The following is a 115,343-nucleotide window of genomic DNA, read 5'->3' as shown; positions in this document are numbered from 1 at the left end:
AATGTAATCATCAAAATTATTGACTACTTCCCTACGCTGGTATTAACCAGATCAGGTCCATAAGAGTCGGAAAGTAGGTGCTTTCCTCTCAGCCCACACATCTTATTGGGCACCCCTAGTAGTTGCTTTTCGTATTTATTTACTTCATATTAACTGTAACAAAATAAATAAATTCTGTCATCTAGTGTAGATAAAATTAGTATTCAAAGGGGATTAGATAGATGCTTCAATTGAAAGAAATAGAATATCGACATGGAGACCACATATTGTTTTCGACGTTTAATCTAACGATTCAAAAAGGAGAAGTTGTTGCTATTCACTCCTCTTTAAATGTTAGACAGATGTTAATCAAAATGATCGTTGGAGATAAAAAAATCAATAACGGTAGTATCGAATTAAATGGAATTTCATTAAAAGATAAAGTGGAGTATTTTCAAGCGTTAGGACTTCAATTATTGAATAACGGCCTTTACGAACGGATGAATATAAAAGAATATTTTCGATTTATGGAAAAATTATATCAAACGAATGTCAATCATCAAGATTTGATTGAAAAATTACAGTTGTATGAGGTGAAGGATAAACGCATAAATAAATTAACAGAGTCTGAACAAAGACGAGTTCAGTATGGGAAAATAATTATACAAGATGCAAGTGCTATTCTATTTGAAGAGCCAGATTTAAATGTTGACCTTGAGACCAAACGAGTATTGGTTCATGTTTTAAAATACCTGCAAAAGAATAATAAAGGTGTATTAATATTGACTTCTAATATGGAAAGCGCAATTACATTAGCAGAGAGTGTATATCGACTTAATGAAGAGGGGTTACAAACGGTTGAAATAAAAACGGCAGAAAATGAAGAGAAACAAGAAATAGACGATGTTTCTGATGAAGGATTAGATAAACAAGATTTTTCTTTCCAGCTAAATAAAATACCATCTAAAGTAAATGACAAAATAGTACTTCTTGATCCTCCAGAGATTGACTACATTGAAAGCGAAGAAGGTCAAGCTGTAGTACATATGAAGGGGTCATCGTTCCGAACAGCATTTACACTTCGTCAATTAGAAGAGAAATTAGAACATCAGGGTTTCTTTCGATGTCATCGATCTTATATTGTAAATTTGCAAAAAGTACGAGAAGTGATCACGTGGACAAGAAATAGTTACAGTCTTGTGTTACAGGATAAAGAAAAAACACAAGTACCTTTATCAAAAACAAAAATGGTTGAATTAAAGCAAATTTTAGGAGTCGATTAAACTCCATTTAACCGATTATTTACTCCATTCATCGGAAATCTAGTGCGAATACCTTGATATAACAGTATTCTGAAGATGCAAATGAAAATTGGATTTTCAGGAGGGAATAATATGACTTCAGTCATTGAAGTAAGTCATTTAGAAAAAATTTATCAAAATAAGCAAGCACTTAACGATGTAAATTTTCAAGTCGAAAAAGGGGAAACATTTGGTTTTTTAGGTCCAAGTGGTTCAGGAAAAACAACAACAATAAAAATATTAACTGGACAATTAACTCATACTTCTGGAATAGCAAAAGTATTTGGAGTACCAGTTCAACAATTAAAATCACCAGCTCAACGTAAACGATTTGGAGTTGTTACAGATAATAGCGGTCTATATAACCGTCTCACTATCTATGATAATTTAAAAACATATGCTCAGTTATATGATGTAAAAGAGAACCGCATTCATGAAGTATTAGAAATGGTGCGTTTAGAAAAAGAAACAAAGCAACAAGTAGCGAAATTATCAAAAGGTATGACACAACGCGTACTTTTAGCAAGAGCATTACTCCATAAACCTGAAATATTATTCTTGGATGAGCCAACCTCAGCATTAGATCCAGTGAACTCTAAGCATATTCATGAAGGATTAAAGGAATTGAATAAACAAGGTACGACGGTATTTTTAACAACACATGATATGGAAGAAGCGGATCATTTATGTCATCGTGTAGCGTTTTTGAATAAAGGATCTGTACAGTTATTAGATAGTCCCAAAAATTTAAAGAAGCAATATCGTGAAGAGAAGGTGTTACTAGAGTTAAGGGATGGTAGAGAATTGGAATTACCATTAGAACCTTCTATCGCCTCTGACATTCAACGATATATATCAGAAGATCGTGTGGAAACTATTCGTACAAAAGAGCCGACATTAGGAGATATTTTTGTAGAAGTAACCGGGAGGGAACTAGTATGACTTTTTCTGTAAAACGTTTTATGGCAATTTTTCAAAAGGATTTAAAGGACTTATATCGTAATATGTATGTCTCTTCAACGATTATCTTACCACTTGTATTTGCGCTTATATACGGAAGGATGGATGTTGTTCCATTAGAGATTCATATATTTATCATTAGCATTTCTTTATCTATGGTAGGTGCCTTTCTTCAATGTGCGATCATAGCAGAAGAAAAGGAAAAGAATACACTTCGTGGATTGATGCTTTCGCCAGCTACAATCACTGAGATATTAGCAGGAAAGAGTACAGTAACATTAGTTATCACATTGGTAATTACGTATATTTCTATGTTAATCTCGGGATTTTCACCTTCTAATCTTATTCCGGTTGCATTAGGAGTTGTGTTAGCGCTCGTTTTCTTTATCACGCTAGGGACGTGGTTAGGATTAATTACTCGTTCTGTTTTAGAAGCTTCCATCTATATTTTGCCGGTGATGTTTATATTTGGAATGGCTAATATGTTTATTGGATTTGCTGAAGAATATCCTTTTCTAAAAGTTTTAGAGTATACTCCTGCTATTCAGTTATTCGAAATAGCAAATATAACCGATGGTACTTTTGCTGATTACTTGTTACCATTTGCAATCATTGGAGCATGGGTAGTTGTTGGTGCTGTTTTAACAGTCTTATCCTTTAAGAAACGAATGATGGATTAGTATCCAAACGCAAAAGAATAGTTTTATAAATGTCTAGAGTCCTTCGTTTGCTTAAGTATCGGAGGACTCTTCATGCTGCTGTCTTGTGAAATTAAGTCCATCTATCAAAAAACTTTAAAAAATTTTTATAGATTCTTTACGGGTTTTCGTTTAATCTATAAGAAGTGTTTTAATTTTTGTGTTTTTTAAAAGGGGGAAATAATAGTGAATCATATACATCGGCCGACAGTGGTAGCATTATTACTTGCAGGATCTTTTATTGCGATTTTAAATCAAACGTTAATGATAACAGCCATCCCCCCTATAATTATAGAAATGGGAATTACAGCAAATAGTGCACAATGGCTAACGACGGTATTTATGCTTGTGAACGGAATTATGATACCAGTAAGTGCATTTTTAATTGAGAGGTTTACAACGAGACAATTATTTATGTCAGCAATGGGGATCTTTGCTATCGGTACATTAGTGGCAGGTGTAGCCCCCGTTTTTGAAATGTTATTGGTTGGAAGAGTCATTCAATCTATTGGCGCAGGAGTAATGCTACCACTAATGACAACTGTATTCTTGCTTATTTTTCCAATTAATCGCCGAGGCTCTGTAATGGGGTTAATTGGTTTAGTTATTTCTTTTGCACCAGCTATCGGTCCAGCTTTATCTGGGTGGGTAACAGGACACTTCTCTTGGAGATACTTGTTCTTTATTATCTTCCCAATCGCAGTCATCGATATGATTATAGCGTATTTCGCTTTGAAAAATGTAACGGAGGTAAAAAAGACAAAGCTCGATGTCTTGTCTATTATTCTATCTTCGTTTGGATTCGGGGGAATTCTTTATGGTGTGACTAATGCAGGGAATTATGGTTGGGGAGCACCGATCACACTGATAACGTTAGCTGTTGGAGTTATTTCTTTAACGTTATTTATTTTGAGGCAGTTAAAACTAACTCATCCAATGCTAGAGTTCCGTGTGTTCAAATACGCGATCTTTCCGTTTAGCATATTTATAGGTTCGATAACATTTATGGGACTCATTGGTACAGAGACATTAATTCCTTTATTTATGCAGAATATGCGTGAATTCAGTGCATTTCAAGCAGGGATGGCAATGTTGCCAGGAGCGTTAGTTACGGGGCTTCTTGCACCAATAATTGGTAGAATGTTTGATCGATACGGTGGAAAATGGATTGTACTTCCAGGTGTCATCATTATTACATTAGCCACCGTTCCATTTATATTTATAGATACTGAAACTACGTTTGCATTTATAACCACTTTATATGCAATTCGAATGTTAGGATTAGCATTAATTATGATGCCGATTCAGACTGCTGCACTTAATCAGTTACCAAATGATTTAATACCCCATGGTGCAGCAATGGATGGAACGATGCGTATGACAGCAGCTTCTGTGGGTACTGCGGTCTTAGTTACAGTAATGACCTCTGTAGAGTCAATGGCAGCAAATCAGGTAGCTCGTCCAGATATCTTAGGTGTGAATGTATCGTTTGCTGTGATCGCAGTATTAGCCCTGTGTACAATTATTGCCTATTTCTTTATTAAGTTTGATTCATCACCAGCTAAAGAAGTAATAACCGAAGCTACCAAGGAAGAACAATCGCTATAATATTGTCCTATATACAATCTATTGATCAATAGAGATAAAGCAATTGAAATAGGTGAGACTTTCAGCGTGAGCATCACGTTCCAAAAATCCTTCGAATCACCGGGGATCCAGGTATTTAAGGTCTGAGTTGGCTGAAAGTGAGCCTATTTCAATCTGCAATAAAGTGCTTTAATAAGTCGATTAAAGTCTATGTTTTTGTCTCGGGTATAAAGGATTATGCACTTCTGTTAACTTCTTTTTTCATATATTCATCTGCATTTTTCTTTCCGTATTTTTTCATGGAATAATTGTAAAGTACGATACCTAGAACAGTCCAGATCGCGATGATTATCCACTCATATGGCCATATGAGTGCAGATGGCATTCCAGGTAGATAAAGAATTGTAACTCCTGTAGACATCATTGTTGCTAACCAGCCTATGGTAGTTCCTCCGGGAAGACGGAAAGGTCTCTCCATATCTGGAGCTTTCTTTCTTAAAATAATAAATGAAATAGCAACCATTAACCAAGCAACAACAAGCCCAAGTCCCCCAGCATCTACTAACCAAACTAAAGCTGGTCTACCTAAAAGAGGTGCAGCAGTAGAAAGTACTGCGATTAATAAAATCGCTTTATGAGGAGTATTATACTTTGGATGTAATTGTCCAAGAGATTTTGGAAGCATTCCTGCTTTTGCCAAGGCATAAATTGCCCTACTTCCACCAACATAAAATCCGATCCAACTCGTTAGTATCCCACCGATACCACCTAAAACAAGAAAATTTCCCATCAGCTCACTATTACCAAATGCTTTTGCCATTGCATCCGCTGTTACAAGATTCGATCCATTAATCTCGTTGGGAGTTAGCATTCTAGATACGCCGAAAATAATAGCAATGTACCAAATCACAGCTACGACAACAGAAATAATAAGTAACTGTCCAATCTTCCTTTTCGGTAAATTAATTTCTTCGGCAGCCTGTGGTATGACATCGAATCCAACAAACATAAATGGTGTCATCATAAGTACGGTTATGATTCCTACCATACCAGTCTGAAAAAGAGGTTCCATATTATTCATGTTGCCACTAAAGGTACTACCCGTAATCAGCATTAACCCTGCGATGAGGATTAGAATAGTGAGAATAAAATTGATAACGGAGGATAGTTTAATTCCTCGATAATTAATCCATGCAACTAATACCGATCCAATAATCCCCACCCCAGCCCATGTCAATGTGACATCCCAGCCTGCAATTGTATAAAGATATCCTTGACTGTAATTGGGGACAAGGTATTCAAATACCGTTGGTAAAGCCACTGCCTCAAAAGCAATGACGGAAACATAACCAAGAATAATTGCCCACGTAGCAATAAATGAAACTACTCTCCCCATTGCTTTGTATGTGTATACATGTTCTCCTCCGACAAATGGCAGGGCGGAAGATAATTCTGCGTAGGTCAATCCAACAAAAACAACGAGTAGGCCACCGAGTAAAAATGCAATTATTGCACCGAGTGAACCTGCTTCTGTTATCCATAAACCAGAAGTAACCACCCATCCCCAGCCAATCATTGCGCCAAATGCAAGGGCAAAGACATCTTTCTTATCCAACGATTTTAATAGTTTATCTGATTCGTTCATCAAATTCCTCCTATAATGGTTGATTTAAAAGATCATCTATTGTGTGGATTATATTGTTGTTTAATCTTTTGATATTCCTATTTGTTGTTCAACAAAGGAAATTGCATCACTTATTCGAGAAATAAGTTCTTTTGTTTCTTGTTTAGTAATAATCAATGGTGGTGCAAAGCATAGAATATTAGTGTCATCATAAGTAACCCCTCTTGAGATAACACCTCGTTCATGAAGTGCATTAATAGTAGAAGCGGTTATACCTAACTGTGGTGAGAAAGCTTGATTTGTAGAAGGGTCCTGAACAAGTTCAATCGCCCCTATTAATCCGATAGCTCTAACTTCTCCAACGATAGATGAGTCTTTCTTGATTTTCTGGAAGCCTTTGAGTAATTCTTTGCCCATTTCTTTTGCATTGGTTACGAGTGATTCTTGTTCGATAATTTCTATATTTTTTAGTGCAACGGCAGCTGCAGTAGGATGACCACTATAGGTAAAACCATGGAAGAGCGTTCCAGTTGATTTTTCTTTTAATACATTGTGAATGTGGTCGGATATGACGACACCACCCATTGGAATATACCCACTGGTCACGCCTTTAGCAAAAGTCATCGCATCAGGTATGACCTGCCAATTTTCCATCCCAAACATAGTTCCTGTTCTACCGAAACCTGTAATAACTTCATCAGCGATAAACAGGATATTATAAAACTCACATATGTCTTTAACTGCTTGAAGATACTCTGAAGGTGGAATCAGTACCCCTCCAGCACCCTGAACTGGTTCAATAATAAGTGCGGCAATGGAATCTGCACCTTCTTGTTCGATCATGGATTGCAGGGATGTAATTGCTTTTTCTGTAGTGGAACGATATGGTGTCTCTACATGTAAAAAATCGTTCATTAAATGTCCAGCCATATCCCAAAATTCAGGTATACCAGTAATACTAGTAGAAGCAGCAGCTACCCCGTGATAGCCTCTTCTTAACGAAATAATTTTCCTTTTGTTAGGTTTACTTTGGATTTTCCAATAATGACGTGAAAGTTTAACAGCAGAATCATTTGACTCTGAACCACCTGAAGTGAAGAATACAGCGTTTAAGCCTTGTGGGGATAAGTCTGCAATTTTCTTTGCTAATTGAATAGCGGGTTCATGACTGAATGTAGAAAAAGCAGAGCTAAAAGCTAGTTTTTGCATTTGTTTGAATGCTGCTTGAGCTAATTCTGTTCTTCCGTGTCCAATATTTACATTCCATAGTGAAGAAACAGCATCGATATATACATTATTATTTGTATCGGTAACATAGATGCCATCACCTTTTGTAATAATAGCTTTTGCTCCATCCTGTTGTTGTTGTGTAATAGACGAAGTAGGGTGAATAAAGTGCTTCTTATCCAATTCAAATAAATCTTCCATATGTAAAACCTCCTTATTAAAATAAAAACCAGTCATAAAGACAGAAAGCTCCCGTCATTATAACTGGTTCTTGATCTAATTTTAGCTCTTTACGGGTGAAGTAAAGTCAATTAGAAGTAAATTATTGTTATTTATTTTACAGAAAATTTAAATATCTATCAATAGTTAAATATAATCATTTTATGTAATACAGCTTCTTACTTTATAAAATAAATTAACCTCCAATATTCATAATCTATTTTTATTAAATAATATCTTCAATTCAGTTATATTCTCCGGCATAATAATATAATAGTAGAACTTTAATGAGGTGAACAAATGAATGGTTTAATGAATAATGTAAAAGATTGGATTCTGCAATTTTTTCCTCAAAACGCTCGTATTGTTTCCATTTATCCCTTAAAGGGGAGTACAACAGCATCTTTATTTGAAATAACTATAGAAATCTCAGATAAACAAAAGGAACATGTAGTGCTAAGACAATATGATAAACCTGATGCAGTGGAGAAAAGCAAAGCGATTTCGTGGGTAGAAAATGAAGCGAATAGTCTGATCGTAGCTTATTCGTTGAGGTGCAGTAGTCCAAAATTTATTGGAAAAGATAAGTATGGTGAAGTGAGTGGATATCCATTGCTATTAATGAGTAAGTTACCAGGTAAAGTGGATTTGCACCCGATTACTATTACTGCATGGCTTGAAAACCTTGCTATTACATTAAAGGATATACACCAAAATAGGCTGAAAGATTTTTCAAGCAAGCATTTTCGCTATCATCATCCAGATAATCTAAATATACCGGTTTGGTCTAGTCATCCAGAAGTTTGGGGAGTGTTATTTCAATTAGCTAAGCAACAAGAACCAATGTACGATCCAATATTTATTCATCGTGATTTCCATCCTGTTAATGTGTTGTGGCAAGGTGAGGAAGTAACTGGTGTAGTCGATTGGGCAAACGGATGTCTTGGCCATGCGGGAATTGATGTAGGACATTGTCGATGGAATCTAGCAATGATTTATGGTGTGGACGAAGCAGACCTTTTCTTAGAGTATTATATAAAACATGCCGAAAATAGATTCAGCTATGATGTGTATTGGGATAATGTTTCTCTGATGGATGTTTTAATGGATCAACCGTCTGTTTATCCTGGATGGACAGAGTTTGGACGTAAGGAAATAACAAAAGAAATTTTGATTGATAGAATTGATCAATATGCTATATCTTTATATAACAGAATAAAACAGTAGAATATGGCGCTATGATTATAAAAATTGTTCGTAGGAAGATTTGCAATTTTTATGATCTAGCGCCTTTATTTAAATTAGATTATTTAACTCATTTATATTGAATATAGACAACATGTGTTTGTAGGAATTCTTCTAGACCATGTTTACCGTCTGCTCCGCCAATTCCTGATTTTTTCCAACCAGCGTGGAATCCTTGAATTGCTTCGAAACTCTCTCTATTAACATAGGTTTCTCCGAATTCTAGTTCATTACTGGCACGCATCATGTAATTCACGTTATTTGTAAAAATAGCGGAAGTAAGTCCATATTGACAGTCATTTGCTAATTCGATCGCTTCATCTAAGTTGGAGAAAGTAGCAATAGGTAATACAGGTCCAAACACTTCTTCTTTCATTATTTCAAAACTATTATCGACATTTGTTAGTACAGTAGGTTCATAGTAATATCCGGTCTTTGTTTTTACTCGATTACCTCCTGTTAATACTGTTGCGCCGTTTTCTACTGCGCGATTAACCATATCTTCTACATTTTTAAGGCCGGCTTCATTTGAAAGTGGTCCTATATCGACTTGTTCTTCTCCAAGCGGATTACCATAACTAACATCAGACATCGCTTTTGTAATCTTTGCAATAAATTCATCAGCGACATCTTCATGTACATAGACTCTTTCTGTACAGTTACAAACTTGACCTGTATTGATGATCCGAGAATCAAGAACAGATTTTACTGCTAAGTCAATATCAGCGTCTTCCATAACAATTGAAGGTGCTTTACCACCTAATTCAAGAGACACTTTTGTGATATTTTTCGATGCCTTCTCCATTACTCGTGATCCAGCTTCTGTACTTCCTGTTAAGCTTATCATTCCAATTTTTTCGTTTTTAGACAATTCTTCACCAACAACGCTTCCTGCGCCAGTAACTATATTAATAACACCTTTTGGTAAACCGACTTTATCTAAAATCTTGGCAAAAGCTAAAGCATTATTAGGAGAAACACTACTTGGTTTAATAACAATAGTATTTCCGGTTAAAATTGCAGGTGCAGCCTTTCGTGCAATTAAGAAGAATGGGAAATTCCAAGGTAATATACCAGCTACCACACCAATTGGTTGTTTGAATACAAGGATGTTCTCTTTCTCTCTGTCACTTGGTACGATTTCACCTTCATATTTTCTCGCCCAACCAGCAATATATTCAAAGTATTCAGCAGTAACATTGACTTCTACAACAGCTTGATCAAGGGGTTTTCCCATTTCCTCAGAAATAATTTTTGCATATTCATCAACGTTTGATTTGATTTCCTTACTAATTGCGAATAGATAAGTTGCTCGTTCGCTTGAAGGAAGCTTTGCCCAGTCTTTTTGTGCTTGTAGAGAACCATCGATTGCTCTTCTAGTATCTTCTAAGCTGGCTTTTGGAACGGTAGAAATTACCTCTTCCGTAGCAGGATTTGTAACGTCAAGTGTTTCATTACTACTAGCATTAACAAATTCTCCATTAATGTACATTTGATATGTTGTTATCGCTTTCAATTCTGACATGTTTTCTCATCCTTTCTATTATTCAGAAGTTACTATTATATTAAGCGTAGAAATGGAGACTGTCAACAAAAACAAACATAAACAGAAATAATTTGGTTTGTTTATTTGTAAATTAAATTTGTGAATTATAGAATATGGTAGAAAACAGATAATAATGGAAAAAAAACAATTAAACTAGATTCAATAAAAGATTAAAGTAGATAAACAAAACATAACAAAAATAAAATTGTTTATTTGTGTTGACTTTGAAATGAAAGAATATTACTATAAAAACATCAAGTTAATGTAATCGTTATCATTTTTACTGTTCAGAAAGAAGGGGATTTAATGAAGCGAAAAGGATTCATTATGACGGTATATCCGGATAAACATGATGAATACGAAAAACGACATAATGAAATCTGGCCAGAAATGGTCGAGGAATTAAAGCGACATGGAGCGCACAATTATTCCATTTTTTTAGATAAACAATCGAGTCAATTATTTGGTTATATCGAAATAGAAGATGAAGAAACATGGCGCAAAATGGCGGCAACACCAATTAATCAAAAGTGGTGGGAGTTTATGAAGCCAGTTATGAAAACGAATTCAGATAATAGCCCTGTATCAATAGATTTAACAGAAGTTTTCCATATGGACTAAGAGGAGGAAATAAAGAATGGGGAAGCAAAGATTTGCGGCTAAAAACGTGACTGGCTGGAAAGCGACGATTGCAATTGCGATGGCGAATTATATTGAAGCTGGATCGATTATTGCTGCGGCTAGTAGTCTTACGTTATGGCAAGCCTATCTTGGATTTGATAGTTTAGGAGTTGGGTTGCTTAGTGCGCTTAGTGCGAATGCTTTAGGTGCAGCAATTGGAGCACTTATTGGAGGGCCGTTAACAGATAAATATGGTAGAAAGATAATTTTTAGTTATGATTTATTAGTTTATATGATTGGTGTTGCCTTGATTGCGGCATCTGTAAACTTCCCGATGTTGTTAATTGGTACGATCATTACTGGTATTGCGGTAGGAGCTGGAGTGCCGGTTTCTTGGACTTATATTGCTGAAGAGTCACCAAAGAAAAAAAGAGCCGCGCATGTTGGAGCCGCTCAGTTAGCTTGGTCGATCGGCCCAATGATTACATTTGCTTTAGCAGTACTCGTAGCACCGTTAGAATTGTTGGGGTCTAGATTAATCTTTATTCACTTATTTATCGTTGCTGGTGTAGCTTTATATATTCGTAGAGGACTTCCAGAATCTAAGATTTGGGAAGAGCAAAAAGCAAAAGACGATGCGGATAAAGCAAAAGGTATTGTTAAAAAAGGTACATTAAGAGAATTATTCACACTGAAACCGAATAGAGAAGCTTTATTCTTATTACTTGGGATATATTTATTCTGGAACTTAACAGCGGGAGCGATGGGATACTTTATGCCATACATTTATGAAAATGTAGGTGGTTTAAGTAATATGCAAGCAAACTTATTACAATCGTTCCTATGGATGTTCACTGTGTTAACTACCTTCTTTATCTTCATGAAATTAGGGGATAAAATGAGTCGTAAAACATTATTTACGATAGGTGCACTTATGGGTGTAGTTGCTTGGATAATCTTAACATTTATGCCAATGACTTGGCCGACGCTGATTGCCTTTGTTATTTTGTGGGGATCTGCAGCTGGTATTGGCGCTCAAGCGTTTTACGCGCTATGGACGAGTGAATTATTCCCAACAAGATATCGTGCTACCGCGCAAGGATTTATGTACTTTATTGTACGAACAGGAATTGCACTTTGGTCAGTAGCATTACCAGTAATTATGGACACGCTAGGTTTTGTGGTTGCGGGCATTGTGATGATTATATTCCTTGTTATTCATTTAGTTATTGGCGTTGTTTTAGCCCCTGATACTAGAGGTAAAACATTAACAGAAATTGAAGAAGAGCGTTATGGTAAAGAACGAATAGCGAATTAATAAAATAAAACAAAAAAGTAACGGAACGTCGTTGCTTTTTTGTTTTTATTTGGTAAAAAGGATGTGAAAACAAAAATAATCTTTGTTTATTTTTGTTTTTGTTGACTAATCAAAAAGATAACGTTATCATAAACATACAGAAGGCAAATAATGATTACTTAACTTGACGATTTTATCAATAGAATGATAGTAGCGTTCTATTGATTCAAGGATGGTGAATTAGATGCAACAACAATGCAACTTAGCGGTAGATATAGGAGCTTCCAGTGGCAGAGTTATCGCTGGATACTTACAAAATGGAAAATTACTATTAGATGAAGTTCATCGTTTTGATAATACTTTAATTGAAGTGAATAACTATTTTTGTTGGGATATCGATCGAATTTATCAGGAAATATTAACAGGGATTAAATCGGCGGCTGATAAAGGGTACCAGCCTATAAGTCTAGGAATTGATACGTGGGCTGTTGATTTTGTTTTGTTAGATGAAAATGACGATCGATTAACGGATGCAGTTTCTTATCGAGACCCACGAACAGATGGAATGATGGAGGAAGTCTTCGCTCAAATAAGTAAAGAACGTCTCTATTTAGAAACAGGTATTCAGTTCCAAAAATTTAATACGATTTATCAATTACAAGCTTTAAAAAATAGCAACCCTGAGTTGATGGAGAAAGCAACAAGTTTTCTAATGATACCAGATTATTTGAACTTCCTCCTTACAGGGAAAAAAGTTAATGAATATACCAATGCAACCACGACTCAATTAGTTAATGCATTCACGAAAAAATGGGATATCGATTTAATTAAACAGTTAGGGTTTAATTCGAACATGTTTATGGATATCCAACCTCCAGAGTCAGTAATAGGTAATCTTCGCCCAGAACTTCAAGAAGAATTAGGTGTTGATTTTAATATTATCTTACCTGCAACACATGATACTGGTTCAGCAGTTGTAGCTGTCCCTGAACAAAAAAATACGCTATATATTAGCTCAGGAACCTGGTCTTTGATTGGGGTGGAAAATCATTTTCCAATCTGTATAACCAAGGCACTAGATTATAATTTTACGAATGAAGGCGGAGCGAATTATCGCTTTCGTTTTTTGAAAAACATCATGGGGTTATGGATGATTCAAGAAGTGAAGAGAAACTTTAATGAAGAATATGACTTTGCCGATTTTGCAGCAATGGCAAAAGAAGAGTCTTTTGGTTCTATTGTCGATGTGGATGATAATCGCTTCTTAAAACCAGAAAATATGATTGAGGAAATAAAAGCATATTGTAAGGAAACCAACCAAGCTATACCACAATCGCCAAGTGAAGTGGCTAAATGTGTATTTAATAGTTTAGCAGTTAGCTATCAACAGGCAATCTCTCAAATTGAAGAAATTTATGAAATCGAATTTCCGACCATTCATGTTATTGGTGGAGGATCCCAAAATCAAATGTTAAATCAATTAATTGCAGATACAACAAGAAAAACAGTGATTGCTGGTTTATCTGAGGCTACAGCTATTGGAAACTTAATTGTGCAAATGATGGCAATCAATCAAATAGATGATATTCAACAAGCTAGACAAATAATTAAAGCATCATTTGATTTAAATACCTATACGAAAGTAACCATGGAGGGGTAAATATGGACGTAAAACAAAATTATGAACAAGCGAAAAAACAATATGAAAAATGGGGAGTTAATGTTGAAGATGCTTTAGAAAAGCTAAAACAAATTCCTATCTCTATTCATTGTTGGCAAGGTGATGATGTTACAGGATTTGAAGTCAATCAACAGGAATTATCAGGTGGTATTGATGTAACTGGAAATTACCCTGGTAAAGCAACTACACCAGAAGAATTACGAAATGACCTTGATAAAGCTTTATCACTTATTCCTGGTAAGCACCGAATTAATCTACATGCGATCTATGCAGAAACAAATTGTGAAGTTGTGGAACGAGATGAAATTGAGCCTAAGCATTTTGAGAACTGGGTACAATGGGCAAAAGAAAATGGATTGGGTCTCGACTTCAATCCAACATTATTTTCTCATCCGAAAGCAGATGATGGGTTAACGTTAGCCCATCCAAATAAAGAAATTCGAGATTTTTGGATTCGTCATACGATTGCCAGCCGGAAAATCGCAGCGTACATGGGGAAAGAGTTAGGGACTTCTGCATTAACAAACATCTGGATTCCAGATGGATATAAAGATATACCTAGTGATCGTCTGACACCGAGAAAACGTCTGGAAGATTCACTAAACCAGATCTTTGAAGAGGAAATAGATAAGAAATTTAACGTGGATGCAGTAGAGAGCAAACTATTTGGAATAGGATCTGAAGCATATGTAGTAGGTTCACATGAGTTTTATATGGGCTATGCATTGAAAAACGATAAATTATGTCTATTAGATACAGGACATTATCATCCTACAGAAATGGTATCTAATAAAATTTCATCGATGCTATTATATAGTGATGAATTAGCTTTACATGTATCTAGGCCAGTTCGTTGGGATAGTGATCATGTTGTTATATTAGATGATGAATTGCGTGAAATTGGCTTGGAAATTGTCCGAAATGATGCTTTAGATAAAGTAAGAATCGGACTCGATTTCTTTGATGCAAGTATTAACCGAATCGCGGCTTGGACAATCGGCACTCGTAATATGATTAAGTCATTATTATATGCGTTATTAACACCGAACGAGCACTTAAAACAGTTACAAGAAGAAGGTAATTTCACAGAGCGTTTAGCGATTATGGAAGAATTAAAAACATACCCATTTGGAGCTATATGGGATTACTATTGTGAATCCATGAATGTACCAGTTGGAGAGACATGGTTAAAATATGTAAAAGAATATGAAAAAGAAGTGTTATCTAAGCGATAAGTTTAGGTGGATATAATGTGGAAAGGAAGAGAATGATGACACAAGAAATTACACAACAAGATGTGTTAGAAGCACCTTTTATGAAAGAAATGATGAATACAACATATGATATGTGGAAACTTGGATGGGATGAGCTTAATGGAGGTAACATCAGCTATCTTTTAAAGGAAGATGAAGTAAAAAGTTACCTTGATTTGAACCAAATAAAACGAACTATCTCGTTAGATTTTCCGGTAAACGAGTTAGCGAATCAATATTTTCTTGTGACTGGGTCGGGTAAATTCTTCCGAAAGATCATAGAGAATCCAGAAGAATGTTTAGCTATATTACGCGTAACTAGTGACGGAGAATCTGTTGAACTTTTATGGGGATTAAGTGATGGCGGAAGACCGACAAGTGAATTAGCATCTCACTTTATGAGTCACATCATTCGGTTGAAACATGATCCGAGTCATCGAGTTATTATGCACACACATGCGACAAACTTAATTGCAATGACGTTTACACATGAATTAGATGAGGTTCCATTTACTCGTACATTATGGCAGATGTGTACGGAATGCTTAGTAGTATTCCCTGAAGGAGTAGGAATACTTCCTTGGATGGTTCCTGGAACTTCGGAAATTGGGAAGGCTACTGCGGAAAAAATGAATGAATTTCGTTTAGCAATTTGGCCACATCATGGAATATTTGGTGCGGGAGAGTCTATTGACCAAGTGTTTGGATTAATCGAAACGGTGGAGAAGGCTGCAAAAGTCTATAATCTTGTAAACGCACATCCAGACGGTGTAAAACAAGTAATTACTGATCAGCAGCTGAAAGATTTAGCAGAAGCTTTCCAGGTGAATCCACCTAAAAAATATTTTTCTTAAAAAGCTGATGCAATTATGAAAGAACGAAGCAGTAGAAATACATGTGCTTGTTCTTTCCATGCTAGTTGAACTTAATAGAAAATGGGTAAAATATATTAAAAATATGATATGCTAGTCAGAGAATATGTTAAAGGTAAGAAGAAGGAAGTGGTTAGATGCTTGTAGCAGAAAGACATCACAAAATAGTTGAATTAGTGAATGAAAAGAAGAGTGTTCGAGTTTCTGATATGAGTAAATTATTTGCTGTTACAGAAGAGACGATTCGAAGAGATTTAGAAAAACTAGAAAAAGAGAATAAGTTAGCGCGTAGCCATGGGGGAGCAGTTAGCTTACATCCAAATGATTCTTTAGAAATTCCTTATTCACAACGAGAAATTATGAATGTACGTGAAAAACAAAAAATAGCGATAGAAGCCATTAAACATGTTTATGAAGGGGATAAAATCATTTTAGATGCTAGTACAACTGCTTGGTATATGGCAAAAGCATTACCTGACTTACCTTTAACCGTGATGACTAACTCCATAAAAGTTGCAATGGAACTAAGTAACAAACACCAAATTAACGTCATTTCAACCGGTGGAACGCTTCTGTCCAAATCACTCTCTTACGCTGGACCTTTAGCTGAGGCCTCATTTGATAGTTATCATCTTGATAAGGCATTTATTTCTTGTAAAGGTCTGCATTTAGAGAGAGGAATTAGTGAATCAGACGAACAACAGGCTAGAATTAAGAAGAAAATGATTGATAGTGCTGATTCAATTTATTTAATGATAGATTATAGTAAATTTGGTAAGACTGCTTTTTCAAAAATAGATCAAATTGAAGTTGCACATCATTTGGTTACCGACAGCAAGGCAGACCAAACAATGATACAACTGTTAAAAGAAAAAGGAATCCGTGTAACGGAAGTACAGAATGATGAATAATTAACAAATTATAAAAACAGCCGTCACTAAAGAAGTGCGGCTGTTTTTTTGTGGTCTAGGAAATTATAAAATTTTGGAGCTGTGGATAAACAACTAAGTAAATAGCCACGTCCAGCTTCAGCGCCCATCACCTATTTTCCTTCCGGAGACCTCCTTACGATAAGTCAACATCGATTCGCATACGCTTATCGTGTTTCCTTTATCTCAAAGAAATAAAGAAGTTCGACCAGTCGAACCACCCCTTGAAAAACAGGGGCGCAGGACATACGGTGATAAACGGGCGCTTGCGCTTTTGTTCGATGGAGCATAGCGGGCTCGAACCGCTGACCTCTTCACTGCCAGTGAAGCGCTCTCCCAGCTGAGCTAATGCCCCGTTAAGGAAAGTATATCTACTCTATAAATCTATTGCAATATAACTATATTTCATATAGGAAAACAAGTCTATACTACTGTTTTCCTCTTTTTATAGGATAATAGTTCTGAATTTACACTCTTTTTACAAAAAAGCAATGGAATAGGGAGAATTTTTGTGCAATATTTAAAGAGAAACGATTGTTTATGTCGAAATAAATACAATCGTATTAAAAAATGGTAACGGAGGGAAAATATGAGACGGGTAAAGAGATCGTTTAGTATGTTGATGATCTTTGCACTAATTATGATGAATGTTACACCAGCATTATCAGTATCTGCTGAAAGTGCTACAACTGTAGATACGGTCGCAGAAGATTTAATTCTTTCAGAATATGTGGAAGGATCTTCGTTCAATAAAGCGATTGAAATCTTTAATGGTACAGGAGAAGCTGTGGATTTATCGAATTATTCCTTAGAATTATATAGTAATGGAGCTTCTTCTGCTAGTCAGTCTTTATCACTATCAGGTACTTTGGCTAATGGTGATGTTCTTGTTCTAGCACATCCGAGTGCAGATCAGGCAATCTTAGATCAAGCTGATGTAACAAATGGTTCTGTGATTAATTTTAACGGTGATGATGCAATAGCTCTATTAAATAATGGAGAGAAACTAGATGTTATCGGTGAAATTGGGGAAAGAACCAATTTTGGTCAAGATGTTACTTTAGTAAGAAATGCGTCAATTATTGCTCCAAATACAACATTTAATGTAGAAGATTGGACAGAATACGGTCAAAATACATTTGCATATATAGGTTCTCATACTATAGATGGAGTACCAGAGGAGCCAGGTGAACCAGAGAAACCCGGAGAACCAGACCCGGAGCAATTACCTATTTCCGATGTTCGTGATCTTCCAGATGGAGAAGTGGTTACCGTAGAGGGGATTGTTACAGCTGATAACCAAGCAATTAGTAATGGCAGCCAATTTACTACATATATCCAAGACGAGACGGCTGGTATTAATCTATTTGCTTTTGAACAAGGTGAAATCACTGATGTTACAAAGGGTGACAAAGTTGTCGTTACAGGAGAACTTGCTACCTATAATGGATTAAAAGAAATTATACCGAATTCATTAGAAGTTATAGATTCTGGTTTGGACTTACCAGAAGCACAAACGATAACTTTAGAGGAATTACAAGATGGAGAATTGGCCGAATCACTAGAAGGGCAGCGAGTTCAAGTCAATGGTTATATTCGATCCATTCCAGATAGTCCTGCAGGTGGCGGATATAATATTACAGTTACCGATGCAGATTTTAATGGAACGACGCTTCGTGTCATGGAAAATGCACTTGATATTTCTGAAGTAGAACCGAATACTTGGTATGATATTACCGCTATCGTAAGCCAATATAATACGTATCAATTAATTCCTACGGAGCAAGCAGATATTCAAGTAGCGGATGAACAGCCAGAACCGCCTTCTTCTGAAGGGTATTATGAGACTACAGTGGAAAGTGTGACAGATGGTGATACCATCCGTGTAGCGGAACCTGTTTTTGGTGAAAAGCGTGTGCGATTTGTAAATATGGATACGGCAGAAACCTATGCTGCTCATAATGATGATCCTGCACGTGAAGAAATTAATAATAACCAGAAGTATTATGGAGATTTAGCAACGGATTATATAGGGGAACTGATTCAACCAGGTGATGAGATTTATCTAAAAGTCGGAGATGAACCTACAGATGACTATGGAAGAATTCTAGCAGAAGTTATCCGTAAAGATGATGGTTTAAATGTAAATTTAGAAATGGTAGAAGCGGGATACGCATCTACGTATTTCATTGCACCAATTGATGAAGAAGCTTATCCGGAGTATCAACAAGCAGTTAAAGAAGCAAAGGATGCTGAGCTAGGAATTTGGAATCCGGAAGATCCACTTTTAGAATTGCCATTTGTTTTTCGTGCAAATGACGATCAAAAAGGATTCCAACGATATGTTGGAAACTCCGATACGATGCAATATGTAGTACCAGATAATTGGGCAGATGTCCCAGTAGAGCATCGTATTTTCTTCTCAAGTCCAGAAGAGGCTGAATCATATGGATATACACCGGTTAGTGGTGGTGGAGAAGAGCCTTCTGAGGACACGATAGATTTGCAGCTTATTAGTATGAATGATTTACATGGGAAGATAGACCAGGAATATATGCTAGATTTAGAGGGAACTGGTGAATCTGAATTATATGGAAGAATGGATTATACCGCTGCTGCAATAAAAGAGCGTCAAGAAGGAAATGAACATTCGATGCTTGTTCATGCAGGAGATATGATAGGGGGAAGTTCTCCAGTTTCAGGTTTATTACAGGATGAACCAACGGTAGAAATTATGAATGCTATGGGTTTTGATGTTGGTACTGTCGGAAATCATGAATTTGATGAAGGTTTACCAGAGCTACTAAGAATGATTGAAGGTGGCGATCACCCAGAAGGAAAAGGAACGGAAGGCTATGAAGGTATGGATTTTCCATCTCTTTGTGCGAATTGTGTTTATGAAGATACTGGTGAAACTTTCTTACCACCGTATACTATTGAAGAAATAGATGGTGAACAAATTGGATTTATTGGAGTAAATACCCAAGAAACGGTCAATATGGTTATGCCTTCTTCATTGGAAAATGTGGAGTTTACCGATGAAACAGAAGCTGTAAATAATGCAGCGGAAGAATTAACGAGTCAAGGCGTAGAAGCAATTATCGTGTTAGCGCATATGCCGGCATACCAAAATGGCGATGATGCAACAGGTGCTGCTGCTGATTTAGCACGAAATGTAAATGACGCTGTTGATGTGATCTTTGCTGGTCATAATCACGTGGAAAATAATGTATTAGTGGATGATAAATTAATTATCCAAGCAAATGAATATGGAAAAGCATTTGCGGATGTGCAATTAGTTTTAGATCGTGAATCCGGTGATATTATAGAAAAAGAAGCTGAAATTGTTTATGTAAAACAAAGTGATTATACACCAGATGCAGAAATCACTGCAATTTTAGATAAATATGCAGAAGAAATTGCCCCGATTATAAACGAAGTGGTTGGTTATAATGCGCAAGACTTAACTGGCGATTATACAAATGATGGCGATCATGGATTAGGAAATCTAATAGCTGATGGTATGAACGAAGCAATGGATAGTGATTTTGCCTTTATGAACGGTGGAGGGATACGAGATGATCTCCTAGCAGGTGATGTCACTTGGGGAGATTTATACAATATACAACCATTCGGTAATACATTAATGACGGTGGAAGTTACAGGTAGTGATATTTATGAGATATTAAATGAACAAATTCATCCTGAATATGGTCCCGATTATAGTGTAAGTGGATTGCATTATACGTGGAATCCAGAATTAGGAGAAGTAATTAATGTTACTTTCCCTGACGGTACACCAATTGATCTAGAAGAAACGTATATATTAACAGTTAATAACTATATGGGAACTTCGGAAGGGCCGATTAAAGACCTGGGAGAAAATCCGACTATGGGTCCTGAAGATATTGATGCTACAGTCGAATTTATCCAAGCGATGAATAGCTCAGAAGAAAATCCAATTGTATATGAAGCAGAAGGAAGAATTACACAAACAGATGAAGAACCAGGTGAACCAGAAGAGCCGGGCGAACCCGAAGAACCAGGTGAACCAGATCATATTATTGAAGCTATACCAGATAGAGGATTATTAGCAGTTGTTCGAACTAGAGATCTTTTGTTTGTAGAAGATGGATCAGATGTATTAATCGATATTTCAAATGAAAGTAGATTACGTATGCTGATATTGACACTTCCTCAAGTATATATATTAAAAAATAAGGAAGTTACACTTCATATTAAGAATGGGGAAGAAACAAAGACATTTAATATGGCAGAAGAGAAACTAAGAACACTGTTAGTCTTATTAATGAAATAACTAAAAATCAAATAGACCTGTAGAGAATGGTTTATTTCTCTACAGGTTTTTCATGTTTACAAGTCGATATTAGTTACCTTATAGTTATTATAGTAGTTTTCTATTTTAAGGTAGGAGATTGAAAAATGATAAAGCAAAAACAGACAATAGATGCAAGGTTTAACGTAGCAAATAGAGAAGCTTTAATTGGAGTCGGTTTAGTTATATTTAATTTTATTTGGTGGTTCGGTTTTGCTTATGGATTGGGCAGTGGAGACCCAGAGGATTATTCGTATATATTTGGATTTCCAGCTTGGTTTTTTTATAGCTGTATTCTTGGATTTATTATAATGGTCGTATTGACCGTAATAGCAGTTAAATTCTTTTTTAAAGATATACCACTTGATGATGAAGAGGAAAATCAACCTTAATATCGAATACCGGATCAATGGGTTTAAAGCGAGGAGAAAAATGTAATGAATTGGGAAGCAGTTATACCATTATTCTTATTAATTTTTATCATATTTTTAGTTGGAATGTGGTCAAGTAAATTTGTACGGAATACAGATTCTTTCGTTCAAGAATATTTCCTTGGTGGTAGGAGTTTAGGTGGCTTTATATTAGCAATGACACTTGTAACTACTTATGGTAGTGCGAGTAGTTTTCTTAGCGGGCCTGGAACTGCTTATAATGAAGGTCTAGGTTGGGTTCTTTTATCTATGACTCAATTAGCTACAGGTTATTTTGTATTAATGGTATTGGGGAAACGTTTTGCAATTGTTACACGCAAATATAAAGCAGTAACTATTGTAGATTTTTTAAAAGAAAGATATCAATCCAAATGGGTTGTTTTATTATCTTCATTCAGTATACTGATATTCTTATTTTCTGCAATGTCAGCTCAATGGATAGGCGGGGGGAGGTTAATTCAATCGCTCACTGGTATGTCTTATCTTTCTGCATTATTTATCTTTTCTGCCGCAGTACTTATCTATGTCATTATCGGCGGGTTTCGAGCAGTGGCAATTACCGATGGAATTCAAGGAATTATTATGTTTGTAGGTACATTAATATTGTTAATTGCTGTAATTGTTGCAGGTGGAGGAGTTCCACAAATTATGGATGATCTACGTGCGGAGAATGTGAATCTTATAACACCTTATGGTGCAGATGGTGGATTAACACCTGCGTTTGTTTCTTCCTTTTGGATATTAGTTGGTGTTGGTGTCGTCGCACTCCCCCAAATTGCAGTACGAGCAATGTCATATAAAAACTCACGCTCCCTTCATCGAGGCATTATTATTAGTACGATTGTCGTCGGATTTATTATGTTAAATATGCACTTAATCGGTGTGCTTGGTAGACCAGTTATACCTGGAATTGAAGTAGGGGATACCGTAATGCCTATACTCGCCCAAGAAGTTCTTCCTGGATGGCTAGCTGGGATTGTACTGGCAGCACCAATGGCAGCGATCATGACAACAGTTAATTCATTGTTGTTAATGGTTAGTTCCACAATTATCAAGGATGTGTATTTAAATTATATTGAAAAAGATGCTACAGATAAAAAAGTGCGTGGTTTGAGTATGGGAGTGACTGCTCTTATTGGAATTATCGTATTAGTTATGTCACTCCAACCACCTGATTTGATTATTTGGTTAAATCTTTTCTCGATGGGTGGCTTGGAAGCAGCATTTATTTGGCCAATTGTCCTGGGATTATATTGGAGGAGAGGTAATAAATATGGTGCAATAGCTTCGATGGTAACAGGTGTGTCAAGTTACATTATTTTTGAGACTTTCTTTCCACAACCATTCGGAATGCATTCGGTTGTAACGTCGATCGCTATAGCGTTAGTAGCTTATATTATGGGTAGTTTATCCAAACAACACCCAATATCACAAATGAGTTAAATGGATCCAATCTCCCTTTAATATTTGCTACACTAACTTCTAAGTATCGCTCAAAATGAGCGATACTTTTTATTAGGTAAATCAAATTTATAATAAGATATTTTGTGTGAAATTGGTCTCTATTTAAATTTTCATTGCAGACGGACGCTTTCCGCAGGCACGGCTTCAGCTAACTTGAAAAGAAGAACACTTTTCAAGTGGATTCTTTATAAGGCATAGTCGCATTCATACTCTTACGGTCAAAGTTATCATCGCTTCGTCACCTCACTGTGATACCTTTATCTAATTAAAAAAGGATGATCTACCTTAGTCGATCCCTTTAAAAAACAGTGGACGCACTCACTACGTTTCTAAACGACGCTTGTGTTTTTGTTCTGGTTAAGAGAAAAGTCGGAGTGCGTGAAAAAGCATTACCGGATGACAAATTTTATCAGACTTAAGTCGTAGGATAAATCCATCTTTAGAGGTTCGTTATTTTTAAAATATTCGTTATAATCCTTATTAAGGAGGTATCATAATGTTATTTTATAAATCACCAAAGCAAGTAAATGAACAAAGAAAGATTACAAATAATCATATAAAATCAATTATTATTCAATCTGGATGGGCAAACGTGAATGTATATACACATAAGGAAAATCATATCTCTTTATTTTTAACCTCCATTGAAGATGGACCATATTGGATTGTAGAAGAAAACCAAGATCAACTACGCCTTACTATAAAACCAGGAATAAGAAGACTACATTTTCGATTCACTCAAACGATTAAAATAGATTTATATGTTCCAGAACAAAATATCATAGACTGGAATGTTGAAGCAGATTCGGGAAGTGTTAATTTTAACGAACAGATCGTTGGAAATATTACGACGAAAGTGGGGTCTGGAAACTTTACAGCCAAAGGTCTTAAAGCACAAAATGCCTTAATAGAAGTTGGATCAGGTGATGTAAATATCAATCACTTTAATGGGAAAAATCTTCAACTAATAGGAGGATCTGGAGATATTGAATTAGTAGGTCTGATATGTAATACAATCATTACCAACATAGGGTCCGGGTGTGTAACATATAATCATGTTCGATATAAAGAAATGATCTCAGATGGAGGATCAGGAGATCTGTTTTTGGAAAATTTCGAAGGGAATACAAAGATGAAAGTTGGAAGCGGAAAAATAGAAGTAGTATTAGATAAACAACCAAATATAAGATGTGAATTACAAACTGGTAGTGGAACTATTACAACCGATTCGGAACATGTATCCGGCAAAAAAATTCAAAAAGATTTTGGTAAAGCAGAGTACCTATTAGCTTTAACCAGTGGATCAGGTGAAGTGGTGTTGAAGCAGATCTTACGATAGTAACAAAATTACAAAAGGAGCGATTGATATGAAAGGAAGAAAGGGAGAAATGGAGCTAATTACAAAATTAATAAAGCGTAATGAAGTAGAAGAGATACAGATAAATATTTCGGTATCAAATATAACAGTAGAGCCATATGAAGGAAACGATATTGAACTTACTTATACACAAAAGATCAATAAACCATTGTGGGATATTCATGTTCAAGAAGGGGTATTATCTATTCATTTAGAACATAAAACCAAAATTATAAGAAGAACCGAAGACTATAAATTAAAGATTAAATTACCTCATGAATTTATTTTAGCTGGGTCCATAAACAATGGTGTTGGTCATATAAGATTCAATGAACTTATAATCGGCGAATTTAGTATACATTTAGGTTCAGGTGGAGTCCATTGTGAAAAGGTTGAGGCAAATGATCTGGACATTCATGTTGGTGCGGGCAATATACAACTTCAACATATACATGCAATAAATCTTGATGCTCAAACAGGGACTGGATCTATTTCTACGAAAGATCTAAAAGGAAATACAAATTTAAATAGTGGGGTAGGTAATATAAATATAGCCTTAGAAAAAGATTCTAAAGTTAAATTAGATTTATCGACAGGTATTGGAAAAGTAATAAAAAATGGATGGTCGGATCCTGGTTCTGCAATTGGAAATACGAGTATAATACAAGGGGAAGAAGAGTATGGTATAACTGCTGAGACCGGTGTTGGAAACATTAAGGTGCATAAAGAGTCAGAAACAGTTGGTAATTCGTAATCGAGTTAGGGAGGATGTTATGATTATTCGTAAGTATAGAGCGAGTGATACAGTTGAGTTAATCGATTTGTTTTATGAAACCGTTCATGCTGTTAATAAACAAGATTATACAAAAGAACAATTGCATGCATGGGCAAAGAGCTCAAACAAGCAGCAAAAGCAAGACAGTTGGTATCACTCCCTGAATCAAAATATTACTTATGTAGCCTTGATGGATAATGTCATTGTTGGATTTATTGATTTGGAAAAGGACGGCTATCTTAATCGTTTATTTGTGCATAAAGACTATCAGCGACAAGGAATAGCAAAGCGATTATATAATAGTATCGAAGATGATGCGAGACATTATAATATAGAAAACCTTTATACGAATGCTAGTATCACTGCTAAACCATTCTTCAAACAATGTGGATTCTCTATCATACAAAAACAAGAAGTATATATAGATAACGTGATGCTGATAAATTATCAGATGAGTAAGATATTAAAGAATCTACAAGAATGAAAATAGACGCTGGAATAAAAATTGTTCGTCTTTTAAGCTAAATCTACTCATTGTCCCAGCGTCGTATACCTTATTTATTCCACTCTTTGGCTAAGTTAATAAAATATTCGATAGCATTTTCGTTGATAAGTGATCCTTTATTCATAACTTGCTCGATACTTGCGCCCATTAATATTTTTTTAATAGGAACTTCAATTTTTTTACCATTTAGTGTTTTAGGCAATTCTTCGACTTCAAACATATGAGTGGGCACATGTCTTGGTGAACAGTGAGTTCGCAAGTTATTTTTAATAGATTGCTTTACTTCTTCTGTAAAAGGCTTACTATCTTTCATCACTACAAACAAAGGAGTTATTGAATCTCCATTTGATTGAGGCAAATCTATCATTAAACTATCTTCTACTTCTTCAATTTGATCAATAGCTCGATAGATTTCACTTGTACCAATACGAATTCCTCCACGATTTATTGTTGCATCCGAACGTCCATAGATAATAGAAGTACCTTTTTCCGTGATTTTTATATAATCACCATGACACCAAACTCCACGATAAGTATCAAAATAACTATGATACATTCGCATACCATCATCGTCATTCCAGAAGAAGATTGGCATACATGGAAATGGTTTTGTTAGTACTAACTCGCCAATTTCATTAACTAAAGAATTTCTATCTCGATCAAAACTCTCTACTTTAGCTCCTAGTCCGCTACACTGCAATTCTCCTGCATAAACTGGTAAAGTTGGAGAGCCAAGTAAGAAGGCCGTGCAAACATCGGTTCCGCCACTCACAGAAGATACCCAAATATCTTTCTTCACATGAGAATAACACCATTGAAACCCTTCAGGAGGTAACGGGGATCCTGTCGAACTTATATTTTTCAAAGCAGAAAGATCGAATTCTTCTCCTGGATGAATATCCTTCTTCATCGATGAGGTTAAGAAACTGGCACTTGTTCCAAATACAGTCATCTTTGTATCCTCAGCAAACTTCCATAAGAAACGTTCATCTGGATAGGTTGGACTTCCATCATATAAAATAATACAACTACCAGTTAGGAGCCCGCCAACAAGAAAATTCCACATCATCCATCCTGTCGTAGTAAACCAGAAAAACCGAGAATCTTGGTCTAAATCGACATGTAAGTGAGTGGCTTTTAGATGCTCGAGTAACATCCCACCTTGGCTATGTACGATTGCTTTCGGTTTTCCTGTTGTACCAGATGAATAAAGTACCCATAACGGATCGTTGAAGCCGACTGGTGTAAAAGTTAGTTCTAAAGGTTTATTAGAGTGAACCGCATCACTCCATGTTATTGGTTGTTTTAAATTAGAAAAATCTGTATCGGAATGCAAATAAGGAATCGCAATTGTTGCTTTTAAAGAAGGTAATGTTGCTTGAATTTCTTCGATAATAGCCATTCTATTATAAGATTTACCGCCATACTGATAGCCATCTACGGTAATCATAACTTTAGGTTCAATTTGCTGAAAACGTTCAATAACACTTTGTTTTCCAAAGTCAGGAGAAGCACTGGACCAGATTGCTCCGAGACTAGAAGTTGCCAAAAACGCGACAACAGTTTCATAAATATTAGGTGCATAGCTAACTACTCGGTCTCCTTTTGTTACTCCAAAATTTACAAGTGTTCGTTGAAGAGCAGCCGTATCTTGATAAAGCTGTTTCCAAGATATTTCTTGCATTTCTCGTGTCTCTGAAGCATGTATGATGGCAGGATTAGAATTATCTTTATGCTTAAAAACATGTTCTGCATAGTTGACTTTTGCTTCTTTAAACCACCTGGTTCCAGGCATCGTTGTACTCGATAATACATGTTGATAGGGGCGGTGAGAAATTACATTAAAGTATTCCCATATCGTTTCCCAGAATGATGTAATATCATCTACTGACCATTTCCATAGAGAAGCATAATCCTCGAAATGAAGCTGTTTTTTTTCTGCTAACCATTGCTGATATGCATACATATTTGATTGTTTAATTTGTTGCTCGCTCGGTTCCCATAATAAAGTACCTTCTTCTACTTTCATAATCTCTTCCCCCTTTAACTCTATTCTCTTTATATCCTATTATATGAAAACGTTTTCTTTACGTAAAGAGTACTTTTATCCCGCATGTAACAGGCAGTAATACATGGACTTCGAAGACAATGAGGCTAAGCTTGGAGGATAAGTAGGATAAACTGCCCGTAAATCTCCGATTCTGTTCAATGGCCTTTAGGTCATGTTCTTGAGGTACTTGCATTCTGAGGAGGTAGTATGAAAACCTCCACTCAATGAGATTCCGCTTTATCACGATTCACGATGAAAAAGGCTGATTCGATAATCAGCCTTTTTTTGTAGCTTGTGTCATTTGATGCCATACCGACCCTTGGGCTTCCTTGCCACCTTGAATACGTTCGAGCGCCATATTTACTTGCATTCTCACCTCAAATTCAGGGTCATCGATAGCATCTTGAAGCGGAGCAATAGCTGATTCATCTCCAACTTCATATAAGAACATGGCCGCACGCCAACGAACTATTCGGCTTCTGTCTTTTAATGTCGTAATCATCTTTGGTGTGGCTTCTACAAATCCAAGGTCAGAAATACAATCACCAGCAGTTCGTCTTACATTAACAGCTTTATCTTCTAAAGCTAAATAGAGCAATGGCAACACTTTTTTATCTTCAATCATCCCAAGATATGCGGTTGCTAGACGTCGAATAGATGATTTTTCATCGTGAAGTGCTTTTTCTAACAGATCTAAATCGTCAATAGTTGGATCAAGTCGGTCTAAAGCAGCATAGCGATTTTTCCAATTAGGATCATCTAACTTTTCAATAGGTACGGATTGATAATAGCCAGAATTCTGTTCTGTTTTATCCGTTTGGAATGCCAAGTTTACAAGCATTTGAAGTCTTTCTTCGTCATAGCTTGCTTTTAGTTCTTCAACAACTTCTTCGCCAATTTCGTTCATATCACCATATCTCGGGTGTTGTTCCACCCATTTACGATCCATAATTACATTTGTAGACGCTGGGGAAGCATCCATGACAGCATTTGTGAAAATCTCAGGTAGTCCAAAACGTTTCTCTTCATCATCTTCTTCAAGCTTTACTTGCATTGGAATACCGAGAAACATCTGTATAAAGACGTGGACTTCCCCAAAACCATCTTGCTCAATGGATGGGTTAACATTTGGAATTGATATCTCTTCCGTTGTACCCAGAACTTCACGTACTTGTGGCAATAATTCTTCCCACGGTGTCTTTGGATGTCTTGCTAATGCAATAAAATCTACCACTCGATAAATATTCTTAACACCTGTAAGTGAAAATAAATCCTGTATATAGTTAGGTGCATTACTCAAATCATCATTTTCATTGTAATTATACGTTTCTTCTGGAGGTAGTGATTCATTCAAATTAATTTTCATTGAATGTGGGCTAGGCGTTGGTTCAATAGAAACAATCTTCATAACCAATGTCCCCCCTATTTATTTGCTAATACGTTAATAAATTCTCGTAAATAATCTGGTAAATCTGGCGGGCGACGACTTGATACTAAGTGCTCATCTACAACCACAGGTTCATCAACCCAAGTTGCTCCAGCATTTGTCATATCATCTTTAATCCCAGGAGTACTTGTTACTGTTTTACCATTAAGGATATTTGCAGATATAAGCACCCATCCAGCATGACATATTTGACCGATCGGTTTTTTCGCCTGGTTCATATTACGAACCATATCAAGAACTTCTGGAAATCTACGTAATTTGTCTGGTGCCCAACCACCAGGTACTAGAATCGCATCGTAGTCAGCATCATTTACATCGGTAAATGCAAAGTCTGATACTACAGGCACTCCATACTTACCAATATATTGATGATTGGCTTCTTTTCCAATAAGGTCAACCTGAGCTCCTTCTTCGCGTAACCGGAGGACAGGGTACCATAATTCTAGATCTTCAAAATCATGATCAACAAGTGCTAACACTTTTTTATTTTGTAATTGCATCGTTTATTCCTCCATTCTATGTATAAGTTTAACAGACGTAGTGCCAGATGACGATTAGAATGATTATGGAATAATAAGTAATCGCTAAACAAAAAAACGGTTGGAATAAATCAACCGTTATAATCCGCATATTTGATAAAACTTTGTTCTTCTTCAATAAGTCCGCATGCAGCACATTGTACTTTTAATTTTGGACCTTTATATAGCTGATGAAAAACTTCAACATTTTGATCGGTGTACGCATTAATTGTTTCACCAGTTTGCGGATCCATCTTTACAGGAGTTGCATGCTGTTCAATTAAGTTAAATCTAGAGCGGTTTGTTTTACAATTGGGACATCGATATGCATGTGTCATTACGTCACCTCCATCAATAGTATTCCTTTGATGGAGAATTTTATCAGTAATTAGCGATTAAATTATTTAAACCAAGATTTTATCCTTTTGACAATTCCTCGATTCTTCTGGTTATCCTCTACCTTGTCTGTTTCTTCAGGATCTTTGTCATTAGAAAGATAAATATCTTCTTTATCGATTGCGTGATTATAGGTTAACACGGCTCCAATTTCTGTTTGGTGTTCTTGATTACTAATTGTTGTATGCGAAATCTTATACTTATCGGCTAGATCTCTTTCTTGCTTTAAGAATTTATAAGCTACGCTACCATTCATTAATAATGTGGAATTAGGATGTTGCTTCATTTCTTGCTCTAATTTTTCTAATCCACGATCGGACATCACTTCACCAATGGTTAAAGCAAGGATTATGCGTTCTCGTAATGTGCCTAAAAAGTGTTTTCGTTCAGCATCTTTCGGTAAACGTGTACCATACATACCTTCTTGTAAAAAGTCATCTACATTTTTCTTCGTCATATGCTTTCATCCTTTATATATAATTACTGTTAATGTACACCATTAGTGTATGTAAAAACAAAGAAAATCTATCAAAGAATTTTATAATGGAAAAAGCATATATGATACTATAATAGTAACCGAATACAAACTGATAGGAGGTCTAAGAGAAATGAAACGAAGTAATAAAAGACCACTTTTTTTAGGTAATGGCATCTCACTTATAGACGGTTATGATCTAGATGTAGAGAGTAGAACAGGTATTTATGTGTTGGAAGCAGAAGAACTAACGATTGTTGAAACAGGCCCAAGTCCATCAGTTCCTTATATCAAAGAAGGACTAGAAGCGTTAGGACATGATTTAACAGAAGTGAAATATATAATTCTTACACATATTCATTTAGATCATGGTGGTGGTACGGGTCGGCTATTACAGCTTTGTCCATATGCAACAGTAATTGTGCATCCTAACGGGAAGCGGCATTTAGTTGATCCTAAAAAATTAGCTGCAGGAGCAAGAGCTATTTATGGTGAAAGTTTTTCTGATTTGTTCGATCCAATTATACCAGTTCCTGAAAATCGTATAATCGTAAAAACAGAAGGAGACAACCTGACTATTGGTCCAGATCGTAAACTTGAATTTTGGGATACTCCAGGACATTCTCGACATCATATAGGAATTTATGATCCAGTGAGTAATGGAATGTTTACAGGGGATACTGCAGGAATACGTTATGAACAGTTAATGCCACATGGTATTGATTATTTCCTGCCAACTACATCACCTAATCATTTTGATCCTGTTGCAATGAGAGCCTCTATTGAACGAATGCGTAAGAAAAACTTGGATTACATATATTTTGGTCATTATGGTGCGACAGATTTAGTTAATCAAACGTTTAATCAAGTTGAATCTTGGCTAGATGTTTTTGTAGAGGAAGGCAAAAGAGCTATTGCCGAGGATAAAGGGTATGACGCAATAGCTAAGGCTTTATTAAGTAAAGTACAAGCAGACTTACAGGACAAAGGTATACCTGATGACCATAAAGTATATACAATTATAAACTTGGATTTACAAGTTAGTGCGTTAGGAATTATTGATTATTTACAAAAACAAACTTCCAAATAAAGTATTCCTATAAAATAAAGATAAAAACCCAACTTCTATCAAACTCGAAAGTAAGGTTAATGTTGGGTTTTTTTTATGGAACTTGGCAATTATGAAATTGACTACTCAGTTATTGGCTTTGAAGGAGCGACAACTTCTACTTTAATACGGTCAGGATCTTCAAAATAAACAGCGTAGTGATTCGGTCCGCCTGCAAAAGGATGGTGATCTTTATATAGAATAGGGATTTGTTTTTCATGCAATTTTTCTGTAAGTGCATCCACATGTTCTTTTGATGACGCGTGGAAAGCTAAGTGATTTAAACCGACCCTGCACCGATGATACGCAATATCTAAAAATTTATCTTCAGCTTGGACAAATACAAAGTATGATTGATCTAGCTTCCAACTTTGGCCTTTATCCCATTCTTGGTAAGGCGCATATCCAAGATCTACTAATAACCATCCCCAGAATTCTTGTGATCGTTTTAGATTGGAAACATAAATTTCAATATGATGTATAAGTCCTCTCATCTTCTCCAACTCCTGTTTGCATTAATTGTTTCTCATCTATTACAAGTCCGATAGGGCAGTGATCGCTCCCTAATACAGAAGAATGAACTTCCGATTTTTTGAGAGCTGGAATAAGTTGTTTTGATACGATGAAATAATCAATTCTCCATCCAATATTTCGTTCACGAATAGTTTTCATATAAGACCACCATGTAAAGATGTCGTCCTGTTCAGGATGAAAATGACGAAGTGTATCGACAAATTCTGCCTCTAGTAATCGTGTCATTTTACTTCTTTCTTCTTTTGTAAACCCTGAATTCCCATGGTTTGTCTTGTCGTTTCGTAGATCGATTTCATGATGTGCGACATTCAAATCTCCGCAGTAAATAAGAGGTTTTTTCTTATTTAATTCCTTTAAATAGTCAAATAATCGATCTTCCCATTCAAGGCGATCTTCTAATCGGGTTAAATCACGCTTGGAGTTAGGCGTGTACACATTGACCAAATAGAAAGACTCATATTCTAAAGTAATAATTCTTCCTTCTGGTTCGAAGTTATTGGAATCTAAACCATAGAAAACATGAAGTGGTTCCCATTTGGTGAAGATGGCTGTACCTGAATAACCTTTTCGCTCCGCATAATTCCAATATTGGTAATATCCATCTAAATCTAATTGAATCTGACCTTCTTGTAATTTTGATTCTTGTATACAAAAGAAATCTGCGTCCATTTCATGAAAAAATTCTAAAAATCCTTTTCTAACACAAGCTCGTATCCCATTCACGTTCCATGATACAAAATGCATATCAGTACTTCCTTCCTCGTTAATCTGATAGTCATTTTAACATAATTCGTTTCTAACCTGTAGAAAACACGACTTTTTTGTAAAATAACATTTCCCGGGAAATATGTTGTCGAAAGGCTTTAGACAAAAATTGGGAAAAACGGATTATTTGCTATATCTATGTATTAATATTTTATGGATCTTGTTAAGGGCTAATAGAATATGTAAATAAATGTTAGCTGCGATAACTCCAAGTAGAAGATATATCATGAATGCCAGCATATCAAAAGGTCCATCATCCAATACAAATAATACACCAATGATTAAGCAAGCTGCTAATGAATATAAAATTAGTTGTAACAAATAGTGTGCAATATTCGATGAAATACTCATTCTCTTAACCAGCAGATCAATTACTATAGATATAACAGCACCTGCAATAAACGGTGGAATGCTAAATATAAATACAAAAACAAATGTCTCCCAAAAATCGAAGTAATATGTATTAGGTGCACGTTGGGAAACATGTATATAAGAAGCCCCTGAATAAAGTGTACTGAAGAATATTATTGAGAGTATCGTCGTATGTAATCTCTTCAAAATATGTATCCCCCTCTCCTGTGAATTTCATTACCAATTTTATCTTATTTAGATTTTGAATCAATGAAAATAATGGAAATGCCGATTTCTGCACATTAATTTTTATAAAATTTAAAATTTCGCTTGTATCTAAAGTGTATTAAGCATATAATACAGTGTGAGTGTATTATACGCTTAATACACTAAATAAGTCCAATTGCTGGTTTCAAAGATGAAGGAGAGAAAGCAATGAAATTGCAATTCAATAAGCGAGAACCTGTTTATATTCAGGTGAAGAGACATCTAAAAGAACAAATTGCAACCGGAAAACTAAGACCAGGAGTAGAAATTCCTTCACGGAGAGAGTTAGCTAGTCAGTTAGATATCAACCCGAATACTGCTCAACGAGCGTACAAAGAAATGGAGGAAGAAGGATTGATATATACAGAAAAGAACCTTCCTAGTTGTGTTACTTCTGATACAAATAAGATAGAAGGTATTAGAGAAGAACTTATCAATAATGCGATTATTCAATTTTTAAAGGCAGTTGAACCTATTCATTTGTCTAAAGAAGAAATTATAGAACGCATTAAGAACCAATATGATGTCATGAGTAGGAGGATTTGAATGATTGAACTAAATGATGTTTATAAACGATTTGGAAGAAAGTCTGTGTTAAACGGAATAACATTTCAAGCAGAAAAGAGTGCGATTACTTGTTTAATCGGTATTAACGGATCTGGAAAAACAACTATACTTCAATCAATCATGAATCTTACTCCAATTAGTAAAGGGAAGATTACCATCGATGGAAATCTTCTAAATAAGAAAACGTATGAAAAGCTTACGTATATTCCTGATACCATTACGCTGTTGCCAAGAATGAAAATTAAAGATGCATTTATATTTATGGATGATTTTTATTCTAACTGGAATCAAAAGCGTGCGGATGAGATGTTAAACTTCTTTAAACTTAATCGTGAAGAAAGAATTATGAACCTTTCTAAAGGTAATAAGGCAAAGGTAAATATGCTATTGGGACTTGCAATGGACGTGGATTATATTCTCATGGATGAACCTTTTTCCGGGATCGATATCTTTAGCAGAGAACAAATTGCAGAGGTATTTACTAGTCATCTCGTGGAAGACAGGGGAGTTATCATTACAACGCATGAAATTAGTGATATTGAACATTTAATCGATAAGGCCATTTTAATAGATAATGGAGTAGTTGTTAAAGAATTTAATACGGAGCAAATGCGAGAAGATGAAGGGAAATCTGTAGTTGACGTAATGAGAGAGGTGTATCGCTCTTGAGGAATTTTGGGAAATTAGTGAACTTTGAATTTAGACGATTTTTGCCGATATTTTTAGCTTTATCCGGAGTCTTGATAGCCGTTCAAATAATCGGGACTTTTATTGTTTCAAAGTCTTTTAGAAATAATCTAGAGGATAATTATTTTTCAGGTCTAATGAACAAATCAGATTATATTAACCAAAATGGGTTAATTTCCATGCACGAAATTACTAATAATATATTCTTTTTAGGTGCGATTGCTTTAGTTGTTGTGTCTTTACTAATCTATTTGCTTTTCATCTGGTATAGAGATTGGTTTGGAAAGAATACCTTTGTGTATCGGTTACTTATGTTGCCTACGAATAGAATGAATATTTTCTTTTCTAAAGCTTGTTCTATATTGATATTTATATTTGGTTTTGTGGTGCTTCAAATCTTAATGATACCGACGCTCCATTTTATATTAAAGTTATTGGTTCCGATAGACTTTCGTCTGGATTTGACTTTAACTGATATTATTTTAGGAAATCAGGCACTGTCCTTGTTTATACCAACCTATTATGTTGATTTTATTATTTATTATGTTATAGGAATTATATTAATGTTCGTTATTTTTTCAATGATTCTCATGGAAAGAAGCTTTCGGTTATTAGGTTTTGGTATGGTTATTGTATATGGTGGGGCGATTATTCTATTACTCATTTCTCCAGACATAATCCAAGCCATAACGAATTATTATTTTTATTGGTCAGAAGTTCAATTTATTCGAGGTGTATTACTCATACTGATTGGTGGATTATCGCTTTGGTTAAGTAACTACTTATTGAATAAGAAAATAAGGGTGTGATCTAAATGAATAATTTAAAAAGGTATTGGGGTATTTGGAGTATATTATTAGCAATTGCAGTCATTATCACAACTTTTTACGCTCAAATAGATCATACTCCAATTGGTTTAGATTGGAAAAAAACTTCAGGTAACTATTCTGAATTAGACAATATGGACATTGTAGGTTCTACCTCAACAGTTAATCAATCAGTAATGTATAGGCTATCAACAAATAAATCAAATGATAATCTAAAGCAAGAAATTGTAGGAGCTAATTTTATTGATTCGAATTTAACTATTTTTAATCACCAGCAATTAAATGATTATATAAATGAATACAAATCATTTATGCGAGGGAAACCATTATTTATTGAATTGTTTGAAGAAACAAATGAGTATGTAATCTTTGCAGACATCAAGGAAAATAACTTGGTGGTAGAAGTATTATACAAAGAAAATAATGAAACTGAAAAGATGGAATTTCCGTTGGAACATTTAGAAAGTAGTTATATGGGAGTTTATTCTATTGAGTACAATAATGATCAATTGTATATCAATCTAGGTTATGAAAAGGAAATAAGTATAAATGGATTTCATTTTATGAATCATATATCGATTCGAATTGACCTTGAACAAGAAAAAATAATAGAAGAAAAACAAATAGTTGAACATAACAATAACAACAAGCAAAAGGATATTGAACTAGAATTCTTAGATAGTTTTATACAAGAAAACAAAGAATATTATCTAATTGTGGAACGTACTTATAATCTAATTGAAGAAAGTTCTGAATCACAAAACTTCCAAAATACAAATCCTACTCACAAAATATTATTATATGACACAGAAGCAGGAGAGCAGATAGAATTACCGGAAATGATTACAGAGAATTCTAGTCCAGTATTATATAAAGGTAATGTTTTATTTGTAAAAAATGAAGAAGGTAAATTAAGTATTGAATTGTTTAATATTGATACAGAAGAGTTGGAGACAGTAAGCGACGTGGAAGTAGAAAATCAGTATACTATTCCAATCTTAGAAGTGAGAGATGAAAATGCGTATCTATTATACTCTCCAAATGAAGGAAGAAACAAAATTACGTTAAACGTTACTGATATTGATACCGGTCATAATATATTTACTGGAGAATTAACAGTAAATGATCCAACAGAAGAAAACTTAGAGGTATATGTAGATTTGATGGAATTTTATTAATTATTACTGAGGGCTTCTAAAAAAATGTATGTTTGCATTGATACAGGTGACGATGCGGGTTTGCAATCATTCACATATATTATATTGAATCTAGACAATATTTGTCATAGATCAACTTCCAACAACCCATGAATAGGAGAAACCGAAATAGACGGTTTCTCCATTTTTTTATGTATATATAAAATCTGCTATATAATAAGGAAGTTTTCAACTGGAATTTTTTAGGTGATCCAAAATTTAAACTATATGGCATGATTTGGGACTAATTAAAAAGCGATGGCATCTAAACAGAGCTCATTCCAATGAATGGGCATTAATCGCTATTAATCACGTTTAATCCGTTTTGACGAATTGGCAAATTATTTATATTCTAAAAGACGTGATTGTTCAAATAATTTGGAGGTGAAAGCATCACTACGATTTTAGATGTTGCTGAAAAGTTAAAGGTAGATACGGATGAGTATTACTTTAGAAGACCAACAAAAGAAGACGGGGGTCCCGTTTGGGAACTAGTCAGAGAGATAGGAAATTTAGATTTAAATTCATCATACAGTTATGTACTATGGTGTGAAGTTTTTGCAGAATCTTCCATCGTGGTAGAACACAAAGAGACACAACAAATTGTCGGATTTATTTCGGGATTCATGCATCCTGAAAAGGAAGATACCCTCTTTATATGGCAGGTTGCCGTTTCTTCAACGCAAAGAGGAAAAGGATTAGCCACCAAGATGCTACTTCAATTACTTGAGTGGAACGAGTCGGTTAATTTTATTGAGGCGACAGTTGCCCCTTCAAATAAACCATCAAATTACTTGTTCCTAGGATTAGCGAGAAAGATTCATACAAACTGGAAAATTAGCGATTATTTTAAAACAGACCATTTTCCAGCTAAAGATGAAGAACATGAAGAGGAACTACTTTTTAGAATAGGGCCAATGAGAAAAAATAAAAATAAAAGGATGATATAATGACAACGATTGTTGATAAAGCCCGAAATGATATGACTGCATTTGAAGAAATGGAATCAGCAGTAAGAAGCTATAGCCGTGGCTGGCCTGTAGTATTTGAAAAAGCAAAAGGCTATAAGCTTTGGGATAAAGATGGAAATGAATATATTGATTTCTTTGCTGGGGCAGGTGCATTAAATTATGGCCATAACCCAAGTGAAATGCAAAAAGTCATGATTGATTATATACAAAATGATGGTGTCATTCATAGCCTTGATATGGCTACCACACCGCGTAAAAAATTCTTAGAATCATTTAATGAGATTATTTTAAAGCCACGTAACATGGATTATAGAGTTATGTTCCCTGGTCCTACAGGTACGAATACGGTTGAAAGTGCTTTAAAAATTGCTCGTAAGGTAACTGGACGAGATACGGTAATTGGCTTTACGAATGCATTTCATGGAATGACAATAGGTTCATTATCTGTTACAGGTAATTCCTTTAAACGTAGTGGAGCTGGAATACCATTAAATCACGCAATTTCTATGCCGTTTGATCAATATGTAGATGAGCAAGATTCAATTGCATATATTGAACGTTTCCTAGAAGACTCTGGAAGTGGTGTAGCACTACCAGCAGCATTTATTTTAGAGACAGTTCAAGGAGAAGGCGGAATTAATGCTGCTCGCCTTGAATGGGTGAAGAAAATAGAAGAGATTTGCAGAAAATGGGATATTCTATTAATTATTGATGATGTGCAAGCAGGATGTGGAAGAACTGGTACTTTCTTTAGCTTTGAAGAGGCGGGAATTAATCCAGATGTTATTTGCTTGTCAAAATCAATTGGCGGCGTTGGTTTACCTATGGCGATTACATTGATTAAGCCTGAATTTGATCAATGGGGACCTGGTGAACATAACGGTACATTTCGTGGAAATAACCTTGCATTTTTAGCAGCTACAGAAGCGTTAAATAATTGGAAAACGGATGTATTCTCTCAAAATATTAAGAAGATGAGTTCACTTTTCCAAAAAAGAATGCAAACTATTGTAGAGAAGTTTCCGCAACTCAATGCGGATTCAAGAGGTAGAGGATTAATGCTAGGGATTGGGGTTCATGTCGATGGACTTGCAAGTGAAATTTGTGCGGAAGCATTTTCTCGAGGATTAATTGTAGAGACATCAGGAGCAAAGGATGAAGTTGTTAAATTCCTTCCGCCATTAATTATTGATGAAGATGGTATTGAAAAAGGAATGGACATCTTAGAAGAAAGTATTCAAGCAGCACTAGAGAAATAAGGAGGAGTTTTAATCATGATCGTAAAATCATTAGAGGATATTCAAGGTACAGAAGATCATCAAAAAGGCGAAACTTGGGAAAGTAGACGTTTTGTTTTAAATAAAGATAATGTTGGATTTAGTCTTAACGATACAATTATTAAAGCAGGAACTGAAAGCTATTTCTGGTACAAGAACCATATTGAAGCAGTTTACTGCATTGAAGGTGAAGGGGAAGTAGAGAAAAAGGATACTGGTGAGGTATGGCAGTTGAAGCCAGGAACGATGTATCTATTAAATGATAATGATAAGCATTATTTACGTGCAAAAACTCAAATGCGTATGGTATGTGTGTTCAACCCTGCGTTAGTAGGAACGGAAACACATGATGAGGACGGCGTTTATCCTTTATTAACTGAATAATTTAAGATTTTAAGAACCTGACTTCTAATAGGGAGGAGGGTTCTTTTTTGTTGAAATAAAAGAATAAAAGATAATCAAAAGGGTTGTAAATTGTGTGAAAAAGGACTACAATTTATATAAACTATCCAGTCAGTTTTGTAAAGAGGTGTAATCATGGCTCCGCGAATTTCTGATGAAGAAAAAGAAGCACGTAGAGAACATTTATTAGAAGCAGCTTTAGAATGTTTCTCTTCCAAGGGATATTATGCATCAACAGTTGACGATATTGTTAGATATTCTAATTTAAGTAAGGGTTCAGTCTACAACTACTTCAAAAGCAAGGAAGAGATATTTATTCATTTGCTTCAGAAAAAACGGCAGGAAATGGTAGAAGAGCTTACTATTAAATTAGCAAAAATCGATAGTCCACTAGAAAAACTGAAATATTGGATTCGAGAAGATATTCCATATAGCCTTGAAAAGAAAAAATTTATGCGTGTACATGTTGAGTTTTGGTTATACTCCACAGACTCACCAGAAGTTCAACATATTTTAGTTGAACGTTTTGACGATATGTTTGGATTGACAAAAGAGATTATTGAGCAAGGACAAAACATAGGAGAGATTAAGCAAGAAATTGATGCTGAAGCAGCTGCGTCTATGTTTTGGTCCTTGCATGATGGAATTTGGTTACACGCTGTCATTGGTTATGATGAAACAAAATTAGAGGCACGTATTAAAGAAATGGAAGCAGTGCTTATCACATATTTAATAGCAAATGCCTAAATTTGGAATCTTTTTAGATGATTCCTCATATATTAAGAAACTGACCGGTCATTTTAGTAAAGGAAGGTGATAGTAATGTTGAAGAAATTATTTAGATATCGAAATAACAAACAAGATATTTATATGAAAAACGAAGAGCATTTATTACGCGAGAAATTATCCGTACAATATGACTATATTCGTTCAATGACAAGATAAAAAACAGGAGTCCACGTAGTTACGGTGGGCTCTTTTTAATAAAAGGTTATCTTCCCTAAAAGAGGATATGTGGCAAAAATAGGTAAGATAAAAGTGCTTTATCTTACGAGAAAGTGGCACTCATGCTAGAAATGGTAAAATAAAATGTGCTTATCATCCCATAATTGGAAATGTTCTTCAAAACTGGTAAGATAAATTCTATTTATCTTACCAGAATCAAAGGCTATACAAAAATATGGACACATAATCAAGATACATTGAAGTAATTAAACTACTTGATCACTTCAAATCCAATACTCTCTTTAATAAGTGACATAATGCCTTCTTCATCACCTTGCTCAAATAACTGAACGATTTTACTTCCCACAACAACCCCATCGCAAGCGACAGATAGCTCTCTTGCACGTTCAGGAGTGGATATGCCAAATCCAGCTAATACCGGTACATGGCTCATTTGCTTCAGCTTTTCTAAAAAGTGGAACGCATTTTCTTCGTGTTTAGCACGTTCTCCAGTTGTACCAGTTACAGATACTGCATATAGAAATCCTTCTGAACGTTTCGCTATCTTTTCGAGGCGGTCTTCTGTGCTCGTCATTGCAGCTAAGCGAATAAATGCGATGTCGTTATTATTTAAGGAGGAAGCAACATCTTCTTCTTCCTCCATCGGAATGTCAGGGATGATTACTCCATCGACACCTGCCTGTGAGCAATCTCTAGCAAATTCTTCAAAGCCATATTTCCATACTGGGTTAATGTAGGTCATAAGAACAATCGGGATGTTACGATGCGATTTATCTTTTTCCAATGCTTCTAATACAGAACTTATCGTAGTTTTATTTGCTAGCGCCCGTTGTCCAGCATCTTGAATTACAGGTCCATCTGCTACCGGATCAGAAAAAGGAATACCTAATTCAATTGCAGATGCTCCTGCCTCCTCAAGAAGGTCAATTCTGCTAGATAGGTTATCAATTCCACCATCTCCAGCCATCATATAAGGTACAAATATTGGTCTATTAGCTTCCATTTCAACTTTTAATCGTTCATTTAATTTCTCTTGTCCCATTATTTATCCCCCTTTAGTCGTTCTTTTACTTGTTCTACGTCTTTATCACCTCTACCTGATAAACAGATAACAATAGATTCATCATGTTTCATCTCTTTGGCTAATCGTGTAGCATAACTAACAGCATGTGCACTTTCTAGGGCAGGAATGATACCTTCCTTTCTAGAAAGGAGTTGGAAGGCTTCTAATGCTTCATCATCGGTAACGGAAGAATAAGTTACTCGACCTGATTGGTGAAGATGGCTGTGTTCAGGTCCTACACCAGGATAATCAAGGCCAGCAGATATAGAAAATGCTTCTTCGATTTGCCCTTCATCATCTTGAAGCAGATACGTAAATGTCCCGTGTAGCATTCCTGGTGACCCACCAGTAAGTGTTGCTGCATGTTGCTTTGTGTTTAAACCTGCACCAGCAGCTTCAACACCGTGTAAGGTAACTTCTGCATCGCCGATAAATGGATAAAACATTCCCATAGCATTACTTCCGCCACCTACACATGCGACAACTGCGTTAGGTAGAGTTCCTATTTTCTTCATACTTTGCTTTTTGGTTTCTTTTCCAATTACAGATTGAAAGTCTCGGACAATCTTTGGAAAAGGATGCGGACCGACTACGGATCCAATGATATAATGGGTGTCATTGACATTATTTACCCAGTAGCGAAGAGCTTCGTTAACAGCATCTTTTAAGGTACCACTGCCTTGAGAGACACTGACTACTTCTGCCCCTAGTAATTCCATGCGAAAGACATTTAGCTTTTGACGTTGAATATCTTCTTCACCCATAAAAACAATACATTCTAATCCTAATAAAGAACATACAGTCGCGGTAGCAACACCGTGTTGACCTGCGCCAGTTTCTGCTACAACTTTTTTCTTACCCATGCGTAATGTTAGTAATGCTTGCCCAATCGTGTTATTGATTTTATGAGCACCAGTATGATTTAAATCTTCTCGTTTTAAATAAATTTGTGCGCCGCCGACATGTTCGGTTAATTTTTTTGCATGATATAAAGGAGTTTCACGTCCGATATATTCACTTAAATAAGATTGAAGTTCTTCTATAAATGATTCATCTTTCAACGCATCTTCATAAGCTTTTTCTAATTCAAGTACTGCAGGCATTAATAATTCTGGTACAAATCTCCCGCCAAAATCTCCGTATTTTCCTTTTGTATCTGGAAAAGAATAAGTAGTCATTGAAAAACATCCTTTCTTTGTACTTTAGTAATAAATTGATTGACTTTCTGGACATCTTTTTTTTCGTTTGTTTCTACTCCACTTGAAACATCAACTCCTGCTGGACTTACAGTTTGGATGGCTTCAAGTACATTTTCTGAGTTAAGACCACCAGCTAATATTAATCTGTCAGTAAAAGCTTGGTCTTTAAGCATATCCCAATTGAATGTTACTCCGTTTCCTCCTCGTGATGATTGAACAGGGGGGCTGTCTATTAAAATATATTTTGCAGATGACTGGTTTGCTTGTTGTAAGCCCTTTGTAGTAGCTGGAAATGCTTTAATAATGGGAATTGGAATCTTCTTCTGGTAGTCAATAGACTCATCTCCATGTAACTGAACAATATCAAGATTTACCGTCTCGATTATTGATAGGATATTATCTAAAGGTTCATCTACAAATACCCCAACTTTTTGAATGGTGTGAGGAAGATTTTTAGCTATTTCCTCAGCTTGAGAGATGGATACTTGTCGTTTGCTTGGTGCAAATACAAATCCAATCATATCAGCGTTTGCATCGACAACTGCTTGAGCAGTGTCAATGGAAGAAATGCCACATATTTTTACAAACATCTATAAACTCCTTTCAACAAGAGGCACGCGTAAATTATTAAAATCAGTTTCTAATTGAGTTGACTTCATAAATGTTTCTCCGACTAAAATAGCTTTTGCTCCAGCTTCGGCAGCTAGTGTTGCATCACTAGCTGTTCTCATACCACTTTCGCTAATGACAATAGTTTTATTGGTATCAACTAGTTGAGCCAGTTGTGTTGTAGTTTGTAAATCAACTTCAAAGGATTTCAAGTTGCGATTATTTATTCCAACGATTGCTGGGGATATCGTTAATGCATTCTTTAATTCTTCTGCAGTATGCACTTCACAAATAACCTCAAGTCCTTGATTTGTAGCATAATTATATAATTCTTGGAATCTTTCTAATGGTAAAGCTGCTAGAATTAAGAGAATAATAGAAGCCCCTGCATCTTTTGCATCATCGATTTGAATTTCATCAATGATAAAATCTTTACAAAGAACTGGAATAGATACGGCTACACTTACTTCTTGTAGGTCCTTTAGTGAACCTTGGAAAAAACTTTGGTCTGTTAATACGGATATAGCAGATGCTCCTGCTTGCTCGTACTTTTTTGCTTGCTCGACTGGATCAATGTCCATCTGAATTTCTCCTTTAGAAGGAGAGGCACGTTTAATTTCAGCAATAATGGATATTGTGTTCGTTTGATTAATGTGACTAATAAATGAATAAACGGGTATTTGTCGATCTTTTAATTCAATTTTCTCTTGTTTTCTAATACCAACTTCTGTTTGTTTCTTATCTAAAATCTTTGATAGAAAAGTCATTTTAAACCACCTCGCTAATTTTCTTGCTGAATGTGATAAGGTTATTCAATCTATTTAGTGCTGATCCAGAATGAATACTCTGCTTGGCAAGTTTAACGCCATCATGTATGGATTCAGATTGCTTTGCAGCAAACAACGCAATGCCTGCATTGAGTAATACTGTATCCAGATAGGCGCTCTCTTCACCTTTTAATACAGAAAGTAAGATATTTGCGTTATCTGTAGCATTTCCTCCTTGAATTTCATCATTTGGATAAACGGATAATCCAACTTCTTCTGGATGAATGGTTTTTTCCTCTAATCGGTCATTTTCAACGAGTATATATTGATTTTCTCCTTGTAAAGAAGCCTCATCTAAACCACCTGCTCCATGAATTACAATTGCTCGTTCTCTACCAAGTAACTGTGCAGCTTTTGCAACCATATGAAGAGCTGCTGGATCATAGACTCCTATATATTGAGAATCTAAGTGAACAGGGTTTGTTAATGGTCCGATGAAATTAAAAATAGTAGGTATTCGTAAATCTTTTCTTACTTTTCCCACTTGTTTTAGTGTCGGATGTACATGTTGAGCGAACAAGAAAGCAATTTGATTTTCTTCTAACATTTCATTCACTTGTTCTTTGGTAAAAGCTAGAGATACTCCTAATTTCTCTAAGACATCCGCACTTCCCGTTTGACTTGATACACTTCTATTTCCATGCTTTGCTACAGTTACACCAGCTCCAGCTAATACAAAAGCGGAACATGTACTGATGTTAAAACTATTTGAACGATCTCCTCCAGTTCCGCAATTGTCCATTACGGGTTGATGAAAGTTTAGTAGGAAAGGAGAATGTTCTTGAATAACTTGAGATAATCCAGCCACTTCTTCAGCGGTTTCTCCTTTCATTTTTAGTGAGATAAGAAGAGCTGCTAGTTCCGAATCAGATACTGTTTCTGAAAAACAATGTGTAAATACTTCTTTTATTTCTTCTGTTGATAAATCATGTCGATCAATAATTTTATGAAGTGATTGCTTCATTATTTTCATCCTCCTGTAATGCGTTGATTTGTATTAAAAAATTTCGAATGATTTGCTTTCCATCTTTTGTACCAATGGATTCTGGATGAAATTGCATTCCAAAAAGTGGTAGTTGTTTATGTTCTATTGCCATAATCTCGTTATCATCTAAGGATCGTGCAGTAACTTGGTAATCGGCAGATAAAGTGGTCGAGTCAACAATTAGTGAATGATACCGCATGACCTGTATTGGATTTCCTAGTGAGTGTAATAACTGTGATTCTTCTATTGCGATGGAAGAAGTCTTTCCATGCTTTATCAGCTTGGCTTGCTTTATGTCTCCTCCTAAAGCTTCTGCTAGTACCTGATGGCCTAAACAAATACCGAGTATTGGGAATTCTCGATGTAATTCCTTAACTATCTTCAAGCAATTTCCTGCTTTTGCAGGAGAACCTGGTCCAGGAGATATAATAATTGCCTCTGGATGAAGGGATCGAATTTCATCAGGGGTAATGGCGTCGTTACGGATAACATGGACTTCCTTATCAAATTCAGAAATATATTGGTAGAGATTATACGTAAAAGAGTCATAGTTATCGATTAATAAAATCATAATCATTCACCTCCATAAATGATCTCGCTTTATTTAACGTTTCAATATACTCATTTGTAGGTATGGAATCATATACGACTCCTGCTCCAGCTTGTAAATATGCTTTATCATCCTTGACAATCACTGTTCGTATGGCTAAAGCCATGTGTACATCTTGTTGGAAATTGATAAAACCAATACCTCCGCCATAAGGACCCCGTTGGTGTAGCTCCAACTCGTTGATTATCTGCATTGCACGAATTTTAGGTGCTCCAGATACCGTTCCTGCTGGTAAACAAGAAATTAATGCATCAATACTAGAGTAGTTTGGTTTTAGAATGCCGGTGACTTCAGAAACCATATGCATGACATGTTGATATTTTTCTATCTTCATATACACTGGGATATCAATACTTCCAATTTCACATACTCTTCCAAGATCATTTCTGCTTAAATCGACAAGCATCTGATGTTCTGCTCTTTCTTTTTCATCAGTGAGCAATTCTTCTGTTAGTATTTGGTCAATCTCTTCAGTACTACCTCGTTTTCTTGTACCTGCTATTGGATTCGTAATGATTTTCTTGCCCGTTGTTTCAATTAGACTTTCTGGTGAAGCTCCAAGAATGAGATAATCATTAAAATCCATATAAAACATATAGGGTGAGGGGTTTGATTGTCTCAATTGCTCATAAAATGAGATAGAAAATGTTTCTGGATTCTCGACTTTTGCTTGCATTCGTTGAGACAATACAACTTGAAAAATATCTCCTTCTTCAATATATTTTTTTGCGGTAGTGACATTTTTTTCGAATGTCTGTTGGCCCATCTCTGGAGTAAATGAATATCTCGCTGGGACGGGGACCTGCGTTTTTCTTGCTTTCGTCATAATTTCTTTGAGTTGTTTTAGACGTTGCTGTAAACCTTGTTCAGAAGCGGATGAATCCGTGTCAATTACAAGTAGGTAGCAAGTATTTTGTTCATGATCGAATATGATCGTATCTTCAAACAACATCAGGTGTATGTCAGGCATGTTCCGTTCATCGGGTAATCTATCCCCGATGTGTTCAAAGGAACGTATCGTATCGTAACCGATATAACCAATTGCCCCACCATAAAATGGAACAGAAATATCTATCTCGATTTTGGGTAAATGCTGTTGTATATAGTGCAAGGCGTGTTGTTCTACCCATTTATCTTCATTATTTTTATAGTTGCAAACCTTAGTACGGTTATCGAAACCGAGTATTTCTTCGTATGGATTCATTCCAAGAAATGAAAAGCGTCCTTTTTCTTCATGTGGAAAGCTGCTTTCCAACAAATATTTTTTTGGGCTATTTAGTTGGGTTAGAACTTGAATAGGTAATAATTGTTCGATTGGTTGCTGTTCAATTACATAACGGATACTCATGTCTTCGACTCCTCATTTAAAATTGGTTGAATAAAAAAAGTCCCCTATAAACACAGTACTGTGCTTATAGAGGACGATAGGAACCGCGGTGCCACCTCATTTGGGAATTGTTTTCCCAACTCATTTTCAGATACGGGAGAATCTTTTTCTCCTTATATCCTATCCGTATAACGGCGGAAACCCGTTTTTCCCTACTTCACTATGTTTCAAGAAAACTCTCGTAAGTCCATTCAATACCCTTCCACGTGCTAGAATTTCACCAATCTCTAGCTCTCTGTAACGATTCCTGAATATCTACTTCTCTTACTCAATGATTTTGCAATTATTTAGTTGTCTGAATACAAAAAAGCCCCTAATCCTAAAAAGGACGAGGGACCGTGGTACCACCTTTATTAGCTGAAGTTCAGCTCACTTTGAAAGTAAGATAATAAATTATCTACTTAGTCTCGATAACGAGAGACGAATTCGCCAAGGCCTACTTCAGTTAACGGTTCGGTTTGGAGCTCAGAAGTCCATTCCTTAACAAAAATATCCCGCTGATTCCCACCAACCATCAGCTCTCTTAAGGGTTTTTATTAAGTACTCTTCTTCGTCAGTGCCGATTCATTAATTTGTTGAATTCATCTTACCGGAAAGGACAAGCAATTGTCAATAACCTTTTTAAATTTTTTTCTAAAGTACAATTAATGATTTAAATCTATTAATTAAGTCTGCTTTAACCTAGAAAAGTTTCAAATTTGTCATCGACGGAGATTCGTTCTTTCTGTGGCGGAATTTCTTCAAAGTAACCTAAATGAAGGAAACCAACTATTTTTTCATTTTGGTTAATATTTAATTTACCTTTAACGTTATCATCATAAATATGCGGGTTTGTTTTCCAGACTACGCCAAGTTTCTCTTGCCATGCAAGTAACCAGAAATTCTGAATCATGGAAGCAACAGCCCCGTAGTTTTCGTCCCATTGCTTAGGAATCTCAGGCTCTTCCATAATAACAACGAGTATTGCATTAGGTTCATTTAAATAATTTTCTCTGTTCTCTTGTCTTTCTACAGGGTAAGTAGATGCAACTTTTTTTGCGAAAGAAGGTAAGTGTTCTTGACCGACAAACAAAAAGCGCCAAGGCTGTCGCATTCCATGTGTAGGTGCCCATATTGCATCTTCTAATAATTCTTTTATTTTATCTTCAGTAACTTCTTTATTTGTGTACCCTTTTTTTATGGCGCGTCGTTCTCTAATAAGTTTCGCTAATGTTGTTCTTTCCATACCTATACCCCTATACATTTAATTGATAATTATTATCAATTAAATTGTAACGGAATCGCACATTGTTTGCAAATTTTGAATAATTTACTTTACAACTGACTTGTAAAAAGTTACAATGAATTAATATCTTTTTTTGGAAGATATTTGCGAAAACTAACTGAATAAAAGACATTATTGCGCAGTAGCTACTTAAAGTCTGTGCTTTTTTCATACATGTTTATATTCGGTGAAATTCGGTAATTTAACTAATATACACGAAAGAAAGGAGAATAGGGATGGAAAGAGTTACTTTAGAACAGATATTTGTTCACCCAATCACAAAGAAGTATTTACAACGGTCTGGGGTTGCCCATGCAGTGGCAGTGGCGGAATATGCATATATTTTTTCCAAGCGATTTGCAGTGAATCCAGATCTTGCCACAAAAGCAGCGCTATTACACGATATTGGTCACTATACATGGTATCGTAATGGTGAATGGGATTATGATCTCTATAAAGAAAATGATATTCATGCAATAAAAGGTGCAAGTCGTGCGCATAAACTATTAATTCGAAATGGTGAGGAGCGACAAGCAGCAAAAGAAATTGCCGTTGCTATTTTACTTCATACCGATTCTTATTTGCCAGAAGGGGAATTACAATTAAATCCACTTCAAAAAGTTGTAGCAATGGCAGATGAAGCAGATGAAGAATATGGTGGCAATCATCATTATAAAGAAGTCGATCCAGAATTAGCGTTAACAAGAATTCGAGCATTAGATAAACAAATTGATAATGCTTTAAATAAAGCAGATACCACTTCTAAGCATGCATAATAAAGAATGCATGGATTTAGAAGGTTACATATTTTTCTTTTCTCCTCATTTTACTATTATCTACAATAAAAAACGCCCCCTAAATAAGAGGACGTTTACCGGCTATTTCTCCAAATATTCTTCTAAAGTTATGTCCTCATTCATGATTTCTTCTGCTGCTTTATGCCCTACATAGCGTAAATGCCATGGTTCAAATTGATATTTAGTAATATCTTCTTTTCCTTCTGGGAATCGAATAATAAAACCATATTTTGCAGCATTTTCTTTTACCCATTTTCCTTCGTTTGTTTCACCAAATTCCGTTTCAAGATTAAAGTTAACTTCTGGACTTGTTACATCCATAGCTAGTCCGGTTTGATGTTCACTTTCTCCAGGGCGGGCACTAAATGTGTTTGCATGCTTTTCACCATTTTCTGCTGCATTTGCTGCGAAGATAGTATCCTGACGGTCGTATGATCGGTACCCAGATTGTGCATATAGATCTAAGCCTTCCTTTTGAGCATCTGCAAACAATTCTTCTAATGCATCAGCGGCAGCTTGGCGCATATATTTTTTCGGAATATCCTCAGTGAAAGGGAACGGAACATTTGGTATAACTAAATCATCGGGAATATAGTCCGCAGGTAATGAAAAATCTTTATTAACAAGAACTAATTGGTCATACGGGTTTGAAATAACTTCCGTACCCGCATCTGAAAACGCAGGTTCTGTTGGTGCTAGTAGACCCTCACCTGGTTTATATGCACTCTCGGATTGAAGAACTTCCTCAAATTTTTGTTTTGTATTTCCATCATAGATTCCAGAAACCAATAGATTTTCTTGTTGAATTTGAAAATCAGTTATGGCCCAAGTCACCTGTTCGTTATAATTACCTTGATCAGAAAAGCTGTACCCTAACTGTTCGAGAAAATGCTGAAGAGCCACTACCTGTTCTCCTTGATCTAGCTTTTGTAAAGGGGGTTCTGGTAACTGTTCATAACCTTGGTTACCTGTTACATCTTCTTCCTCTTTCGGCTTCTCTGAATTATCTTGAGAAGATGAATTGTTATCATCATTAGATTGGCATGCGCTCATGAAAAGCAGTACACCAATCAATAGCAACCAAAGCAAACGTTGCATATTAAACTCTCCTAACTCTTACAATGTCATTTTCTGTATCATGGTGAGAATCGTCGGTAAACTTTATTTATTCAATAATCCTAAAATAGGATAAGGACGTAAACACCTTGATAAGTTTTGCTTACCATAATTGGGGATTTTACCTCCAATGTGGATAGAATGTATCGCTCTTATAAATATATTTTGCTAATTTGTAAATAGAAATAATTTTGCAGATTATATCTTCTCATATTTTTATAAGGTTGAGTAGTTAAAACGATAAGTTAGTAATTTCTGAATTTATAGTTAAATTTTGAGGAGGTGAGTTGGGTTATATGAAGATTTTGTTTTGAACCAATGGCAAGATAATTACTAACTTACCACTGATTCAAAACGAGAGGTAGTTTGATTAGTCCATGGATTTCTCAGCAAATAGTTTAGCGATACCAATAATTGTTTTCGTTGATTTTTCCATATTTTGAACAGAGATATATTCATATTTTCCATGGAAATTCTCTCCACCGGTAAAGATATTTGGAGTCGGTAACCCCATATAAGAGAGTTGAGATCCATCCGTTCCCCCGCGTACTGGTTGAATAATAGGATTGATATCTAATTGTTTCATAGCTTCACTAGCGATATCGACAATTTCTTTTACTGGCTCAATTTTCTCGCGCATATTGTAATACTGATCTTCCATCTCCACGTGAACAGCATTCTCTCCATATTTATGTTGCAAATCAGTAGCGAATTTTTGTAACGTAGCTTTTCGGGATTCAAACTTATCACGGTCATGATCGCGAATAATGTAATAAACTTTGGTTGTTTCTACATCACCTTCGATAGATATTAAATGATAAAATCCTTCGTATCCTTCTGTATGCTCAGGAGAATCCTGTTCTGGAAATTTCGAGATAAATTCGGCAGCAATCTTCCCTGAATTAACCATTTTATTTTTTGCAGTTCCTGGATGAACGCTGTTTCCTGTAAAAGTGATTCTTGCTGCAGCCGCGTTAAAACTTTCGTATTGAAGCTCTCCTAAAGGTCCACCATCGATGGTATATGCGTACTTAGCGTTAAAACGACTTACATCAAATTTGTGCGGACCACGTCCAATTTCTTCATCCGGTGTAAATGCAACACGAATGTTACCATGTTTTATTTCTGGATGTTGAATGAGATACTGCATTGCTGTCATAATTTCAGCAATCCCGGCTTTATTGTCAGCTCCTAAAAGCGTTGTACCATCGGTAGTAATTAATGTATGTCCTTTATAGGAAGGAAGCTCTGGAAATTCCTTAGTAGAAAGTACAACTTGAAGCGTTTCATTTAATACAATATCCCCGCCATTATAATCAACGATTTGTGGATTAACATTTTTACCTGTAAAATCCGTGGCAGTATCTACATGCGCAAGAAAACCTATCGTCGGGATCTCTTTATTCGTATTTGCTGGTAATGTAGCCATGAGATATCCATATTCATCTACTTCGACTTCTTGCATGCCAATTTCTTTTAATTCATTTTGAAGATAGTGAATTAAATCCCATTGACCAGGAGTTGATGGAGTAATATTAGATTCATTGTCAGATTGGGTGTCGATTTTTGCGTAAGTAATTAACCGATTGATAAGTTGTTTTTGCATATTGAATCTCCTCTTCGTTTTTTAATTAGTTTACCATATATTGATTATTTAGATATCTGAGTAATTTTATCATAAGATATTTTATGATAAATCCGAATGTTACATTGTTTGATTTCCATTGCAGACGGTGCTTTTTAACAGGCAGGGCCTCAGCTAACTTGAAAAGAAGAACACTTCTTCAGGCTCCCTGTTCTGAGCAGGAGTCGCCGTCTTTCAATACAATCAAAGCCAAGTTATAACATAATCCGAATGTTAATATAACTATAATTAATATGTTCTTTTTTAGATTAAACATAGCACTTTATGAAGTTGATTAATCTGTATATTATTCTATAAAATGATATGATAGAAAATAAATAGATGCGGGAGGGATAGTATGAAAAATTTAATTAGTGTACAACGTTTGAAGCGTAGATTTTCGCAAAATCAAATTGTAATTGTGGATGTACGATTTAATTTACAAGATCCCGATGCTGGACGTAAAGCGTATTTGGAAGAGCATATACCTGGTGCAATTTACATGGATTTAAATAAAGATTTATCTGGGAAGGCTGGCAAACATGGAGGTAACCATCCTCTACCAGATTGGGGTTTATTTATAAATAAACTAGGACAAATAGGGATAACGAGTGAAACAACGGTAATAGTTTATGACCAAGGGAATGACATGTTTGCACCTCGATTGTGGTGGTTATTGGATTATGTAGGCCATGAAAAAGTTTATATTCTAGAAGGTGGATTAGATCAATGGAAAAAAGAAGGGGGAGAGGTAACAACAGAAGTTCCTTCTTTAGTTCCAGTTACTTATCAGCCTCAAATGAAACAAAATCGTACAGCGGATATGAAGGAAGTACGCGATAAAATTTCTAACGGGAGCGCAGTATTAATCGACTCACGTTCTTATCAAAGATATTTAGGAGATGAGGAACCTTTATATCGAAGAGCAGGACATATACCGGGAGCAGTCAATTATTTTTGGGAAGATGTTCTTACGAAAGATGGTACAAGTTGGAAAGATAAAGAGCAGTTAGAATCCTTATTTGCTAACCTATCAAAAGACGATGAGATTATTGTCTCTTGTGGCTCTGGAGTTTCTGCTTGTCCAAATATACTTGCCCTAGAGGCAGCAGGATTTCATAATGTAAAGTTGTATCCTGGTAGTTTTAGCGATTGGATATCTTATGAAGAAAATGATGTGAAAGTTGGAGAGGAGACCACGTAATGTTAAGACGTTGTGGGTGGGTAACCGATGACCCTATCTATATTTCTTACCATGATGAAGAATGGGGGGTTCCTGTTTATGAGGATGACCGATATTTGTTTGAAATGTTGTCTTTAGAAGGAGCTCAAGCAGGGTTGAGTTGGATTACGATACTTAAAAGACGAGAAAATTATAGAGAAGCTTTTGACCATTTTTATCCGGAAATAGTGGCTACTTATTCCGACGGAAAAGTAGAATCATTATTATTAAATGAAGGTATTATTCGAAATAAATTGAAGATAAACTCGGTGATTAATAATGCGCATAGGTGTATCGAAGTCGCCAAGGAATTTGGATCTTTTCATAATTATATTTGGAGTTTTGTAGATGGACAACCAATCATACATTCATGGGAAGATGATAAAGAAATTCCTGCTTATAATGATCTTTCTGAAAAGATGAGTAAAGATATGAAAAAGAGAGGGTTTCGCTTTGTGGGTCCAACCATCTGTTATTCATTTATGCAAGCAATTGGAATGATTAATGATCATACACAACAATGTTTTTTATACCATGGCAATCAACAAAATAGTGAAGGTAACCTGTAAAGATTAATTCATCGATTAATTACAATATAAAACCGAACTACAATCCAAGCATGATATACTTCTTCTCGAATTTTTACTTCGATGGAGTAGATTAGAAACTTGGACATAGTTCGGTTATTTAATTTATTGAAGTTTAAATACTTTTAATTGATTGTTTAAATCAATTGCAAGTTCTGCAAGTGTGTTAGCACTGTCCGCAACCTCTTCCATAGAGCTAGAAGTTTGTTGAGCAGCAGCAGATGCTTGTTCTACACCAGCAGCTGATTCTTCTGAAGTTGAGGCGATTTCTTCGATAAGTTGATTCATATTGGTACTATTCTCAACGATATTTAATAAGTCTGTTGTAATATATTCAATTTTATTTACCATATCATTAACGCCAAGTTGAATTGTTTTAAAGTTGTTACCTGTTGATTCGATTTGACTTGTGCCTTCTTGAACTTCTTTGTATCCATTATTAAGGGAACTAACAACTTCCTTCGTTCCATCTTGGATATTGGAAACAATAGTGGTTATTTCGCCAACAGAATTAGATACTTGTTCAGAAAGTTTTCGAACTTCATCGGCTACAACTGCAAATCCTCGACCATGTTCACCAGCTCTTGCAGCTTCTATGGCAGCATTTAATGCTAATAAATTCGTTTGTTCAGAAATGTCTTTAATAACGGATATCAGATTCGATATTTCTCTTGATTGTTTGTCTAGACCTTTTACTTTATCTACAGAAACTTTCACAATTTCATCGATTCGATGCATCTGCTCCATTGAGTTTCGCATTAAAGCAGTTCCTTGGTTCGTTTGTTCTAACATCTTTTCCGTTGTATTTGTAATTTTATCTCCATTTTCACGAGATTTGTTTACTACCTCTACAAAGTCTGACATTTTTTCAGATAAGTCTGAAGCACCATTTGCTTGCGTTTCTGCTCCAGCTGATAATTCTTCCATTGTAGCAGCTACTTGTGAATTACCTTCCTTTACCTCGGTTGCAGCTTGGGTAAGGTGATCGCTTCGTTCTAGAACAGAAGTACTTGCTGAAGATACCTTTGTTAGAATAGCTTTCATATTGTCTTTCATTTGATTAACCGAGGAGCTTAATTGTCCAATCTCATCTTTACCGTTATATTCCATACGGTTTGCAGTTAAATCCCCATCTGCAACCTTCGATGTAATTTGTAAAACTTGTTTCAGATTTCTGGAAATTTGGACACTAACTATACTAAAGATAATTACTCCTATAACAATGGTGAATAAGTTTGCCATCGTAAGTGTTGATGAAATTCGATTCATACTATTTTCCGCAGCATCAGAAGCCTCTGTTTGAGCTTGTTCTTTTCCTGATATTAATTCATTAACAATATCAACATTGCTTGTACGGTAACGATAAGTTGTTTCCCTTAGGGTGTTTGCCATTATATTATCGTCATTTTCTATAGATGGTATAACTTTATCTTCAAAAGTACTGTTAATCGTATCGTCAGATCGCTTTAATTGACTTATTTTGAAAGAATCACTTTCTGTAGATAAGAATCCTTCCACTTCTACTATTAATTCATCTACTTGAGTCTTATACTCATTAAAACGGTCCACATATAAACTATTGCTCGTTAGTAGATAATCTGCAATTTGTACATCTTTACCTTGAATTGCTAGTGATAGCTGATTTAACTTACTTACTTGCTCACTATATGTATACACCGCTTCAGCATCTTTTTTAGACTGTTGAACTTCTTGGCCTACAAAAAACCAAGCACTAAAAGTGAAAAAGATAACCACTAGAAATGATAATAAATATTTCTTTCCTATACTTAAATTATTGAAAGCTTTGATATTTATAGAAAAACGCTGCTTTGACTTGTCTTTATTATTTTTTCGTTTTATGAATGAAAATAAAGGTGATTTTTTGTTTTTATTCGTCTTTTTAGGTTTCAATTTTTTGTTTTTAAAAAATTTCATATTTTCCCCCGCCCGTTTGTATGTTTTCTTTAATATCGGCAACTAGGTAGAAAGTATGAAGATAATTGTTAAAATTTAATGAAAGATTAGATATTATAAGCTAATTAATCGTGTGAAACTATAGAATGAAGTATAATAAAAGACACTTTATTATGAAAGGGATGAATAAAGCATGGAGTATGTAACTTTAAATAATGGTTTAACAATGCCACAACTAGGTTTTGGGGTTTGGAAAGTACCGAATGAAGAAGTCGTTTCACCAGTAGAACATGCATTAAAAGTCGGTTATCGTTCACTTGATACAGCAAAAGTATATGGAAATGAAGTAGGAGTAGGAGAAGCTATATCTAATAGTGGAATACCACGTGAAGATTTGTTTATAACTACAAAAGTATGGAATAGCGATCATGGGTATGAAAATACACTAAAAGCGTTTGATGCTAGTTTAGAAAGATTGGGTATTGACTATGTAGATCTATACTTAATTCATTGGCCAACTCCAAATTTTGATCAATATGTAGAAACATATAAAGCCTTAGAAACGTTATATAAAGATGGAAAAGTTAAAGCAATCGGTGTATGTAACTTTGATATTGAACACTTAGAAAGAATTCTTGATGAATGTGACGTAGTTCCAGTACTTAATCAAGTAGAATGCCATCCGTATTTACAACAAAAAGAACTCCGAGCTTTTTGTGAGAAGCACAATATCTATGTAGAGTCATATAGTCCATTAATGAATGGGAAAGATGTGCTTCAAAGTGAAGAACTCCAAAATTTAGCAGAAAGAAAAGGAAAAACGGTTGCCCAAACAATTCTCCGTTGGCACCTGCAATCGGGGATGATTGTAATTCCTAAATCCGTTACACCTCATCGCATTGAAGAAAACCTAGATGTATTTGATTTTGAACTCACGGCTTCTGAAATGCAGGAGATTAATGAATTAGATAGAAATTTGAGAAGTGGTACACTACCAAGTGAAATGAATGTGAGATAATAATATATCGAAAAAAAGGAAAAGCACAAAAGGCTTTTCCTTTTTCTATAACTGCTGATGGTTCTCAATAAAGAAAAGAAATAATTAAGTAAACATGATCGTTTGAACTAATATCTTCTACAATATCTTTAATAGTAATATCAAACTTGTCCATGGCAAGTTGAGCTTTTGCGAATAATGGTTCAATTGTATGTTGAATATTGAAAACTTGGAGTTGGGTTGAGGTTACCATGTTAAGAGCTGTTATTGTAGGTAGAGCAGGAAATCTTTAGCTGATAAAGATAACTAAGTAAAGTTATCGAAAGAAAAGATTTTCCAGAAGTGGTTATCCCAACTGCAAAAGGAAAAGCTCGTAACTTAAAAAATTAGAAGAGACCTTTAATATTAATTGGACATTTGTAAGTCCATCTGCAATATTTGATGAAATTGAGGATCGTCAACACGAAAATATACGATTCTAGTTCTTGGAGAATAAGAACGATAAATAAAAAGATTCTAAAACTACGTTATATCTAGCTTTTTAATGTAGATGTAACTGACAGTAATTAGGAGCTTTTCTTATGACCGAACATCTTGATTTAAGGTTGAACAGAGGAGAATACCCGACTTACTACTTGTTCATAATCATAAAAATAAGATGGTATTTCAGATTTATCTAATCCGGAGTACATATATTTAACAATCGATTGATTATACCACTTTTGTTGTTCATATCCTGCATTAAAATTTGCCCAAATGGTTTCTCCTAGTAATTTATATTCTTTTTCAAGTTCAATTAGATTGTCTAGTTTATCTGCGATAATCAAATATTTTACTTCTTTAGGAGCGTGTTGAATGCAATATATTGTATGTTGTTTGCGCTCTTTCCAAGTCTTGGACTTATCTTCTGTATGAGCAGCTACAAGTTGTGCGATTTCTTTACCGAACTCATGATGAATGTCATCAATAGTAACAGGAGTATCTTCAACAACATCATGCAGATAGGCTGCACAAACAAGTGAGTCTGATCCCCCCTCTTGTTCAAGTCTTTGGGCAACACGAATTGGATGAGTGATATATGCTTCATCCGAATTTTTTCTAGTTTGTCCTTGGTGTGCCTTTGTAGCAAAGGATTTTGCCTTCTCTTTTAACATAGCTTCCTCCGAATATAAATGTTTAGTATTGATAGCATATGAAATAAATAACTTCTTGTTCAAATATAATTATCATTTAATTCAGTGAAATTAATTTATTCTATGTATAATAGTATCTTAATTGCTGTAAGGATACAATAAAATTTTAAAAGAAGTGGATAGTTAAACATGTGGTTCATTTGTACTTGAATACATATCAAGAAATAGAATTACTTAATATACTAATACACTTCATTTAAGTTGAAATAGAAGAGTTGTTTTTTAGAAAAGCTCTTTCTTTCTTTTCAGCACATAAACCATTACACTAGAAGTAATGATATAACATTAGCGGAGGTAACATCAATGGAAAAAGGAATTAATCAACGTAAGACAGAACATATACGTCTTTGCCTTACTGGAGATGTAGAGGGAGTGAATAAATCTACAGGATTAGAGGGCATTAACTTTATACATAACGCATTACCAGAGATTGATTTCGCAGACATTTCACTGGATTCAAGTTTCTTAGGGAAACATTTAAAAGCACCGTTTTTGGTAAGTTCGATGACTGGTGGATCGGAACTAGCGACTACAATTAATCAGAATCTTGCTATTGCTGCAGAACAAAAGGGATGGGCATTGGCAATTGGCTCAACAAGGGCTTTCTTAGAAAGTGATCAACATAAGGATTCGTTTTTAATCAGAAATCAAGCGCCTACTGCACCATTAATTGTTAATATCGGAGCGGTTCAATTAAATTACGGCTATGGTCCAGAAGAGTGTCAAAGAATTATTGATAAAACCAATGCAGATTCTATTGTTCTTCACCTAAATAGTCTACAAGAGGCGGTTCAAGATGGCGGCGACCTCAACTTTAAAGATTTACTGCCAAAGATAGAGCAAGTCTGTAAACAAGTAAATGCTCCAGTGGGAGTAAAAGAAGTAGGTTTTGGTATTGACGGTGAAGTAGCTAGACGCTTGTATGACGCAGGTATTGCGTATATTGATGTAGCGGGTGCTGGAGGTACATCCTGGAGTCAGGTGGAAAAATTACGTTCCAAAGATCCATTAAATAAAGCAGCTGCAGAAGCATTTAATAACTGGGGAAATCCAACAAAAGATTGTCTTGTATCTGTTCGTGGAGAATTACCTGAAGTACCATTAGTCGCAAGTGGAGGAATGAAAACAGGTGTGGATGCAGCGAAAGCAATTACGATTGGAGCTGATGTCGTAGGCTTTGCACGACATTTATTAAAAGCTGCAATGGAAACACCTGAAGATGTTATTCAAACAATGGAACAGCTAGAATTAGAACTGAAAATGACGATGTTTGGAATCGGGGCTGTTAATTTAGAAGAGTTAAAAAACACTTCTCGAGTTTCTATTATGGGACAATCATTAATGGATAAGTAATAAAGAGAGTTGTAAAAGGGTATACCTTTTATGACTCTTTTTTATAGAAATGGCTTAAATACATAAGAATAGGGAAAATAAAATAAAAAAGGAGTTGAGGTGTATGGTGTGGACAATGCAAGATTATCCAAGTTCAATGAAGAATCTCGATAAAGCTACAAGAAAAAAGGCGATTGATATTGCAAATTCTATGATTGATGATGGCTACAAGGAAGGACAAGCAATTCCAATAGCAATTGAACAAGCAAAAGATTGGAAGCAAAATGCATCACAAAGCGAAATAGATACGTATTATGACCAAGGTAGTCCGACTAAGCGATCGGAAGAAGGAAAACAATCGACAAGTAATCCAGAGCGATTAGAAGAAGGGGAAGAGGTATATAAACATGAGGATGGTTGGGCAGTGGCATCCGTTGGTTCTGATAGGGCAAGCAAAGTATTATCGACCAAACAAGAAGCCATTGCAAGAGCAGTAGAAATTGCACGTAAGAAAGCAACTTCACTAACCATCTATAAAGAAGACGGCTCTATAGAAGAACAGCGATCTTACGCTGATTAAAATAAACATAATAAATAAAAATAAATATGCAGAACAAAAAGTTAGCAGTAAAGGGGACAAGATTCCTTTTACTGCAATTTTATTTTTACATATAAGTATTTGATGGGTATTCTATAACGCTAATTTTCTAGTTTTTTTAGCTAACTCAGGTTGATTTTACTCCTAGCCTTTTATATAATTAAAACCGTAGTTAGTAATGATAATCATTTTCAATTGAGTTGTAAATATTAGAGGATACGAGGATTATTTATGAAGTTATGGATATTAATCATTTTTACTGTAATCTTGTCATTTGTCTCGCTCTTTATAGGAGCAATTGATATTAAGGTAACCGATTTACTAGATTGGGAGTCTGATAAGACCCAAACATTTCTTATTAGCCGAGTACCTCGTTTAATGGCGATTATATTGGCAGGAGCTGGAATGAGTATTGCAGGTCTAATTATGCAATCACTTAGCAGAAATAAATTTGTTTCACCAACGACTGCGGGTACATTAGATGCAGCTAAGCTCGGAATTTTAATATCCATGTTGTTTTTTACAAATGTTACATATACACAACAAGTGATTTTTAGTTTCGCGTTTGCATTAATTGGAACACTTGTCTTTATGCAAATTTTAGACCGTATCAAATTTAAAGACGCCATATTTGTTCCATTAATTGGTATCATGTATGGAAATATTTTATCTTCAATAACGACGTTTTTTGCCTATGAGTCAGACCTTCTCCAAAATATATCTTCTTGGTTAATGGGGAACTTTACGTTAGTAATCGCTGGTCGTTATGAATTGCTATATGTAAGTGTTCCAGCTGTCATTTTAGCATATATCTATGCCAATAAATTTACAGTTGCAGGTATGGGTGAAGAATTCGCAAAAAATCTAGGTTTGAGTTATAAAGTTGTACTGAATATCGGGCTTGTACTAGTAGCTATTATCTCTACAACTGTTGTACTTACTGTTGGAGTTATACCATTTCTAGGGTTAATTGTTCCAAACATTGTTTCTCTATATTTAGGAGATAACTTACGGAAAACGATTCCACATACGGCGGTAATGGGAATTGCGTTCTTACTAGTGTGCGATATTATTGGACGTATTGTGATACATCCGTTTGAGATCCCTGTGAACGTAACTGTAGCAGTTATCGGTAGTGCGATCTTCTTAATTATGTTGTTTAGGGGGAGAGCATATGCGAAAAAATAGTACAAAGTTGGTATTTTTAGCCGTTATAGGATTACTCTGTATTTTGTTTTATGCTTTTTATGATATTAAGGGTGGCTTTGATTATGCTTTCCCTAGAAGAATGAACCGAGTTCTTGCAATGGTAATAACAGGTATTGCTATCTCGTATGCGACAGTTATCTTTCAAACTGTCACACGAAATCGTATTTTAACACCATCGGTAATGGGAATAGATTCCATGTATGAAGTAGTTCAAACACTGATTTATTTCTTTGCAGGTTCGATGTCGATGTGGGTCTTGAATAAATACTTAAACTTTGGAGCAGCATTACTAGCAATGGTTCTTTTTGCATTCCTTTTATATCGATTCTTATTCAGAGCAGATAAGCATCCGGTTTATTTATTATTATTAATCGGAATGATTATAGGAACATTTTTAGGCAGTTTTGTAACGTTCTTACAAGTGCTTATTGATCCAGTCGAGTATCTAGGATTGCAATCACTATTATTTGCTAATTTTTCTAGAGTAAATGTTGAAATTCTATATATTGCTGTAGGAATCTTGTTAATTTCATTTATATTTGGCTATTTTATGTTAAATAAACTAGATGTAATGTCACTAGGTCGAGAAAATTCAATTAATCTAGGTATTAAATATGACCGAATGGTGATGCAAGTACTAATCTTATCATCTATACTCATAGCTACTTCCACTGCTTTAGTAGGACCAATTACATTTTTAGGATTAATTGTAGCGAATCTAGCTTATCAATTTTTAGCTTCCTACAAACACTCTGTTTTAATTTTGGGATCTAGTTTAATTAGTATAATCGCACTTGTGGGTGGGCAGTTTTTAGTTGAGCATATTTTTGAATTACGAACGACGTTAAGTGTCATTATTAACTTTGTTGGTGGGATTTACTTTATTTACCTATTATTAAAAGAAAGTAGGTCGTCAAGATGATAGAAATGAAGAGTTTGACTAAGAAATTCTCAAAAAAGAAAGTTGTTGATGATGTATCTGTAACGATAAAGCCAGGTACAATTACATCTTTTATCGGACCGAATGGAGCTGGTAAATCTACATTATTGTCGATGGTCAGTAGATTACTGGACTCTGACTCAGGTGAAGTATTATTGGATAAAAATGAAGTTAACAAGTGGAAGTCCAATGAATTTGCGAAAAGAGTTGCTATATTACGACAAGCGAATTTTATTAATGTAAGACTTACTGTTCGTGAGTTAGTATCATTTGGACGTTATCCATACTCAAAAGGTCGTTTAACGAGTGAAGATGAACAATATGTGGATCAAGCAATTAAGTATATGAATCTAAAGGATATGGAAGAGCAGTTTTTAGATGAATTATCTGGTGGACAAAAACAAAGAGCTTTCATTGCCATGGTTATTGCACAAGACACGGATTATATCTTGCTTGATGAACCATTAAATAACTTAGATATGAAGCATTCTGTACAAATTATGAAAATCTTACGTAAGCTTGTTGATGAGTTGGGTAGAACTGTAGTAATCGTTTTACATGATATTAATTTTGCTTCTGTGTATTCTGATCAAATTGTAGCATTAAAGAATGGAAAGCTTGTCAAAAATGGACCAACCAATGAAATAATTAATTCTACCGCATTAAGAGAAATTTATGATATGGATATACCTATTCAGGAACAAAATGGATGTCGTATTTGCGTATACTTTAATTCACACACAGAAGTAAATTAGTATAGCTATTAAAAAGTACCTAGAGAGAAGCATATAATTTTGATCTTTTCTCTAGGTTTTTTATAAAAAAATAAATAAGTGTGACAAAAAGTTAAAATAATATTACAAAGAAGTAATATTACTGTTGACTGGAGTTAAAAAGGCACTTATAATTATACATGTGCTAATTGATAATGATTATCATTATTAATTAAATACATAGTACATATACAGAAGAGGAGAGAAGTACATGAAGAAATGGCAATTAGCTATAGCACTTATAGTTTTAGCTTTAGTATTAGCAGCGTGTGGATCAGATGAAGGAAATGCATCTGAAGAATCTACTGATAATAATGCATCAGAGGAAACTACGGAAGAGAATGAAAACGCTGCATATCCGATGACGGTTTCTCCAACTGTATCTTCATCAGAAAGTAGAGATGGTAGTAGCTATACTTTTGAAGATGTTGAATTAGATTCTATGCCGGAAAACATTGTCGTGTTTGATTATGGTATGTTAGATACATTAGATACACTAGGGGTAGAAGGAATTGTTGGGGTACCAAAAGATTCTACACTTCCAGAAAATCTTTCTGAATATGAATCAGATGAGTATGCAAACATTGGTACATTAAAAGAACCACGCCTTGAAGAAATTGCTTCATTAGAACCAGATGTAATTTTCATTTCTGGACGTCAGTCAGCTTTCTATGATCAATTAAAAGAAATCACTCCAAATGTTATTTTTATTGGAACACAAGAGGATGACTATTGGAATACGTTCTTAAAATCTGTAGATATTGCTGCTGAGATGTTTGATAAAGAAGAAGAAGCTCAAGAATATCTTGATAAATACGATGCAGCTCTAGCAGAATTAGAAGAAGTAGCTGGCAATTATGAAACAAGCTTAGTAACGATGTACAATGAAGGAAATCTATCTGGATTTGCTACAAATTCAAGATTTGGATACATTTATGAACTATATGGATTTGAGCCTGTAACGAAAGATATTGAATCCTCTTCTCATGGTTCTAACTTTGGTTTTGAAGCAGTCCTTGATTTCGATCCAGAAGTATTATTTGTCATTGATCGTACTGCAGCAGTCGGCGGAGATTCTAATATAGAATCTGACCTAGAAAACGATATTATTAAACAAACTACAGCATATGAGAATGAAAATATAATTTACCTAGATGGACCACTTTGGTACCTAGGTGGAGGCGGATTACAATCCGAGTTAGACAAGATTGATGAAGTCCTCAATGAATTAAAATAATTGTTTATTATGGAATCCGAACTCAATTCACATTATTAGTGAATTGAGTTCGGATTTTTTGCATTTTCAAGGATATGATGAAGCAAGTAATTTTTCCTTTTTAATAGGGTTGTGCTACAATTACGTCTAGAAAAGGGGTGCTTTTGATGAAAATAGAAGTTTGGTCTGATTTTGTATGTCCATTTTGTTATATTGGAAAAAGAAGACTAGAGAAAGCATTAGATAAATTTGAACAAAGTGATAAAGTTACAATAGAGTATAAAAGCTATCAATTAGATCCAAGTGCAGAACATATCCCCGGTAAAAGTTTCTATGATACATTTTCTGAATTAAAAGGGATGCCACTTGATCAAGTACAAAACATGAATCGTCAAGTAAAGGAACAAGCATCTGAGGTGGGCTTAGACTATAACTTTGATGATATGAAATATTCAAATACATTCGATGCTCATCGTGTCGCCAAGCTTGCAGCAAAGCAAGGCAAAGAGAAACAAATAACAGAACGATTCCTGTATGCTTATTTTACAGATTCAGAATTATTAAGTGATCATCAGACTTTAATAAGTTTAGCAGAAGAAGTAGGATTAAAATCTTCCGAAGTTCGAGAGGTGTTGAACACCGAAAAATTCACTAATCGGGTTAATGAAGATATTGATACCGCACGTCAAATTGGAGTTAAAGGAGTTCCTTTCTTCGTATTTAATGAAAAATATGCGGTGTCTGGAGCACAACCTGAAGAAGTATTTCATGAGGTTCTAACCAAGGTATGGCAAGAGGAAAAGGAAAATCCTAAATTGAAGATGATCGATACGGGGAATACTGAAACTTCATATTGTACAGATGAAGACTGTGGTTGTTAATTAATGTATTAATCCAGTATGTTACCGGGAATATTCACTAATATCCAAGAGAATAAGTGAAAGGGAAGAACATCTTTACACGAAGAAGTTAGAATTTTTATCGTAAAAGTAAGTAAAATTTGTTATCGAACTGTAACCAAATGCTTGCTATTCCCGTTATAAAGCGATTTTTGATTATTACAGACAATTCAGACATTTGATAACGTAAATAATGTATGATTGAATGAAACCAGACTTACTTAAGAAATGAGGGATGTAGCGATGAAAAAATGGACGCTATTGATAATATTAAGTTTAACCATGTTCCTTGTAGCATGTAGTGATGATGAAGAAGCAAGTGAAGAACAAGCTAATCAAGCCGAAAATCAAGAGGATCAAACGCAACAACAAGAGCCCTTAGAAATTACAGATGAAGAAGTTGTTGATGAGGGTGAATCTGTTGTAGTAGTAAATGGTTCGGAAGTGAATGGAACTACGTATAACGCTGCGTATTCTCTTGTGAAATCAATGATGCATCAATCTGGACAAGATACAAGTGATTTAGATGCATTAAAGGATCAAACAGTAGATTTTCTTGTTGAACAAGAATTAATGCTTCAAGAAGCGAATAATGTAGGAATTGAAGTAACAAATGAAGAATTAGAAGAAGAATTAAAAGCATATAAAGAAAGTGCAGATGAAGAACAATTCAATACGATGTTAGAACAATTAAACATGACGGAAGAAAACTTTAAGAATCAATTAAGATATGATTTAACAACAATGGAATATGTAGAACAAGAATTTGAAGTAGAAGTGACAGATGAAGAAGTTGAAGAACTCTACAATCAAATGACAGAACAAAGTGAAGGAGAAGCTCAAGAACTTTCTGAAGTAGAAGACCAAATTAGAGCTTCTATTGAACAGCAAAAACAACAGCAACAATATGCTCAAAAGGTAGAAGAACTTAAAGAATCTGCAGAAATTGATAAAAAGATTTAAGAACAAAGGCGCAAGCGACCTAATAGAACTACCACATAATAAAACCATCGCCAACATTATGGCGATGGTTTTATTATGTGGTCTATTTTCTCTAAGAGCTTTTCTATTTGTTCTGGTGTTCCAATTGAAATACGTAAGAAATTTTCTAGACCAGGTTTTTGAAAATACCGTACAAGAATCCCTTGTTTTTTCAACTCTTGATATAACGATTCAGCATTCACCTCTTTATGAGATATAAGCAAGAAGTTAGCTTGCGATGGGAGAATGTCGAAATGTCTTGCTTCTAATTGATTTTTTAAATAGGTTCTAGATTCTATAATTTTTGTAGTGGTTTGTTGAAAATAATCATTATCTCTTATGGCTTCAATAGCACCTGCAATGGCTAATCGATCAACGGTATAAGAATTAAATGAGTTTTTAATTCTTTCTAATCCGTTTATTAGTTCGGGACTACCTATGGCAAATCCAATCCGTAATCCTGCAAGTGAACGAGACTTCGACATGGTTTGGATAATAAGTAAATTCGGAAATGCTTCAACTAAGGATACCGCACTCTCTTTAGCAAAATCGATATATGCTTCATCTATAATCACTACATGACTAGGGTTGTTTTCAAGTATTTGCTTAATCGCTTCTAATTCTAAATAAATGCCAGTTGGAGCATTAGGGTTAGGGAATATTACTCCTCCGTCGGAATCATAAAACCGCTCTATAGGTATCGTATAGTCGTCATTTAACATGATTTGCTCAGAGGATATGTTAAATAACTTTGCATAGACCGGATAGAAACTGTAAGTGATTTCTGGATATTTGATTCTTTTTCCTGGTTCAAAGAATGCCATGAAACTGAAAGCAAGTACCTCATCAGACCCGTTTCCAATAAATATATGATCTTTACTTAGCTCATTAATATTTCCAATTTCGCTTCTTAATTCATCAACTGTTGGAGAGGGGTATAACCTCAAGTTTTTAGACGCTTCATCAATGGCTCGTATTACTTGTTTAGACGGAGGGTACGGATTTTCATTTGTATTTAATTTGATAATCGTATCATCATTTATCTGTTCTCCAGGGATGTATGGCTCTACTTGTTTAGCTAGAGAACTCCAAAATTTACTCACGTTGTTGTCCTTCTTTCTCAACGTGACGTTTATATAGCTCTTTTTTTATATCTTCTAATGTAACTCCTTGTTGTTCCATGAGTACGAGAGAATGATATAGAAGATCTGATAATTCGCTTGTTAATTCTTGTTTATCTTCGTTTTTAGCAGCTATAACAACTTCCGTAGCTTCCTCTCCAATTTTTTTCAAAATCTTATCTACACCTTTTTCAAATAAATAAGAGGTGTATGCACCTTCAACAGGATGTTCATGACGCTCATTAATTTTAGCTGTCACTTGAGGAATTATTTGAAGTAACGCAACGTCATTTATATACAAATCTTCATAAAAGCAGCTTTCTTCTCCTGTGTGACATGCTGGACCTTGTGCCTCCACAAGTACAAGAAGTGCATCAGCGTCACAATCAAAGTGAATTTGTTTTACTGTTTGTTTATTTCCTGAGGTAGCACCTTTATTCCAAAGTTCCTGTCTTTTTCTAGAAAAGAACCAAGTTTCGTTTGTTTCGATTGTTTTGGTGACAGAATCACTATTCATATAAGCTAAGGTTAATACCTGTCCAGAACGGTGATCCTGTACAATGGCCGGTATCAATCCATTCTCATCAAATTGTAAATTATCGATAGAAATAGTTTTGATCATTTCGCATTCCTCCTTACAGAAATATCCTGATCATTCAAATAATCTTTAAGTGCTGGTATTTTGATTTCATCATAGTGGAAAACAGAAGCTGCTAGAGCGGCATCTATTTCTTGTGAAAGCACCTCTGAGAAATGTTCGATTTTTCCAGCTCCGCCACTTGCAATTACCGGTATGTTCACTGCTGTTGCTATGGCTGTCGTTAAGGGGAGATTGTAGCCACTTTTTTCGCCATCTGCATCCATAGCATTTACGACAATTTCACCAGCGCCAAAAGATTCGCCTTTCTTCGCCCATTCAATAGCATCAATCCCCGTATCTTTTCTACCTCCATTGATAAAAACATTCCATTTTCCAGCTGACACCTTTTTTGCATCAATAGATAGGACCGTACATTGACTGCCGAATTTTTGCGCTGATTCGAAAATAAGTTCAGGACGTTGAACAGCTGCACTATTTATCGATACTTTATCAGCTCCAGATCGGAGAACTTGATGGATATCTTTGGTTGTACGAATTCCTCCACCAACCATAAACGGGATGGCGATTTCTTTTGCTACTTTCTCAACAACATTTAAAAATATCCCTCGTTGTTCATTAGAAGCAGTAATATCGTAGAAGACAAGTTCATCAGCACCTTCTTCGTTATATCGTTTTGCTAATTCAACTGGATCAGCAACATCTTGTATATCTAGAAATTTTTTCCCTTTTACTACTCTCCCATTATCAACATCTAGGCAAGGAATAATTCGTTTAGCGAGCATCCATTTCACCTTCCAATATATCTTGTAATTTTATGGAACCGTCATAGAGTGCTTTTCCGATAATTGCACCATAAAGATTCATGGTTTTTAATTGTTGAATATCTTCTTTTGTAGTAACCCCTCCAGAAGCAATAATGTTCATGGTAGTGGCTTGTTGTACCGCTTCTAGTTCCTGGAAGTTAGGACCGCTCATCATTCCGTCTTTTAAAATATCTGTGTAGATAATGGTTTTTACTCCGATTGATTCTAACTGTTGAATAAAAGGAATTGCCTCAACCGTACTATTCTCTGTCCAACCATCAGTAGCGATAAAACCATTTCTGGCATCAATCGATACTGCTATTTTCTCAGCGTATCTTTCAGTGGCAGTTTGTAAAAATGCGGTATCTTTAATTGCTGCTGTTCCAAGAATCACTCGACTTACACCTGCTTGGATATAATTCTCAATGACTTCGAGTGATCGGATTCCGCCACCTAATTGAATAGGAGTAGAGAGCGATTGAGCGGCATCTTGGATTATTTTGATATTATTTGATTCTCCTGATTTTGCACCATCTAGATCCACAACATGTATATATTCCGCTCCGGCAGATTCCCATTCTTTTGCCATTTTAACAGGAGAATCGCTATAGATTGTTTCTTGATTATAGTCGCCTTGTCTTAGTCGAACACATTTACCATTTCGAATATCAATTGCTGGAAAGATAATCATACAATCATCTCCTCATATCTTTTTAGTAATTCAATCCCAAATTCTCCGCTTTTCTCTGGATGAAATTGCATACCGGTTATATTTCCTTTTTGAACGATAGCTGGAATCAGCTGTCCATATTGAGAACTCGCAAGTAATGTATTTTTCTCGTAAGAAGAAACGGCATAAGAGTGAACGAAGTATGCATAGGGATTTTCTTGCTTTGAATCAAATAATGGTGAAGTTTGTTGAATGTCTAATGTATTCCATCCCATATGCGGTACTTTTACTTCACTAGAGATCCGTTCGATCGATCCTTTTAGAAGTCCTAGCCCTTCCCAATCTCCGTTCTCAAGGCTTTGTTCATAAAATAGCTGCATTCCTAGGCAGATTCCTAGTATTGGTTTTCCTTTTTGTGCTTCTTCTTGCAGAACTGTATCTAAATGAAGCTGACGAATTGCATCCATTGCATCTTTGAAGGCTCCGACACCAGGTAAAATAATCGATTCTGCTTGTTTAATTTCTGTTGCATCTGTTGTAACAATGGAATGCTTATTTAATTTATCTAATGCAAATTGAAGACTTTTTATATTTCCTGCTCCATAATCAATAATTGCAATCAATGTGATAGCCTCCTTATAAACTTCCTTTTGTTGAAGGTATTCCTTTTTGATTTGGATCGATGGAACAACCTTGACGAATAACACGTCCAAATCCTTTAAAAATCGATTCAATAATATGATGAGAATTAACTCCGTATAATAGATTAATATGGAGTGTTACTTGAGCGTTACTAGTAAATCCTTGGAAAAATTCTTGCACTAATTCTGTATCAAAGGTACCTACTTTTTCTTTTAATCCTTCCACGTTGTAGACAAGGTAAGAACGTCCGCTTATATCTAATGCAATCGAAGATAATGCTTCATCCATCGGGCTCATAACATTTGCATAACGAGTAATTCCTTCTTTAGTACCTAAAGCTTCACGCACCGCTTGACCGAGCACAATTCCGATATCCTCCACGGTGTGATGCTGATCTACTTCTAAATCTCCGTTACAAGATATATCTAAATCTATACCACCATGTTTAGCGAAAAGCGTTAGCATATGATCTAAGAAACCTACTCCTGTTTGTATAGTGGATATTCCTTCTCCATCTAATTGTAGAGATAAATTAACAGATGTCTCATTGGTTTTTCTGCTTAAAGATGCTTTACGCATTGTCATTCTCCTTTCGAATACGAATTGCATTTGCATGAGCTGTTAGCCCTTCAGCTTCTGCTAGTGTAATAATTGTATCTGCAGCTTCTTCTAACTTGCTTTTTGAGTATTGAATTAGACTCGTTTTTTTAACAAAATCGTAGACTCCTAGAGGAGAAGAAAATCTCGCTGTGCCATTAGTCGGTAAAGTATGACTTGGACCAGCAAAATAATCACCTAATGGCTCACTTGAATAATTACCAATAAATATTGCGCCGGCATGATTAATTTTTGTGCTGATTTCTTCTGAATCAGTAGTCATCAATTGCAAATGTTCTGGTGCTAGTCGATTTATAGTATCAATTGCTTCTTCATTGTTCTCACAAATGATGATCTTTCCATTTTGAGAAATAGAAGCTTCAATGATTTCATTTCGTTCTAATAAAGGGATTTGACGATTTACTTCTTCCTGCAATAACTTTGCATAGGAAGGGTCAGTTGTAATGCAAAGTGAAGTTGCTTCTTCATCGTGTTCGGCTTGTGAGAGTAAATCTGCTGCAACATAGGAAACGGGGGCATTGGAATCTGCAAAAATACAAATTTCACTTGGACCGGCGATCATATCAATCGCTACATCCCCATACACCCATTTCTTCGCTCGAGTAACATATATATTTCCTGGACCGACAATTTTATCGACACTAGAAATCGTTTCGGTTCCGTAAGTAAGTGCTGCAATTGCTTGAGCTCCTCCAACTTTATAAACCGTCGTAACGCCCGCAATTTTTGCTGCTGCTAAGACTACTGGATCTATTTCGCCATTTTTATTAGGTGGAGAGGTAATGATAATTTCCTTCACTCCGGCGACTTTTGCTGGAATTGCATCCATGAGTACCGTAGAAGGGTAGCTTGCTTTTCCACCAGGAATATAGATTCCAACGCGATCAAGTGGATTTACTTGTTGGCCTAGTTTTACTCCTGATTCTGGAGTAATTGACCAGCCGTATTCTATCATTTCAGATTGATAGCGTCGGATATTTTGAGCTGCAACTTCTAGAGCATCTAATAATGCTGCGTCTACTTTTTTGATCGCTTGTTCCCACTCTTCATTCGTAACCTCGAATGAATGAAGATGTACTTGATCATATTGACGCGTATATTGCTTTAATGCTTCATCTCCCTGTAATTGTACTTGTTCAATAATACGGAGAACATCTTGATCAACTTGCTTGTTTCGAATATTTGAAGACTTTTCAGCCTGCTGTTGCTTCCATTGACGTAAAGAGAGTATTTCCATGTTTTCACCCCACCACTGTACTCAATTGATTAATGATGCGTTGTATTTCAGTAGAACGTGTAGCGAAACTAGCTTTATTAACGATTGCTTTTGTACTTATTGTCTCGATATCTTCGAGAATTTCTAATCCATTTTCTCTTAATGTATTTCCTGTTTCCACAATGTCTACAATGTAATCTGCTAGTCCAATAAGAGGAGCAAGCTCAACGGACCCATTTAATTTAACAACATCAATCAATTGATTTTTTTGACCAAAGTAACGCTTTGCAACAATTGGATATTTGGTTGCAATAGTGATTTCTTTATCTGTAGAAAGAGACACACCCTGCTTAGCCGCAATCGAGAACTTACATTTTCCAATGCCAAGGTCAAGTAATTCGTAAACTTCTGCTTGGGATTCAATAATATTGTCTTTACCGACAATGCCAATATCAGCTGCACCTTTCTCTACATAAATAGGTACATCCATTCCTTTTAGAAAAATTACCCGTACAGATTGATCCTCATTGTAAAATACAAGCTTTCTAGATGATGCATCTAGTTCTTCGAATGTTAAACCTGCAGCTTGGAGTAACTTAATGGTTTGTTTCGCTGGTCTTCCTTTTGCAAGAGCAATAGTAACTGGTTGCATCATATTCACCCCTTTTTTAATACATGTTGTAATGTTTGATCAATGGATAAAAATGTTTTTTGTTGTTTTGAATTCTTTAATTGGTAACTATCTAAGTCTACTTGTATGATGTTAGTTGCTTTTAATTCGGACGATATTTCTATTGGTTGTATAACGACTCTTTGGTTGGCTTGACGAATTTTTTTGGCTAGTAATAATGCATCTTGTCGACAATTCGATTGATACTCAATAAGGAAGTCTGCTTGTTTAATCAATGAATTATCTTCCTGAGCAATCACGGTTAGTAATTTATCAACTTCAAAAGCAAACCCTACAGCTGGTATTTCATTTTCAAACTGCAAACTGAGATGATCATAACGACCACCCATTAATATAGGTTGACCGATTTGTTCTGTAAAACCTTGAAAAATAATTCCAGAATAATAATTCATATTATTAATCAAACCAAGATTAAGCGAAATATATTCTTCTATTTGATAGTCCTTTAATAATGAATAGACTTCGAATAATGTGTTCACAACGTTTTGCATCTTCTCATTGGTTACTAATGCTTGAGCCTTCTCTATAACTGTCGAAGGATCACCGTATAACATGGGAATCAGCTCTATTTTTTGTTTTAAGTCTTGATCAAGGGGTAAATGATTCAGAAAGCTTGATGTTTCTGATATATTTTTAGACTGAATTAATGCATGCAAAGTTTGTTGTTCTTGAGAAGATAGGTCTGCCTGTGCAAGTAGTTCTTTATAGATACCGGAATGACCAATTTCTAATTTAAAAGGAGTTACTTTCAAATCTTTTAAACTATCAATTGCAAGTGCGATAACTTCAGCATCAGCTTCTGGACTTTCATCTCCAAAGAATTCAACGCCTGCTTGAGTACGGTATGCTTGTTGGGTTTCATTATATCGAAAGATATCAAGAACATATGAGAAACGTTGATAGTGATTATTCATATCTGTCTCTACATATTGTCGTGTTATTGGTATGGTTACATCTGGCCTTAATACAAGTACTTTACCAGAGGGATGGATCACCTTCACCATATCATCTTGATGAACGGTTCCTTGTACATTGCTATACATATCATAATCTTCAAATAGTGGTGTTTCGATTTGGTCATACCCATACGTATAAAAACGATTTTGTATTTGTTTTATTACATTCGATTTTTCTTGATAACCTTCAGGAAAGGATGTTCGATTACGGAAATTGTAATTTCTCATCATATACTCCTTTAACAATTAATTCTTTAATATTTTACTGCTTTATTGCTTTATCTAATTAAAGTTATATAGTATTATATAAATAATCAGAAAAAATGTCAATGGAGGTTTAAGAAATGTTCGATTTTCATATGCATAGTAATTTTTCCGCGGACGGCGATTTTGAAATGGAAGCAATGGTACAATCTGCTATTCAAAAAGGACTAAAAGAAATTTGTTTCACAGATCATTTAGATATAGATTATCCAGATAAAGAATGGAATTTTACATTTGATCCGAATAAATATACAAAGACTATAGAACAACTACAAAGCAAGTATCAAAACCAATTAACCATTTTAAAAGGTGTAGAAGTTGGGGTACAACCGCATGTATTAGATGAAACAGCGGATTTTGTAAACATTTTGCAGCCTGACTTTGTAATTTGTTCCATGCACGCAACGAAGGAAGCAGACTTGCATTCAGGTGATTTTTTTCAGAATAAATCAGTAGAGACTGCTTATCGTCAATATTATGAAGAGTTATATGCGTGTATACAGAAGTTTAGTTCTTATCAAGTATTAGGGCATATTGATTTAGTTCGACGCTATGCAAAGCAGACAAGTAAAGATGAATGTTTCGATGTTCTTGAAGCAATATTGAAACTTGTAATTGATCAAGGTAAGGGGATTGAATTAAATACTTCAGGCTATAAATATGGTTTAGAGGCAGGACTTCCAAGTAAAGAAATATTAGAGCTCTACCGTCAACTGGGAGGAGAAATATTAACCATAGGGTCGGATGCTCACCGTCCAAACGAAATTTCACAAAGCTTCCGAGATTCATTGGAACTATTGCAATCAATCGGTTTTACTCATATTACTTCTTATGAGAATCAGTTACCAACGTTCACATCTATTGAGGAAGTAAAAAAGATATATAGAAAATAATCGATTTAGTGTTTGTGTTACTAAAGGAATGGTATAATAACGTGAAGAAATTAAACCTATAACATTTAATATGAATGTTGGTACAGTTATAAAGGAAGATAAACGTGGGTAAAAAATCAATCATCAGCTTAGTAGTTGGCATAGTTATATTAATAGGTGTGGTAGTATTTGTGTTCTTATATTATCCAGGTGATACTCGTTCTGAAATTTACGAGGGAGAGCCAACTGTATTTATTCATGGATACAAAGGTACAGAGCAGTCTTTTGGGTTCATGTTGGATCGATTCGAAAATAAATATGGTTGGGGAAATAAGGGATTTGTCTATTATGTAACCAAAGATGGTCAGGTACTGGATTATAATTTAAATAAAGGAAGATATGCTCCTACATTTGTACAAATAGTATTAGAGGATAATCGGGCTAGTTTTGCTGATAGTGCGCAATGGATTTCTGCAGTACTACTGCATATGCAGTCGACGTATAATATAGATCGAGTTAATTTGGTTGGGCATTCAATGGGTGGAATTATTGCTTTGAAGTATACGATGGAATATGCATCGCAAGGATATCCGGAAGTAGATAAACTTATAACAATTGGTAGTCCTTTTGATGGGATATATAGTGAAGAATATTTCCAAATTCATAATGACGAGGCAGCAGAAGATTTAAAACCAGGTTCAAACGCACTTCAGCTCCTACAGACAATGACATTTCCAAGCGATGTAAAAGTATTAAATATTGCCAGTACAGGAGATTCTGTAGCAGTCCCACAAAGTGTAGCAACTTTACGAAGTATTATACCACCGGAGAACTTTAAAGAAGTAGTAATTGAAAATCAAGAACTAGGGCATAGTGGTCTGCATGAAAGTGTGAAAGTCGACAAATTGATCTATTCTTTTTTGTGGCAGGAATCAGATGAATAACTTACAATGGAATAAGGTTTTAGATGGAAACATATTAAATAGTTGAACGATTAAAGGAATGATAAATATGAAAGTCAGCCATCATTTGTATGATCAACTATCACGTATTACTTCTGAAGAAAATGTGATGGTTAATGAATTAATCAAAAATCATACCTATACGAAGTTAGGTGGAAAAGCAGATGTCTATATTACACCTGAAACGTATAGTGAAGTACAAGATATTATTAAATTAGCCAATAAAGAAGAAGTTCCCTTTACAATGTTAGGTAATGGTAGCAACCTTATTGTAAAAGACGGTGGAATTCGCGGTATTGTAATGAACTTACAAAAACTTGCCTCTATTTGGAGGGAAGAAGATAAAATAATGGCTCAAAGTGGAGCGCGTATTATTGATGCATCTAGAGCGGCATTAAAAGAAAGTCTTGCAGGGTTAGAATTTGCTTGTGGAATTCCCGGTTCTGTAGGCGGAGCACTTTATATGAATGCTGGTGCCTATGGAGGGGAAATCAAGGATGTTTTGGAAAGTACGATTGTAGCAACAAAAGAAGGAGACATTCGTACATTGACTGCCGCGGAGCTAGACCTTGATTATCGCACAAGTAATATTCCGGATAATGGATATATTGTTTTGGAGGCAACCTTTGCATTAAATAAAGCTGCTTCAATTGATATTAAAGAAATTATGGATGATTTAACTTATAAAAGAGAATCAAAGCAGCCACTTGAATATCCATCTTGTGGAAGTGTTTTTAAGCGTCCACCAGGGTATTTTGCTGGAAAACTTATTCAAGATAGTGAGTTACAAGGAACACAAATTGGTGGAGCAGAAGTATCAAAAAAACATGCTGGATTTATTGTTAATAAGAATAATGCAAGTGCCACTGAATATATCAATTTAATCCGACACGTACAAAAAACAGTTAACGATAAGTTTGGTGTACAGCTTGAACGTGAAGTAAGAATTATTGGAGAAGATCCAGTAGAATAATTAAAGTGCTATCCGTTTTACTTTTAACGGATAGCACTTTTTTGTCTTTCTTTCATATAACATTTTTCACGAATGATTTAGCCTCTAAAGCGATGTAAGAATTCCTGAAGTCTTTCATTTTCAGAGTGCTCAATTACTTCACTAGCCGTACCTTGTTCCGCTATTACCCCTTCATCTAAGAATAGAACCTTATCGGCAATATCTAGAGCAAAGTCCATTTCATGTGTTACGAGAATCATCGCCATATCATCGTTTTTTGCAATATCACGTATTACATTCAGTACTTCTCCTACTAACTCTGGGTCAAGTGCAGAAGTAACCTCATCAAACAACATGATTTTCGGTCGCATAACTAGTGCACGGGCCATCGCAACACGTTGCTTTTGCCCACCAGATAGTTGGCTAGGGTAGTTATCCACTTTGTCTCCGAGGCCAACACGATCTAACATTTCAATGGAACGTTTTTTAACTTCTTCTTTCGGTTCTTTTTTTACATTAATAGGAGCAGTCATGCAATTTTCTAAAATTGTCATATGTGGAAACAAATTAAAATGTTGAAATACCATACCGATATCTCCACGTATTTCACGTAAGTGATTCTCATTGGCAGGAACTGTTTGCCCTTTTTTCTCCATTTTCCAGAGGTTCTTCCCTCCGACAATAATGTCACCATCGGTTGGTTCTTCTAATGTCATAAGCATTCGGATAATAGTCGTTTTACCAGAACCACTAGGACCAATCACTGCAACTTTTTCAGCTGGATGAATATCTAAATTAATTCCCTTTAATACCTCTACATCACCAAAGGACTTATGGATATCTTTAAATTTTACTATCGGTTCTGTCATTACGTTAAGGCTCCTTTTTTCTTGATTTGGTTTTTGTCGAAGCGTCTATTAAATTTTAACTCTAATCGCTTAATCAGCATAGCAGAAGGTAGACTCAATACTAAGAAAATAATACCTACAATGGTCAATGGTTCTACATAAGACCAGTGCTCTGAACCATAGGATCTTGCCATAGACATAATTCCTGCTACGGTTATGGTGGAAGCTAGTGGCACTTCTTTAAACATAATTATAAAATAATTACCTAACATGGGAATGGTGGGTGGTATTGCCTGTGGTAAAACAATTTTTTTCCATTTATCCCAAGTAGAGAAATTTAAAGCTTTTGAAGCTTCCCATTGGCCTTTATCAACACTTTCAATACCAGAACGATAGATTTCTCCGATATACGTACTGAAATGAACTCCTAATCCAATTACACCACATAAAAATGGTGGAAGTGATACACCGATTACAGGAAGTGTAGGTAAAGCATAGAATATAAAGAACAGCTGTACAATCGGAGGAGTGGAACGAATAAATTCCATTATCCAAGTGACAATGAAATTAAATGGTCTATTTGGTACACGTCTTAGAAATGTCCATACAAACCCAAAGATGAGTGCAAAGGCGAAACTAGCAAATGTTAAACCAATTGTTACCCAAATTCCATCAAGAACATAGGGTAGGGCATCTATAAAAGTTTCAAAACTAAACCCCATTAACTAGCAACTCCTTTCTTCGATATGTCTTCTGCTTTTCTTGTAAACCAAATTAAAGGTAATGCAAGTAAGAAATAGAAAACTAGTACTAATATATAGATAAGTGGAGAAAGGTCTAGGTTCGTATTGCGCATCATATTTCCATAATAAAGAATATCTGTTAATCCAATTAAGTATACAAGTGACGTACCTTTTAGCATTTGAATCGTATAGTTTCCAAACTCCGGTAACATCATCCGTATTGCTTGAGGAAGGATAATAAGACGCATACGTTGTTTTTTCGACATATTCAATGCAACCGCAGCCTCTGTTTGTCCTTTATCTACAGAAATGATCGATCCACGTACTACTTCAGATAGATATGCTCCGTAGTTTAAACCAATCGCAATCACACCTATTACCCAGTTATTTCCTAATTGAATTCCGAAAATGATTGGGATGGCATAATATAGCCAAAATAATTGAACAATCAATGATGTTCCTCGGAATATTTCAATATAAAACCCAGTAGCAACACGTACAATTCTCGAGCTAGAAAGACGACAAAGTCCAGCGAAAAAAGCCATGAAGTATGCTAGTATAGCTGAAGCAATTAGTATGGAAACAGTTATTCCCAACCCACGGGAGAGTTGACTAATAATATCAATTGTATCACTAATGGTGATTCACTCCTTATCTCATTTTAGTATTCACAACAAAAAAATAGGGTACGCTCCCTCGGGCAGGGAAACGGACCCTATGGAGTCTATCAAATTAAATTAAACTTCCCCATTACAAAGCTGTTCGGTCGTAACAGAACCATCTTCTACAAAGTTGTTTTCAGGGTGAAAGCCATTCTTTTCAAGCAATTCAGCCACAGTTCCATCTTCTTTTAGTTCTTTTAATTTTTCATTATAAGCATCACGTAACTCTTCGTTATCAGGATGGAATGCTGCTCCACCATAGCTTGGAACACCAGGAATATCTGGTTGCTCAAATGTTTCTACAAGTTCCAGGTCATCTGTATTAGCAGAAGCAAAATTTTCTCGAACAGTCATCTCTGTTCCGGTTGTTGCATCAGCACGTCCAGATTGAACCGCGGAGAATGTTGCAGGAATATCACCTGCAGTAGTGATCTGATCAGGGTTCACTCCAACTTCTTCTAAGTAACCAATCTCAGTTGCACCCTCCATTACGATTACTGTTACATCGGGGTTATCAGCAATGTCTTGATAGCTTTCTAGACCGTGAGGGTTTCCAGCAGCTACAACAAGTCCTTCCCCATACTGCATGGTAGGTTCACTGAATAAGGCATTTTCACAACGAGCAGGTTGAATGGCCATTCCAGCGGTAATTACATCAAATTGGCCAGCTTGAACACCTGGGATTAATTCTCCCCATTCAGAAAGCTTTCCTTCCACATTATCGATACCAAGTTCTGCAAAGACTGCTTTTGCAATATCAACCGATGCTCCTGATAATTCACCATTATCATTTTCATAAGCATAAGGAGATTCATTTGCGAAACCAACTTCCACAGTTCCTGCATCTTGTAAGTCTTCTAAACTACCGCTGTCAGAACCGCAGGCAGCTAAGAAAACTAGCATTGCACTAAGTATGACTACAGGTATTAACTTTTTTTTCAACTTAATTGACCTCCTAGTAATTTTATTTAATTCTATGAAAAAATAACTATGAATACGGATTGGATTCTATTATCTCTAGTAAAATATCACCGCATTATAGTCTAAAAAAAAGAATGTGGTGTTCGCCCAACATTCGTTACTAAACATGTTACAGAGATATGAACAACTTCTCAAATGCGGTATATTCTGATAATTTACAATTAATCTTTATATTTTTATATTTAAAGAATATAAGAAGACTTATACAGAGATATACTTTTATATAATTATATATGCTTGGAAATACATGGGATTTGCTGTAAAAAGTGGTTAGAATCAAAATATTGTGATTGAAAGAAATTTGTATATTCGATACTCTAAAAGAAGCAAGTATGTAAAGCGAGGGATAGAATGTCTGGTTCAATGATAACTGTCATAATTGTATCTGTAGTTGTCGTAGCAATGGTCGTTGGGTTATCGTTGTTAACCCTGTCTAAAGGATATGGATATAAGCATAAGATTGATCCGCTTCCAGATGAAGACGATGAGGAAGAGGAGAACGATCAAGGTAGAAAAAAAGAATAATAAACAAAACCATTCATGATACCGATGTTAAAACGTTCAAGTAAACATGAATGGTTCTTTATTTATCTGGAGGCCTGTAGCCTTTTTGAAGCTCGTCTATACTTAAGCCAAATGTCATTTGAAGGTGAGGGTAATCTTTAAAGTGCTGCCAATCGCCTCCCCATTCAAAACCAATATCTTTTGCAATCTCAGCTACTTCAAACCAATCGGATTCGCCATTGTCATTGCCATCGTGATGAATATCCCATATCACATTGCCATTATTGTCTTTAATAGCATAATCAATAGCTAGTCCATAATTATGATAGCTTTCTCCACCTTGAGCATGCGTTACAATGGCTCCTTCTGTGGTCCGTCCTCTTGCATAAAGTTCATCCTGTCTCTCTTTGGAACGGACATCATCCGTTATCATGACATCAATATCTATCTTAGAAGCTCGATCAATCAACTCATCTTTATATTTTTCCACAACGGGGTGTAATTCAGAAGCCTCTGTTGCTTCTTCTCCTACATATATGGTCTCAGGTTGATTTGCTTCTTGATAAATCATAAAAACAATAGCTACAAAAAGGGTAATGAGCATCCATGTAGTTATAAAATGTGTCAAGCCTCTCATTAAGCTTTTTGCTCCTTTTGTGACAAAATTTATGTCTCTCAAAGAATAACATGGATATGCTTCTAGGGAAATTAAATTATACGTATTGAAGAAAAATTGTCATGATTATCTATCTATTCGTTGAAAACAGGTGAACACTTAGAAATAGACTCCTCCATGTAAAAAGGTAATTGATTATGTGAAAGCGTAACCATATAATGAAGTGAGACTACTTCATTTGAAGGAATTTCTTTAAATGATCTGGGAATCGAGACTTACCTAACGTATTAGCTTCCACTCGAGCATATACTTCATGAGATACTGTCTTACGAATAATTGATCAGTGTGGTGATGATTAAAGGGGGGAGAAAAATGTATTCTGTTGTTGCTTGTATACTAGGGTATTTATTTGGCTGTATACATGGTTCTCAAATCGTAGGTAAGCTTAAAGGGATTAATATTAAAGAAGAAGGGGTAAAGAATGCAGGTGCATCTAATACAACCATTTTATTAGGTTGGAAGTATGGAGTTGCCGTAGCAATCATTGATATATTTAAAGCAACTGCCGCTATATTATTACTATTAATATTACTTCACGGAAATGCAATACCAACTCAAGAACAACATATTTATATCTATTTAACAACACTATTTGTTATTATAGGACATAACTACCCGATAACGATGCGTTTTAGTGGTGGAAAAGGTACTGCATCACTTGTCGGAGCTGTAATGGCGATTGACTGGAGAATAGCATTGATTGGGATAGGAATACTTATAGTATTTACTATCGCTACGGATTATTTGGCGATCGGAGTATTAGGTATGTATATCTCATTTCTCATAACAACCTACTCCTTTTTTGGTTTAGTCCCATTTTTCATCGTAATCGGGTTATCTGTTTTGAGTATTTATAAACATATAGAAAATTATAAGCGGATAATAGGAAAAGAAGAAACAAAACTATCCAGTATGTTTGGGAAAAAAGCAAGTTAGAGAAGTGATTGGAGGTATAACTTTGTTTGACATTATCATATGGATCATTATCGCACTATTATTTGTCGCTAGTTTTATAGGTATTATTTTTCCAATTATACCTTCCGTTTTAGTAATTTGGATTGGTTTTTTGCTATATCAATTTGTTTTGAGCGGAGATCAATTAAATACGTTATTCTGGATTGCAATGGTACTTATTACCATTCTCTTATTTGGTGCTGATATTATTGCGAATAGCTATTTTGTACGTCGTTTTGGAGGCAGTAAAACAGGGGAGAGGGCAGCAGCTGTTGCTGTGATTATTGGTTCATTCATAACCCCTCCATTTGGAATCATTTATATACCGTTTTTAGTGGTATTGTTTGTTGAAAAAATCCAAAATCGAACGTTTAAAGAAGCGTTTCGATCCGCAATTGGTTCGCTTATCGGTTTCTTAGGTGGTTCCGTTGCAAAGATCGTCTTACAGCTAATCATGATTATTTGGTTCTTTATTTTAATCTTGTTTTAAGAAAGGGAGTTTAGAGTAGATGTCAAAGAAAGCATTAATTAATATTGATTATACTATTGATTTTGTAGCAGAAGATGGTGCACTTACTACTGGAAAACCTGGACAAGTCATAGAAAGTAAAATCGTACAAATAACAAAAACATTTGCTGAACAAGGAAATTATGTCGTGTTCGCTATTGATGCACATCAACCGGATGATGAATATCATCCCGAACAAAAACTATTTCCTCCACATAATATAGTTGGCACAAAAGGTAGGCAATTATTTGGAGAGTTAGAATCCGTCTATCAACGTATAAGAGAACAGGAAAATGTCTATTACTTTGATAAAACAAGATATAGTGCATTTGCTGGAACAGACTTAGAGTTAAAGCTAAGAGAACGTGGAATTGAAGAAGTCCATCTTGTTGGTGTTTGCACGGACATATGTGTTTTGCATACAGCTGTAGATGCATATAATAAAGGCTTTCGAATTGTAATTCATCAGGATGCAGTGGCTAGTTTTAATCAGCTGGGACATGAATGGGCGCTTGGGCATTTTGAACAGTCGATTGGTGCCGAAATAAGATAGTCGCACACTTGACTTTCACAGCGTCTGACTATATATTTAAAACATAATGAAGCGTTGACGGAGACTAGTACTTTTATATATCTAACACAGAGAGGAAGAGATTGCTGAGAATCTTCCATAGTTAATTTTAGGAACCTGCCTCCTGAGTTCGCCATCGAAAGGCTCTGCTGTAAGATGTGCGCGGTGAAATCCGTTACCTAAGTAAAGTGTGTATCCAATCTGGATGCAAACAAGGGTGGTACCACCAGACCTCGGTCCCTTTTACGGATGGAGGATTTTTTGTGTTTTCAAATACATTTTAAATAGATGAAAATGAGGTGTAAGAAGTGGGAAAGAAAAATAAACAGTTCGTGGAAAAAATTACTGCGATGGAAGACGATTTTGCACAATGGTATACCGATGTTGTGAAGCAAGCAGACTTGGTAGATTATGGTCAAGTTAGAGGAACAATGATTATTAAACCATATGGTTATGCAATTTGGGAAAATATCAAAAATGAATTGGATCGTATGTTTAAAGAAACTGGACATACAAATGTAGCCTTTCCATTATTTATACCAGAAAGCTTGCTCCAAAAGGAAAAAGATCACGTAGAAGGGTTTGCTCCTGAAGTTGCATGGGTAACTCATGGAGGAGAAGAAGAATTAACAGAACGTATTGCGGTTCGTCCAACATCAGAAGTGCTTTTCTGTGACTACTATTCCAATAATATTCATTCGTATCGTGACCTTCCGAAGCTATATAATCAATGGGGAAATGTTGTTCGTTGGGAGAAGACAACACGTCCATTCTTGCGTTCTTCAGAATTCCATTGGCAAGAAGGTCATACTGCACATGCTACTGATGAAGAAGCAACTGAAGAAACAAATCGCATGTTAGAAACTTATGCAAAACTTGTGGAAGAGTATTTAGCTGTCCCTGTATTAAAAGGAAGAAAAACAGATAAAGAAAAATTTGCTGGTGCAAAATTTACACTTACGATCGAAGCATTGATGCATGACGGTAAGGCTTTACAATCAGGAACGTCTCACCATTTTGGCACCGGGTTTGCAGAAGCATTTGATATTAATTATCTTGATAAAGATGGTAAGAGCCAATTTGTTCATCAAACTTCTTGGGGATTATCAACGCGTATTATGGGTGCTTTGATTATGGTACATGGAGATAATCGTGGACTTGTTGTTCCTCCAAAAATTGCACCAACGCAGGCAATGATTGTTCCGATTGCTCAACATAAAGAAGGCGTACTTGATAAAGCTTATGAATTACGTGATAAATTAGCAAAAGTTGCTCGTGTAGATATTGACGGTAGTGATAAGATGCCAGGTTGGAAGTTCAATGAATATGAAATGAAAGGGATACCTGTACGTGTAGAAATGGGTCCAAAAGATATCGAAAAAGAACAAGTTGTCCTGGTACGACGTGATACTGGAGAGAAAGAGTTCGTTCCAGTAGCGGATGTGGAAACTCGTTTAGTTGAATTGCTTGATGAAGTTCAATCGAATTTATATCAACGTGCATTAGATCATCGACATGAGATGACTACTGTTGCAAAAGATATGGATGAATTTAAAGAGAAAATCGAGAATGGTGGATTTATTAAAGCGATGTGGTGTGGAGATGTGAGTTGTGAGGAATCCATTAAAGAAGAAACAACCGCAACATCTCGCTGTATACCTTTTGAAGAAGAAAAAGTAGCAGACACTTGTGTATGCTGTGGCAAAGAAGCGAAAGAACTAGTATATTGGGCTAGAGCATACTAAAATATGTAGGAGAGGAATGAACGGTAATTCAGAGTGATATTTGAATTATCGTTATTTTATTTACTATATACCTTGCAATACAAGATAGTGAAATATATACTAAGCATATACCTTGTGTTACAAGGTATATGCTTTTTTAATATCATACATTACATGATAATAAGTGGAGGCAATGCAATGTCACAAACACAAATGATGAAAGGGATACTAGACGGTTGTCTACTCGCGATCATCCATGGTGAAGAATGTTATGGATACGAAATGGCTCAGAAATTAAGCGAATATGGATTTCATCATGTCAGTGAAGGAACAATTTATCCGTTACTTATGAGAATGCAACGAGAAAATCTAGTTCAATCAGTAAAAAAAGCATCAACTGCTGGGCCGCAAAGAAAATATTATTCATTAACAGAAGAAGGAAAGAAAGAATTAGAAGAATTTATAACAAAATGGCATCAACTTCAATCGAGTGTGAATGACATTTTACAAAAAGAAAGTGAGGATAAACAATGAGTGCGGAATCATTAAGTAAAGAAAGTGTTCGTTTTATAGAGAACCTTCGATTATACCTATTCGCAAGTGGTAAAAAAACAGAAGAAATCGATGAAATTGTAGAAGAATTACAAGGTCACTTAATGGAGGCGGAAGAATCAGGGAAAAATATTCATCATGTAGTGGGGGATTCCCCAGAAGAGTATATGCAAATGATCTCAAAAGAAATGAAAGTAGATGTAACATCTTGGATGATGTATATACCATTAATTTTAATTGGTGGCATATCCTTTAGTATATTTGGAAATTTATTAGAAGGAAGCAGTTTTACACTAAACTATAGTTTGCTACAAATCATAGGTATAGTGTTACACGGTATTTTCTTTTTAACAGGAACCGTCATAGCCTTTCGATATGTTTCACGAAAGCAATCATTAGGAATAAAACAATATGTGATTATTGCTGTACCAATTATTTTAAGTATGTTGTTTTATATGGCAGTGCTGTTTATCAATCATTTATATTCATCCCCGATGTATCATTTTAGTCTAACAACAAGTTTAATAGTTGCATCACTTGCAGCTATACTAGTGATTGGCTTATCGGTATGGGCAAAAACTGCTATTCTACCGTATGTGTTAATTGCATTACACCTGCCAAGTTATCTCCTAATGTATACAAATATTACCGAAGATAATCGATTAATTATTGGGATGTTAATTAGTTATGTACTTATCGGAGCCTATTTCTTTTTTGAACTAAGACGACTGAAGAATGATACGAAAGAATGATAAAATGATAGTAATAGTATAAACTTTTTGATTGGGGTGTATGGAGTGGGTAAATCTGCATTAGTAATTATTGATGTGCAAAATGCGATGTTTGATGAAGGAGTCTATAATGGAGAACAGTTAGTAAAAGAGTTGCAAATGCTCATTGCAAATGCAAGAGAATCATCCGTTCCAATTTTTTACGTTCAACATAATGAAGCGACGGGGCAGGCATTAGAAAATGGAACTGTTGGATGGGAAATTCGACAAGAAATAGCACCTAAAAGCCAAGATATCGTTATCCAGAAAACAACTCCAGATGCATTTTACCGAACCAATTTTCAAGATGAATTAGTGAAGTATGAAGTTAATCACCTCTTTTTAACAGGTATACAAACAGAAGTATGTGTCGATACGACGATGAGAAGTGCATTTAGTCAGGGATATAAAGTTTCCTTAATATCAAATGCGCATAGCACATTTGATAATGATACATTAACTGCAGATAAAATCATTGCTCATCACAATCAGACATTACGCTGGTATGGGCAAGTAATTAAACGAAACGAATGTACGTTTAAATAAAGTTGATGGAGGTTTAAAATGAAACGGCTTTTAAAACAGAAGATGGAAGAAATTATACCAACTTTAATAGATATTAGTGATCATTTATATTACCATCCAGAACTAGGCGATCAAGAATTTGAATCAATGAAGCTCCTTATTAATCTTCTAGAAAAGCATGGCTTTCAAGTGCAGACAAATATTGTAGAAAGGCAGACTGCATTTCATGCTACTTTTTCGGGGGCGCAGTCTGGACCTGAGATTGCTTATTTAGCAGAATACGATGCACTACCAGGTGTTGGACATGGATGTGGCCATAATTTAATCGGAACAATGAGTGTTGGAGCTGCCATTGCGCTAAGTAAGCTAATGTCTGTAATCGGAGGAACGGTGCATGTATTCGGCACACCTGCTGAGGAAACGAATGGCGCTAAAGTTCCGATGAGCGAACAAGGGGTTTTTGATAAGTTAGATGCTGCAATGATTCTTCATCCTGGAGATATATCCCATGAAAGTGGCGAAGCTTTGGCAATGGATGCGATACAGTTTAGCTATACGGGTAAACCTGCACATGCAGCTGCTGCTCCTGAACAAGGAATCAATGCCTTAGACAGTGTGATTCAGTTGTTTAATGGAATTAACGCTCTACGACAACATGTAACTAGTGATGTTCGAATGCATGGAATTATTACAGAGGGTGGTGTAGCAGCGAATGTCGTACCTGAAAAAGCGACGGCTCAATTCTATATTCGTGCAAAGGATCGAAATTACTTAGATCGTGTGGTGCATCAAGTAAAAGATATTGCAAATGGTGCCGCAGCTATGACGGGTGCATCATTAGAAATGACAAACTATGAGTTGAGCTATGATAATATGATTACCAACCAACAATTATCAGAGGTATTCACCAAAAACTTAACAGAAACAAGTGAACTTCCAGTACACCCAGCCAAAGAATCCTATGGCTCTATTGATATGGGAAATGTGAGTCAAGTTGTACCTGCAATTCATCCATATATTGGGATGAACAAATCGGATATTATTGCACATACAACAGAGTTTGCTAATCAGACAATAACGAAAGATGGTCATAAAACGTTATATGATGGGGCATTATCGCTTGCGAAAACGGGTTATGATTTATTAACAGATGAAGCTTTAATTCATGCAATTCGACATGAGTTTAATCAAGTGAAGAAGTAATAAGAACGTGGAGTAAATAATGCAGTTTAAGAATCTTTATAAAAAGAGCTTGGTGAGCCTACGATTAGAGAAAGTATCCGATTCCTCACCAGCTCCCATTTTTATCGTAACAATACTTCAATATCTTTATTTAATGTGGATGGGTTCTTTTGTGGAGAAAAACGATCTACAACATTTCCATCTTGATCAACAAGGAACTTTGTGAAATTCCATTTGATTTGTTCACCAAGTATGCCTTTTTTCTCTTCAGTTAGGTGTTTATAGAGTGGGTGTGCATCTTTACCTTTTACATCAACTTTTTTAAACATTTGAAAAGATACGCCATAATTCTTTTGGCAAAATGCCGAAATTTCCTCTGATGATCCAGGGTCTTGATTACCAAACTGGTTACATGGAAAACCTAAGATTTCAAATCCACTTTCACGGTATTTTTCATATAATTTTTGGAGACCTTCTAGCTGTGGAGTAAAGCCACACTTACTTGCAGTATTCACAATTAAAATTACTTTACCTTTATAATCGGAAAGGCTTTTTTCTTCCCCTTCAATAGTTGTTGCTGTAAAATCATGTACACTCATAGAAAATCCCTCCTTTATTAAAATTATATCAATGCCTCATGGAGTGGTCAAAATAGAAAGGTAAGGTTATGATGCAACATGTATTAAGAGATGGTACAAATGTAAAGGTAAGATACTTAACTAGAGAAGATTTACCTATAATTATGCAATTACAGAATATCGTATTGGAAGATTTAATTGATAAGGACCGTTTAGAACCTTTGTCAAAAGAGGAATTCCTTACTATTCTATCCGGTGATAAATTAATGATTGGAGTATTTAATCAAAAGACATTAATTGGCTTTCGAGCATTTCTGAACCCTAAAAATGATGAAGAGGGGTTAGGAAAAGATATCGGATTACTAGAAAGTGAATACCCTCATATTGTGTATTCGGAGATATCAAATGTTCATCCTGATTATCGAGGGAATGGTCTACAGACGTTTATGGGGAAAACATGGATGGATTCGTTGAATAGAAGAGATGTTCGATACATTTTAGCGACAGTAGCTCCATTTAATATAGCTAGTTTAAAAGATAAATTTGCATTAGGGATGAGGATTTACCAATTAAAGAATAAATATGGTGGTAAACTCCGATATATTTTTTGTAAGGACCTTCAAGCTAATGATAATCGAGTAAAAGAAATGAAAACGATTGAAATGGGAGATATCCAAAAGCAACAGCAATACGTAAATGACGGATATGTAGGAGTAAAGATGATACAAGTAAAAGATACTTGGTATGTAGAGTATGTTAAATATGAATAGAGTAAAAAAAGATCTGACAGGATAATGTTTGTCAGATCTTTTATCTATAGTTACACTTCTTGTGTTAAAGATTCACCGATTGCGTGTAATCTTTCTTCGACTTGAGCTCCAGTAAGTTCATGTTCTTTCACATATAAGTTACGAGGAGTAACACGACATTCATGTGTACAACCGCGTAAATATTTATGCTCATTTTCCTCTGAAGCCAGTATTTGTTTATTACATTCTGGATTCGCGCAATTTACATATCGTTCGCAAGGTTCGCCATCAAAGTAATCTTTACCAACGATAACATGTTCTTTACGATTCACTGGTACACTAATACGCTCATCAAAAACATATAGTTGACCATCCCAAAGATCACCTTGTACTTCAGGGTCTTTTCCATAAGTTACAATTCCACCGTGTAATTGAGCAACGTCTTCAAAACCTTCTTTTACGAGCCATCCTGAAAACTTCTCACAACGAATTCCACCTGTACAATAGGTAACGACTTTTTTACCGTCCAACATATCCTTATTCTCTTGAACCCATTCAGGGAGGTCGCGGAACGTTTTGATATCAGGTCGGATTGCGCCGCGGAAGTGGCCTAAGTCATATTCATAATCATTACGTGCATCCAATACGATTGTATTTTCATCTTGTAATGCTTGATAAAAATCTTTTGGTTCTAAATATTCTCCTGTTGTTTCTAATGGATTCACATCATCTTCAAGACGTAAAGTCACTAGTTCAGGTCGTGGGCGAACGTGCATTTTTTTAAATGCATGACCCTCATGAGGATCTACTTTAAATGTCATATCATGGAAACGTGTATCGTTGTGCATGTGGTCCATATATGCATTGGTTTGTTCGATGGTTCCTGATACAGTTCCATTAATTCCTTCATTGGCAACTAAGATGCGTCCTTTTAAACCAATTTCTTTGCAATAGCGTAAATGCTCTGCTGCAAAAGTTTCTGGGTCATCAATTGTTACATATTGGTAATACAACAATACTTGATATTCTTGCTTTGTTTCCATTTTCTTTACCACCTATTCATTCATATTTGCAAGATATAAATGTTGGTAGGTATCTATACTATTTTTTATCTTGCAAATAAACATTGTAGCACGGCTTCATTGCTTTTTCAATTCCTAATATATAGACAAAAGCATAGTCATAATGGGAATTTGCACCATACGATGAAATATAAAGCGTATCTGCATGAAGCAGAGAGTTGAGTGTGTTGATTACTATGATGGTAGCATTTGGTGAAATTTGAATTCTATGATGAATTTAGATTTTACGAAGGATTGTACTATGACAAATAAAGAAAGTGGGTGAGTTGATATGGCAGATAACAAATCAGGTTTACCAGATAAAGTTGTAGAAGTGATGGTGGATAGTATATTTAAAAAAAATGGAATTAATAAAGACGATGTAAAGAAAAACTTATCTGATGAGCAAAAGCAAATGTTACGAGAAATGGTTGAAAACTTAAAGCAACAAGTAGAAGAATTTAATCATAAAAAAACAACGTTAACTGACAAAGAAAATGACAAAAAATAATGATAAATAAAACACCTATACTAGGTGTTTTATTTATTTTTTAGATTACTGGTGCAGATGTACAGTTCTTCTAGTTTAAATTACCATAAAGTATTTTATAACCACTAGAAAGGAGTGTTAGTATATGACAGTTTTTAGGAGCTCAAAACAAGATGAAAAGCAATACGAAGATAGACATTATGAAGATAGACATTATGAAGAAAGACACTACGACGACAGAAAACAATATGACTATGTAGAAAGTGAATCTTGTCATTCAGACTGTGATTCAACTTATGTTGATAGTTATTCATCATCACACCCATTTGACTTTGATAATGACGCAACAGTTACACAACGTGACGGGGATTTTTCATTTCTAGAACAGGAATCAGCAGAATTAATCTGGGTGAAGGAGTCTTGTGACATTACAGTAACTTCCACAGACACACAATTAGGAGTATCCCTACAAGTTGCACTTCAACTTGCAATAGCAGTTGTCATTCGTCTTAGCATTGGAGACACTGATCGTAGTGAACAAGTTGCTCAAGAATTGACTCAATATCTTGGTACGAGTCAAGTAAATAAACAAAAAGTCTATATTTATAATACAAAAGACGCAACTGTAACTACAACAGATACAGACTTAGCAATAAATATTCAAATATTACTGCAATTACTTGTAGCTATTGTAATTATGATCGATATCTTGTAATTAAATTCTCAAAAAAAGTGAGGTGAATTAGTATGTCTAAAAAAGAATGGAGAGCTTTAGATCATTGTGATGACAAACGTTTTGATGACAATGCAGATGTAGACCAAGAATTCGATGGAGTATCTGTTACAGAGCAAATCTCAGATGAATGGATAATCATTAAAGATTCAGAGGGTGTTAGAGTAACTACAACAGATACGCAAGCTGCAATTTCCTTACAAATCGGAATTCAAGTAGCTATAGCAGTAGTACTCAGCATTACCATTTTTGATTCTGATCGTTCAGACGATGTTTTCCAAGACTTAAACCAATTCTTGGGAACGAGACAAAGTAACCGTCAAAAAACAATTGTAGAGAAATCAAAAAATGTTACCATCACAACAACAGATACAGATATTGCAGTGAATATACAATTATTAATTCAAGTGCTTGTAGCAATTGTTATTAATTTAGATATCTTGTAATACAAGTACAAAATATAAAATTGTGTCAATAAATTCTTATCATTCATGGGTTCCTGTTATGTTGGAAAATTAAAAAACAGGAAGGATGAAAGAAATTGGCTAATTTGACAGAGCGTCAGGCAAGGTTATTATCTCTTCTTCAAAACTTGCAAAACTTAAATACAAACTCATTAACGAACACCGATTTTTCAATTGATTTTCCGAGTATCGATGTAGGTATAGACTTGGGAGGAATTAGTGTTGGTAGTGGTGGGAATGGAGAGAACGGAAACGGTGGTAGTCAACCAAGTAATATTCGACAAGTATTACTTGGCTTATTAAATGAAAATGTGGATGTCGCTACTCCATTTGGAATCGTATCCGGACTTCTACTTTCTGTACAAAATGACTATATTGCTCTAATTGATAATGGAGAACAAGTGCTAGTTTTAATTGAAAAAATCGAAACAGTAAACGAATCTTAAAAAGGAGAGATAATAATGAATAATACGTTTGCAGCGGAATTAGCTTCTCGTGTAGGATCAACAATTGAGATTGCTACAGACAATAACCTTATTGAAGGCGTATTAGCCAGTGTTTCACTTGGAGTGGTTCTGGTGATTGAAACTGGTGGTTATAGTGGTAGTAATAGACGATATATTGCTTTGAGTGCAATTAATTTTGTCCGCTTTTCTAGTGCGGCATAAGTTAAGATACTAGTCAAAGATTTACTACGGTAACATTTGGTTGGCTGGCGAGTCTATGAGTAGTTTCAAATTAAAGGACTCGCCTTTGCCATCCTATCAGTAGATTATTCGTTTTTTAATTAAGGTATTTTTATGAAGCATTATATTACTAATTATTATTTTACATTCCTTATGCACAAAGTTTAATCTGTCTTGAAATTTTGTTCCATATACTTTACATAATCTCTCCATTTGAAATGGTTATTTTTGGTAATGCTTTGATCATGTTCTCTTACATTGTAAATAGTAAAATCATGATAACAAAAATTTCCTTGATCCAATAAGGAATGCAGTACTGTCACATCTTCATATAGTCTACCTTCTTCAAAAGGAATGGTTGGGAATCCATGAATTGCATTTAAACTAGATGTACGATAGATTCTTGGACCCAGAGGTAAGGAGTATTTAAATAATTGATGTTTATGAGAAATTTGTTTTCCTTTTGCATGCGTGGTATATATGACTTCATCATTAGGGAGTTGCTTCCATTTTCTGAAATTACCATAAAGAAGAACATCCTTTTTATCTAAATGGTGGAGTTTATTTTTAATGGTTGATATAGCGTTGTAGTCTAGCCAATCATCCGCATCTAATTCTAAAATAAAATCGCTAGTAACGAGTGATAGTAACTTGTTTAATGCGTTCGCTTTACCTTGATTTTTTTGAAAGTAGGAACGTATAGGTTGAAACTTGTTCCATTGATCAATACGGGAAGCAGTGTGATCCGTTGATCCATCATCCATAATAAGAATTTCATCCGCTGGTTCATTTTGTAAGTATGCAGAATGAATTGCAGTGTCAATATAAGATTCAGCATTATAAGCACAAATTAATACAGAGATGGAAGGAGATCGCTTGTAGTTAGGGGTAAAACTATAAGAATGAATTACTTTTTGTTTTTCCATTTCGGATCTAGAATTATTAATCTTTGTTGGTTTGATATTTAATACCTTCAATGAATTGAAATTTACTTTACTTAACCATAATGGGAAGACTGCTTCTTGAAATACAAAATGCTTACTTGAGTGAAATGGATATTTTAGTAATGTTGATACGGGAACTAAGGCAGGATAGTTAATTGTTACATTCCTATATTCCTTTTCCATATGATATATTTTTTCTTTTGTTATCGAGAAATTGTTCTGTAAATAGTCTGTATTGTAGAAAAATAATACTGTTGTTGCTTTTGATTCTTTAATTACATAATTAAGCGTTAAACCTAAATCGTTATCTATAGGAGAGATTTGCTCTAATAACGGATGGTTAATATCTTTCGTCAAACTGTTACTTTTTAAACTAATACATCGAATTTCTAAAATTTGTGAGTGTAGGGGTTTTAGGGATTGCAATGTATTTAGAAGTGTTTGTTTATTTATGCTATTAATAATACAAACGAGAAGAGTGTTCAATTTATATTCCTCCATTCAAAGTTAAAATTTATGTGCTGACTTAGAAAATCATGCTTAATTAATGGTAATTTTTCATTAAATCTTTAGTATTTTTTAATGGAAGATTGAGCTTGGAAATAGCGAATAATGTCAGATTTTGCGCTAAGATAAACGCTTGCAATTTACTGACAAAAAGAGTAAAATAAAGTTGCAAAAGGAAATTGGAGTTTCAGAAATACTTTACGGTCTCTTTTTCAAGATGGTGTAAAAGTATTTAGGATTCAATTTACTTGCAGATCTTGTTAAAGGAGGTCATTCTAATGACTGGTAAAGTAAAATGGTTTAATGCAGAAAAAGGATTTGGTTTCATCGAGCGTGAAGATGGAGACGATGTATTCGTACATTTCTCAGCTATCCAAGCTGATGGTTTCAAAACTCTTGAAGAAGGTCAAGATGTAGAATTTGAAATTGTTGAAGGTAACCGCGGCCCACAAGCTGCTAACGTTGTTCGTTTATAATTAATCGTTAAAATAAACAAGGACTACCAAACTCGGTAGTCCTTTTCTTCTTTTACTGTGTTGTTATAAGGGAAGTGTATATATGGATAAAAATGAAAAAGTAATTCGTCAATATCAAGAAGATGAAAAAAGAATGGTGCTTATATTTGCACAATGGTGCGTAAACCATCAGCTTGACCCATTTACTGTTTATGGAGAAGCTTATCCAACACAAATGAATAATTACATTCTTAAAGAAGTTATCGATTGGACAGTTAACGCTTCTGAGTCAGATACGATTGATACGGAATTAGTTATCCAGATTCTTCAAGCGTATGGTAATGATGATTTAGCAATGGTTGTATCTGAAAAAAGCCAAGAAATGAAGCGGGAATAATCGGATCATTTCTTGGCTTTTTATTGTATTAGACAAACCGGACTTAGTTACGTTTTAGGTGGGTTTTAGTTGTTATTTCCACTAACAGTGCAAATAACGTATCTATAATGTCATTTCGGATCTGTAGGCAAGATTTTTGATTAAGGCTTGGGTTCCACTATCCTGTTCACCCATATCTGCGAGTTCTTCATATAATTCTATAGCAAGCCTTAAACCAGGAGTATCCAATCCGAACTCTTGAGAAGATTCAAGCGCAATTTTCATGTCTTTAATAAAATGTTTTACATAGAATCCTGGAGCAAAGTCATTTTCAAGCATCCTTGCTCCTAATTTTGAAAGTGAGAAACTAGCTGCAGCTCCAGTAGAAATAGTGGCCAATACTTTTTTCGGGTCAAGTCCGGCTTTTTTTGCATATAATATGGATTCACAAACCCCGATCATGTTGGAAGCAATCGCTATTTGATTTGACATTTTAGTATGTTGACCAGCTCCTGCAGGTCCTTGGTAAGATATATTTTCCCCAAGCACTTGAAAAATAGGAAAAACGTGATCATACACTTTCTTTTCACCACCAGTCATAATAGCGAGTGTACCATTTTCTGCTCCAATATCTCCCCCTGATACAGGCGCATCTAATACATACAAGCCATGTTTTCCCGCAACTGAAAAAATCTCTTCAGCTAATGATGGTTTAGAAGTAGTCATATCGATAATATAAGAACCTTCTTTGGAATGTTTTATTAATCCATGATCACCTAAATATACTTTTTCTACATCTGAAGGATAACCAACCATTGTTATGATCACATCACATTGTTTGGCCAATGTTGGTATATCTTTATCCCATTTAGCTCCTATATTTAATAAATCATCAGCCTTGGATTTAGTTCTTGTGAATATTCGTAAAGTGTACCCGGCATTGATCAGATTTTTAGCCATGCTTTTCCCCATTACTCCCGTACCAATGAAACCTATCGTAGTTGTTTTAGCTGATAACATTTTTCATCATTCTCCTTATTTTAAGACCTATACAACCATTCTACAAAATTCCTATGAATCCTTCTTACATGTGGAAAAAATATAATTAGTCTTGTCAGTAATTGGGATGTTTGAAAAGGAATCATTCATTTAAAATCACACATAGTATAAATAGCCATTATTTTATTGTTTCAACGAAAGCATGCACCAAAAGGGGGAGAAAAAATTTTATGATATCCAAACAACAACAACTCCAATGTAAGGATGACTTACTGCGAAGACAATCTATGTTAATTGAGCATGCGCAAAGCCATACTTTTGGGCTGGATGTAGAGTTTGCACGTGAGAATGTTGGAGAACTATCCAATTACGATAATCATCCTGGAGACACTGGGACAGAATTGTTTGAAAGAGAAAAAGACATTGCATTACAAGAGCATACGGAAAAAGAATTGGAAGACATTAATAAGGCACTACATGCGATTGAAGAAGGAAGCTATGGTATTTGTACGGTATGTGGAGAAGATATACCCTACGAAAGGTTAGAGGCGATTCCAACCACCGATCGTTGTATCGAACATGCAAATGAAGGTGGCAGAGAAAGGTATCGACCTACTGAGGAGCAATCGTATAGTCCTAATCTCAATCCGGATGAAAAATATGAAGATGAACAAAATGTGTATGATAGAGAGGACGCCTGGCAAGATGTTAGTCAGTATGGAACGTCAGAAACCCCATCCGATTTATACGGTGACCATGAAAACTATGATGATATGTATGCCAATAGTGAGGAACTAACAGAGGATATAAGTGATTTTGCTGCAGCCAATATTTACGGGAAATATGAAAAAGTGATGCCGAATCATGAAAAGTATGAAGCAGATTTAGATGAAGAATGGAATTAACAAAGATCGGACAAAGGTATGTAAGATTAAGCTAAATAAAATAAAAAGAGGTTGTGACATAATAAAAAGTTTTAATCAAAAGACGGATGCCAATTAGAATAAGCGTAAGAAATATACGGAGACTTTTTGAAAATCAAAAATCGATTTTCTGCGTGCGATGCAATGCTGCCGAGATCTTCCTTGTCCTGTGGGAGTGAGGAATAGGAGAGACCCCGGAATGCTTAGCATCCAGAGGCTCACAGCCGCCGCTGGATAAAACAGAGTATATTTCTGAAGCGGGTTTGTCAATACCATCCATTCGGATTTATATTTTATTAGTCCCAACCTCTTAAAAATAATCTGACACTTAAAATTTTATTCTGCCTGAAATTCATCTAATTTTAATGTGATGGAATGTACTTCACCATCACGAACATATTCGATTTTAACATGTTCACCAGCTTCTCCATTCTCATAAAGATGTTTACGTAATTCTATAATAGAAGTTACTTCCTGATCATTAACTTTAGTGATTACATCAAATTGTTCTAAACCAGCATTATCTGCTGGTGAATTAGCTTGAACATCTGCAATAACCATACCGCCCTCTATATCATCTGGAATTTCTATCTCAGCACGATACTGTGCAGGCACTTGATTTAGTGGAGCTGTACTAATTCCGATAAGTGGACGAGACACCTCACCTTCTGTTTCTAACTGTTCGATGATTGGTAAGGCTTCATCTACTGGTATGGCAAATCCAATTCCTTCTACACTGCTCTGCGCAATTTTCATGGAATTGATACCAATAACATCGCCGTTTTCATTAACTAGTGCTCCACCACTGTTTCCAGGATTTATAGCTGCATCAGTTTGTAGCACTTCAGTAATCCAATCTGCTCTACCATCACTATTGGTGTCTACTTCTACAGAACGGTTTAACCCACTAATAATTCCCTTTGTAACTGTATTTACAAATTCCATACCAAGTGGATTTCCAATGGCTAGAACGGTTTCTCCGACTTGTGTATCGGTACTAGAACCAAAGTTGGCAATAGTGTCCACATTTTCACCATCTATTTCAAGTACTGCTAAGTCACTTAAAGAGTCTACGCCAAGTACTTCAGCAGAAATACGATGCTCTTCATCGATAACAACTTCTACTTCTTGTGCTCCATCAACAACATGTTGATTGGTTACAACATAGGCATTTCCATCTTCTTTTTTATAGATAATACCGGAACCGGTGCCAGCCTCTTGACTGCCTTCCCACACGCTTTGCTGTTGTTTATTAATAACACCAACAACAGCTTTAGATACTTCATCAATATTAGTGGATTTTTCCGCATCATCAGAAGCTAGGGTTTGAACAATGTTCGAAGTTTCATTACCTCCCTCTGAATTACCTTGATTACTTTCTACTGAAGTATCTGAAGATGGAAGTATATTGTTACCTAATAGCATCAAGATAATAAGTGAGGAAATTATCCCACCAATAGCTCCTCCAGAAAAACTACGTAACCATCCCCCACGTTGTTTGTTTTTATTAGTCTTTGATGAGGAATTGCTATTATTATCATTTTCTAATGTAGAAGCTGTCTCATTGTCATTATATGGTGATGAATGGTTATCGTAATATGAGTCTTCTTTATTTTCAGTTCCATTATCTTGTTGCGCTTGCTCAATATTTGAAGGACTTTCTTTATTCTCCTCTTCTGGAAAAATTCTTTCTTCATCATTATTATTGTCTCTATAAGTCATGCAAAAGCACCTCCAATGAAATGTTGATATCTTTATTATAGGCGTCTTGGAAGGTAATCATTTGGTACAAATGTGGAAAAAATGTGTAATGATACCTTCCATTGTAATTTTTAAACGAATTATGTAAGAATGTATGTAACTATAAAAGGAAAAGGTGAAGGTCAATGACAGTTCATATTGGTCTAGTTGAAGACGATACAAACATTCAAAATATCGTTTCTGCGTATTTAAAGAAAGAAGGATATCAAACTACAATTTTGGATAATGCGGAAGATGGTTGGAAGCTTTGGGAAAACAACCCACCTGATATGTGGATATTAGATATTATGTTACCTGGAATGGATGGATATGAATTCTGCAAAAAAATTCGTAATGAAAGTGATGTTCCTATTATAATTATTTCTGCAAAAGATGAAGAGATTGATAAAATACTTGGGCTAGAATTAGGTGGGGATGATTATCTAACGAAACCGTTTAGTCCTAGAGAACTGATAGCTAGAGTGAAAAGATTATTTAAACGTTCAACTTCTGGGCGCCAAGATGACATAGAAGAAGACCGTGTAAAAGTAGACCAGCTACTAGTATACAAAAATGAGCGTCGTGTATTTTTTGAAGGAGATGAATTTGAAACTACTTCGAAAGAGTACGATATGCTTCTTCTACTAGCAGAAAATCCAAACCGAGCATTTTCAAGAGAAGAACTGCTCATGAAAATTTGGGGTAATGATTATTTTGGTAGTGATCGTGCAGTTGATGATTTGATTAAACGAATCCGTAAAAAAATGGGCAATATTCCATTAGAGACCGTATGGGGATTTGGATATCGCTTAAGAAAAGATGAGGAATAGCAATGAAGCTTCAGTCACAATTAAACGCTGCTTTTACAGCATTGCTTCTAGTTATTTTGACAACGGCAGGCTATATTATTTATTCGTTAATATTAGATTTATTAATTCAAGATGAACAAAGACAGCTTGCTGAAACGGGTGAATTACTCGTAGGTTTTCTTAATGAACAATATAATGATGATGCTAGTAATTACCAAAATATAAATGACTTCTTACAAGAACAGGATTTACAGCTATTTTTGTATGATCGAAATTTAGATACAGTATTATTTTCTACAATGTCCATTTCTGTCGTAAATGAATTCTTTCAGCAAAATAATTTTGCCGATAATGATGAGTTTTTATGGCAATATGGTAATGATCGATTTGTTACATCACGTATCATATTCTCTCCAGAGCAGTCTGGATTAGAGCTTATTTTGTTGACACCAATGCATGACTTACAAGTGGTTCAGCAGAATTTCTTTGTGCGCCTATTATTGGTATTTCTAGTGGGAGCAGCAGCTGCTGTTATACTAAGTTATTTCATGACGAATAAACTTGTCACTCCATTATCTCAATTAAAAACAGAATTAAAAAAGGTGGAGAATCGTCAATTTGATCAAATGAGCAGAGTGAAAGCAACCGGAGAAATCAAAGAAGTAGAGCAAAGTGTATATGATATGGCACAAACACTGGAACAATATATGAAGTCGCAACAAACATTCTTCCAAAATGCGAGCCATGAACTCAAGACTCCTCTCATGACAATTCAAGGTTATGCAGAAGGAATTAAAGATGGAATTTTTGACGAAAATGACACCGAAAAAGGGTTAGAGGTAATGGTTACTGAGGTGAATCGTCTAAAAGGAATAATTAATGAGATGATACTCTTAGCTAAGTTGGATACAGAGCCAGCTGGTTATTCTCCATTTCCTTTAGATGCAGAACAATTTATTCATCAAGTTCTTGATCGTGCCCATCCCATCGTCAATGAAGAAGGAATAGAGCTAAATCATCAAGTGGAGAGTGGGGTTGTGATTTATGCTGATGAAGAGAAATTACTCCGAGCTTTACTCAATGTCGTATTCAATGGAATTCGCCATTCTAAATCGATTGTAAGTATTCAAGTATATGAAAAAGAGCAAAAGGTAATGATTGATGTAGAAGACGACGGGAATGGCATAACGAAAGAAGATGCGGAGCATATCTTCCATCGGTTTGTAAAAGGAAAAGATGGCGAGACAGGTCTTGGACTTGCAATAGCGCGTGCAATCATTGAACAAGCTGGAGGCAATATTTCTGTAACAAATTCTGAGGTTGGTGGAGCTAAATTCACTATTCAATTGCCTAAATATCAGCCTACAGTTGAAGACAAATAAAAGCCAAAGTAACTTTCCTATTTATTTGAATGTATGATATAATTAATTGGTTATTCATTTTGAAGATGATAGAGGAGCGTAAAATTTATGCAATTAAGAAATGATATACGCAATATCGCAATTATTGCGCACGTTGACCATGGTAAAACAACGCTTGTGGATCAACTATTAAAATATTCTGGAACTTTCCGAGACAATGAGCATGTCGATGAACGTGCGATGGACTCTGGAGATATAGAACGTGAACGTGGAATTACAATTTTAGCTAAAAATACAGCTGTTAAATATAAAGATACAACAATAAATATTTTAGATACACCAGGGCACGCTGACTTTGGTGGAGAAGTAGAACGTATCATGAAAATGGTAGATGGTGTTGCCTTAGTGGTAGATGCCTATGAAGGTACAATGCCACAGACACGCTTTGTGTTAAAGAAAGCATTGGAGCAAAAGTTAACGCCGATGGTAGTGCTTAATAAAATTGACCGTCCAAATGCACGCCCAGAAGAAGTTGTTGATGAAGTACTTGACTTATTTATTGAATTAGGAGCCGATGATGAACAATTAGAATTTCCAGTTGTATATGCATCAGCTATTAATGGAACTTCAGGATTAGAAGCAGAAGAACAAGAAGAAACAATGGATCCTGTTTTCCAAACGATTTTAGAACATATTCCAGCGCCGATTGATACGAAAGAAGAGCCTTTACAGTTCCAAGTAACCTTATTGGATTATAATGATTATGTAGGAAGAATAGGTGTAGGAAGAGTTGTTCGAGGAAGTATAAAAGTTGGCCAACAAGTGGTTGTCTTAAAACAAGATGGATCTCAGAAATCTTTCCGCGTTTCCAAGCTGTTTGGATTTATTGGATTAAAACGTATTGAAATTCAAGAAGCTGTAGCAGGTGATATCGTTGCACTTTCTGGTATGGAAGATTTAAACGTAGGAGAAACCGTATGTCCCGTGGAACATCCAGAGGCATTACCGTGGTTACGTATTGATGAACCAACATTACAAATGACTTTCTTAGTAAATAACAGTCCTTTTGCTGGGAAAGAAGGAAAATTCATTACTTCTCGTAAAATTGAAGAACGGTTGATGAAACAATTGGAGACAGATGTGAGTCTACGCGTAGATCCAACGGAATCACCAGATGTATGGACTGTTTCTGGACGAGGAGAACTCCACTTGTCTATTCTGATTGAGAACATGCGTCGTGAAGGTTATGAACTACAATTATCCAAACCAGAAGTAATTATTCGTGAAATTGACGGTGTGAAATGTGAGCCTGTAGAACGTGTGCAAGTAGATGTACCGGAAGAATATACGGGAGCAATCATGGAGTCTCTAGGTGAACGTAAAGGTGAAATGATTGACATGGTCAATCAAGGAAATGGTCAAGTCCGTATTGAATTTAAAGTGCCATCTCGTGGATTATTAGGATATACGACTGAATTCATGTCACAAACTCGTGGATACGGTATTTTAAATCATACGTTTGATGCTTACGAGCCACTAATTAAAGGTCAAGTTGGCGGACGACGTGAAGGGGTATTAGTTGCTCTTGAAAACGGAAAAGCATCTACTTACGGTATTATGAATCTAGAGGATCGTGGTGTAATTTTTGTATCACCAGGAACAGAAGTATATGCTGGTATGATTGTAGGAGAACATAATCGTGATAATGACTTAACGGTTAATATTACACGTGAAAAACATCTAACTAATGTTCGTTCAGCTACGAAAGATCAAACAGCAACAATCCGTAAGTCTAGAACATTATCTTTAGAGGAAGCACTCCAATATTTAAGTGATGATGAATATTGTGAAGTAACTCCTGATTCCATTCGATTAAGAAAGAAAATACTAAATAAAAATGAGAGAGAAAAAGCTGCAAAGCGTAAAGTATAATAAAAATGTAGTTGCTGTCTAATTAGTTTGTATACTAGTTAGACAGCTTTTTTATATTTTAATGAAAGAAAATTGTAATAAGAGGTTTTTTTCTAGCTTAAAATGGGTAAACAATTTAGTAATAGTTTTTTATAAATATCACAAATCTTACTATTGGAAATCTTATTTTATGAGGAGGATATAATGCGTATTAAATACGGTCTCTTATTCTGTTTCCTATTTATAACTGGATGTGCTGAACAATCCAATCCATCACCGGAGGAACCTTCAGATGATACAACTCCGAGTAATAAGCAACAAGTCATTGCATCTCAATTACAAACTCCTTGGGCAATTGCGCAGGTAGACGAGACAATTTATTTAACGGAGCGTCCTGGAAATATAGTCGAGATTTCAGAAAGTGGCGATTTAACAAGAAAGCCAGTGGAATTCATCGATGATTTAGCAGGAGAACCAGAATCTGGTCTTTTAGGTATCGCTTTTCCAAATGATTTTACATCTTCTAATAGAGCCTATATCTATTATTCCTATCATACCAATAACGGTAATTTCCAACGAATTACGACAATATCAGAACAAGAAGATTCATGGGTAGAAGAAGAAATATTGCTAGATGAAATTCCAGGTGGTACATATCATCATGGTGGAAGAATCCAGTTTGGGCCAGATAATCTTTTATATATAACTGTGGGTGATGCTTCAGAACCAGAATTAGCACAAGATCTAGATAGCCTCGCAGGTAAAGTGTTACGGATGAATCCGGATGGTTCCATACCTGAAAATAATCCATTTGATAATTCCTATGTGTATAGCTATGGACATAGAAATCCACAAGGACTGGCTTGGAATGAAAAGGGAGAATTATACGCAACAGAGCATGGCAATAGTGCCTTAGATGAAATTAATTTAATAGAACCTGGAAGCAATTATGGATGGCCTGTTATTGAAGGAGATGAAACAGAGGAAGATATGGTGAGCCCGATTATTCATTCTGGCGAAGATACGTGGGCTCCATCCGGAATGGAATTTGCTAATGATGTTCTATATTTTGCAACATTAAGAGGCGAAAGTGTTAAGTCATATAATCCTGGAGATAATGAAGTAGAAACAATCTTTGAGGGTGAAGGAAGAATTCGAGATGTTAAATATGGAAATAATGGTTTATATATAATCACAAATAACACAGATGGTAGAGGCGATCCATCAAATAATGATGATCGGTTAATATGGATCCCATTGGAAGATTAGTGCAAAATTCAATGATTCGTATCATAAAATTATTTAACCTATAATATAATAAGGAATTTTAAAGGGGGAAGAAAAATTGGAACTTGATAGTAGAAAAAGAATGCATTTACTAGAGCAAGCTTTAAATTATACACGTGTAGGAATTATCGTTACTGATCCTTCTATCGAGGACAATCCAATAATTATTGCTAACAAGGGATTTTTAGAGCTAACTGGTTATGAGGAACACGAAATAATTGGTAAGAATTGCAGATTCTTACAAGGTAAAGATACGGATGAGCATAGTATTCAAATGCTTCGAAAAGCAATACACAATAAAGAGTCGATTACCATTCAACTATATAATTATAAGAAAGACGGAACAGGTTTTTGGAATGAACTAACTATCGATCATATGTGGAACGAGCAAGAAAAAAAATACTTTTTTGTTGGTGTGCAAAAAGATATCACCAATGAAAAGCAAAATGAATTACTGTATGAGAAGAGTTTAAAAGAGATTGAAAGTATCTCTACACCAATTGTTCCGATTATGAAAGATGTGTCTATTCTTCCGCTGATTGGAACGATGAATGATACAAGAATGGAAGCTCTAATAACCTCCCTCTCGAATTATTTAGAGAGTTCGGACCAACAATATTTAATTATTGATTTATCTGGTTTGTTTGAAATGGATACATATACGGTTTCTCGATTCTTAAAAATTCATCAATTTGTATCGATGATGGGAAAAGACTTACTTGTGGCAGGAATTCGACCAGATATGGCGATGAAGACTCTATCGATTCAGGATACTTGGAGTGGCATGCAAACATTTAAAGATGTAAAAATGGCAGTCGAGTTCATCAAACAACAAGAAGTAAATGCTAAATTATAGACGAGTCACCGAATGGAATTGTAAAGATTTCATTCGGTTTTTTTAGGTTTGATGAAAGCATTTGCAAAATATGTATATACAAGTTATACTGGTAGCGAATACCGGACTTGTATATACAAGTTTGTGTTATGAAAAAGGGGGGAGAATTCCTTGGAGCAAACAATTAGACAAGTAGTTTTGGCACCAATGAATGGAAAGCAAATTTCGATAGATAAAGTACCTGATCCTACATTTTCACAAAAAATGATGGGAGAAGGAGTTGCTATTGAACCAACAGAAGGTGAGGTTGTAGCTCCAGCTGATGGGGAGGTGACACTTACATTTCCTACCAAGCATGCTATTGGTATTACAACAAATAATGGTTTAGAAATATTAATTCATATTGGATTGGAAACTGTAAATTTAGAAGGACAAGGGTTTGAAGTACATGTATCAAAAGGCGATCGAGTAAAAGCGGGAGATAAGCTAGTTAGTTTTGACCTAGCGTTTATAGAAGAAAATGCAGCAAGTGCTATTACACCTATAATTATTACGAATAGTAATCTCGTACAAGAATGGAGTTTCTCAAAGGGTAAGAAGGTAGAGAAGGGAGTTTCGTCTCTATTTGAAGTGAGTATGAAAACAATCAAGAAAGAATCTTCTGCAAACAAACAAGAAGGTGGTTATGCTGAAGAAGCTAAAGCCATTGTGGAAGCAGTAGGTGGTCTTGATAATATTTATGCAGCAACCCATTGTGTTACACGATTACGTTTTGCATTGAAAGATGATGAATTAGTAGATCAGAAGAAGTTGGATGAGCTGGACATTGTTCAAGGAACATTTATGACAGGCGGACAGTATCAAGTTATTATTGGCCAAGGCACTGTAGATAAAGTGTATAAGTCGATGGTTAATAATGTTGGAATAAAAGAATCCTCAAAAGAAGAAGTAAAAGCAGCAGGAGGAAAAAAACAGAATGCATTACAGCGAGGTGTAAAAACGTTAGCTGATATATTTATCCCGATATTACCGGCTATTGTAACAGCGGGTCTATTAATGGGGATAAATAATTTACTCGCAAATGAAGGGGTCTTTTTTGATGAAGCTTCTGTTGTGCAAGTATATCCTTCTTGGGCTGGAATAGCCGATATGATTAATATCATTGCTAATACAGCTTTCACCTTTTTACCAGCATTGATTGGATGGTCAGCAGTGAAGCGATTTGGCGGAAATCCCCTTTTAGGAATTGTTCTTGGTTTAATATTGGTACATCCAGATCTGTTAAATGCACATTCCTATAGTAATGCATTAAGTAATGGAGACACTATTCCAACTTGGAATTTATTCGGATTAGAAATCGAAAAAATTGGTTATCAAGGTCAGGTTTTACCAGTTTTAGTAGCAGCTTGGGTATTAGCTAAAATTGAAATATGGTTAAAACGTAAAGTAATTGATTCATTACAACTACTGGTTGTTGCCCCGATTGCACTATTAATTACTGGTTTTCTTGCATTTACATTAATTGGACCCGTAACGTTTACAATTGGTGGGTGGATAACAGATGGTATTGTAACTATATTTGAAGCGGCTCCAATTATTGGAGGTATGATTTATGGAGCAATTTATGCACCATTGGTAATCACAGGAATGCATCACACATTTCTAGCGGTAGATTTACAATTAATTGGTTCAACAGGAACGACATTCTTATGGCCAATATTGGCATTATCTAATATTGCTCAAGGGGCCGCAGTATTCGCGATGATGTTTGCATTAAAAGATGAAAAATTAAAAGGACTCGCTGGTACGTCAGGGATTTCTGCTTGGTTAGGAATAACAGAACCAGCTATGTTTGGGGTCAACTTGCGCTTTAAGTACCCGTTTATTGCAGCAGTAATAGGAACTTCTATAGCAGGAGCTTTTATTACATTACAGAGTGTTCTTGCTACCGGAGTAGGAATTGGTGGTATGCCGGCATTTCTATCTATCGTTAATCAAATGTGGGGGGCTTTCTTTATCGGAGTGGCAATAGTTGTTATTATTCCATTCTTATTAACATATTTCTTTGCAATAAGAAAACAACGAACAAGTAATAAATAGGTTTAGGAGTGAATTCAAGATGACAGAGTCAGCATGGTGGCAAAAAGCGGTAGTATATCAAATTTATCCAAAGAGCTTTCAAGATACAACAGGGAATGGTATGGGAGATATACAAGGAATAATCTCCAGGCTTGATTATATAAAAAAACTTGGGGTAGATGTCATATGGTTAACACCTATTTATCAATCTCCACAAAATGATAATGGCTATGACATTAGTGATTATTACGTGATTGACCCAGCGTATGGAACAATGGAGGATTTTGAGCAATTATTAGAGGAAACACATACGCGTGGTATGAAATTAATTATGGATTTAGTCATTAACCATACATCCACCTCCCATGAGTGGTTTCAACAAGCAAAATCTTCTAAAGAAAATCCGTTCCGGAATTTCTATATTTGGAAGGATCCTGTAGAAGGTGCAGAACCATCAAATTGGAAGTCAAAATTTGGTGGTTCAGCTTGGGAATTGGATGTAAATACTGGACAGTATTATTTGCACTTATTTGATACTTCTCAGGCAGACCTTAATTGGGAAAATGAAGAAATGAAAAATAAACTGGTTGATATGATGGGGTATTGGGCGGAAAAAGGTATTGATGGATTTCGTTTAGATGTCATCAATCTTATTTCTAAAGATCAATCCTTTCCTAATGATGATATAGGAGATGGGAGGCGTTTTTATACAGATGGGCCAAGAGTTCATGAGTATTTGCATGAAATGAATCAGCGCGTATTTTCTAAATACAATATGCTTACTGTAGGGGAAATGTCTTCTACTTCATTAGAGGAGTGCATCCGTTATACAAGACCAGAAAGACAAGAATTAACAATGACATTCCAATTCCATCATTTGAAAGTAGATTATCCAGATGGACAAAAATGGTCGAAAGCTCCGTTTGATTTCTTAGAATTAAAGCGAATCCTATCTGAATGGCAAGTTGGGATGCATGAAGGAAGTGGATGGAACGCTTTATTCTGGTCCAATCATGATCAACCAAGGGTAGTATCGCGTTTTGGGGATGACAAAACGTATTGGAAAGAATCTGCAAAAATGCTAGCATCTACCTTGCATATGATGCAGGGTACTCCTTATATTTTTCAAGGTGAAGAAATAGGAATAACGAATCCATATTTTGAAAATATAGAGGATTACAGAGATGTTGAAAGTTTAAATGCGTTCAAAGAAATGAAAGAAGACGGCAAATCCTTGTCTGAGATTATGGAGATTTTGCAACAAAAATCTCGGGATAATGGTAGAACTCCTATGCAATGGTCTTCAGATAAACATGCTGATTTTACAACAGGGGAACCATGGATAAAACCTGTGTCGAATTATACTTCTATTAATGTAAACAATGCATTAAAAGATAGTGACTCGATTTTTAATCATTATCAAAAACTCATTAAACTACGTAAGAAATATGATATTATTACTTATGGTGATTATCAGCTATTATTAAAAGATCATCCATCTGTATTTGCTTATGAACGAAGGTGGATGAGTGAAAAAATACTAGTGGTGAGTAATTTCTTTGAAGAACCGATTACGGTCCGTCTCCCTATCGACAAAGAGGGTAAAATTGAAATCTTGATTTCAAATTATAAAGACGTAAAAGATTCTTTATCAGAATTGAACTTACGTCCTTATGAATCTATTGTTTATTTTATTAACTAAAGAGGTTTGAACATGCAGAATAAGTATATATCAATATATGAGGATCTCGTAAAGAAAATAAGGCAGAATATATGGCCAATTGATAGTCTCTTGCCATCTGAGAATGAACTAACAACACACTATGAGACGTCCAGAGAGACCATTCGCAAAGCGTTAAATTTACTTTCTCAAAATGGTTATATTCAGAAAGTAAGGGGAAAAGGATCTGTTGTATTAGATTATAATAAATTTACTTTTCCGGTGTCTGGAATTGAGAGTTTTACGGAGCTTATGGATAAATTACAACAGGAAAGCCATACCTATATTCATCAATTAGGATATACTCCAACGCAAAATAAAATCTACCGTACACTTAGTCCGGATAATCGGGATGCTGTATGGTACGTACATCGGGTTCGTGAAATTGCAGGAGAGAAAATTATCTTAGATAAAGATTATTTTAATGAAGCAATTATTCCAAAGCTTTCAGAGGAAATTTGCAGTAAATCCATTTATCAATATATTGAAGAAACATTAGGGATAAAAATAGGATTTGCACATAAAGAAGTAACTGTAGAAGAACCAACCGAAGAGGATAAGGCTGTATTAGACTTAACGGGATTTCATAATGTAGTTGTTATTCGAAGTCAAGTGTATTTAAATGATACTACTTTATTTCAATACACAGAGTCTCGACATCGACCTGATAAATTTCGTTTTGTGGACTTTGCTAGACGTATAAATTGATGCATTACTGAACTGCATGCTCACGCTATTTAAATTAAAAACGAACAATATATATGGATTTCTATTGCCAACTTAACAGAAAAGCAATGTCGATCCATTTTATTGTTCGTTTTTTTACTAATTTCATTATCCTCTTGAAATAGGCAGTGTACAACATCGGAATGAACCACCGGACTTAATAATTTCAGAGAAGTCTACTTCGATGACATCAAATCCTGCTTTCGAAAGTTCGTCATTTACACGCTTATTTTCTGGGAGGCTTATTATTTTCCCTTTTCCTATAGAAAGTACATTTGGTGCCATATGAAATTGTTCTTCCTCAGTTACTTCAATTAATTTATATTTTTCCTGAATTGTTTGGTAAGATTGACTATCCATCCCGTCTTTATAAATTAATGCATATCCATTTTCTAATACATTAAATATACAATCTAAATGTAAAATGTCATCACGCAATGCTACGGAATGTACCTCATTATTCGGTAAATAAGAGGTAAATTCTGCAATGGCTGTTTCCGAGGTTCTCTTACTTTGACCTATCCAAATATCTTTATTATCAACGATGACGTCTCCACCTTCTATGGAAGCGGATTTGATAGTAGTGAAGGGGATTCCTTCTGCTTGTAGCCACTCCTTGAGTACAAGACTTTCTTTTTTTCTAATGTCACGTTGCATATGTGAAACAAACAAATGATCATTAACTACAAACCCTATATCTCTAGTAAAAACTTGCTCATTTAAATGGGGGGTTGCCTCTAGTTGAATAACTTCAGCCCCATTTTTTATTAAGGCATTTATAAATTCATGATGTTGTGCCGTTGCTTTTTGGACATCGATATTATCGTCTGCATAATGTGTTTGGGTTTCATTGATGATTTCTTTAATTTTCATATATTTTGGGGGAACGGTGATGACCTTGTGTAAAGAATCATATTCATTTTTACAGTATATGTTGGAGATTGGTTCCATTGCCGTTGTATTCCTCATTCTTCATCCTCCAGTACTTAAACGTCAAACGTATTATAATTCCATTATAATCATTATTGCTTAATTATTGAAAAAAATCCATATTTCATGTAGTTTTTCTACTTTGCGGTATCAATTAGCATTATGATAAGAATAGTAATTCACATTATACAAGGGTCTTATTGAACGTGAGAACCTTATTTTGTTCCTTCCCCATTATGCTCCAGTATAAAACATTCTACTTTACCACAAATATAATCGTCCAAACCTTTTTTATAGTTGATTGATGTAATATAAATACAATTTATTAACATTATAAACGGATGACAAGAAATCGTGACAGGGTTCTAAAAGGTTGCGGTTTCCTGTGTATTTAAATAAAAAAGCAGTACAATTCGCAATTAATTGTACTGCTTTTTAGGGATAGAAATTTTTTACACTTGTTCTTTCCTACACTTCTTCATTTTTCTTATCTTGTTTTTTTTCATTTGGAATATATCTAGAATAGTATAATGCAAATACTAAACATATTAATGCTAAGCCCCATGCTACTATACCGCTCCAATAAACCTCTACTTTAGAGCCTATATAAATAATTACAGCACTAAGCAAAATCAAAATTAACGTATAGTATCTCTTCATGATCGATCATTCCCCCAGGTAAGGCACCTATATAATTATTATTTATATTTATTAGTATGTGTTTTTGTATGTCCTTATTATACCAAATGAACGTACCTTCTACATATTATTTGTATTTTTAATCCGTGATTTTCATAATAAGATATTTTGAATGAAATACGACTGAGACAGTCGTTATACATGTTATTAACTATACCATTAAATTTTGATGAATTTTATCAAAAAAGTATCGAAAATGGTATGATAAAAACTAGTGAGGGAGTGTTGCATTTGAGAATATTACATCGATTTTTTCCTATTACTACAATCGCTATATTTATCTTAGTATTCATTAGCTTCTTTGATAGTGAATCCATTGAAAAAAAGTATCATGTTCATGCCGGAAATACATCATTGGTACAGGAGAAAAATGTTCCAACTATAGAAAAAGAAATTACCTTATCCGCTGTAGGAGACGTACTGATTCATAGTCCGGTCTATGAAGATGCGAGAGTAGGTGACGGATTTGATTTTAATCCTATGTTCAAGCATGTTAAAACCTATCTTGATTCATCTACTGTGACGATAGCTAATCAAGAAACCATGATAGGTGGAGAAGCAATAGGGCTATCTTCTTATCCATCTTTTAATAGTCCATTTGAGGTTGGGGATGCTCTCAAAGAGAATGGGGTAGATATTGTTACGCTTGCCAATAATCATACACTAGATCGTGGTGAACGGGCTATAACTAATGCAATTGGACATTGGCAGACGATAGACATGCTGTATGAAGGTGCATATCAAAGTAAGGAAGATCAAGAAAAAATCAGAGTATTGGAAACCGAAGAAGGTATAACAATTGCTTCATTAGCTTATACATATGGTACGAATGGAATACCGGTTCCACACGGGAAAGAATACTTAGTCAACTTAATTGATCGTGAAAAAATGCAAAAAGATATTATCGAGGCAAAAAAAATAGCTGATGTGATTGTTCTTTCGCTTCATTTTGGGAATGAATATGAGCCGTATCCTAACCAATCGCAGAAAGACCTAGCCAAATTTGCTGCTGATCTAGGGGTGGATGTAATTATTGGACATCATCCGCATGTGTTACAACCAATCGACTGGGTGGAGGGCAAGGACGGACATCAGACTTTAGTTGCCTATTCACTTGGAAATTTTCTTTCCAATCAACAAAAGTATGATCAACGTGTTGGTGGGATATTTGGATTCTCTATAACGAAGCAGATCAAGGGAGACGAAGAAAAAGTAGAAGTTCATTCTCCAACATTTGTGCCAACTTATGTTCATTTTGAAAATGACTACACTAACTATAGGGTCATTCCAATGTTTCAATTATCGGATGACCAATTAAATAATGCTCAAGAAAAATATGAAGATACAAAACAACATATAAATCAATTTATAGACGAAGTGGATTTTCTAGAAAAATAATTAAGAGAGATCTTTATTGTATCGTTTCTGTTCATTTTGGTATGATTGATTTGTTCTAAATTGTTGGTAAAAAAAGAGGAGAAATTATGACATGGAATGGAAAAATATATATCGTGGTTTAGTTATGGGAGCAACCGATGTTGTCCCGGGTATTAGTGGTGGTACTATTGCAGTACTATTAGGTATTTACGATCAATTGATAGAAGCATTGAATGGAATTTTTAGTAAAGAATGGAAGAAGCATTTGAGTTTTTTAATTCCTCTAGGAATTGGGATGGTAACAGCAATATTCTTATTAGCTAGTGTAATTGAGTGGTTATTTGAACACCATCCACAGCAAACACAATTTTTCTTTTTAGGATTAATTTTAGGTGTGTTACCGTATTTATTTCACAAAGCTAACGCAAAAACGGACTTTACTGCCAAACATTACGTATACTTAATCATTGGATTTATCGTTGTGAGTATTATGGCATTCTTTAATCCGACGGAGGGACAAGTGATTGAGAATATGACTCCAGCGACTTATTTATTGTTGTTTGTGTCAGGGTTTATTGGCAGTAGTGCGATGATTATTCCTGGTATAAGCGGCTCTTTTATGTTGTTATTGCTAGGGGTGTATACTACGGTTATATCAGCAATTAGTAATTTATACTTTGATATAATAATCGTTACTGGGTTAGGAATTGCGATTGGTTTTATTGTCATGAGCAAAATTATTGCCTACTTTTTAAAGAATCACTATACTTCGACTTACGCAGTAATAATTGGACTGGTAATAGGAGCAGTAGTAGTTGTTTATCCAGGATTTTCAGATGGAACAATAGGATTAATCATTAGTGTGATCACGTTCGGGCTTGGCCTTTTTACAGCTTATATATTAGGTCGAGTAGAGTATAAATAATAATAGATTGGAGCGATAGTAATGAAAGCAATTGAAAGTGTTGATTCGTTTAATGAGATTATTGCGAGTGAACAACCGGTAATTATTAAGTTTTATGCTGATTGGTGTCCAGATTGCAAACGTATGGATATGTTTATCGATGGAGTAATCGAAGAGTTTAACAATTATGATTGGTATGAAGTGAATAGTGACGAAGTAGAAGGACTAGCAGAAAAATATGAAGTGATGGGAATTCCAAGTATGTTAATCTTTAAAAACGGTGAAAAAATTGCACATCAACATAGCGCATATACGAAATCACCGGAATCTGTGTCGGAATTTTTACATCAACAATTAGATTAAAATTAGATTAAAAAAGCGATCATTCTTTTAGAATGGTCGCTTTTTTGAGGATTCCTAGTTTATAATTAAGGAGAAAATTGCCTTAATTTATATTTAATGAAGGAAGGGATAGGATTCATGGCAGAACGTATATTAATTGTTGAAGATGAACAAAAAATTAGCAGAGTATTACAGTTAGAGCTTGAATACGAAGGTTATGAATCTGAGGTAGCTAGTAATGGAAAAGACGCGTTAGATAAAATTGAACAAGAAAACTGGGATCTGGTATTATTAGATATTATGATTCCCGAACTCAGTGGATTAGAAGTATTAAGGCGTGTCCGGCGAGCGGAAAATCAAACACCGATCATCTTATTAACTGCTCGTGATGAGGTGCATGATAAAGTGAGTGGTCTTGATTTAGGAGCAAATGATTACATAACAAAACCATTTCAAATTGAAGAACTACTCGCTCGCGTACGTGCACATTTACGAAAGGGAGTCCAAACTACAAATGATAACCAGAATCTGTCTGTAGCAGACCTGCAAGTGAATTTACATGCATATGAGGTAAAACGTAACGGTGGAAAAATTGAATTAACTCCTCGTGAATTTAATTTATTGGTATGTTTATTAAAGAATAAAAATATTGTTCTCACTCGAGAACAGCTAATTGAATCGGTATGGGGATACGATTATTTTGGAGATACGAATGTGGTAGACGTTTATATTCGTTATTTACGCCAAAAAATAGATAAAGACTTTGAGACACCGCTGATTCAAACAGTACGCGGGGTAGGTTATACCATTAAGGACGATAAACAATGATATTTCGAAAAATAATTAATCTATTTTCGTCTATGACATTACGAAAAAAAATTATCTTTTTCTCCACTATTTTTATGTTGATTTTAATATTAATTGTAAATACGGCAATCTATTTCTTGTTTTATCAATCAGCTTCAGAGGGAGAATTGGATCAGTTAACTACTCATGTGGATACCATGACTGAGGCAATTGGGGAAAATTCGTCTGTTTCTCAAGAAGAGATGAGTAATGTATTGAAAGCATATTTACCTACGAATGGAATGATTCGAGTTATAGATGAAAATGAGAAAGAGGTAGTTACTCAAAGAAAACCAAATCAAGACGAAAAGTTACCTATAGAGTATACAACAACGGAAAAAAGAGAAGTTATTTCTTTTAATCAAATGGATGTTGCAGTTGTTACGAAACCAATTATTTGGCAAAACGGAGAAATTGTTACCATTCAAGTCTCTGATCGTTTAATTCATATGAAAGAAACGATGCAAACATTAAGGTATGTGCTATTTTTCTCAAGTGCGATTATATTAATTCCAACTATTATTGCAAGTGTTCTTTTAAGTCGCTTTTTATTAAACCCGATTCAAAAATTAAAAGAGACGATGCAGACAAATATATCAAAGAGAGATTGGAAAAAGATAGATATTGAAAACAGGTCAAAAGATGAACTCTATGAAATGGAAGTAACATTTAATGAGATGATCGATTCGTTGAAAGAAAACTATGAGAAGCAGGAGATTTTTGTATCAAACGCATCTCATGAATTGAAAACGCCGATCCAGATTATAAAGAGCTATGCACAATTATTACGTCGTCGTGGTGAAGGTAATCCTGAATTACTGCAAGAATCTACGGAAGCCATCGATTCTGAAGCGGATCGAATGCAGAATTTAGTTGAGCAAATGTTAGCATTAGCCAAGAATCAACAGGAACAAGTTGTTGAAACAGTAGATATGAGAGAACTTCTGCAACAAGTTGCGGGGACATTCCAAAAAGCATATGCTCCAAGAGAGATTAATTTATTCGCGGATGAGAAAACACAGTATATGTGGCAAGGAAATCCTGATCAAATCAAACAAGTTATTTATATATTGTTAACAAATGCGCTAAAATACAGTGAAAAAGAAGTAAATATTCGCTTACAACACCAAAGTGATGAAATGATAGTATCTGTTCAAGACTTTGGAGAAGGATTGGCGGAGCAGGATCAGC

Annotated in this window: 117 protein-coding genes, 1 tRNA gene, 1 riboswitch and 3 other annotated features (1 of these 122 only partly in view); of the genes, 73 read left to right on the top strand and 45 right to left on the bottom strand. The window is 35.2% G+C overall.

Annotated elements, in window-relative coordinates; translation table 11 throughout:
- Positions 1-11: 11 nt before the first annotated feature.
- Positions 12-127, bottom strand: a riboswitch (TPP riboswitch).
- Between the two features lie 94 nt (positions 128-221).
- The 4 genes from ABC346_RS00930 to ABC346_RS00915 all read left to right on the top strand — a co-directional run bounded on the left by ABC346_RS00930 (position 222) and on the right by ABC346_RS00915 (position 4,546).
- Positions 222-1,262, top strand: coding sequence for a LytTR family transcriptional regulator DNA-binding domain-containing protein (locus tag ABC346_RS00930; protein WP_413233105.1), 1,041 nt, complete (start codon positions 222-224; stop codon positions 1,260-1,262).
- Between the two features lie 111 nt (positions 1,263-1,373).
- The gene (locus ABC346_RS00925; RefSeq protein WP_413233104.1) at positions 1,374-2,222 is read left to right on the top strand and encodes an ABC transporter ATP-binding protein; all 849 of its coding nucleotides are present in this window, start codon (positions 1,374-1,376) and stop codon (positions 2,220-2,222) included.
- Entirely contained in the window at positions 2,219-2,920 is a 702-nt protein-coding gene (locus ABC346_RS00920; protein ID WP_413233103.1) for an ABC transporter permease, read from the top strand. Before ABC346_RS00925 ends, ABC346_RS00920 begins: the two co-directional genes overlap by 4 nt.
- A gap of 204 nt (positions 2,921-3,124) precedes the next feature.
- Positions 3,125-4,546: a DHA2 family efflux MFS transporter permease subunit gene (locus tag ABC346_RS00915; RefSeq protein ID WP_413233102.1), complete on the top strand. Its 1,422-nt coding sequence runs from the start codon at positions 3,125-3,127 to the stop codon at positions 4,544-4,546.
- Positions 4,547-4,760: 214 nt separating this feature from the next.
- Here the strand turns inward: ABC346_RS00915 and ABC346_RS00910 are convergent, their stop codons facing one another.
- Positions 4,761-6,170 carry an APC family permease gene (locus ABC346_RS00910; protein WP_413233101.1) on the bottom strand — a complete coding sequence of 470 codons (1,410 nt, stop codon included), beginning with the start codon at positions 6,168-6,170 and terminating at the stop codon, positions 4,761-4,763.
- Positions 6,171-6,230: 60 nt separating this feature from the next.
- Entirely contained in the window at positions 6,231-7,577 is a 1,347-nt protein-coding gene (locus tag ABC346_RS00905; protein ID WP_413233100.1) for an aminotransferase family protein, read from the bottom strand.
- 318 nt (positions 7,578-7,895) lie between these two features.
- Here ABC346_RS00905 and ABC346_RS00900 point away from each other — a divergent pair, with 318 nt between their 5' ends.
- Positions 7,896-8,822, top strand: a complete 927-nt coding sequence (locus tag ABC346_RS00900; protein WP_413233099.1) for an aminoglycoside phosphotransferase family protein — start codon at positions 7,896-7,898, stop codon at positions 8,820-8,822.
- An 88-nt stretch (positions 8,823-8,910) separates the two neighbouring features.
- On the opposite strand, the gene aldA is transcribed toward ABC346_RS00900, so the two are convergent.
- Entirely contained in the window at positions 8,911-10,365 is a 1,455-nt protein-coding gene (gene aldA, locus ABC346_RS00895; protein ID WP_413233098.1) for an aldehyde dehydrogenase, read from the bottom strand.
- A 327-nt stretch (positions 10,366-10,692) separates the two neighbouring features.
- Here aldA and rhaM point away from each other — a divergent pair, with 327 nt between their 5' ends.
- The 6 genes from rhaM to ABC346_RS00865 all read left to right on the top strand — a co-directional run bounded on the left by rhaM (position 10,693) and on the right by ABC346_RS00865 (position 17,021).
- A complete protein-coding gene (gene rhaM / locus ABC346_RS00890; RefSeq protein ID WP_413233097.1) occupies positions 10,693-11,007 on the top strand; it encodes an L-rhamnose mutarotase in 315 nt (104 codons plus the stop codon).
- 16 nt (positions 11,008-11,023) lie between these two features.
- Positions 11,024-12,325, top strand: a complete 1,302-nt coding sequence (locus tag ABC346_RS00885) for an MFS transporter (protein WP_413233096.1) — start codon at positions 11,024-11,026, stop codon at positions 12,323-12,325.
- Between the two features lie 223 nt (positions 12,326-12,548).
- Positions 12,549-13,964 (top strand): rhamnulokinase, encoded by a 1,416-nt coding sequence (rhaB, locus tag ABC346_RS00880; RefSeq protein ID WP_413233095.1) that lies wholly within the window; start codon positions 12,549-12,551, stop codon positions 13,962-13,964.
- A 2-nt stretch (positions 13,965-13,966) separates the two neighbouring features.
- Positions 13,967-15,220, top strand: a complete 1,254-nt coding sequence (rhaA, locus tag ABC346_RS00875; RefSeq protein ID WP_413233094.1) for an L-rhamnose isomerase — start codon at positions 13,967-13,969, stop codon at positions 15,218-15,220.
- Positions 15,221-15,255: 35 nt separating this feature from the next.
- On the top strand, positions 15,256-16,092 hold the full coding sequence (rhaD, locus tag ABC346_RS00870) for a rhamnulose-1-phosphate aldolase (RefSeq protein ID WP_413236490.1): 837 nt from the start codon (positions 15,256-15,258) through the stop codon (positions 16,090-16,092).
- Between the two features lie 155 nt (positions 16,093-16,247).
- On the top strand, positions 16,248-17,021 hold the full coding sequence (locus ABC346_RS00865) for a DeoR/GlpR family DNA-binding transcription regulator (protein WP_413233093.1): 774 nt from the start codon (positions 16,248-16,250) through the stop codon (positions 17,019-17,021).
- A 300-nt stretch (positions 17,022-17,321) separates the two neighbouring features.
- Here ABC346_RS00865 and ABC346_RS00860 read toward each other — a convergent pair.
- Positions 17,322-17,394: transfer RNA gene (locus ABC346_RS00860), tRNA-Ala, on the bottom strand.
- Between the two features lie 234 nt (positions 17,395-17,628).
- Here ABC346_RS00860 and ABC346_RS00855 point away from each other — a divergent pair.
- The 6 genes from ABC346_RS00855 (at position 17,629) to ABC346_RS00830 (ending at position 25,886) form a co-directional block, all read left to right on the top strand.
- Positions 17,629-21,357 (top strand): 5'-nucleotidase C-terminal domain-containing protein, encoded by a 3,729-nt coding sequence (locus ABC346_RS00855; protein WP_413233092.1) that lies wholly within the window; start codon positions 17,629-17,631, stop codon positions 21,355-21,357.
- A 125-nt stretch (positions 21,358-21,482) separates the two neighbouring features.
- Positions 21,483-21,767, top strand: coding sequence for a YhdT family protein (locus ABC346_RS00850; RefSeq protein WP_413233091.1), 285 nt, complete (start codon positions 21,483-21,485; stop codon positions 21,765-21,767).
- 45 nt (positions 21,768-21,812) lie between these two features.
- Positions 21,813-23,249: a sodium/pantothenate symporter gene (gene panF, locus ABC346_RS00845; RefSeq protein ID WP_413233090.1), complete on the top strand. Its 1,437-nt coding sequence runs from the start codon at positions 21,813-21,815 to the stop codon at positions 23,247-23,249.
- 517 nt (positions 23,250-23,766) lie between these two features.
- The gene (locus ABC346_RS00840) at positions 23,767-24,609 is read left to right on the top strand and encodes a DUF4097 family beta strand repeat-containing protein (protein ID WP_413233089.1); all 843 of its coding nucleotides are present in this window, start codon (positions 23,767-23,769) and stop codon (positions 24,607-24,609) included.
- 28 nt (positions 24,610-24,637) lie between these two features.
- The gene (locus ABC346_RS00835; RefSeq protein ID WP_413233088.1) at positions 24,638-25,381 is read left to right on the top strand and encodes a DUF4097 family beta strand repeat-containing protein; all 744 of its coding nucleotides are present in this window, start codon (positions 24,638-24,640) and stop codon (positions 25,379-25,381) included.
- 19 nt (positions 25,382-25,400) lie between these two features.
- Positions 25,401-25,886 carry a GNAT family N-acetyltransferase gene (locus ABC346_RS00830; protein ID WP_413233087.1) on the top strand — a complete coding sequence of 162 codons (486 nt, stop codon included), beginning with the start codon at positions 25,401-25,403 and terminating at the stop codon, positions 25,884-25,886.
- A gap of 70 nt (positions 25,887-25,956) precedes the next feature.
- Here ABC346_RS00830 and ABC346_RS00825 read toward each other — a convergent pair whose 3' ends face one another.
- The 5 genes from ABC346_RS00825 to ABC346_RS00805 form a co-directional block, all read right to left on the bottom strand.
- Entirely contained in the window at positions 25,957-27,936 is a 1,980-nt protein-coding gene (locus ABC346_RS00825) for an acetoacetate--CoA ligase (RefSeq protein ID WP_413233086.1), read from the bottom strand.
- Positions 27,937-28,231: 295 nt separating this feature from the next.
- On the bottom strand, positions 28,232-29,365 hold the full coding sequence (locus tag ABC346_RS00820) for a conserved virulence factor C family protein (RefSeq protein ID WP_413233085.1): 1,134 nt from the start codon (positions 29,363-29,365) through the stop codon (positions 28,232-28,234).
- Between the two features lie 14 nt (positions 29,366-29,379).
- Positions 29,380-29,904 (bottom strand): type 1 glutamine amidotransferase domain-containing protein, encoded by a 525-nt coding sequence (locus tag ABC346_RS00815; RefSeq protein ID WP_413233084.1) that lies wholly within the window; start codon positions 29,902-29,904, stop codon positions 29,380-29,382.
- 110 nt (positions 29,905-30,014) lie between these two features.
- On the bottom strand, positions 30,015-30,260 hold the full coding sequence (locus ABC346_RS00810) for a DNA alkylation repair protein (RefSeq protein WP_413233083.1): 246 nt from the start codon (positions 30,258-30,260) through the stop codon (positions 30,015-30,017).
- A gap of 62 nt (positions 30,261-30,322) precedes the next feature.
- Complete coding sequence (locus ABC346_RS00805) at positions 30,323-30,775, bottom strand: YueI family protein (protein WP_413233082.1); 453 nt, start codon at positions 30,773-30,775, stop codon at positions 30,323-30,325.
- A 151-nt stretch (positions 30,776-30,926) separates the two neighbouring features.
- Here ABC346_RS00805 and ABC346_RS00800 point away from each other — a divergent pair, with 151 nt between their 5' ends.
- Positions 30,927-31,883, top strand: coding sequence for an MBL fold metallo-hydrolase (locus tag ABC346_RS00800; protein ID WP_413233081.1), 957 nt, complete (start codon positions 30,927-30,929; stop codon positions 31,881-31,883).
- A gap of 101 nt (positions 31,884-31,984) precedes the next feature.
- Here ABC346_RS00800 and ABC346_RS00795 read toward each other — a convergent pair whose 3' ends face one another.
- The 3 genes from ABC346_RS00795 to ABC346_RS00785 all read right to left on the bottom strand — a co-directional run bounded on the left by ABC346_RS00795 (position 31,985) and on the right by ABC346_RS00785 (position 33,758).
- Positions 31,985-32,395 (bottom strand): VOC family protein, encoded by a 411-nt coding sequence (locus ABC346_RS00795; protein ID WP_413233080.1) that lies wholly within the window; start codon positions 32,393-32,395, stop codon positions 31,985-31,987.
- Positions 32,370-33,179 (bottom strand): exodeoxyribonuclease III, encoded by an 810-nt coding sequence (locus ABC346_RS00790; protein WP_413233079.1) that lies wholly within the window; start codon positions 33,177-33,179, stop codon positions 32,370-32,372. Before ABC346_RS00790 ends, ABC346_RS00795 begins: the two co-directional genes overlap by 26 nt.
- 144 nt (positions 33,180-33,323) lie before the next feature.
- Positions 33,324-33,758 carry a hypothetical protein gene (locus ABC346_RS00785; protein ID WP_413233078.1) on the bottom strand — a complete coding sequence of 145 codons (435 nt, stop codon included), beginning with the start codon at positions 33,756-33,758 and terminating at the stop codon, positions 33,324-33,326.
- Between the two features lie 228 nt (positions 33,759-33,986).
- Here ABC346_RS00785 and ABC346_RS00780 point away from each other — a divergent pair, with 228 nt between their 5' ends.
- The 9 genes from ABC346_RS00780 (at position 33,987) to ABC346_RS00740 (ending at position 40,690) form a co-directional block, all read left to right on the top strand.
- Positions 33,987-34,364: a GntR family transcriptional regulator gene (locus ABC346_RS00780; protein ID WP_413233077.1), complete on the top strand. Its 378-nt coding sequence runs from the start codon at positions 33,987-33,989 to the stop codon at positions 34,362-34,364.
- Positions 34,365-35,054 (top strand): ATP-binding cassette domain-containing protein, encoded by a 690-nt coding sequence (locus ABC346_RS00775; RefSeq protein WP_413233076.1) that lies wholly within the window; start codon positions 34,365-34,367, stop codon positions 35,052-35,054.
- Positions 35,051-35,881 (top strand): hypothetical protein, encoded by an 831-nt coding sequence (locus ABC346_RS00770; protein WP_413233075.1) that lies wholly within the window; start codon positions 35,051-35,053, stop codon positions 35,879-35,881. Before ABC346_RS00775 ends, ABC346_RS00770 begins: the two co-directional genes overlap by 4 nt.
- A gap of 5 nt (positions 35,882-35,886) precedes the next feature.
- The gene (locus ABC346_RS00765) at positions 35,887-37,077 is read left to right on the top strand and encodes a hypothetical protein (RefSeq protein ID WP_413233074.1); all 1,191 of its coding nucleotides are present in this window, start codon (positions 35,887-35,889) and stop codon (positions 37,075-37,077) included.
- Between the two features lie 410 nt (positions 37,078-37,487).
- Positions 37,488-38,045, top strand: a complete 558-nt coding sequence (gene ectA, locus ABC346_RS00760) for a diaminobutyrate acetyltransferase (RefSeq protein WP_321166927.1) — start codon at positions 37,488-37,490, stop codon at positions 38,043-38,045.
- Positions 38,045-39,325, top strand: a complete 1,281-nt coding sequence (gene ectB / locus ABC346_RS00755; protein WP_413233073.1) for a diaminobutyrate--2-oxoglutarate transaminase — start codon at positions 38,045-38,047, stop codon at positions 39,323-39,325. Before ectA ends, ectB begins: the two co-directional genes overlap by 1 nt.
- A gap of 15 nt (positions 39,326-39,340) precedes the next feature.
- Complete coding sequence (locus ABC346_RS00750; RefSeq protein WP_413233072.1) at positions 39,341-39,727, top strand: ectoine synthase; 387 nt, start codon at positions 39,341-39,343, stop codon at positions 39,725-39,727.
- Between the two features lie 153 nt (positions 39,728-39,880).
- Positions 39,881-40,492: a TetR/AcrR family transcriptional regulator gene (locus tag ABC346_RS00745; protein WP_413233071.1), complete on the top strand. Its 612-nt coding sequence runs from the start codon at positions 39,881-39,883 to the stop codon at positions 40,490-40,492.
- Between the two features lie 75 nt (positions 40,493-40,567).
- Entirely contained in the window at positions 40,568-40,690 is a 123-nt protein-coding gene (locus ABC346_RS00740) for a hypothetical protein (protein WP_269445911.1), read from the top strand.
- 271 nt (positions 40,691-40,961) lie between these two features.
- Here ABC346_RS00740 and trpA read toward each other — a convergent pair whose 3' ends face one another.
- From trpA to ABC346_RS00700, 8 genes are all read right to left on the bottom strand, one after another.
- The gene (gene trpA, locus ABC346_RS00735; RefSeq protein ID WP_413233070.1) at positions 40,962-41,753 is read right to left on the bottom strand and encodes a tryptophan synthase subunit alpha; all 792 of its coding nucleotides are present in this window, start codon (positions 41,751-41,753) and stop codon (positions 40,962-40,964) included.
- Entirely contained in the window at positions 41,753-42,952 is a 1,200-nt protein-coding gene (trpB, locus tag ABC346_RS00730; RefSeq protein ID WP_413233069.1) for a tryptophan synthase subunit beta, read from the bottom strand. The genes trpA and trpB overlap by 1 nt, the downstream gene beginning before the upstream one ends.
- The gene (locus tag ABC346_RS00725) at positions 42,949-43,563 is read right to left on the bottom strand and encodes a phosphoribosylanthranilate isomerase (protein WP_413233068.1); all 615 of its coding nucleotides are present in this window, start codon (positions 43,561-43,563) and stop codon (positions 42,949-42,951) included. Before ABC346_RS00725 ends, trpB begins: the two co-directional genes overlap by 4 nt.
- Positions 43,564-44,349, bottom strand: a complete 786-nt coding sequence (trpC, locus tag ABC346_RS00720) for an indole-3-glycerol phosphate synthase TrpC (RefSeq protein WP_413233067.1) — start codon at positions 44,347-44,349, stop codon at positions 43,564-43,566. It abuts the gene before it with no gap.
- A 1-nt stretch (position 44,350) separates the two neighbouring features.
- Positions 44,351-45,373, bottom strand: a complete 1,023-nt coding sequence (gene trpD / locus ABC346_RS00715) for an anthranilate phosphoribosyltransferase (RefSeq protein ID WP_413233066.1) — start codon at positions 45,371-45,373, stop codon at positions 44,351-44,353.
- Entirely contained in the window at positions 45,354-45,965 is a 612-nt protein-coding gene (locus ABC346_RS00710) for an anthranilate synthase component II (RefSeq protein ID WP_413233065.1), read from the bottom strand. Before ABC346_RS00710 ends, trpD begins: the two co-directional genes overlap by 20 nt.
- Positions 45,946-47,352: an anthranilate synthase component I gene (trpE, locus tag ABC346_RS00705; protein WP_413233064.1), complete on the bottom strand. Its 1,407-nt coding sequence runs from the start codon at positions 47,350-47,352 to the stop codon at positions 45,946-45,948. Before trpE ends, ABC346_RS00710 begins: the two co-directional genes overlap by 20 nt.
- Before the next feature lie 66 nt (positions 47,353-47,418).
- Positions 47,419-47,672: a binding site (T-box leader), on the bottom strand.
- Between the two features lie 40 nt (positions 47,673-47,712).
- Positions 47,713-47,957 (bottom strand) — a binding site (T-box leader).
- A 110-nt stretch (positions 47,958-48,067) separates the two neighbouring features.
- Positions 48,068-48,616 (bottom strand): nitroreductase family protein, encoded by a 549-nt coding sequence (locus tag ABC346_RS00700; RefSeq protein WP_413233063.1) that lies wholly within the window; start codon positions 48,614-48,616, stop codon positions 48,068-48,070.
- A 275-nt stretch (positions 48,617-48,891) separates the two neighbouring features.
- Here ABC346_RS00700 and ABC346_RS00695 point away from each other — a divergent pair, with 275 nt between their 5' ends.
- Positions 48,892-49,431 carry an HD domain-containing protein gene (locus tag ABC346_RS00695; protein WP_413233062.1) on the top strand — a complete coding sequence of 180 codons (540 nt, stop codon included), beginning with the start codon at positions 48,892-48,894 and terminating at the stop codon, positions 49,429-49,431.
- 102 nt (positions 49,432-49,533) lie between these two features.
- On the opposite strand, the gene ABC346_RS00690 is transcribed toward ABC346_RS00695, so the two are convergent.
- Positions 49,534-50,550, bottom strand: a complete 1,017-nt coding sequence (locus tag ABC346_RS00690; protein ID WP_413233061.1) for a D-alanyl-D-alanine carboxypeptidase family protein — start codon at positions 50,548-50,550, stop codon at positions 49,534-49,536.
- 388 nt (positions 50,551-50,938) lie between these two features.
- Positions 50,939-52,174, bottom strand: coding sequence for a peptidase T (pepT, locus tag ABC346_RS00685; protein WP_413233060.1), 1,236 nt, complete (start codon positions 52,172-52,174; stop codon positions 50,939-50,941).
- Positions 52,175-52,550: 376 nt separating this feature from the next.
- Here pepT and ABC346_RS00680 point away from each other — a divergent pair, with 376 nt between their 5' ends.
- Positions 52,551-53,396, top strand: a complete 846-nt coding sequence (locus ABC346_RS00680; RefSeq protein WP_413233059.1) for a sulfurtransferase — start codon at positions 52,551-52,553, stop codon at positions 53,394-53,396.
- Complete coding sequence (locus tag ABC346_RS00675) at positions 53,396-53,983, top strand: DNA-3-methyladenine glycosylase I (RefSeq protein ID WP_413233058.1); 588 nt, start codon at positions 53,396-53,398, stop codon at positions 53,981-53,983. Before ABC346_RS00680 ends, ABC346_RS00675 begins: the two co-directional genes overlap by 1 nt.
- A 123-nt stretch (positions 53,984-54,106) precedes the next feature.
- On the opposite strand, the gene ABC346_RS00670 is transcribed toward ABC346_RS00675, so the two are convergent.
- On the bottom strand, positions 54,107-55,936 hold the full coding sequence (locus tag ABC346_RS00670) for a methyl-accepting chemotaxis protein (RefSeq protein WP_413233057.1): 1,830 nt from the start codon (positions 55,934-55,936) through the stop codon (positions 54,107-54,109).
- Positions 55,937-56,108: 172 nt separating this feature from the next.
- Here ABC346_RS00670 and ABC346_RS00665 point away from each other — a divergent pair, with 172 nt between their 5' ends.
- The gene (locus ABC346_RS00665) at positions 56,109-56,933 is read left to right on the top strand and encodes an aldo/keto reductase (RefSeq protein WP_413233056.1); all 825 of its coding nucleotides are present in this window, start codon (positions 56,109-56,111) and stop codon (positions 56,931-56,933) included.
- Positions 56,934-57,511: 578 nt separating this feature from the next.
- Here ABC346_RS00665 and ABC346_RS00660 read toward each other — a convergent pair.
- The gene (locus ABC346_RS00660) at positions 57,512-58,066 is read right to left on the bottom strand and encodes an HD domain-containing protein (protein ID WP_413233055.1); all 555 of its coding nucleotides are present in this window, start codon (positions 58,064-58,066) and stop codon (positions 57,512-57,514) included.
- Positions 58,067-58,408: 342 nt separating this feature from the next.
- On the opposite strand from ABC346_RS00660, the gene fni reads away from it, so the two are divergent.
- The 8 genes from fni (at position 58,409) to ABC346_RS00620 (ending at position 66,035) form a co-directional block, all read left to right on the top strand.
- On the top strand, positions 58,409-59,458 hold the full coding sequence (gene fni, locus ABC346_RS00655; protein ID WP_413233054.1) for a type 2 isopentenyl-diphosphate Delta-isomerase: 1,050 nt from the start codon (positions 58,409-58,411) through the stop codon (positions 59,456-59,458).
- Between the two features lie 103 nt (positions 59,459-59,561).
- Positions 59,562-60,017: a DUF2188 domain-containing protein gene (locus ABC346_RS00650; protein WP_413233053.1), complete on the top strand. Its 456-nt coding sequence runs from the start codon at positions 59,562-59,564 to the stop codon at positions 60,015-60,017.
- A gap of 249 nt (positions 60,018-60,266) precedes the next feature.
- The gene (locus tag ABC346_RS00645; protein WP_413233052.1) at positions 60,267-61,223 is read left to right on the top strand and encodes an ABC transporter permease; all 957 of its coding nucleotides are present in this window, start codon (positions 60,267-60,269) and stop codon (positions 61,221-61,223) included.
- Positions 61,210-62,166 carry an iron chelate uptake ABC transporter family permease subunit gene (locus ABC346_RS00640; protein ID WP_413233051.1) on the top strand — a complete coding sequence of 319 codons (957 nt, stop codon included), beginning with the start codon at positions 61,210-61,212 and terminating at the stop codon, positions 62,164-62,166. The genes ABC346_RS00645 and ABC346_RS00640 overlap by 14 nt, the downstream gene beginning before the upstream one ends.
- A complete protein-coding gene (locus ABC346_RS00635; RefSeq protein ID WP_413233050.1) occupies positions 62,163-62,939 on the top strand; it encodes an iron ABC transporter ATP-binding protein in 777 nt (258 codons plus the stop codon). The genes ABC346_RS00640 and ABC346_RS00635 overlap by 4 nt, the downstream gene beginning before the upstream one ends.
- A 229-nt stretch (positions 62,940-63,168) precedes the next feature.
- Complete coding sequence (locus ABC346_RS00630; RefSeq protein ID WP_413233049.1) at positions 63,169-64,194, top strand: siderophore ABC transporter substrate-binding protein; 1,026 nt, start codon at positions 63,169-63,171, stop codon at positions 64,192-64,194.
- A gap of 146 nt (positions 64,195-64,340) precedes the next feature.
- Entirely contained in the window at positions 64,341-65,054 is a 714-nt protein-coding gene (locus ABC346_RS00625; protein ID WP_413233048.1) for a DsbA family oxidoreductase, read from the top strand.
- 261 nt (positions 65,055-65,315) lie between these two features.
- The gene (locus ABC346_RS00620) at positions 65,316-66,035 is read left to right on the top strand and encodes a SurA N-terminal domain-containing protein (protein ID WP_413233047.1); all 720 of its coding nucleotides are present in this window, start codon (positions 65,316-65,318) and stop codon (positions 66,033-66,035) included.
- Between the two features lie 56 nt (positions 66,036-66,091).
- Here ABC346_RS00620 and hisC read toward each other — a convergent pair whose 3' ends face one another.
- Genes hisC through hisZ form a run of 9 tightly spaced genes read right to left on the bottom strand, consistent with a single transcriptional unit; the run spans position 66,092 to position 73,599 of the window.
- A complete protein-coding gene (gene hisC / locus ABC346_RS00615; RefSeq protein ID WP_413233046.1) occupies positions 66,092-67,156 on the bottom strand; it encodes a histidinol-phosphate transaminase in 1,065 nt (354 codons plus the stop codon).
- Positions 67,149-67,796: a bifunctional phosphoribosyl-AMP cyclohydrolase/phosphoribosyl-ATP diphosphatase HisIE gene (hisIE, locus tag ABC346_RS00610; RefSeq protein WP_413233045.1), complete on the bottom strand. Its 648-nt coding sequence runs from the start codon at positions 67,794-67,796 to the stop codon at positions 67,149-67,151. The genes hisC and hisIE overlap by 8 nt, the downstream gene beginning before the upstream one ends.
- Positions 67,793-68,557, bottom strand: a complete 765-nt coding sequence (gene hisF / locus ABC346_RS00605) for an imidazole glycerol phosphate synthase subunit HisF (protein ID WP_413233044.1) — start codon at positions 68,555-68,557, stop codon at positions 67,793-67,795. Before hisF ends, hisIE begins: the two co-directional genes overlap by 4 nt.
- Positions 68,547-69,269 carry a 1-(5-phosphoribosyl)-5-[(5-phosphoribosylamino)methylideneamino]imidazole-4-carboxamide isomerase gene (hisA, locus tag ABC346_RS00600; RefSeq protein ID WP_413233043.1) on the bottom strand — a complete coding sequence of 241 codons (723 nt, stop codon included), beginning with the start codon at positions 69,267-69,269 and terminating at the stop codon, positions 68,547-68,549. The genes hisF and hisA overlap by 11 nt, the downstream gene beginning before the upstream one ends.
- Entirely contained in the window at positions 69,266-69,871 is a 606-nt protein-coding gene (hisH, locus tag ABC346_RS00595) for an imidazole glycerol phosphate synthase subunit HisH (protein ID WP_413233042.1), read from the bottom strand. The genes hisA and hisH overlap by 4 nt, the downstream gene beginning before the upstream one ends.
- A gap of 13 nt (positions 69,872-69,884) precedes the next feature.
- Entirely contained in the window at positions 69,885-70,469 is a 585-nt protein-coding gene (gene hisB, locus ABC346_RS00590) for an imidazoleglycerol-phosphate dehydratase HisB (protein ID WP_413233041.1), read from the bottom strand.
- The gene (hisD, locus tag ABC346_RS00585; protein WP_413233040.1) at positions 70,462-71,745 is read right to left on the bottom strand and encodes a histidinol dehydrogenase; all 1,284 of its coding nucleotides are present in this window, start codon (positions 71,743-71,745) and stop codon (positions 70,462-70,464) included. The genes hisB and hisD overlap by 8 nt, the downstream gene beginning before the upstream one ends.
- 4 nt (positions 71,746-71,749) lie before the next feature.
- Positions 71,750-72,376, bottom strand: coding sequence for an ATP phosphoribosyltransferase (hisG, locus tag ABC346_RS00580; RefSeq protein ID WP_413233039.1), 627 nt, complete (start codon positions 72,374-72,376; stop codon positions 71,750-71,752).
- Positions 72,377-72,381: 5 nt separating this feature from the next.
- Positions 72,382-73,599, bottom strand: coding sequence for an ATP phosphoribosyltransferase regulatory subunit (gene hisZ / locus ABC346_RS00575; RefSeq protein WP_413233038.1), 1,218 nt, complete (start codon positions 73,597-73,599; stop codon positions 72,382-72,384).
- 116 nt (positions 73,600-73,715) lie between these two features.
- Here hisZ and ABC346_RS00570 point away from each other — a divergent pair, with 116 nt between their 5' ends.
- The 3 genes from ABC346_RS00570 (at position 73,716) to murB (ending at position 76,442) form a co-directional block, all read left to right on the top strand.
- The gene (locus ABC346_RS00570) at positions 73,716-74,528 is read left to right on the top strand and encodes a histidinol-phosphatase HisJ family protein (protein WP_413233037.1); all 813 of its coding nucleotides are present in this window, start codon (positions 73,716-73,718) and stop codon (positions 74,526-74,528) included.
- 104 nt (positions 74,529-74,632) lie between these two features.
- Positions 74,633-75,451 carry an alpha/beta hydrolase gene (locus tag ABC346_RS00565; RefSeq protein WP_413233036.1) on the top strand — a complete coding sequence of 273 codons (819 nt, stop codon included), beginning with the start codon at positions 74,633-74,635 and terminating at the stop codon, positions 75,449-75,451.
- A 67-nt stretch (positions 75,452-75,518) separates the two neighbouring features.
- The gene (murB, locus tag ABC346_RS00560) at positions 75,519-76,442 is read left to right on the top strand and encodes a UDP-N-acetylmuramate dehydrogenase (protein WP_413233035.1); all 924 of its coding nucleotides are present in this window, start codon (positions 75,519-75,521) and stop codon (positions 76,440-76,442) included.
- Positions 76,443-76,519: 77 nt separating this feature from the next.
- Here the strand turns inward: murB and ehuA are convergent, their stop codons facing one another.
- The 4 genes from ehuA to ehuB all read right to left on the bottom strand — a co-directional run bounded on the left by ehuA (position 76,520) and on the right by ehuB (position 79,616).
- Complete coding sequence (gene ehuA, locus ABC346_RS00555) at positions 76,520-77,290, bottom strand: ectoine/hydroxyectoine ABC transporter ATP-binding protein EhuA (RefSeq protein WP_413233034.1); 771 nt, start codon at positions 77,288-77,290, stop codon at positions 76,520-76,522.
- Complete coding sequence (gene ehuD, locus ABC346_RS00550; protein WP_413233033.1) at positions 77,290-77,991, bottom strand: ectoine/hydroxyectoine ABC transporter permease subunit EhuD; 702 nt, start codon at positions 77,989-77,991, stop codon at positions 77,290-77,292. The genes ehuA and ehuD overlap by 1 nt, the downstream gene beginning before the upstream one ends.
- Positions 77,991-78,650 carry an amino acid ABC transporter permease gene (locus ABC346_RS00545; RefSeq protein ID WP_413236489.1) on the bottom strand — a complete coding sequence of 220 codons (660 nt, stop codon included), beginning with the start codon at positions 78,648-78,650 and terminating at the stop codon, positions 77,991-77,993. The genes ehuD and ABC346_RS00545 overlap by 1 nt, the downstream gene beginning before the upstream one ends.
- 99 nt (positions 78,651-78,749) lie before the next feature.
- The gene (gene ehuB / locus ABC346_RS00540; protein ID WP_413233032.1) at positions 78,750-79,616 is read right to left on the bottom strand and encodes an ectoine/hydroxyectoine ABC transporter substrate-binding protein EhuB; all 867 of its coding nucleotides are present in this window, start codon (positions 79,614-79,616) and stop codon (positions 78,750-78,752) included.
- Positions 79,617-80,006: 390 nt separating this feature from the next.
- Here ehuB and ytzI point away from each other — a divergent pair, with 390 nt between their 5' ends.
- Positions 80,007-80,180: a YtzI protein gene (ytzI, locus tag ABC346_RS00535; RefSeq protein ID WP_413233031.1), complete on the top strand. Its 174-nt coding sequence runs from the start codon at positions 80,007-80,009 to the stop codon at positions 80,178-80,180.
- 58 nt (positions 80,181-80,238) lie between these two features.
- On the opposite strand, the gene ABC346_RS00530 is transcribed toward ytzI, so the two are convergent.
- On the bottom strand, positions 80,239-80,796 hold the full coding sequence (locus tag ABC346_RS00530) for a M15 family metallopeptidase (RefSeq protein WP_413233030.1): 558 nt from the start codon (positions 80,794-80,796) through the stop codon (positions 80,239-80,241).
- A 351-nt stretch (positions 80,797-81,147) separates the two neighbouring features.
- Between ABC346_RS00530 and ABC346_RS00525 the strand changes: the two genes are divergently transcribed.
- The 8 genes from ABC346_RS00525 to ABC346_RS00490 all read left to right on the top strand — a co-directional run bounded on the left by ABC346_RS00525 (position 81,148) and on the right by ABC346_RS00490 (position 87,642).
- Positions 81,148-81,771, top strand: coding sequence for a glycerol-3-phosphate acyltransferase (locus ABC346_RS00525; protein WP_413233029.1), 624 nt, complete (start codon positions 81,148-81,150; stop codon positions 81,769-81,771).
- Between the two features lie 22 nt (positions 81,772-81,793).
- Positions 81,794-82,279 carry a DUF456 domain-containing protein gene (locus tag ABC346_RS00520; RefSeq protein WP_413233028.1) on the top strand — a complete coding sequence of 162 codons (486 nt, stop codon included), beginning with the start codon at positions 81,794-81,796 and terminating at the stop codon, positions 82,277-82,279.
- A gap of 19 nt (positions 82,280-82,298) precedes the next feature.
- A complete protein-coding gene (locus ABC346_RS00515; RefSeq protein WP_413233027.1) occupies positions 82,299-82,850 on the top strand; it encodes a cysteine hydrolase family protein in 552 nt (183 codons plus the stop codon).
- A 45-nt stretch (positions 82,851-82,895) separates the two neighbouring features.
- Positions 82,896-83,113, top strand: a binding site (T-box leader).
- Between the two features lie 63 nt (positions 83,114-83,176).
- On the top strand, positions 83,177-84,613 hold the full coding sequence (proS, locus tag ABC346_RS00510; protein ID WP_413233026.1) for a proline--tRNA ligase: 1,437 nt from the start codon (positions 83,177-83,179) through the stop codon (positions 84,611-84,613).
- Positions 84,614-84,790: 177 nt separating this feature from the next.
- Entirely contained in the window at positions 84,791-85,126 is a 336-nt protein-coding gene (locus ABC346_RS00505; RefSeq protein WP_413233025.1) for a PadR family transcriptional regulator, read from the top strand.
- The gene (locus tag ABC346_RS00500; protein WP_413233024.1) at positions 85,123-85,896 is read left to right on the top strand and encodes a DUF1129 domain-containing protein; all 774 of its coding nucleotides are present in this window, start codon (positions 85,123-85,125) and stop codon (positions 85,894-85,896) included. The genes ABC346_RS00505 and ABC346_RS00500 overlap by 4 nt, the downstream gene beginning before the upstream one ends.
- Before the next feature lie 45 nt (positions 85,897-85,941).
- Positions 85,942-86,460 carry a cysteine hydrolase family protein gene (locus tag ABC346_RS00495; RefSeq protein ID WP_413233023.1) on the top strand — a complete coding sequence of 173 codons (519 nt, stop codon included), beginning with the start codon at positions 85,942-85,944 and terminating at the stop codon, positions 86,458-86,460.
- An 18-nt stretch (positions 86,461-86,478) separates the two neighbouring features.
- A complete protein-coding gene (locus ABC346_RS00490) occupies positions 86,479-87,642 on the top strand; it encodes a M20 family metallopeptidase (protein ID WP_413233022.1) in 1,164 nt (387 codons plus the stop codon).
- Positions 87,643-87,743: 101 nt separating this feature from the next.
- On the opposite strand, the gene ABC346_RS00485 is transcribed toward ABC346_RS00490, so the two are convergent.
- Entirely contained in the window at positions 87,744-88,220 is a 477-nt protein-coding gene (locus ABC346_RS00485; protein WP_413233021.1) for a glutathione peroxidase, read from the bottom strand.
- Between the two features lie 68 nt (positions 88,221-88,288).
- Between ABC346_RS00485 and ABC346_RS00480 the strand changes: the two genes are divergently transcribed.
- The gene (locus ABC346_RS00480) at positions 88,289-88,969 is read left to right on the top strand and encodes a GNAT family N-acetyltransferase (protein WP_413233020.1); all 681 of its coding nucleotides are present in this window, start codon (positions 88,289-88,291) and stop codon (positions 88,967-88,969) included.
- A gap of 50 nt (positions 88,970-89,019) precedes the next feature.
- Here the strand turns inward: ABC346_RS00480 and trhO are convergent, their stop codons facing one another.
- Entirely contained in the window at positions 89,020-89,991 is a 972-nt protein-coding gene (trhO, locus tag ABC346_RS00475; protein WP_413233019.1) for an oxygen-dependent tRNA uridine(34) hydroxylase TrhO, read from the bottom strand.
- Between the two features lie 310 nt (positions 89,992-90,301).
- Here trhO and ABC346_RS00470 point away from each other — a divergent pair, with 310 nt between their 5' ends.
- The 5 genes from ABC346_RS00470 to ABC346_RS00450 all read left to right on the top strand — a co-directional run bounded on the left by ABC346_RS00470 (position 90,302) and on the right by ABC346_RS00450 (position 92,364).
- The gene (locus ABC346_RS00470) at positions 90,302-90,520 is read left to right on the top strand and encodes a hypothetical protein (protein WP_011064977.1); all 219 of its coding nucleotides are present in this window, start codon (positions 90,302-90,304) and stop codon (positions 90,518-90,520) included.
- Positions 90,521-90,644: 124 nt separating this feature from the next.
- Positions 90,645-91,214 (top strand): spore coat protein, encoded by a 570-nt coding sequence (locus ABC346_RS00465; RefSeq protein ID WP_413233018.1) that lies wholly within the window; start codon positions 90,645-90,647, stop codon positions 91,212-91,214.
- Between the two features lie 32 nt (positions 91,215-91,246).
- Complete coding sequence (locus tag ABC346_RS00460; protein ID WP_011064979.1) at positions 91,247-91,678, top strand: spore coat protein; 432 nt, start codon at positions 91,247-91,249, stop codon at positions 91,676-91,678.
- Between the two features lie 95 nt (positions 91,679-91,773).
- A complete protein-coding gene (locus ABC346_RS00455; protein ID WP_413233017.1) occupies positions 91,774-92,142 on the top strand; it encodes a DUF2642 domain-containing protein in 369 nt (122 codons plus the stop codon).
- Positions 92,143-92,157: 15 nt separating this feature from the next.
- On the top strand, positions 92,158-92,364 hold the full coding sequence (locus ABC346_RS00450; protein WP_413233016.1) for a hypothetical protein: 207 nt from the start codon (positions 92,158-92,160) through the stop codon (positions 92,362-92,364).
- 182 nt (positions 92,365-92,546) lie between these two features.
- On the opposite strand, the gene ABC346_RS00445 is transcribed toward ABC346_RS00450, so the two are convergent.
- Complete coding sequence (locus ABC346_RS00445; RefSeq protein ID WP_413233015.1) at positions 92,547-93,683, bottom strand: glycosyltransferase family 2 protein; 1,137 nt, start codon at positions 93,681-93,683, stop codon at positions 92,547-92,549.
- A 428-nt stretch (positions 93,684-94,111) separates the two neighbouring features.
- Between ABC346_RS00445 and cspD the strand changes: the two genes are divergently transcribed.
- Complete coding sequence (gene cspD, locus ABC346_RS00440; RefSeq protein ID WP_011064983.1) at positions 94,112-94,309, top strand: cold-shock protein CspD; 198 nt, start codon at positions 94,112-94,114, stop codon at positions 94,307-94,309.
- Between the two features lie 82 nt (positions 94,310-94,391).
- A complete protein-coding gene (locus ABC346_RS00435) occupies positions 94,392-94,685 on the top strand; it encodes a hypothetical protein (protein ID WP_413233014.1) in 294 nt (97 codons plus the stop codon).
- Between the two features lie 102 nt (positions 94,686-94,787).
- On the opposite strand, the gene ABC346_RS00430 is transcribed toward ABC346_RS00435, so the two are convergent.
- A complete protein-coding gene (locus ABC346_RS00430) occupies positions 94,788-95,684 on the bottom strand; it encodes an NAD(P)-dependent oxidoreductase (RefSeq protein ID WP_413233013.1) in 897 nt (298 codons plus the stop codon).
- 209 nt (positions 95,685-95,893) lie between these two features.
- On the opposite strand from ABC346_RS00430, the gene ABC346_RS00425 reads away from it, so the two are divergent.
- The gene (locus ABC346_RS00425) at positions 95,894-96,568 is read left to right on the top strand and encodes a yteA family sporulation protein (RefSeq protein ID WP_413233012.1); all 675 of its coding nucleotides are present in this window, start codon (positions 95,894-95,896) and stop codon (positions 96,566-96,568) included.
- Between the two features lie 354 nt (positions 96,569-96,922).
- On the opposite strand, the gene ABC346_RS00420 is transcribed toward ABC346_RS00425, so the two are convergent.
- Positions 96,923-98,308 carry a S1C family serine protease gene (locus tag ABC346_RS00420; RefSeq protein WP_413233011.1) on the bottom strand — a complete coding sequence of 462 codons (1,386 nt, stop codon included), beginning with the start codon at positions 98,306-98,308 and terminating at the stop codon, positions 96,923-96,925.
- 164 nt (positions 98,309-98,472) lie between these two features.
- Between ABC346_RS00420 and ABC346_RS00415 the strand changes: the two genes are divergently transcribed.
- The 8 genes from ABC346_RS00415 to treR all read left to right on the top strand — a co-directional run bounded on the left by ABC346_RS00415 (position 98,473) and on the right by treR (position 109,036).
- Positions 98,473-99,156 (top strand): response regulator transcription factor, encoded by a 684-nt coding sequence (locus ABC346_RS00415; protein ID WP_413233010.1) that lies wholly within the window; start codon positions 98,473-98,475, stop codon positions 99,154-99,156.
- Between the two features lie 2 nt (positions 99,157-99,158).
- On the top strand, positions 99,159-100,517 hold the full coding sequence (locus tag ABC346_RS00410; RefSeq protein ID WP_413233009.1) for a sensor histidine kinase: 1,359 nt from the start codon (positions 99,159-99,161) through the stop codon (positions 100,515-100,517).
- A gap of 87 nt (positions 100,518-100,604) precedes the next feature.
- On the top strand, positions 100,605-102,428 hold the full coding sequence (typA, locus tag ABC346_RS00405) for a translational GTPase TypA (protein ID WP_413233008.1): 1,824 nt from the start codon (positions 100,605-100,607) through the stop codon (positions 102,426-102,428).
- A 183-nt stretch (positions 102,429-102,611) separates the two neighbouring features.
- Positions 102,612-103,676 (top strand): PQQ-dependent sugar dehydrogenase, encoded by a 1,065-nt coding sequence (locus tag ABC346_RS00400; protein ID WP_413233007.1) that lies wholly within the window; start codon positions 102,612-102,614, stop codon positions 103,674-103,676.
- A gap of 76 nt (positions 103,677-103,752) precedes the next feature.
- A complete protein-coding gene (ytvA, locus tag ABC346_RS00395; RefSeq protein ID WP_413233006.1) occupies positions 103,753-104,550 on the top strand; it encodes a YtvA family blue-light photoreceptor in 798 nt (265 codons plus the stop codon).
- Between the two features lie 186 nt (positions 104,551-104,736).
- Positions 104,737-106,629 carry a PTS system trehalose-specific EIIBC component gene (treP, locus tag ABC346_RS00390; protein WP_487247434.1) on the top strand — a complete coding sequence of 631 codons (1,893 nt, stop codon included), beginning with the start codon at positions 104,737-104,739 and terminating at the stop codon, positions 106,627-106,629.
- Between the two features lie 19 nt (positions 106,630-106,648).
- Complete coding sequence (gene treC, locus ABC346_RS00385; RefSeq protein ID WP_413233004.1) at positions 106,649-108,310, top strand: alpha,alpha-phosphotrehalase; 1,662 nt, start codon at positions 106,649-106,651, stop codon at positions 108,308-108,310.
- Between the two features lie 12 nt (positions 108,311-108,322).
- Positions 108,323-109,036, top strand: coding sequence for a trehalose operon repressor (treR, locus tag ABC346_RS00380; protein ID WP_413233003.1), 714 nt, complete (start codon positions 108,323-108,325; stop codon positions 109,034-109,036).
- Between the two features lie 126 nt (positions 109,037-109,162).
- Here the strand turns inward: treR and ABC346_RS00375 are convergent, their stop codons facing one another.
- Both ABC346_RS00375 and ABC346_RS00370 read right to left on the bottom strand, forming a co-directional pair.
- Entirely contained in the window at positions 109,163-110,023 is an 861-nt protein-coding gene (locus ABC346_RS00375) for a dimethylarginine dimethylaminohydrolase family protein (protein ID WP_413233002.1), read from the bottom strand.
- A gap of 429 nt (positions 110,024-110,452) precedes the next feature.
- Positions 110,453-110,644 carry a hypothetical protein gene (locus tag ABC346_RS00370; RefSeq protein ID WP_413233001.1) on the bottom strand — a complete coding sequence of 64 codons (192 nt, stop codon included), beginning with the start codon at positions 110,642-110,644 and terminating at the stop codon, positions 110,453-110,455.
- A 270-nt stretch (positions 110,645-110,914) separates the two neighbouring features.
- Between ABC346_RS00370 and ABC346_RS00365 the strand changes: the two genes are divergently transcribed.
- From ABC346_RS00365 to ABC346_RS00345, 5 genes are all read left to right on the top strand, one after another.
- Complete coding sequence (locus tag ABC346_RS00365; RefSeq protein ID WP_413233000.1) at positions 110,915-112,081, top strand: CapA family protein; 1,167 nt, start codon at positions 110,915-110,917, stop codon at positions 112,079-112,081.
- A gap of 91 nt (positions 112,082-112,172) precedes the next feature.
- Entirely contained in the window at positions 112,173-112,985 is an 813-nt protein-coding gene (locus ABC346_RS00360) for a DUF368 domain-containing protein (RefSeq protein WP_413232999.1), read from the top strand.
- Positions 112,986-113,006: 21 nt separating this feature from the next.
- Complete coding sequence (locus ABC346_RS00355) at positions 113,007-113,327, top strand: thioredoxin family protein (protein WP_413232998.1); 321 nt, start codon at positions 113,007-113,009, stop codon at positions 113,325-113,327.
- 117 nt (positions 113,328-113,444) lie between these two features.
- On the top strand, positions 113,445-114,134 hold the full coding sequence (locus tag ABC346_RS00350) for a response regulator transcription factor (protein WP_413232997.1): 690 nt from the start codon (positions 113,445-113,447) through the stop codon (positions 114,132-114,134).
- Positions 114,131-115,343, top strand: the 5' portion of a protein-coding gene (locus tag ABC346_RS00345) for a HAMP domain-containing sensor histidine kinase (protein ID WP_413232996.1). The gene runs 182 nt beyond the window's last position; 1,213 of the gene's 1,395 nt are visible here — the first part of the coding sequence; it begins with the start codon at positions 114,131-114,133; its stop codon lies off the right edge, out of view. The genes ABC346_RS00350 and ABC346_RS00345 overlap by 4 nt, the downstream gene beginning before the upstream one ends.

This window comes from Oceanobacillus phoenicis (assembly GCF_047238145.1).
GTDB lineage: Bacteria > Bacillota > Bacilli > Bacillales > Amphibacillaceae > Oceanobacillus.
Note: the sequence above shows the minus strand (reverse complement) of the source record. Positions and strands in the feature narration are given on the sequence as shown.

What these genes read in the sequence shown, in the direction of transcription:
- ABC346_RS00930 (WP_413233105.1), top strand. Translation starts at nt 222, where the DNA reads ATGCTTCAATTGAAAGAAATAGAATATCGACATGGAGACCACATATTG.
- ABC346_RS00925 (WP_413233104.1), top strand. Translation starts at nt 1,374, where the DNA reads ATGACTTCAGTCATTGAAGTAAGTCATTTAGAAAAAATTTATCAAAAT.
- ABC346_RS00920 (WP_413233103.1), top strand. Translation starts at nt 2,219, where the DNA reads ATGACTTTTTCTGTAAAACGTTTTATGGCAATTTTTCAAAAGGATTTA.
- ABC346_RS00910 (WP_413233101.1), bottom strand. Translation starts at nt 6,170, where the DNA reads ATGAACGAATCAGATAAACTATTAAAATCGTTGGATAAGAAAGATGTC.
- ABC346_RS00905 (WP_413233100.1), bottom strand. Translation starts at nt 7,577, where the DNA reads ATGGAAGATTTATTTGAATTGGATAAGAAGCACTTTATTCACCCTACT.
- ABC346_RS00900 (WP_413233099.1), top strand. Translation starts at nt 7,896, where the DNA reads ATGAATGGTTTAATGAATAATGTAAAAGATTGGATTCTGCAATTTTTT.
- aldA (WP_413233098.1), bottom strand. Translation starts at nt 10,365, where the DNA reads ATGTCAGAATTGAAAGCGATAACAACATATCAAATGTACATTAATGGA.
- rhaM (WP_413233097.1), top strand. Translation starts at nt 10,693, where the DNA reads ATGAAGCGAAAAGGATTCATTATGACGGTATATCCGGATAAACATGAT.
- ABC346_RS00885 (WP_413233096.1), top strand. Translation starts at nt 11,024, where the DNA reads ATGGGGAAGCAAAGATTTGCGGCTAAAAACGTGACTGGCTGGAAAGCG.
- rhaB (WP_413233095.1), top strand. Translation starts at nt 12,549, where the DNA reads ATGCAACAACAATGCAACTTAGCGGTAGATATAGGAGCTTCCAGTGGC.
- rhaA (WP_413233094.1), top strand. Translation starts at nt 13,967, where the DNA reads ATGGACGTAAAACAAAATTATGAACAAGCGAAAAAACAATATGAAAAA.
- rhaD (WP_413236490.1), top strand. Translation starts at nt 15,256, where the DNA reads ATGACACAAGAAATTACACAACAAGATGTGTTAGAAGCACCTTTTATG.
- ABC346_RS00865 (WP_413233093.1), top strand. Translation starts at nt 16,248, where the DNA reads ATGCTTGTAGCAGAAAGACATCACAAAATAGTTGAATTAGTGAATGAA.
- ABC346_RS00855 (WP_413233092.1), top strand. Translation starts at nt 17,629, where the DNA reads ATGAGACGGGTAAAGAGATCGTTTAGTATGTTGATGATCTTTGCACTA.
- ABC346_RS00850 (WP_413233091.1), top strand. Translation starts at nt 21,483, where the DNA reads ATGATAAAGCAAAAACAGACAATAGATGCAAGGTTTAACGTAGCAAAT.
- panF (WP_413233090.1), top strand. Translation starts at nt 21,813, where the DNA reads ATGAATTGGGAAGCAGTTATACCATTATTCTTATTAATTTTTATCATA.
- ABC346_RS00840 (WP_413233089.1), top strand. Translation starts at nt 23,767, where the DNA reads ATGTTATTTTATAAATCACCAAAGCAAGTAAATGAACAAAGAAAGATT.
- ABC346_RS00835 (WP_413233088.1), top strand. Translation starts at nt 24,638, where the DNA reads ATGAAAGGAAGAAAGGGAGAAATGGAGCTAATTACAAAATTAATAAAG.
- ABC346_RS00830 (WP_413233087.1), top strand. Translation starts at nt 25,401, where the DNA reads ATGATTATTCGTAAGTATAGAGCGAGTGATACAGTTGAGTTAATCGAT.
- ABC346_RS00825 (WP_413233086.1), bottom strand. Translation starts at nt 27,936, where the DNA reads ATGAAAGTAGAAGAAGGTACTTTATTATGGGAACCGAGCGAGCAACAA.
- ABC346_RS00820 (WP_413233085.1), bottom strand. Translation starts at nt 29,365, where the DNA reads ATGAAGATTGTTTCTATTGAACCAACGCCTAGCCCACATTCAATGAAA.
- ABC346_RS00815 (WP_413233084.1), bottom strand. Translation starts at nt 29,904, where the DNA reads ATGCAATTACAAAATAAAAAAGTGTTAGCACTTGTTGATCATGATTTT.
- ABC346_RS00810 (WP_413233083.1), bottom strand. Translation starts at nt 30,260, where the DNA reads ATGACACATGCATATCGATGTCCCAATTGTAAAACAAACCGCTCTAGA.
- ABC346_RS00805 (WP_413233082.1), bottom strand. Translation starts at nt 30,775, where the DNA reads ATGACGAAGAAAAATGTAGATGACTTTTTACAAGAAGGTATGTATGGT.
- ABC346_RS00800 (WP_413233081.1), top strand. Translation starts at nt 30,927, where the DNA reads ATGAAACGAAGTAATAAAAGACCACTTTTTTTAGGTAATGGCATCTCA.
- ABC346_RS00795 (WP_413233080.1), bottom strand. Translation starts at nt 32,395, where the DNA reads ATGAGAGGACTTATACATCATATTGAAATTTATGTTTCCAATCTAAAA.
- ABC346_RS00790 (WP_413233079.1), bottom strand. Translation starts at nt 33,179, where the DNA reads ATGCATTTTGTATCATGGAACGTGAATGGGATACGAGCTTGTGTTAGA.
- ABC346_RS00780 (WP_413233077.1), top strand. Translation starts at nt 33,987, where the DNA reads ATGAAATTGCAATTCAATAAGCGAGAACCTGTTTATATTCAGGTGAAG.
- ABC346_RS00775 (WP_413233076.1), top strand. Translation starts at nt 34,365, where the DNA reads ATGATTGAACTAAATGATGTTTATAAACGATTTGGAAGAAAGTCTGTG.
- ABC346_RS00765 (WP_413233074.1), top strand. Translation starts at nt 35,887, where the DNA reads ATGAATAATTTAAAAAGGTATTGGGGTATTTGGAGTATATTATTAGCA.
- ectB (WP_413233073.1), top strand. Translation starts at nt 38,045, where the DNA reads ATGACAACGATTGTTGATAAAGCCCGAAATGATATGACTGCATTTGAA.
- ABC346_RS00750 (WP_413233072.1), top strand. Translation starts at nt 39,341, where the DNA reads ATGATCGTAAAATCATTAGAGGATATTCAAGGTACAGAAGATCATCAA.
- ABC346_RS00745 (WP_413233071.1), top strand. Translation starts at nt 39,881, where the DNA reads ATGGCTCCGCGAATTTCTGATGAAGAAAAAGAAGCACGTAGAGAACAT.
- ABC346_RS00740 (WP_269445911.1), top strand. Translation starts at nt 40,568, where the DNA reads ATGTTGAAGAAATTATTTAGATATCGAAATAACAAACAAGATATTTAT.
- trpA (WP_413233070.1), bottom strand. Translation starts at nt 41,753, where the DNA reads ATGGGACAAGAGAAATTAAATGAACGATTAAAAGTTGAAATGGAAGCT.
- trpB (WP_413233069.1), bottom strand. Translation starts at nt 42,952, where the DNA reads ATGACTACTTATTCTTTTCCAGATACAAAAGGAAAATACGGAGATTTT.
- ABC346_RS00725 (WP_413233068.1), bottom strand. Translation starts at nt 43,563, where the DNA reads ATGTTTGTAAAAATATGTGGCATTTCTTCCATTGACACTGCTCAAGCA.
- trpC (WP_413233067.1), bottom strand. Translation starts at nt 44,349, where the DNA reads ATGACTTTTCTATCAAAGATTTTAGATAAGAAACAAACAGAAGTTGGT.
- trpD (WP_413233066.1), bottom strand. Translation starts at nt 45,373, where the DNA reads ATGAAGCAATCACTTCATAAAATTATTGATCGACATGATTTATCAACA.
- ABC346_RS00710 (WP_413233065.1), bottom strand. Translation starts at nt 45,965, where the DNA reads ATGATTTTATTAATCGATAACTATGACTCTTTTACGTATAATCTCTAC.
- trpE (WP_413233064.1), bottom strand. Translation starts at nt 47,352, where the DNA reads ATGAGTATCCGTTATGTAATTGAACAGCAACCAATCGAACAATTATTA.
- ABC346_RS00700 (WP_413233063.1), bottom strand. Translation starts at nt 48,616, where the DNA reads ATGGAAAGAACAACATTAGCGAAACTTATTAGAGAACGACGCGCCATA.
- ABC346_RS00695 (WP_413233062.1), top strand. Translation starts at nt 48,892, where the DNA reads ATGGAAAGAGTTACTTTAGAACAGATATTTGTTCACCCAATCACAAAG.
- ABC346_RS00690 (WP_413233061.1), bottom strand. Translation starts at nt 50,550, where the DNA reads ATGCAACGTTTGCTTTGGTTGCTATTGATTGGTGTACTGCTTTTCATG.
- pepT (WP_413233060.1), bottom strand. Translation starts at nt 52,174, where the DNA reads ATGCAAAAACAACTTATCAATCGGTTAATTACTTACGCAAAAATCGAC.
- ABC346_RS00680 (WP_413233059.1), top strand. Translation starts at nt 52,551, where the DNA reads ATGAAAAATTTAATTAGTGTACAACGTTTGAAGCGTAGATTTTCGCAA.
- ABC346_RS00675 (WP_413233058.1), top strand. Translation starts at nt 53,396, where the DNA reads ATGTTAAGACGTTGTGGGTGGGTAACCGATGACCCTATCTATATTTCT.
- ABC346_RS00670 (WP_413233057.1), bottom strand. Translation starts at nt 55,936, where the DNA reads ATGAAATTTTTTAAAAACAAAAAATTGAAACCTAAAAAGACGAATAAA.
- ABC346_RS00665 (WP_413233056.1), top strand. Translation starts at nt 56,109, where the DNA reads ATGGAGTATGTAACTTTAAATAATGGTTTAACAATGCCACAACTAGGT.
- ABC346_RS00660 (WP_413233055.1), bottom strand. Translation starts at nt 58,066, where the DNA reads ATGTTAAAAGAGAAGGCAAAATCCTTTGCTACAAAGGCACACCAAGGA.
- fni (WP_413233054.1), top strand. Translation starts at nt 58,409, where the DNA reads ATGGAAAAAGGAATTAATCAACGTAAGACAGAACATATACGTCTTTGC.
- ABC346_RS00650 (WP_413233053.1), top strand. Translation starts at nt 59,562, where the DNA reads ATGGTGTGGACAATGCAAGATTATCCAAGTTCAATGAAGAATCTCGAT.
- ABC346_RS00645 (WP_413233052.1), top strand. Translation starts at nt 60,267, where the DNA reads ATGAAGTTATGGATATTAATCATTTTTACTGTAATCTTGTCATTTGTC.
- ABC346_RS00640 (WP_413233051.1), top strand. Translation starts at nt 61,210, where the DNA reads ATGCGAAAAAATAGTACAAAGTTGGTATTTTTAGCCGTTATAGGATTA.
- ABC346_RS00635 (WP_413233050.1), top strand. Translation starts at nt 62,163, where the DNA reads ATGATAGAAATGAAGAGTTTGACTAAGAAATTCTCAAAAAAGAAAGTT.
- ABC346_RS00630 (WP_413233049.1), top strand. Translation starts at nt 63,169, where the DNA reads ATGAAGAAATGGCAATTAGCTATAGCACTTATAGTTTTAGCTTTAGTA.
- ABC346_RS00625 (WP_413233048.1), top strand. Translation starts at nt 64,341, where the DNA reads ATGAAAATAGAAGTTTGGTCTGATTTTGTATGTCCATTTTGTTATATT.
- ABC346_RS00620 (WP_413233047.1), top strand. Translation starts at nt 65,316, where the DNA reads ATGAAAAAATGGACGCTATTGATAATATTAAGTTTAACCATGTTCCTT.
- hisIE (WP_413233045.1), bottom strand. Translation starts at nt 67,796, where the DNA reads ATGATCAAAACTATTTCTATCGATAATTTACAATTTGATGAGAATGGA.
- hisF (WP_413233044.1), bottom strand. Translation starts at nt 68,557, where the DNA reads ATGCTCGCTAAACGAATTATTCCTTGCCTAGATGTTGATAATGGGAGA.
- hisA (WP_413233043.1), bottom strand. Translation starts at nt 69,269, where the DNA reads ATGATTATCTTTCCAGCAATTGATATTCGAAATGGTAAATGTGTTCGA.
- hisB (WP_413233041.1), bottom strand. Translation starts at nt 70,469, where the DNA reads ATGCGTAAAGCATCTTTAAGCAGAAAAACCAATGAGACATCTGTTAAT.
- hisD (WP_413233040.1), bottom strand. Translation starts at nt 71,745, where the DNA reads ATGGAAATACTCTCTTTACGTCAATGGAAGCAACAGCAGGCTGAAAAG.
- hisG (WP_413233039.1), bottom strand. Translation starts at nt 72,376, where the DNA reads ATGCAACCAGTTACTATTGCTCTTGCAAAAGGAAGACCAGCGAAACAA.
- hisZ (WP_413233038.1), bottom strand. Translation starts at nt 73,599, where the DNA reads ATGAGAAATTACAATTTCCGTAATCGAACATCCTTTCCTGAAGGTTAT.
- ABC346_RS00570 (WP_413233037.1), top strand. Translation starts at nt 73,716, where the DNA reads ATGTTCGATTTTCATATGCATAGTAATTTTTCCGCGGACGGCGATTTT.
- murB (WP_413233035.1), top strand. Translation starts at nt 75,519, where the DNA reads ATGAAAGTCAGCCATCATTTGTATGATCAACTATCACGTATTACTTCT.
- ehuA (WP_413233034.1), bottom strand. Translation starts at nt 77,290, where the DNA reads ATGACAGAACCGATAGTAAAATTTAAAGATATCCATAAGTCCTTTGGT.
- ehuD (WP_413233033.1), bottom strand. Translation starts at nt 77,991, where the DNA reads ATGGGGTTTAGTTTTGAAACTTTTATAGATGCCCTACCCTATGTTCTT.
- ytzI (WP_413233031.1), top strand. Translation starts at nt 80,007, where the DNA reads ATGTCTGGTTCAATGATAACTGTCATAATTGTATCTGTAGTTGTCGTA.
- ABC346_RS00530 (WP_413233030.1), bottom strand. Translation starts at nt 80,796, where the DNA reads ATGAGAGGCTTGACACATTTTATAACTACATGGATGCTCATTACCCTT.
- ABC346_RS00525 (WP_413233029.1), top strand. Translation starts at nt 81,148, where the DNA reads ATGTATTCTGTTGTTGCTTGTATACTAGGGTATTTATTTGGCTGTATA.
- ABC346_RS00515 (WP_413233027.1), top strand. Translation starts at nt 82,299, where the DNA reads ATGTCAAAGAAAGCATTAATTAATATTGATTATACTATTGATTTTGTA.
- ABC346_RS00505 (WP_413233025.1), top strand. Translation starts at nt 84,791, where the DNA reads ATGTCACAAACACAAATGATGAAAGGGATACTAGACGGTTGTCTACTC.
- ABC346_RS00500 (WP_413233024.1), top strand. Translation starts at nt 85,123, where the DNA reads ATGAGTGCGGAATCATTAAGTAAAGAAAGTGTTCGTTTTATAGAGAAC.
- ABC346_RS00490 (WP_413233022.1), top strand. Translation starts at nt 86,479, where the DNA reads ATGAAACGGCTTTTAAAACAGAAGATGGAAGAAATTATACCAACTTTA.
- ABC346_RS00485 (WP_413233021.1), bottom strand. Translation starts at nt 88,220, where the DNA reads ATGAGTGTACATGATTTTACAGCAACAACTATTGAAGGGGAAGAAAAA.
- ABC346_RS00480 (WP_413233020.1), top strand. Translation starts at nt 88,289, where the DNA reads ATGATGCAACATGTATTAAGAGATGGTACAAATGTAAAGGTAAGATAC.
- trhO (WP_413233019.1), bottom strand. Translation starts at nt 89,991, where the DNA reads ATGGAAACAAAGCAAGAATATCAAGTATTGTTGTATTACCAATATGTA.
- ABC346_RS00470 (WP_011064977.1), top strand. Translation starts at nt 90,302, where the DNA reads ATGGCAGATAACAAATCAGGTTTACCAGATAAAGTTGTAGAAGTGATG.
- ABC346_RS00465 (WP_413233018.1), top strand. Translation starts at nt 90,645, where the DNA reads ATGACAGTTTTTAGGAGCTCAAAACAAGATGAAAAGCAATACGAAGAT.
- ABC346_RS00460 (WP_011064979.1), top strand. Translation starts at nt 91,247, where the DNA reads ATGTCTAAAAAAGAATGGAGAGCTTTAGATCATTGTGATGACAAACGT.
- ABC346_RS00450 (WP_413233016.1), top strand. Translation starts at nt 92,158, where the DNA reads ATGAATAATACGTTTGCAGCGGAATTAGCTTCTCGTGTAGGATCAACA.
- cspD (WP_011064983.1), top strand. Translation starts at nt 94,112, where the DNA reads ATGACTGGTAAAGTAAAATGGTTTAATGCAGAAAAAGGATTTGGTTTC.
- ABC346_RS00435 (WP_413233014.1), top strand. Translation starts at nt 94,392, where the DNA reads ATGGATAAAAATGAAAAAGTAATTCGTCAATATCAAGAAGATGAAAAA.
- ABC346_RS00430 (WP_413233013.1), bottom strand. Translation starts at nt 95,684, where the DNA reads ATGTTATCAGCTAAAACAACTACGATAGGTTTCATTGGTACGGGAGTA.
- ABC346_RS00425 (WP_413233012.1), top strand. Translation starts at nt 95,894, where the DNA reads ATGATATCCAAACAACAACAACTCCAATGTAAGGATGACTTACTGCGA.
- ABC346_RS00420 (WP_413233011.1), bottom strand. Translation starts at nt 98,308, where the DNA reads ATGACTTATAGAGACAATAATAATGATGAAGAAAGAATTTTTCCAGAA.
- ABC346_RS00415 (WP_413233010.1), top strand. Translation starts at nt 98,473, where the DNA reads ATGACAGTTCATATTGGTCTAGTTGAAGACGATACAAACATTCAAAAT.
- ABC346_RS00410 (WP_413233009.1), top strand. Translation starts at nt 99,159, where the DNA reads ATGAAGCTTCAGTCACAATTAAACGCTGCTTTTACAGCATTGCTTCTA.
- typA (WP_413233008.1), top strand. Translation starts at nt 100,605, where the DNA reads ATGCAATTAAGAAATGATATACGCAATATCGCAATTATTGCGCACGTT.
- ABC346_RS00400 (WP_413233007.1), top strand. Translation starts at nt 102,612, where the DNA reads ATGCGTATTAAATACGGTCTCTTATTCTGTTTCCTATTTATAACTGGA.
- treP (WP_487247434.1), top strand. Translation starts at nt 104,737, where the DNA reads ATGAATGGAAAGCAAATTTCGATAGATAAAGTACCTGATCCTACATTT.
- treC (WP_413233004.1), top strand. Translation starts at nt 106,649, where the DNA reads ATGACAGAGTCAGCATGGTGGCAAAAAGCGGTAGTATATCAAATTTAT.
- treR (WP_413233003.1), top strand. Translation starts at nt 108,323, where the DNA reads ATGCAGAATAAGTATATATCAATATATGAGGATCTCGTAAAGAAAATA.
- ABC346_RS00375 (WP_413233002.1), bottom strand. Translation starts at nt 110,023, where the DNA reads ATGAGGAATACAACGGCAATGGAACCAATCTCCAACATATACTGTAAA.
- ABC346_RS00370 (WP_413233001.1), bottom strand. Translation starts at nt 110,644, where the DNA reads ATGAAGAGATACTATACGTTAATTTTGATTTTGCTTAGTGCTGTAATT.
- ABC346_RS00360 (WP_413232999.1), top strand. Translation starts at nt 112,173, where the DNA reads ATGGAATGGAAAAATATATATCGTGGTTTAGTTATGGGAGCAACCGAT.
- ABC346_RS00355 (WP_413232998.1), top strand. Translation starts at nt 113,007, where the DNA reads ATGAAAGCAATTGAAAGTGTTGATTCGTTTAATGAGATTATTGCGAGT.
- ABC346_RS00350 (WP_413232997.1), top strand. Translation starts at nt 113,445, where the DNA reads ATGGCAGAACGTATATTAATTGTTGAAGATGAACAAAAAATTAGCAGA.